Origin of the sequence: Bradyrhizobium sp. MOS002 (genome assembly GCF_003020115.1) — a bacterium.
In the GTDB taxonomy this organism is placed as follows: domain Bacteria; phylum Pseudomonadota; class Alphaproteobacteria; order Rhizobiales; family Xanthobacteraceae; genus Bradyrhizobium.
Map to the genome: position 1 here is coordinate 285,349 of NZ_PYFX01000004.1, position 109,321 is coordinate 394,669.

Below are 109,321 nucleotides of genomic sequence, written 5' to 3' on the forward strand. Positions count from 1 at the left end.
AGACCGGCAAGCGCTGCCAGTGTTTTGGCGGCGCCAAGAACCACGCGATCATCATGCCCGACGCCGACATGGACCAGGCGGTCGACGCACTGATCGGCGCCGGCTATGGTTCGGCCGGCGAACGCTGCATGGCCGTGTCCGTCGCAGTCCCCGTCGGCAAGTCCACCGCCGACCGCTTGATGGAAAAGCTGATCCCGCGCGTCGAGTCGCTCAAGATCGGCACCTCGATTGATCCGTCCGCCGATTACGGTCCCCTGGTGACGCGGGAGGCGGTCGAGAAGGTCAAGGGCTACATCGACATCGGCATCAAGGAAGGCGCGACGCTCGCCGTCGACGGCCGCGGCTTCAAGATGCAGGGCTATGAGAACGGCTTCTATCTCGGCGGTTCGCTGTTCGACAACGTCACCAAGGACATGCGGATCTACAAGGAAGAGATTTTTGGCCCCGTGCTCTCGGTCGTGCGCGCGCACGACTACAAGGAAGCACTGGCGCTGCCGTCGGAGCATGATTACGGCAACGGCGTTGCGATCTTCACCCGCGACGGCGATGCCGCGCGCGACTTCGCGGCCAAGGTCAATGTCGGCATGGTCGGCATCAACGTGCCGATCCCGGTGCCGATCGCCTATTACACCTTCGGCGGCTGGAAGAAGTCGGGCTTCGGCGATCTCAACCAGCACGGCCCGGATTCGGTCCGCTTCTACACCAAGACCAAGACGGTGACCTCGCGCTGGCCGTCCGGCGTCAAGGAAGGCGCGGAGTTCTCGATCCCGCTGATGAAGTAAACTCCTCAGCCGTCATTGCGAGGAGCCCTTGCGACGAAGCAATCCAGCACCTTTCCGCGGAGGCAGTCTGGATTGCTTCGCTTCGCTCGCAATGACGAGAGAAAAATGAGCAGCCCATCATGCAGTTCGCTCTGAACGAGGATCAGATCGCGGTTCGCGATATGGCGTTGGCGTTTGCAGCGGAGAAGATTGCGCCGCACGCGCTGCGCTGGGACGAGGAGAAACATTTTCCCGTCGAGGTCATGCGCGAGGCCGCCACGCTCGGCATGGGCGGCATCTACATCCGCGAGGATGTCGGCGGCTCCGCCATGACGCGGTTCGACGCGGCGCTGATCTTCGAGGCGCTGGCGACGGGCTGCCCGACCACCTCGGCCTTCATCTCCATCCACAACATGGCGTCCTGGATGATCGATGCCTACGGCAGCGACACCCAGCGCCACAAATGGCTGCCCAAGCTCTGCACCATGGAGCTGATCGCGAGCTACTGCCTGACCGAGCCGGGCGCCGGCTCGGACGCGGCAGCGCTCCGCACCCGCGCTGTGCGCGACGGCGATCATTACGTCCTCAACGGCCAGAAGCAGTTCATCTCCGGTGCCGGCGGCACGGATCTCCTGGTCACGATGGTCCGGACCGGTGCCGACGGCCCGGGCGGCATTTCGACGCTCGTGATCGACGGCAAGACGCCGGGCGTCTCCTTCGGCGCCAACGAGCGCAAGATGGGTTGGAACGCACAGCCGACCCGCGCCGTGCTGTTCGAGAACGCCCGAGTGCCGGTCGCCAACCGCTTGAGCGAGGAGGGCGTAGGCTTCAAGATCGCGATGGCGGGCCTCGACGGCGGGCGTCTCAACATCACGGCGTGTTCTCTTGGGGGTGCCCAAACGGCGCTCGACAAGGCGCGCGGCTACATGAAGGAGCGCAAGGCCTTCGGAAAGCGCCTCGACGAATTCCAGGCGCTGCAATTCAAGCTCGCCGACATGGCGATCGAGCTGGAGGCCGCGCGCACTTTCCTGTGGCGCGCCGCCGCGGCGCTCGATCGGAAGGATCCCGACGCCACCATGCTGTGCGCGATGGCAAAACGCTTCGGCACCGATGTCGGCTTCGAGGTCGCCAACAACGCGCTCCAGCTTCATGGCGGCTACGGCTATCTCAGCGAATACGGCATCGAGAAGATCGTGCGCGATTTGCGCGTGCACCAGATTCTCGAAGGCACCAATGAAATCATGCGGCTGATCGTGGCGCGCAAGCTGATCGAGGGCGCGCGATGAGTGGAGCGGAGGAGGGCGATCTGATCGTTCGCCGCGAGGGTGCGGCGGGCGTGATCCGGCTCAACCGCCCCAAGGCGCTCAACGCCATGACGCTGGAGATGTCGATCGGCGTCGACGCGGCGCTGGACCAGTTCGAAGCCGATCCGGAAGTGGCCGTTATCATCCTGGAAGGCGCGGGCGAACGCGGCCTCTGCGCCGGCGGCGATATTCGCGGCCTCTGGGAGAGCTCGCGCGACGGCGGCGATCTCGGCGCGCGGTTCTGGCGCCAGGAATACGTCATGAATGCGCGGATCGCGAAATATCCAAAACCCTATGTCGCGTTCATGGACGGCCTCGTGATGGGCGGCGGCGTCGGGCTATCGGGCCACGCCAGCCATCGCGTCGTGACCGATCGCACCAAGCTTGCGATGCCCGAGGTCGGGCTCGGCTTCTTCCCTGATGTCGGCGGCACCTGGTTGCTGTCGCGCTCGCCCGGCGAGATCGGCACTTATTTCGGCCTGACCGGCCAGACCATGAACGGCCCCGATGCGATCCACGCGAAGTTTGCCGACGCGGTGGTACCGGCAGCCAAATGGCCGGAGTTGCGCGACGCGCTGACCAAGGTTCGCCAGGGCGTCACCGCGGCCGATGTCAGCAAGCTTATCAAAGGTTTTGCGACCGGGGAGACCGCGGGTCCGGTCGCCGCAAAAGAGCCGGCGATCGACGCACTGTTCGGCTTCGACCGCATGGAAGACATCTTTGCCGCGCTGAGGCGCGACGGTTCCGAGTTCGCGCTGGCGACATTGAAGACGCTCAACGAAAAATCGCCGCGCGGCATGGTGGTGACGCTGAAGCTTTTGCGGCTGGCGCGCACCGCGTCGAGCCTGGAGGAGTGCCTGGTGCGCGAATACCGGGCTGCGCTGGAAGTCTTCCGCAGCGACGACTTTCGCGAAGGCGTGCGCGCAGCCGTGATCGACAAGGACCGCAATCCGACCTGGTCGCCATCGCGGATCGAGGACGTCACGCCGGACATGCTTGCGCTGTATCTCGCCGAGATTGGCGCCGGCGAATTGAAGTTCAACTAATCAACGAAACGTTCAGCGGAGGAAATGAAGATGGCCACGATCGCATCTATCGGTCTCGGCAACATGGGCGGGCCCATGGCCGCCAATCTGGTCAAGGCCGGCCACAAGGTCGTCGCTTTCGACCTCGCCGAGGCCTCCCGTAACCAGGCCAAGGCCGACGGTGCCGGCATCGCCGAGAGCGCTGCGGCCGCCGTGAAAGGCGCCGACGTGGTCGTCACCATGCTGCCGGCCGGCAAGCATGTGCTCGGCGTGTGGGGCGAGGTCGTCCCTGTGATGACCAAGGGCGCGCTGGTGATCGACTCCTCCACCATCGACGTCGAGAGCGCGCGGCAGGCGCATGCGCTGGCGGCCAAGCACGGGGTGCTTTCGGTCGACGCCCCGGTCTCCGGCGGCACCGGCGGCGCCAAGGGTGCGACACTCACCTTCATGTGCGGCGGCGAGGACAACGCGTTTGCTGCGGCAAAACCCGTGCTGGAGAACATGGGCAAGAAGATCGTGCATTGCGGCGGTGCCGGCGCGGGCCAGGCGGCAAAGATCTGCAACAACATGATCCTCGGCATTTCCATGATCGCGGTAAGCGAGGCATTCGCGTTGGCTGAGAAGCTCGGGCTCTCGCATCAGGCGCTGTTCGACGTCGCCTCGACCTCGTCGGGCCAGTGCTGGTCGCTGACGACCTATTGCCCGGTGCCCGGGCCAGTACCGACCTCGCCCGCCAACAACGACTACAAGCCGGGCTTTGCTTCGGCACTGATGGTGAAGGATCTGACGCTGGCGCAGGACGCGGCGAAGGCCGCCGGCGCGGCAACGCCGCTCGGCCGGCACGCGCAGGAAATTTACCAGGCCTTCGACAGGGACGGCCAGGGTGGGGTGGATTTTTCCGGAATTATCAAGCACGTTCGCAGCCTCGCTGGGAAATAGCGAGGCTTTGCTCGTAGCCCGGATGGAGCGAAGCGAAATCCGGGACAGCCGCTTCCAATTGCACAATCGCCCCCGGATTGCGCTTCGCTCTCTCCGGGCTACGCTCGAAGGTCAATTCGACGGGCTCTCACCATGACGACATTTCAGGAAGCGCGCGCGTTTCTGCTTCACAACCGCACGGATTACGAGACGGCGGTCAAAGGCTTCCGCTGGCCCGATCCGGTTCCGTTTAACTGGGCACTCGACTGGTTCGACGCCGAGCTGGCGGCGAATGCGGACAGCAAGGATCGTCCTGCGCTCTGGATCGTCGATGCCGCACAGGATCGGCAGACCAAGCTTTCGTTCGGGGCGTTGTCGCGCCGCTCCAACCAGGTCGCGAACTTCCTCCGCGCGCAGGGCCTGAAGCGCGGCGATCATCTCCTGCTGCTGCTCGGCAATGTCGTTCCGCTCTGGGAGACGATGCTGGCCGCGATGAAGCTCGGCGTCGTCGTGATTCCCGCGACCACGCTGCTCACCCCGGACGAGCTGCGCGACCGGCTCGATCGCGGCAAGGCGAAGGCGGTGGTGGCAGCACAGGACCAGGTTGCGAAGTTCGCAAGTCTTGGCGCCGAAAGTATCGTCCGCATCGTCGTGGGCGAGGCCTCCGATGGCTGGCTTTGCTATGATGACGCGGCAAGGGCGTCGGAGAGCTTTGCAGCCGATGGCCCGACCAACGCCGACGACCCCATGCTGCTTTATTTCACCTCGGGCACGACCGCAAAACCAAAACTGGTGCGGCACAGCCAGCGCAGTTATCCCGTCGGCCATCTCTCGACCATGTACTGGATCGGACTGCAGCCGGGCGACATCCATCTCAATATTTCTTCGCCCGGCTGGGCCAAGCACGCCTGGAGCTGTTTCTTCGCGCCGTGGAATGCGGGCGCGACCGTCTTTGTGGTCAACCAGCCACGCTTCGATGCCAAGGGCCTGCTTGCCACCATCGGCCGCTGCGGCGTCACCACGCTGTGCGCGCCGCCGACGGTGTGGCGGCTGTTCATTCAGGAGAACCTGGCGTCGTTCAAGGTGGCCTTGCGCGAGGTCTGCGGTGCCGGAGAGCCGCTCAATCCGGAAGTGATCGACCAGGTGCAGGCAGCCTGGGGCCTCACCATCCGCGACGGTTACGGCCAGACTGAAACGACCGCGCTGGCCGGCAACTCGCCGGGGCAAAAGATCAAGATCGGCTCGATGGGCCGGCCACTGCCGGGCTATCGCGTCCAGGTCAGCGACGCCGACGGCCACCCTGCCAAGGAAGGTGAGGTGACGCTGCTGTTGGGCGTGAACCGTCCCGCCGGCCTGATGCAGGGCTATCAGGGCGACGACGGCGGGCTATCCGGCGCCGAAGGCGAACTCTATCGCAGCGGCGACGTCGTCTTCGAGGACGACGATGGCTATCTCACCTTCGTCGGCCGGTCCGACGACGTGTTCAAATCCTCCGACTATCGCATCAGCCCGTTCGAGCTCGAGAGCGTGTTGCTCGAGCACGAGCTCGTCGCAGAAGCCGCCGTGGTACCAAGCCCGGATCCGATCCGGCTCGCGATCCCCAAGGCATATGTGCTGCTGACATCCGGCGCGGAGCGCTCGCCGGCAACCGCGCTCTCCATCTTCAAGCATCTGCACACGCGCCTTGCGCCGTTCAAGCGCATCCGCCGCCTCGAAATTGTCACGGAGCTGCCGAAGACGATCTCGGGAAAGATCCGCCGCGTTCAGCTCAGACGGTTGGAGCGCGACGACGACCGCAACGATCCCCTGCGCGGCCGGGAATTCCGCGAGGAGGATTTTCCGGAGCTGCCGAAAACACGGAGTGAGACTTAAGTGAACGAAGTCTGGAAGAAGCCGCCGATGACGCTGGACGCCTATCAGGCCATGGTCGGCAAGGAGATCGGCGTGTCGTCGTGGCACCTGATCGACCAACCCCGTATCGACACCTATGCCGACGTGATCGAGGATCACCAGTTCATTCACGTTGACCCGGAGCGTGCGAAGAAGGAGACGGCGTTCGGCACCACCATCGCGCACGGCTTCCTCACGATGTCGCTGCTGTCGATCATGTCCTACGAGGTGATGCCCGTCATCGCGGGCACCACGATGGGGGTCAATTACGGTTTCGACAAGCTGCGTTTCATCTCGCCGGTGCGTTCGGGAAAACGCGTTCGCGGCCGTTTCGTGCTGGCGGAAGCCAAGCTGCGCAAGCCGAATGAATTGCAGTCGCGCACCAACGTCACCGTGGAGATCGAAGGCGAGGACAAGCCCGCACTGGTCGCGGAGTGGCTGGGGTTGATCTATTTTGCCTGAGGCGGGCCGGCATGGCCGGGCTTGACCCGGTCCTCCATCGCTGGTCAAAAAGCTGTCCAGATCGCGCTCGTGCACCCTCTCCCCTTGCGGGAGAGGGTGGCGAAATCGAGCGGAGCGAGATGAAGCCGGGTGAGGGGTATCTCTCCACACGCTCATCTGCCGAGACAGACCCCTCATCCGGCGCTTCGCGCCACCTTCTCCCACAAGGGGAGAAGGGAAGACAGCATAAGGAAGCACAATGGCAATCAGGTTCGACGGACGCGTCGCCATCGTCACCGGCGCGGGCAATGGCCTCGGGCGGGCGCATGCGCTGGGATTGGCGAGCCGCGGCGCCAAGGTCGTGGTCAACGATTTCGGCGGCGCGCGCGACGGCAGCGGCGGCTCGCTGTCGCCGGCGGAAGCCGTGGTCGAGGAGATCCGCAAGGCCGGCGGCATCGCCATGGCCGACGGCGCCGACGTCTCCAATTTCGAGCAGGTCACCGCAATGGTCGAGCGCGCCACCAAGGAGTGGGGCAGCGTCGACCTCGTGTGTGCCAATGCCGGCATCTTGCGCGACAAGTCGTTCGGCAAGATGGAAGCGGCCGATTTCCAGAAGGTGCTCGACGTGCACCTCGTCGGCACTTTCTATTGCTGCAAGGCGGCCTGGGCCGGCATGCGCGATCGCAACTACGGTCGCATCGTGCTGACGACGTCGTCCTCCGGCCTCTACGGTAATTTCGGCCAGGCCAATTACGGTGCGGCCAAGTCCGGCATGGTCGGCCTGATGAACGTGCTGGCCGAGGAAGGCCGCAAGTCCGACATCCGCGTCAACATCATTTCGCCGACGGCGGCAACCCGCATGACGGAGGAGCTGCTGCCGCCGCAGGCGCTGCAGTTGATGAAGCCGAACGCGATCACGCCCGCAGTCGAGTACATGCTGAGCGAGGACGCGCCGACCCGCACCATCATGGGTGCAGGCGCCGGCTCGTTCGCGGTGATCAAGATCGTCGAGAGCGAAGGCATCAACCTGCCGGAGTCCGAGTGGACCCCGGACGCGGTTGCGGCCCATTTCGCCGAGATCAGCGACATGTCGAAGGCGAAGGCGCTGCAGGGGGCTTTCGAGCAGACGCAGAAATACGTGGCGCAGGCCGCTGCGCGCGCCGGGGTAAAACTCTGACAGCCGTCGCCGTCATCGGCGCCGGCCCTGCCGGGCTGATGGCGGCTGAAGCGCTCGTGCAGGGTGGTGCTCGCGTCACGGTCTACGATTCGATGCCGTCCGCAGGCCGCAAATTCCTGATGGCCGGCCGCGGCGGGCTCAATCTCACCCACAGCGAACCGCTGCCGCAGTTTTTGGCGCGCTATCGCGAGGCGGCGCCGAAGTTAACAGCGGCGATCGACGCCTTTCCGCCGGACGCTCTGCGCGCGTGGAGCGAGGCGCTGGGCGAGCCGACCTTTGTCGGCTCCAGCGGGCGTGTGTTTCCGAAAGCATTCAAGGCGTCGCCCTTGCTGCGTGCCTGGCTGCGACGGCTCGATGCCTCCGGCGTGCGCTTTGCCTTTCGCCAGCGCTGGATGGGTTGGGACGGGGAAGGACGACTGGTCTTTGACGCACCCGGCGGCGCCGCCGCCATTGCCGCGGACGCCACCGTGCTGGCACTCGGCGGCGCAAGCTGGCCGCGACTAGGCTCCGATGGCGGCTGGACTGCGATCCTAGCCGACAAGGGCGTTGCGATCTCGCCGCTGCGGCCGGCGAACTCCGGCTTCACCGTCGACTGGTCCGAAATCTTTCGCACGCGCTTCGAAGGCCAGCCGCTCAAGGGCATCACGCTGTCCTTCGGCGCGCGGCGCGCGCGCGGCGAGGCCATGATCACAAGCGGTGGGATCGAGGGTGGGGCGATCTATGCGATGTCGGCCGAACTGCGCGAGGCGATTGCGGCGAACGGCGAAGCGGTCCTGCACGTCGCGTTGCGGCCGGATGTCCATCATGGCGAACTCGTCAAGCGCCTGTCCGCCTCGCGCGGCAAGCAATCGTTCTCCAATTTCCTGCGCAAGGCTGCGCAGCTGTCGCCGGTCGCGGTCGGGCTGCTGCAGGAAGCCACCATCGGTGCTGGCCGGTCGTTGTCGGCAATGTCGGCGGAACAATTGGCAGAGCTCATCAACGCCGTACCGATCAAGCTGGCGGGCGTGGCGCCGATCGCGCGCGCGATCTCCAGCGCCGGCGGGATTTCCTTCGACGAGCTCGACGCCAACTTCATGATCCGCAAGCTGCCGGACGTGTTCGCGGCCGGTGAGATGCTGGACTGGGAGGCGCCGACGGGTGGCTATTTGCTCCAGGCCTCGTTCGCGACGGGCGGTGCCGCGGGCAGGGGCGCGTTGAAGCGGCTAAGGCGCTAACCACTGTCATTGCGAGCGTAGCGAAGCAATCCAGAATCTTTCCGCGGCGACAGTCTGGATTGCTTCGTCGCTTCGCTCCTCGCAATGGCGATTGTGGAAGCAGCCCTACCTCAGCTTGCCCCGTGCCGCCACCGGCAGCGTGCCGATGATCTCCTCGCCGCGCACCATCACGACTTCGTCCATCATGTTGACGACGACGCAGACATGATTGGGCACGACCCGCACGACGTCGCCGACATTGGGTCGGGTGTTGCTGCGGGAGAGGTCGAGGAAGCCGTGCTCCTCGGCAAAGCGTGCGATCTTCGCTTCGGGGTGCTCCAAGATCAGGCCGTGGCCGTCGAGGCCGCCGGTGTCCGTCGTCAGCGTCTTCGAGCCGGCGTCCAGAATGCCGCGCTCGGGCGCGGCGCGGCTCACCACGGTTGAATAGATGTGCAGTGCGCAGTCGTCCCAGGTGGCAACGCCGGCGGCGACCTGCATGCGGTCGTTGTAGATGTAGGTGCCGAAGCGATGCTCGGTGCCGCCCTTGAGCTTGCCGAGATTCTTCAGGTTCGGCGTGCCGCCGGTCGAGACGATTTTTGCATCCAGCCCGTGCGCGCGCACGCCGGCCAGAGCTTCGTCATAGAATTTTTGCGCGTCCGCCCAGCCGGTCTCGGTCGGATACATCATGAAGCCGGCGAATTGCAGTCCCTTGGATGCAGCAATCTCCTGCGCCAGCGCAATGGCTTCAGCTGGCGTCTCGACGCCGGCGCGCTTGCGTCCCGTGTCGCATTCGACCACGACCGACAGCGGTCGGCCTGAGGCAGCGGCAGCCTTGGGCAGGCCGGCGACGACGGTCGAATTGTCGGCGGCGACCGTCATGTTCGCCTTTGCCTGCAGCGCCCCTAACCGCGCCATCTTCTCGTCGCCGAGCAGGTTGTAGCTGATCAGGATGTCGTCGATGCCGGCATTGGTCATGATCTCGGCCTCGCCGAGCTTCTGGCAGGTGATGCCCTTGGCGCCTGCAGCAATCTGCATCTTGGCGATCGTGGGGTTCTTGTGCGTCTTGATGTGGGGACGGTTGGCGATCCCGGCGTTATCGCAGGCCTTCTGGATGCGCGCGATGTTGCGCTCGACCTTGTCCATGTCGATGACGGCGCAGGGCGTGCCGTATTCGCGGGCGATTTTGGCGGCAAGGGTCGTTGTCATGGAAGTCTCTGAGTTGGCGCGCATTCGTTTGCAAAAGCGGTGCCCACTTTTGCGAAATGCACGCTAGGCCTGTTCAATCTCTTCGCGTCGCACTTCGAGCTCCAGCCATTTGTCTTCGGCCTCGGCCAGTTCCTTTTGAGCCTTCGTCAGAGCGTCGGAGGCCTGGTCGAAGCGCTTGCGATCCTTGCGGAAGAGATCGGGGTCGTCAAGGAAGCGCTGCTGCTTGGCGATTTCGGCCTGCAGCTTGGCGATGGTCTTGGGCAGCGTCTCCAGCGCGTGTTGCTCGTTGAAGGTCAACCGTCGTCTCGCGACGCCGGACGGCGCGGCCGGCCGCTGCTCTCTCGTCTCCTCGGCCGCCTTCGCTGTCGCGCGCTTCACGTCGGCGCCGCGCTGGGCCAGCATGTCGGTATAACCGCCGGCATATTCGAGCCAGCGCCCGTTGCCTTCTGGCACGATCACAGACGTCACCACGCGGTCGAGAAAATCGCGATCGTGGCTGATCAGAATCACGGTGCCCTCGTAGTCGCTGAGCATTTCCTCGAGGACGTCGAGGGTCTCCAGGTCGAGGTCGTTGGTCGGCTCGTCCAGCACGAGGAGGTTGGAGGGTTTTGCCAGCGCGCGTGCCAGCATCAGCCGGCCGCGCTCGCCCCCGGAAAGCACCTCCAGCGGCGTGCGCATCTGTTCCTGGGCGAACAGGAAGTCCTTCATGTAGCTGACGACGTGCTTCGGCTTGCCGCCGACCATGACATGGTCGCCGCGGCCGCCGGTCAGCGCCTCGGCCAGCGTCGTCTTGGGATCGAGACTTTCGCGATGCTGGTCGAGCGTCGCCATCTCGATGTTGGCGCCGAGCCGTATGGTGCCGCTGTCCGGCGCGCTGCCGCCGGTCAGCATCTCGATCAGCGTGGTCTTGCCGGCGCCGTTCGGGCCGACGATGCCGATGCGGTCGCCGCGCTGGACCCGGATCGAGAAGCCGTCGACGATCTTTCGATCGCCATAGGACCGACTGATGTTCTTGGCCTCGATGACGAGCTTGCCGGACTTGTCGGCTTCGGCAGCCGCGAGGTTGGCGTTGCCCGTCGCGCCGCGATGGGTGCGGCGCTGGTCGCGCAGTGCGTGGAGATTGCCGAGCCGCTTGACGTTGCGCTTGCGGCGGCCCGAGACGCCGTAGCGCAACCAGTGCTCCTCGTTGACGATCTTGCGGTCGAGCTTGTGCTGGTCGCGCTCTTCCTCCGCGAGCACCTCGTCGCGCCAGGCCTCGAAGGCACTGAAGCCGCGGTCGATCTGCCGGATCTGGCCCCGGTCGAGCCAGGCGGTGCTGCGCGAGAGATTGCCCAGGAAGCGCCGATCGTGGCTGATGATCACCAGCGCGCAGCGGCGGCTCTCCAGTTCGCTCTCCAGCCATTCGATGGTCGGAAGATCCAGATGGTTGGTCGGCTCGTCTAGCAGCAGGATATCGGGCGAGGGCGCCAGCACGCGCGCCAGCGCGGCGCGGCGCGCTTCGCCGCCGGAGACATGCGCCGGATCTTCTTCACCGGTGAGACCGAGCTGTTCGACCAGATAGCGCGCCTGATAGTGGTCGTCGCCGGCATTGAGGCCGGCCTCGACATAGGCCAGCGTGGTGGAGAAACCGGAAAAATCCGGCTCCTGCGGCAGGTAGCGAATGGTGGCGCCGGGCTGCACGAAACGGCTGCCGCCATCCGGTTCGACCAGGCCGGCGGCGATCTTGAGCAGCGTCGATTTGCCGGAACCGTTGCGGCCTATCAGGCAGACGCGCTCGCCGGTCGAAACCGACAGTTCGACGCCCGCCAGGAGCGGCGTGCCGCCGAAGGTCAGCTTGATATCGCGCAGTTGAATCAGCGGTGGCGCCATGCGGTGTCTCAGTCCTGTCTTGTTGCGGCCTGGTCGGCGCGGCGGCGCTGAATGCGGCGGATGGTCTGGTCGAGCGTCGACAGAAACGTCGAGCGGTCGCGCGGCGAATAGGATTTCGGACCGCCGGTGACTTCGCCGGCCGAGCGCAAATCGGTCATCAGGTTGCGGACCGCGAGCGTCATCCCGATCGATTCCTCGGTAAACGCCTTGCCGTTGGACGCAATCACATCGGCGCCGGCCTTCACGCAGCGGCTCGCGAGCGGAATATCCGAGGTAATGACGATATCGCCAGGCCCGGCGCGTTCCGCGATCCAGTCATCGGCCGCGTCCATCCCGGCACCCGCGGCGACCCGCTCGATCAGCGGATCCTGGGGCACGCGGATGAAATTGCCTGCGACGACGCTCACGGGCAGGCCGTGCCTGCCAGCGACGCGATAGATCTCGTCCTTCACCGGACAGGCGTCAGCGTCGACATAGATGCGCGTGGTGTTTTGAGGGTTCGTCATTGTCCGTAGATGGGGCTTGCGAAGCGGTTCCGCAGCAGCCGCGTGGTACCCCATTCGGGCCGCAAAGGCGAGGGGATTGACCCCGGTTCCTCAGGGCCTACGATCGGTCTGAAACAACAAGAATTTGGGGAAAGCCAAGCCATGCCGAACCGGCTCGAAACCTATCGTGTCGAGGCCTACAACACGGCCAAGCAGTCCGAAAACAAGATGCATGACGACACGGTGGCGCGCCGCTTCGGCTTTTCCGGCGGGCTGGTCCCCGGCGTCGACGTCTTCGCCTACATGATGCATGTGCCGGTGGCGCGCTGGGGCCGCGATTTCCTGTCGCGCGGACTGATCGAGGCGCGTTTCATCAAGCCGGTCTATGACGGCGAGACCGCCGACGTCGATGCGACCGAGCACAATGGCCTGCTCACGATCGAGGTGTTCAGCCGCACCGAGCTCTGTGCCACCGGCACGGCGTCGCTGCCGGCGACTGCGACTGCGGTGTCGTTGAGCGACTATGTCGAGGTTCCTGCGATTGCCGAGCGCAAACCGGTCAGCCCGGCGACGTTCCCGACAGGCAGATGGTTCGGCACGACGCCGCGCCGCTGGGCCGGGCAGGATGCCGCCGACTATCTCGCCGACATCCGTGAAGCCGATTCGATCTTCGCGCGCGAGGGGCTCGGCCATCCCGGCCTGATCCAGCGCGTCATGAATCGCGTGCTGGTGGACAACACGATCCTCGGCCCGTGGATCCATGTCGGCAGCCGCATGCAATTGCTGTCGGCCGCACGCGCCGGTGACGAGATCACCGCGCGGGCCAAAGTCACCGCGAACTACGAGAAGAAGGGCCATCGTTTCGTCGAGCTCGACGCGCTGGTGGTCGCCAACGGCACGACGCCGCTGGCGCACTGCCAGCACACCGCGATCTACCAGCCGCGCGAGCAGGCGGCGGCGTAGGGCGCGGGCGGAGAGAGGCAAGTACACCGCTCCAAGCTCGGTGTCATGCCCCGCGAAGGCGGGGCATCCAGTACGCCGCGGCTTCTCCGTGAATCACTGCTGCCTCCGAGTACTGGATCGCCCGGTCGAGCCGGGCGATGACAGCGTGCGTGTGGAAGGCAGAAGGGCAGCCCTACGCCGCTTTCCCCTTCGCATCCTGGATCGCGCGCCACACGCGCTCCGGCGTCAGCGGCATGTCGATGTGCTTGATGCCGTAGTCGGAGAGCGCGTCGATCACCGCGTTCACGACCGTCGACAGGCTGCCGGCGCAGCCGGCTTCGCCGCAGCCCTTGCTGCCGAGCGGATTGGTGGTGGCCGGCACCGGGTGGTCGCCGACCGTCATGTTCGGAACGTCCTCGGCGCGGGGCAGTGCGTAGTCCATCAGCGAGCCCGTGATCGGCTGGCCGCTCTCGTCGTAGCGGACGTGCTCCATCAGCGCCTGGCCGATGCCCTGGACGACGCCGCCGTGGAGTTGGCCCGCGACCAGCAGCGGGTTGATCACCGTGCCGAAATCGTTGACCGCGCTGTAGCGCACGATCTGCACGACGCCGGTTTCAGGGTCGATCTCGACCTCGGCGACATGACAGCCGTTCGGGAAGGCCGAGGGCACCGGTTCGCTGGTGTGATCGACGTCGAGGCTGTCGGGCACGCCCTCCGGCATCTTGCCGTCGTGCAAGCGCTTGGCGAGCTCCATGATGTCGATGCTGCGGTCGGTGCCGGCGATCGTGAAACTGCCGCCTTCGAATTCAATGTCGGCTTCGGATGCCTCCAGCATATGCGCGGCGGCGCGCTTGCCCTTTTCGATCACGAGCTTGGCGGCGCCCACGATCGCCATGCCGGTCGCGGTGATCGAGCGCGAGCCGCCGGTGCCATTGCCGGTGTGCACGATATCGCTGTCGCCCTGCACCAGCTTGACGTTGTCGAAGGGCACGCCGAGCTGCGCACACAGCACCTGCGCGAATGCGGATGCGTGGCCCTGGCCGTAATCGAGCGTACCGGTGATGAGCTGCACGGAGCCGTCGGGATCGAACACGATCTTGCCGAGCTCGACGCCGGGAGGTGCGGTCACCTCCAGATAGGAGCCGACGGCGATGCCGCGCAGCTTGCCGGACTTCTTGCTCTCCTTCTTGCGCTTGGCAAAATTCTCGTGGTCGGAGATTTCGAGCGCCTTGTTGAAGACAGCCTGGAAGTCGCCGCTGTCATAGGTGACGCCGGAGGACGCGGCGAACGGCATCTGGTTCTGCTTGATGAAGTTGCGCTTGCGCAAGGTCAGCCGGTTGATGCCCATCTCGTCGGCGGCGCGGTCGATCAGCCGCTCCATGTAGTAGTTCGCCTCGGGCCGGCCGGCGCCGCGATAGGCGCCCATCAGCGTGGTGTTGGTCAGCACCGTCTTGATGTCGACGGCCATCAACGGTGTGCGATAGACGCTGGAAAAGTTCTTGCTGGTGTTGAGCGAGAGCGGACTGGGCGCTACGCCGGTGATGTAGGCACCGAGATTGCCGTAGCCCGAGAGCTTGGCGGCGAGGAAATGCCCCTCGGCGTCCAGCGCGAGCTCGGCGTGAATCTTCTGCGCACGGCCGTGGCTGTCGGACAAGAAGCTGGTCGAGCGTTCGTCCAGCCATTTCACCGGCCGTCCCAATTCCTTGGTCGCGTACAGGATGCACATGTACTCGGGATAATTGACGTTCTTCATGCCGAAGGAGCCGCCGACATTGGCGGTGAGGATGCGGACCTTCTCGTTCGGCACCTTCAGGTTCTTGGCGAGGTTGGCGCGGTTGCCGGCGACGCCCTGCGTCGGCATCTGGATGGTGTAGCGCTCGGTCTTCTTGTCGTAGGAGGCAAGGCCAACGCGAGGCTCCATCGAGACCACGGCGACGCGGGTGTTCTCGATGTCGACCTTGGTCACGTGAGCGGCGCTGGCGAAGGCGGCGTTGACCTTCTCGATGTCGCCATAGTGGTAGTCGAGCGCGACATTGTTCGGGATATGGTCGTAGAGTTGCGGCGCGCCGGGTTTCGCGGCTTGCTCGGGATCGGTCACAGCCGGCAGCGGCTCGATATCGAGTTCGACCGCCTCGGCCGCGTCGCGCGCCTGGGCCAGCGTCTCCGCCACCACGAAGGCGACGGGATCGCCGACGAAGCGGACCTTGTCGGTTGCGAGCGGCTGGCGGTTGGTCTGGAGCAGGGGCGAGCCGTCACGGCTCTTCAGCGGCAGGCCGCAGGTGAAGGGGCCGTAGCCGGCCGCATCGAGGTCTTTGCCGGTCCACACCCCCAGCACGCCCGGCATGGCCCTGGCGGCATCGATGTTGATGCCGCGAATGACGCCGTGGGCATGGGTCGAGCGGACGATCGCGGCGTGGGCCTGGCCCGGCAGGTTGAAATCGTCGGTGTAGCGGCCCTTGCCGCGCACCAGCGTGTCGTCCTCCTTGCGGCGGACAGGCTGCCCGACACCATATTTTTGCAGTGCAATAGCGTTTTCGAGCGTGGAAGATTTGGTGTGTTCTTGCATGGAATTGACCTGAAAAGCCGGCAATTGCGCGGTTTGGGGGCGCCTGGGGGACCGGACCCCTCAAAAATAGCCCACCGGCCCGTTCACGACAACGCACGAATGGGCATGGTCCCATGTGATGCGTTGTTGCGCAGGATTGGCGCGCTGCTAAGGTTTCAGGCGAAAAAGCAATTCCAGATCGGCCCAACCGGCCGCGGAAAGACAGTTTGTATGAATGACCACACGCGGCTCCGCGACGGCCTTGGGCCGCACGGTGAGCTGGGGTCGATGGCGGCGGCGTTCGCCACTGAACCGGCCGTCGGCGCGCAAGCGCCGGGAACCGGCGTCTACGCGGCGCTCGACCTCGGCACCAACAATTGCAGGCTCCTGATCGCCTGTCCGACCCACGACGGCTTTCGCGTGGTCGATTCCTTCTCGCGCATCATCCGGCTCGGCGAGGGCGTCTCGGCGACCGGGTGCATCAGCGAGGCCGCGATCGAGCGCGCCATCGTGGCGCTCGGCATCTGCCGCGACAAGATCAACCTGCGCAAAGCGCGGCGGCTGCGGCTGATCGCCACCGAAGCCTGCCGCGCCGCCTCGAACGCCGAAGGCTTTCGCAGCCGCGTCGCTGCCGAGACCGGGATCGAGCTCGAGGTGATCGACCGCGAGACCGAGGCGGCGCTCGCCGTGCTCGGCTGCTCGCCGCTGGTCGATCCCAGGGGGCGCGGCGCGATCCTGTTCGATATCGGCGGCGGCTCGACCGAGCTGGTGCGGATCGAGCGCGACGCCGCAAATCCGGAGCCGCGCATCAAAGCCTGGATGTCGATTCCGTTCGGCGTGGTCACGCTTGCCGAGCAGTTCGGGGGGCGCGACGTGACGCCGGAGATCTACGCGGCGATGGAGCGCGAGGTCGCCCATCACATCAAGCCGTTCGCCGAACAGCATGGCGGCGATCTCGCCGACATGCATCTGCTCGGCACGTCAGGCACTGTGACGACGCTCGCCGGCATCCATCTCAATCTCGCCCGCTACGACCGCCGCCGCATCGACAGCGTCTGGATGAACGATACCGACGTCACCGCGACCATCAACAAGCTGCTCGGTATGAGCTACGAGGAGCGCGCCGGCAACAGCTGCATCAGCATCGAGCGCGCCGATCTCGTCCTGGCCGGCTGCGCCATCCTCGACGCGATCCGCCGCGCCTTTCCGCTGCCACGCCTGCGCGTCGCCGACCGGGGCCTGCGCGAAGGCATGCTGGTCGAGATGATGCGCGAAGACGGCGCGCTCAGGAGCTGGTGAGATGGCCAAGGACACCACCGGCCGCTTGCACGTTCAGGTCAAGACCCACGGCAAGCGCAAATTGTCGTCGAAGCTCTGGCTGGAGCGGCAGCTCAACGATCCCTATGTCATCAAGGCGAAGGCGCTCGGCTATCGCTCGCGCGCCGCGTTCAAGCTGTTGGAGATCGACGACAAATACCGGCTGCTCAAGCACGGCATGGCGGTGGTCGATCTCGGCGCTGCGCCAGGCGGCTGGAGCCAGATCGCCGCCAAGCGCGTCGGCTCGGTCGACGGCACGGGCAAGGTCATCGCGATCGACCTGCTGGAAATCCCCGAGATTGCCGGGGTCGAGTTCGCACAGCTCGACTTCATGGACAACGACGCGCCGGACAAGCTCAAGGCCATGCTCGACGGCGGCGCCGACATCGTGATGTCCGACATGGCTGCCAACACCACCGGTCATCGCAAGACCGACCAGCTTCGCATCGTCGGCCTGATCGAGACCGCCGCCGCGTTCGCCTGCGACGTGCTGAAGCCGGGCGGGACCTTCCTGGCGAAGGCGTTCCAGAGCGGCGCCGACGCCGAGCTGCTCGCCCAGCTCAAGCGCGATTTCGCCACGGTGCGCCACGTCAAGCCGGCCGCGAGCCGTGCGGATTCCTCGGAGCGCTACGTGCTCGCGACGGGATTTCGGGGCGGGGCGACAGAATAGCAACAAACTCCGTCATTGCGAGGAGTTCTTGCGACGAAGCAATCCAGACTGTCTCCGCGGAGGGATTCTGGATTGCTTCGCTTCGCTCGCAATGACGAGATAGGCTACCCCAGCCGCTGATCCCGCACGTCCTGCGTATCCTCGGTCGCCGCCTTGACGGCCGCCTTGGCGGCGCCTTTGCCCGCACCCTTGCGGCTCGCGATCTCCACCGCCTTGCGGCCGGAGACTTCGTGGCCGGCATCGGCGGGCATCTGCCAGAAGAACCAGCTCGACGCCGCCGAGGTCAGGGCGATCACGACGAAGGCCGGCGCAAACACGGTGGCGTCGAGTTCGCTGACGTGGCTGAACCACATCGTCGTCTCCACGGAGGCCGCGCCGACCGCGACACCGGCCGAGACCGCGAGCTGCTGGTTGACGCTGACGAGCGTGGTGGCGCGGCTCATCTGCGCGTGCTCGACCTCGGCATAGGCAACCGTGTTGATCGCGGTGAACTCGAGCGAACGGAAGAACCCGCCGACCACCAGGATGATCATGATGATCAGCAGCGGCGTCGTCACCGTGAAGAGCGCGCATGCGGCGAGGAAAACCGCACTGATGATCGCGTTCACCGTCATCAGGTTGCGGAAGCCGAAGGTGCGGATGATGCGCGCGGCCAGCGCTTTCATACCCATGGCGCCGAGCGAGGAGCCAAACGTGACGAGGCCGGACTTGAACGGCGAGAGGCCGAAGCCGATCTGCATCAGCAGCGGCAACAGGAACGGCAGCGCACCGATGCCGAGCCGGAACATGAAGCCGCCGAAAATGGCCGCGCGCAGCGTCGGCAGCCTCAGCAGCGTGAAGTCAAGCACCGGCGATCCCGTTCGCCGCGCGTGAAGGACATACAGCGTCATCGAGATCGATCCGCCGGCGACCAGGGCGGCAACCGTGCTCCATGGCAGCAGATTGAGTCCGGCAACCGACAGCCCGAAGGCAATGCCGGCGAGCCCGAGGCCTGCGAGCACCATGCCGTAGAGGTCGAACGGCTCTCGTTCCTCGCTCTTGATGGGATCGATGAAGCGCAAGGCCATGAAGATGCCGAGCAGCCCGATCGGGATGTTGATCAGGAAGATCCAGTGCCAGGAGGCGTAAGTCGTGATGAAGCCGCCGAGCGGCGGCCCGATCACGGGGCCGATCAGGGCAGGGACCGTCACCCACGCCATGGCATTGACCAGCGCGCTCTTGTCGACCGACCGCAACAGCACGAGGCGCCCGACTGGCGTCATCATCGCCCCGCCCATGCCTTGCAGGATGCGGGCGAACACGAAATCGGTGACCGATGTCGAGAGCGCGCAGCCGACCGAGCCGACCATGAACACGCCGACGGCAATCGCAAACACCATGCGCGCGCCGAACCGGTCGGCGGTCCAGCCGCTCGCCGGGATGAACACCGCAAGCGACAGCAGATAGGAGGTGATCGCGAGCTTGAGCGTCAGTGGGCTGGTGCCGATATCGGCCGCGATCGCGGGCAGCGACGTGGCGATCACCGTCGAGTCCATGTTCTCCATAAAGAGAGCGGTGGCCACGATCAGCGGAATGACGCGTTGCTTGTCGACCATGACGGATTGGTAATGGAAATCGGAAGGAGGGGCGCGAATTGCGGCTTATCACCGCCGCTGGGCCGCGACCATTGCGGATCGGCGCATAGCACCTAAATCCTGCGTGACCCGAGGTGAGTGCGCCCGCGCCGGAGATCGCGATGATCGGCCGGCACGGGGAAGCCGTTCGCCAGTACGAGGCGCCGCGAGGCTGTCCCCCGCTGAATTTGCCTAAAAAGCCTGTGCATGGCTGGCCAGCGGTCCGATTTGCTTTGATTCGTCGCTCGCCCGTGCTATCGACCCGCGTCAACCCCACCGATGGGCTCCGATTCTCCGGCGTTGCCGCAAGGTACGCCGAGGGCGGCGCTCATCCATAGCTATTTGCGGCAGGGCCGCGGAAGGAGTTGGCACATGGCCACGGTGCAACAAGGCATTCGCGAAGCCCTTACGTTCGACGACGTGCTGTTGAAGCCGGGCCTGTCGGACGTCATGCCGGGCGAGGTCGACATCCGCTCCCGCGTCACCCGCGCCATTCCACTCAACATCCCGATCATGGCCTCCGCCATGGACACGGTCACCGAAGCCCGCATGGCGATCGCCATGGCGCAGGCCGGCGGCATCGGCGTCATCCACCGCAATTTCGATCCCGAAGGGCAGGCCGCCCAGGTGCGGCAGGTCAAGCGCTACGAGTCGGGCATGGTGGTGAACCCGCTCACCATCAGCCCCGACGCCACGCTGGACGACGCGCTCAAGCTGATGAGCGATCACGGCATCTCCGGCATTCCCGTCGTCACCGGTGCGGGCAAGTCCACGCCGGGCAAGCTGGTCGGCATCCTCACCAACCGCGACGTCCGCTTCGCCACCGACCGCCAGCAAAAAATCTCCGAGCTGATGACCCATGAAGGTCTCGTCACGGTGCGCGAGAATGTCAGCCAGGACGAGGCGCGGCGGATGCTGCATCAGCATCGCATCGAGAAGCTGCTCGTGGTCGACGAGCAATATCGCTGCGTCGGCCTGGTCACCGTGAAGGACATGGAGAAGGCGGTCGCCCATCCGCTGGCCTGTAAGGACGCGCAGGGCCGCCTCCGCGTCGCCGCCGCCACCACGGTCGGTGATAGCGGCTTCGAGCGCACCGAGCGGCTGATCGATGCGGGCGTCGATCTCGTCGTGGTCGACACCGCGCACGGCCATTCCCGCCACGTGCTCCATGCGGTCAACCGCATCAAGCGCCTGTCCAATTCCGTGCAGGTCGTTGCCGGCAACGTCGCGACCTCGGAGGGTGCGCAGGCGCTGATCGATGCGGGCGCGGATTGCATCAAGGTCGGCATCGGCCCGGGCTCGATTTGCACCACGCGCATCGTCGCCGGCGTCGGCGTGCCGCAGCTCACCGCGATCATGGATGCGGTCGAGGCGGCGAAGAAGTCCGACATCCCCGTCATCGCCGACGGCGGCATCAAGTTCTCCGGCGACCTTGCCAAAGCGCTCGCAGCCGGTGCCGACATCGCGATGGTCGGCTCGCTGCTCGCCGGCACCGACGAGACGCCCGGCGAAGTGTTCCTGTGGCAGGGCCGCTCCTACAAGGCTTATCGCGGCATGGGCTCGGTCGGCGCGATGGCGCGCGGCTCGGCCGACCGCTACTTTCAGCAGGACATCAAGGACACGCTCAAGCTCGTGCCCGAAGGCATCGAGGGCCAGGTGCCTTACAAGGGCCCGGTCGGCAACGTCATGCACCAGCTCGCCGGGGGCTTGCGCGCCGCGATGGGCTATGTCGGCGCAAAGGACATGAAGGACCTGCACGACAAGGCCCAGTTCGTCCGCATCACCGGCGCGGGCCTGCGCGAAAGCCACGTCCACGACGTCACCATCACGCGCGAAGCCCCGAACTATCCGGGCGGGGGTTAGGCGCACTCCGCACGTGCCAAGAAGACGATGTCATGCCCCGCGAACGCGGGGCATCCAGTACGCCGCGGCCTTTCGGCTCAATCATAACCGTCTCGGTACTGGATCGTCCGCCTTCGCGGGCGATGACAGCGAGAGTGTGCTTTTGTATTGACGCAGCTGCCTCCCTCCGCTTCCGTTCGCGCCGAAGCATAATCAGGAGGAAGCCATCATGTCCCAAGGCAAACGCATCGTTCTCGCCGCGCGTCCCGTCGGCGAGCCAAAGCGGTCCGATTTCCGCATCGAGGAATTCGCCGTGCCGACGCCTGCGGCAGGTGAAGTCCTGCTGCGAACGATCTGGCTCTCGCTCGATCCCTATATGCGCGGGCGCATGAGCGACGGTCCGTCCTACGCGACGCCGGTGCCCGTCGGTGGTGTGATGGAAGCCGGTACGGTCTGCGAGGTCGCAGCCTCCAACAATCCGAGCTTCGCCAAGGGCGACATCGTGCTCTCGCGCGGGGGCTGGCAGACGCACGCGATCTCCGACGGCAAGGGGCTGAACAAGATCGATCCGAAGCTCGCGCCGATCTCGACGGCAATCGGCGTGCTGGGCATGCCCGGCATGACCGCCTACACGGGCCTGCTCGATATCGGCAAGCCGCAGCAAGGCGAGACCGTCGTCGTGGCCGGCGCCTCCGGTGCGGTCGGCTCGGCGGTGGGACAGATCGCGAAGATCAAGGGCGCACGTGCGGTCGGCATCGCCGGCGGCAAGGACAAATGCGATTACGTCGTGAAGGAGCTCGGCTTCGATGCCTGCATCGATCACCGCGATCCCGATCTGGCCGCGAAGCTGAAGGAGGCCTGTCCGAAAGGCATCGACGTCTATTTCGAGAATGTCGGCGGCGCCGTGTTCGAGGCGGTCTTCCCGCTGCTCAATGCGTTCGCGCGCGTGCCGGTCTGCGGCCTCATCGCCCATTACAACGACACTGAAGCGAAGCCGCCGAAATGGGCCGCCAGCATGATGCGCGCGACCCTGACCAAGCGGCTGACCTTCCGCGGCTTCATCGTCTCCGACTTCGCCTCCCGCCATGGCGACTTCCTGCGCGACATGTCCGGCTGGGTCCGCGAGGGCAGGGTCAAGTACAAGGAGTTCGTCACCGAGGGCCTGGAGAGCGCGCCCGAAGCCTTCATGGGGCTTCTCAAGGGGGCCAATTTCGGCAAGCAGCTGGTGCGGGTCGGGCCCGACAAAGCTTGATCCGCCGTTCTCGGCCCCCTCGGCGGCCGGGTATGGTTAACAAAGAGTGACCGATCGGCCACACCCGCCCGTAAAAGCCGCAGGTGTGACCGTCGGTTCATTGACGGGCCCGCGAAGGCATTGAATCATTGCGCATATTTCAGGTGCGATGATGTTAGAGATTGTTGTTTTCTGCGTAATCCTGCTGGCTGCCGGTTATTGGGCGACGATGTTTGTCATGGGCCGTCGCGACGACGTCATCCATGGCAAGTTCGTTCACACCGAGGACGTTGGTGCATTCGCGCAATCCGCGATGCCCACGCCCACGCCGCCATTCCCCAAGCGTCCGGCCAAAGCCGCGCGGCCTGCCAATGTTCCGCCGGCCGGTAACGGGGCCAAGCCGGTGAACAGCGACGCGCTGCAGTCCCTGCTTGCCGCGATCCAGCAGGATCTCAAAAGCGTCGCTTGAGCGGTGACAGGCAGCGCTAATGCTCGCCGCCGATCTAGGCGAGCAGCTCCTCGATATCGATATCGACCTGGCCGGCGGCCCTGACGTGGCGAACCTCGAAGCCGTCGGGCTGGAAGCGGTACTCCACGAGCCCGACCTCCTTGATGGCGATCCGGTCCTGGCGCGCATCGTTGATCTTGAAGCCGGCTGACGGCGCCCAGACGTGGCGGGTGTGGCGCCAGGTGAAGTCGCGCCGCTGGTGCACGTGACCGCTGGCGATGAGGCGCAAATCGACATGCGCAAACATCTCGATCAGTCGCGCGCGTGCCGGTTGCGGCACGTAGCGGATCGAGGTCTCCGGCGTCTCGGGGTCGTCGGGCCCGTTGAGAAATACCGGCTTGTGCACGAACAGCGCGACCGGCTTGCCGTTCGCGCGCGAAACTTCCGAGGCGAGCCAGTCGAACTGCTCGGCCTCGAAGGCGAGCCGTGAGTTCATCACCAGCGAATTGAGGCCGATGAAGCGCCAGCCCGCGGCCTCGAACGACCAATGGTCCTCGCCGATGATCTGGCGGAATTGCTGACGGTGCGCTTCCGCGACCGGCGGCTTCGGAGCAGGGCCAGTCGCGGTCGGATTGTCGCCGATGTCGTGATTGCCGGGGATGTAGCGGCAGGCGACGGGCAGGGCGTCGTGAAGGCCCTTGGCGAATTCGACGTCGTCGCGGCTGGTCGGCCCATCGAACGAGACGTCGCCGGTGTTGACGACGAGATCGGGCCTATCGGTGTCGATATGCTCGCTGATCGCCTGGAAGTTGGCGATCAGGCCGGGGAAGCGCCGGCCAAGATGGGTTTCGGAAATCTGTGTCAGGCGAAATTCGGACATGGTCCAATCATAGGCCCGGCCAGGCGTCGGGACGATGACGGCGCGTACGGTCAGCGATCGAACAATGTTTAAAGCACGCGGTAGCGGATCGTGTAGGCGTCCTGCGGTGCGACGGGGCCTGCCAGCGGCGAAGCGATGCGGTCGGCGAGGTGCCAAGGACCGAACTGAGAGCCGAACTGCTCGGAGCGATGCGGTTCGGCCGGCAGGCGGAGGCGGAACTCGAAGGTGCCCTTGCCGGGCAGGTTCACGACCAGCACGCGGCCCGCGGTGCGGTGGTTGAGCGCCACCGCGCCGCGCAGCACGGAGCGGCCATCACCGAGCTCCCGCACGCCGTCGACTAGCGCCAGCGTCTGGTTGCAGTCGGTATGCAGCTCGATTTGGGTGTCGGACACCGCCGCCAAGGTCTCCTTGGGCATGCGGATCTCGAACTCGACCGTCGGTTTCGACGGATTGAGGCCGAGATAGGCCAGCGCGGCATGGCGCATGTCATAGGCGGCAAAGGCGAACAGCGCGAGGGCGGCGAGCGCAGCGAGGCCATGCCTGAGGACATCGCGCCAGGTTCGATAGCTCATGCGGAAGTAGACCGTCATCGCCAGCGCCACCGCAAGCGCCGTCGCGATGCCTGCCAGCGCCGACATCAGGATGCCAAACCGGCCGTCGGCGGACTCGGTCAAAGCACCAGTCAGGCTGCCGATCTGGCTGAAGAGGGTGTTCATGGCGGTCTCTCGCCTTGCGCGCCCCAAGGGGCAAAATCGCTTTAACTATCGACAGTTGGTCGCCTCATCGGGAACGCCGGTTCAACTCGTTGATTGTCAGGACCAGCGGTGACGGCTAATGGACGCTAGCTGCGCCGTCCGCCGGATGGGAAATCCCGGGAAATTCCGATGTCCGTTCAAATGGTTTTGCTGCCGGTCTTCGTGCAGGTCGGTCTCACCTTCGCGCTCCTGATCGCCATGGCGCTGGGACGCCGGCGCGCGCTCGTCTCCGGCGAGACCAAGAGCCGTGACATTGCGCTGGGCGAGCCCAACTGGCCCAAGGGTGCCACACAATTCGCCAATTGCTACCGCAACCAGTTCGAACTGCCGGTGCTGTTCTATGTCCTGATCGCGCTGGCGCTCCCCTTGCGCCATGCCGATCTCTTCATCGTGCTGATGTCCTGGGTGTTCGTGGTGACGCGCTTCGTCCATGCCGGGGTCTTCGTCTCCTCCAACAATCTCGGGCGGCGCTCCACGATCTGGCTTGCCGGCGTGCTCGTCCTGCTCGCGATGTGGATCTACTTCGCGCTGAAAATGCTGTTGCTGATCTAGGCGCTACTCGCCGATCCTGATCTGAAAGATTCAAATGACTCCCGCTGCCCGGCTGTCCGCAGCCATCGAACTGATCGACACCATCGAGAAAGACCGCGTGCCCGCGGCCAAGGCATTGAAGGAGTGGGGCACCGCGCACCGCTTCGCCGGCTCCGGCGACCGCGCCGCCATTGCCGGCCTCGTCTGGGACGTGCTGCGCCGCTATGCCTCGAGCGCGTACCTGTTGGATTCGGACACCGCGCGAGCGCGGCTGATCGGCATGCTTCGCCTCGAGCGCAACATGGATGCGGCCACGATGGCCGCGCTGTTCGACGGCAGCCGCTTTGCCCCCGCCCCGTTGACCGAGGCCGAGCAGGCCGCGCTCGCCTCGCGGTCCCTTGACGATGCCCCTGCCGCGATCGCCGGCGACTATCCGGAATGGCTGGATCCATATTTGGCAAAAGCGTTCGGCGAAGAGCGCGTCGCGGAGGCGGCCGCGATGGCGAGCCGGGCGCCGCTCGACCTGCGTGTCAACACGCTAAAATCCAATCGCGACAAGGCGCTGGGGGCGCTTGCTCACCTTCATGCGAAACCGACGCATTGGTCCGCAACCGGCCTGCGCATCGAGCTTTCGGCCGATGCGCGCAACCCCGGCATCCAGGCCGAAGAGGATTTCATCAAGGGCGCCATCGAAGTGCAGGATGAGGGGTCGCAGCTTGCGGCTGCCTTGACCGCGGCAAAACCGGGCGAGCAGGTGATCGATCTCTGTGCGGGGGCCGGGGGCAAGACGCTGGCGCTCGCCGCGATGATGCAGGGCAAGGGCCGGCTGATCGCGACCGACAGCGACAAGCGACAGCTTGCGCCCATTCACGAACGCCTGTCGCGCGCCGGCGTCCACAATGCCGACGTGCGCACGCCCAAGGGCGAGGCCGATCCGCTGGCCGAGATCAGTGCCACCGCCGATCTCGTGGTGATCGACGCGCCGTGCACGGGTACCGGCACCTGGCGCCGCAACCCCGATGCCAAATGGCGCATGCGCCCGGGCGCGCTGGAGATTCGCCTGCGGGACCAGACCGCGGTGCTCGAGCGCGCGGTTCCGCTGCTCAAGGCCGGCGGCCGCATCGCCTACATCACCTGCTCGGTGCTTTCAGAGGAGAACGGCGAGCAGGTGAGGGCGTTCACCGGCCGCCATCCCGAGTTCGCGGTGGTGCCGCCCGAGCAGACCGCGAGCGTGCTCTGGGACAAGTCGGAGGAGTTTGCACAAGCCGCGCTGCAATCGCCGGAGGGCTGGCTGATGACGCCACGGCGGACTGGGACGGACGGGTTCTTCGTCTCGGTGCTGAAGAAGGCATAACGCACCCCCGTCACCGCGGGTGCGGCGGCCCCAAAACAAAAACCCCGCGAACCGGAACCCGGTCGCGGGGTTTTCTAGCTCTACGTTCTGCCGGTACGTCCGTGGTCAGAACGGTGCGCGGGCTTTAGCCGACGCGGAGATTGTCAGCCGAGGACTTGCCGCTGCGACGATCGGCGACGATGTCGAACGAGACCTTCTGACCTTCGTTGAGGGTCGAGAGGCCAGCGCGCTCGACGGCGCTGATGTGCACGAACACGTCCTTGTCGCCGTCATCCGGCTGAATGAAACCAAAACCTTTTTGATTGTTGAACCACTTCACGGTGCCCATAGCCATGGGAATTTCCTTTGCTTAAGAAGTTAACACGCGGACCGGTACGCACTATTGCGCCCATAGTCCTGATCAGTCGATGTTGGAGAAATCATCTGAAGCGTGCGCGCCCGTCAGCAACGAAGCGAAGCGGCCCAGTCGTTCGGCCAAGTATCGATGATCACAATATAGCGAGATTTTGGGGCCACTTCAAGGCACCACCCGTCGCTCGGGATGTGGCCGAATTTTGCTATTTTGCGGTGCAAATTAACCGTCCCGGGGCGCCTCAATCGACGATAAACAGCGTCGCCCCCGTCGCCGTCGAGGACCGGTGCGCTGCGTCGCCGAAATCCGAGACCTGGTAGCTCATCCCCGCCGTGAGCTTGAACTTGCGGCCGTCGCGCAGCTCGCTGTCGAGTTCGCCCTGCAGCACGTAGAGCACGTGGCCGCGGTCGCACCAATGGTCGGCGAGATAGCCCGGCGAATACTCGACCATCCGCACCCGGAGATCACCGATGTTGAGCGTGCGCCACTGCGCCTGCCCGGTCTCGCCGGGATGGATGGTCGGCTCGACCTTGCTCCAGTCGGTGACGGTGAAGGGGGAGGTGGGGAGCTTCATCGGGGAATCCTGTGTCAGAGCCGGCAGCGCTGTTGTTAGCGCACGCTCGTCCAGCAGTCTCCGTCATTGCGAGCGCAGCGAAGCAATCCAGAAATGTATCCGCGGAACGATTCTGGATTGCTTCGCTGCGCTCGCAATGACGTGTGTGAGGCACACTCGCGCCTAACTCTCGCTGTCATCGCCCGCGAAGGCGGGCGATCCAGTATTCCAGAGGCCGCAGTGATTGAAGCGATAGGCCGCGGCGTACTGGATTCCCCGCCTTCGCGGGGAATGACAGCGGTGGGTGAGGGCGCATCGTCCAACCCAGCGAGCGTCAATGCGGCAGATGATTCGCCGATCCCTGCACGATCTTTCCGGCCGCGTTCACCCGCAGATATTCGCAGATCCGCTTTCCCCGCTCGTTCTCGTAGAACACCACCACGCTATCAGGGCTGACGAACAATTCGATCAGCGAGAAATGCAGGTTCGGCAACAGGGCGAGCGCCTTGCCCCAATAGGCGCGTAACGCATCCTTGCCGCGCACGGTGCCGCTTTCGTCGAACCCCATCGCGGGAATGCGGTCCGAGGTCATCACGGCGTCCTCCTCATAGAGCGTGAGCACGCGCTCGAGATCGCCAGTATTCCAGGCCTCGACCCAGGTCCGGCCGAGCGCGGCGAGATTCGACGGCTGATGATGGTGTGGCATGACGTCCTCCCTGAACGGCCCCTGATGAGTAACGGGCCAAATTAGGTCAATAATACTTACCTATATCGATTTGTCCATGCCCAAAGAAGAATGTGGGCGCGCGGCCCGCGCGGTTGCGGGGAAAGCCCCCGTCGCGTATCTGCTTGCCATGACAGCAGCACAGACCGACCGCTCCGCGTCGACGCCCTCCGTGGCCTCGGCGCATGACAAGATTCTCATCGTCGACTTCGGCAGCCAGGTGACGCAGCTGATCGCGCGTCGCGTGCGCGAGGACGGCGTCTATTGCGAGATCGTCCCGTTCAACAAGGCCGAACAAGCCTTCAACGAGATGAAGCCGAAAGCGGTGATTCTCTCGGGTGGGCCTGAGTCGGTGCATGAGGCCGGATCGCCCCGCGCCCCGCAGTTGATCTTCGCCTCAGGCGTGCCCGTGCTCGGCATCTGTTACGGCCAGATGGCCATGGCCGAGCAACTCGGCGGCACCGTCGAAGGCGGCCATCACCGCGAATTCGGACGCGCCGATGTCGAGGTCAAGGCGCCGAGCAAGTTGTTCGAGGACGTCTGGTCGCCAGGCGGCAAGAACCAAGTCTGGATGAGCCATGGCGACCGCATCACCAAGATGCCGCCGGGCTTCTCGGTGGCCGGCACGTCGCCGAACGCGCCCTTCGCGATCATCCAGGACGAGACGCGCAAATATTACGGCCTGATGTTCCACCCCGAAGTGGTGCACACGCCGGACGGCGCAAAACTGATCCGCAATTTCGTGCGCAAGATCGCAGGCCTCTCCGGCGACTGGACCATGCGCGCCTTCCGCGAGGAGGAGATCGCGAAGATCCGCGCCCAGGTCGGCAAGGGCAGGGTGCTCTGCGGCCTCTCCGGCGGAGTCGATTCCGCGGTCGCGGCCGTGCTGATCCACGAAGCCATCGGCGAGCAGCTCACCTGCGTGTTCGTTGATCACGGCATGCTTCGCCTTGACGAAGCGAAGACGGTGGTCGACCTGTTCCGCCACCACTACAACATCCCGCTCGTGCACGTGGATGCCTCGAAGCAATTTCTGGGCGAGCTCGAAGGCGTCACCGATCCCGAAACAAAGCGCAAGACCATCGGCCGCCTCTTCATCGAGGTGTTCGAGGCGGAGGCCAAGAAGATCGGCGGCGCCGACTTCCTCGCCCAAGGCACGCTCTATCCCGACGTGATCGAGAGTGTCTCCTTCACCGGCGGCCCGTCGGTGACGATCAAGTCGCACCACAATGTCGGCGGTCTGCCCGAGCGCATGAACATGAAGCTCGTCGAGCCGCTGCGCGAGTTGTTCAAGGACGAGGTGCGCAAGCTCGGCCGCGAGCTCGGCCTGCCCGAAATCTTCGTCGGCCGTCACCCGTTCCCGGGCCCCGGCCTTGCCATCCGCTGCCCCGGCGACATCACGCGCGAAAAACTCGACATCCTGCGCAAGGCCGACGCCGTCTACATCGACCAGATCCGCAAGCACGGCCTCTACGATGACATCTGGCAGGCCTTCGCGGTGCTGCTCCCCGTGAAGACCGTCGGCGTCATGGGCGACGGCCGCACCTACGACTTCGTCGTGGGCCTGCGCGCCGTCACCTCGACCGACGGCATGACCGCGGACTTCTACCAGTTCGACATGAAGTTCTTAGGCGAGACCGCCACGCGCATCATCAACGAGGTGAAGGGCGTGAACCGGGTGGTGTACGACGTGACCAGCAAGCCGCCGGGGACGATCGAGTGGGAGTAGGGGGAGTCAAGAGAGGTTCCCAAATTCGCGGTCTAAGCTGCTACTTTCGGTTCCGGTTCGGGCGCGGGTTCTTCGATGCCCAGTTCCAACCTTATCTTTGCCGTGAGTATTGGATTGAAGGGTGATGCGCTTAGAATTTTGGCGGCTACTTCGACGGGAGCCGTCATAACTAGAGCTGTTTTTGCGATGTCAAACGGATTCGTAGACCATGTGTTGATCTTGGCCTCGGCCATCCAACCATTCACTGCCGTTTGGAATTTCGCTATTTGCGTGGCGTTAATCGATTCCAGTCGTGAGTTGAGCTGACGCAGTTCCGTAATTCCGGCTGCCTTGAGAGCAGGTAAGATTTTCTCGGCACTCACATTCCGCTGCTGTTCAGACTGCTTAATGCTCGGAGCGGGTTTCAATTCGCCGATTACCTTGGCGATTGAGCCACCAATTGCTGCGCGATTGGTCAGAAGAGCATCGACAGAGTCGCGGTCCAATTCGAGTGAGAGATCGCCGCGAGAAATCGCGTTGGCGTAGTAGACCTTCAAATTCGATACCTGTTCGTAAACGTACGATAATTCATCATCTGCGGCATCTAAGAGTGCGCTAATCCTGAAGAGGCGTCGTCGAAGCTTCTTGGGCGCCTCGGAGCGCCGCTTGTATCTCAGCTTCCAGTCGATTGCAGACCATGTGTGCTGCAGGAGGGTCTTCACTTGGACTTCAAATTTCAATCCCGAGAATCGTTTGAACTCAGGCAATTTGAGTCTATCGCCGCCGTACGACAAGATCAGATGAATGGATTGATATCCGAAGCGATCCGGATCGATTTCATCTTCCTTGTCTGTAGTGTTGACGCTATCGACTATAAAAGACTCACGGAGCAGAGAAGAGATTTTCTTACAGTCTTCCTTCAAGAAGGCGATAATCCGAATTCCAGATAAATCAGTTATCTCTTGAAGCGAGCTGTATTTCCCTACCTTGTCGCCCCGCTCAATCTTTCCTCTCAAGTTTCCGCAGACTTAGTACGCTTCTCTATCGACGCGAATTCGATACCCACATCCTCAAGCAGCTTTCTAAGAAGCTCGTGCGCGTTTTCCGTAAAGGCCTCGTATACCGGCCGCAGATCCTTGTATTCGTCTTCGATTTTTGAGCCTTCTGCCATGACGATTGCCCCCAAAAAGTAGCGCAACTAAAGCTAGAGCTTGGCTTGTCCTGGAGAAAAATCAACCCCTGCGAAAATACAGGTAAGAGTCCGAGCTGCACCGCGCGCCGCAGCCGGGAATTGCGATGACAGTGCATAAACTTGCAATGCCCCACCAGGTCCAGGCGCCTGCCTGACAAGCTCGACATCCTGCGCAAGGCCGAGGCCGTCTATCGACCGGATCCGCAAGCACGGCCTCTACGAGATATCTGGCAGGTCTTTGCGGGTGTTGCTCCCGGTCGAGACCGTCGGCGGCCGCACCTCCGATGTTGTCGTCGGCCTGCGCGCCGTCACCTCCACCGGCGGCATGACCGCAGACTTCTACCAGATCGACACGAAATTTTTGGGCGAGACCGCCACGCGCATCATCAACGAGGTGAAGGGCGTGAACCGGGTGGTGTACGACGTGACGAGTAAACCGCCTGGAACGATCGAGTGGGAATAATTTTCGCCCATCCGAAGGCATCCGGGAATACGCCACGGTACGATGGCCGCCCGTCCCTGGAATGATCAAAAGGTAAAAGGCCGGTGAGCGTCCGCCCATCCGGCACGGCCCATCGCCTCTGTCGTCATTTCTTCTTCCGCCGAAACGCTGTGACGAACGCGTCCATGACCGCGGCAAGCGCCGATCCTGCGGGCCCCGGCGCGCGCAACATCCACACGGCCCAAGGCGGCGGTGCGTAGGCGTCGAGTACCGTCACGAGACCGCGCGAGCCGAGGAGAGCCGCCGTTCCCTCCGAGCCAGCTTGCCCGATCCCGGCCCCAAGCACCGTCGCTGCGCGCAGGGCATCCGAACCGTCCACGGTCAGTGCGAAGTCGGGCTGGAGGCGGCGCGTGCCGCCCGGCGCGCGGAACAGCCAGGGCATCACCCGTCCCGTCGCCGGAAAACGCAGGCCGATCAGACGGTGCTTTGCGAGATCATCAGGCGTTAGAGGCACCCCGTGCCTGGCGAGATAGGCGGGCGCGGCAAGGGTGACGAGCGGCAACGGCGCAAGGCGCCGGGCGAGGAGACTGGCGTCGGCGATCCGGGGCGCGATCCGCACCGCGAGATCCCAGCGGCCGCCGCCGAGGTCGGCGAAGTGGTCATCAAGGGCCAACTCCACGCGCAGGGCCGGGTACCGCTCCATAAGCGAGGCCAAGGCGTGCAGCAGGGTCGGAGCGAGGGAGGCGGCTGCGGTCACGCGCACCGTACCCGCGACCCCTACCGGTGCACCGAGACGGCTGGCGGCAGCCGCGAGTGCGAGGGCCGGGCCTCGGACCTCGGCGAGGAAGCGCTCACCGTCGGGTGTAAGGGAGAGTGCGCGGGTCGAGCGGCGGAACAGGCGGGCACCGTGCGTGGCCTCGAAGCGGCCGACGAGGCGGGCAACGGCGGCCGGGGTCACGCCGAGCGCGCGCGCGGCCCCGGCGAAGGAGCCGGCCTCGGCAACACGGAGAACGACGACGGCGGCGCGCAGAGTGTCCATGCTCCATTCAATACATTTGGTTGTTTCTGCCGCAACACCATTTGTCCTGCCCTGCGCGGTCCCGCGCCCTTACGTCGGGAGTATCGGAAGCAGGAGAACGATGATGCGCATTGGAATCGTGGGTGTTGGGCCGGTGGGGCTGACCTTGGGGACCATCTGGGCGCGGGCGGGTCACGAAGTGGCCTTCGGCTCGCGCGACCCGGCTCGGGCGGCGGAGGCGGTGTCGGGTCTTGCCGGTGCGCGAGCGACCACACAGGAACAGGCTGCGGCGTTCGGCGAGGTTGTATTGTGGACGCCGCGCGGCGTCATGCCCGCCAACCCGGACATGCTGGCCGCGAAGATCGTACTCGACCCGAACAACCGAGAGCCCGGTGCGGTCGGCGATTACGCCTCACCGCGTCCCGAGGGACCAAGCTTCGCCGAGCAGCTGCAGGCGGCCGCACCGCGGGCGCGCGTGGTGAAGGCGTTCAATACCGTGGTGATGCGGTTGCTGAGGGAGAACCCCGAGCGGCTGACGGCGTCAGGGGCACAGGTGTTCCTCGCCAGCGACGACGCGGAAGCGAAGATGGTGGCTGCCGCGCTGGCGGCGGATGCCGGGCTGGCCGCGGTTGATCTCGGGGGGCTGGACGCAGCGTGGCTGGCAGAGACGATGGCCGACGCGTTCCGCCAGGCCATGAGGACGAGCCCTGCCGGATGGCGCCAAGCGCTGGTGTTCGCCGACCTCGCAGGGAGGCCAGGCTACACCTCATGAAGCTGATCTACTTTCTCCTTACAAGGTACATCCAATGAAGCTGTTCTACTCTCCCTCCTCATGCTCTTTGTCGCCGCACATCGTGCTGCGCGAACTCGATCTGCCCTTTACGCTCGACCGCGTCGATCCGGTGACCAAGCGAACCGAGTCAGGGAACGACTATCTGACGATCAATCCGAAGGGCTACGTGCCCGCGCTGGAGCTCGATGACGGGGAGGTTCTAACCGAAGGTCCTGCGATTACGCAGTATCTCGTCGACAGTTACGCGCCTGGCACACTCGCGCCGCTCTCCGGCACGATCGAGCGGGCACGGGTCAACAGCTATTTGACCTATATCAGCACCGAGTTGCACAAGCCGTTCGGGCGGCTGTTCGATCCAGCGCTGACCCCTGACGCCCGTGCCTCGACCACAGCCTACCTGAATCGCAGGTTTGCACTGATCGAGCAGGAGCTCGCCGATGGACGGGCGTTCCTGACCGGTTCGGCCTTCACTCTCCCCGACGCCTATCTTTTCGTGATCCAGCGATGGGGAGCGTTCACTGGCTTCGATCTCTCGCCGTTTCCCAACATCGTCGCGCACGCCGAGCGGGTCATGGCTAGGCCCGCGGTTCAGCTAGCACTCGACGCCGAGAAGTAGGCAGGGGCTCGTTTTTAGGGGCTCCGTTTCGGTCGGTTCTGTACCATCATGGTCCATGATGGTATCTGGCGTCGAACCGAACGGAGAATACCTTGTTGACCGATACGGGACTTCAGAAGCTCGAGCCTCGCAAGAAGCTTTGCAAGCGCGGCGACCACGACGGCGTGTACGTTGCCGTCCTGCCCATCAACAGGCGCAAGCAGATCCGGGAAAGTGGCGACCACACCATCAAGGTGGTGCATTGATGCGCGCCGCGCTGAAAGTGGTGCTGGCCGCAATATTTGTGATGCCGGCCGCAGGAGCTCTGGCGAAGTCTCCGGACTGCGCGAGTTGGCCCACCAACATGGCCCTCGTGCACCTCAAGAACGCCGGCCTGATTGATATCCCATCAGTGATCGAGGCGCAGACCAAGGCCGTTCGTCTCGCATCCGAAAAGATCGGCAAGGACCTCCATCAGCAGGTTTACGACATCACGTTTCACACCAGGGATGGCAAGACGATCGAGGTCATCACGAAAAGCCGGGCATCAAGCGAGGAATGCTCGATGAGCGCCGTCGACGTCTACGTGGTCTCGACGAAAATCGGCGGGTCGGCAGAGCAGCCATCCGAGGGCACGACTAAAAAGTGATCCGGCTGCACCGGAAGCTCAAGACCTGTAATTGACGCGTAGCGGATGCGTAGGGCGGATTAGCCGCAAGGCGTAATCCGCCATCTCTCGCCGGGTCGCGCGCAAGATGGCGGATTACGCTCCGCTAATCCGCGCTACGATCTCCGTCACGGCTTCACGAACCGATAGGCGAAGCGATCGGTCTTGCTCTTGATCGAGGGATCGAACACCTTGATCGTGTGCGGGTCGTCCGTGTTCGCGAGCAGGGGGCTTTCCGCGTCCAGGACGAAGCCGGCCGCCTCGACCTCCCTGCGAACGGATGCAGGCTCGATCCGATGCAGCGACTGGGTCTCGCTCGTGCCCGCGCCGAGCGCGGCGGCGTGGTCGACGATGACGTAGGACCCGCCGGGCTTCAGCCGCTCGTAGACGGCGCGATTGAAGCGAGCCGCCGTCGCGCCCCTGGCTTGCATCAGCGCGGTGTGGAGATCGTGGTAGAACAGGTGCAGCCACAGGACGTCCGCAGGCTGCGTCGCCTCCGGCATCGCCACGAGGTCCGCCGAGACGGCTTCGACGTTCTCTCGGCCCGGCTCCTTCGCAAGCGTCCGCATGAGGCCGACCGGATCGTTCTTGAAGTGGGCGACTTCGGCCGGCACGAAGCTGTCAACCCGTCCTTCGGGTCCCACGATCTCGGAGAAGAGACGGGTCCAGTCGCCATCGCCTGGGTAAACGTCGATGACGGTGGAGCCCGCGTTCACGCGCGCGAACCGGATCAACTCGGATAGCTTGGATTGGTCGTACATCGGAATCTCCTTTAGGGTTGGACGTTCGACGCGCGCGAGGCCCGCGCCAGTGCCTGCGTGTCGACGTACTCCCGGATGTTCGTCAGTCTGCCGTTCCGAACGGTCATGGCGAAGATCCAGTCGTCCTCGAAAATCTTGTTCGTGGCTTTGATCTTTCCTTTCGCGAATCCGACGACCAGGACGCGGTCTCCTTGCGCGACGAACTCCCGGGGTTCGGTGGAGGTTTCGATCGACCTGGATGCCGTCTCGAGCAAATTCGCCAGCCCCGCGTGTCCGCGGTGCGTTCCGGCCAGCGGCCAGTCCTCACCCGGAATGATCCACTCGATGTCCTCAGTGACCAGCGCCAGCAGAGCCTCGCTGTCGCCGCGGCCGATCGCGGCGAAGAAGTCCTTCACGGTCTGGATGTTGTTCTCGATGCTCATGGGATTTCTCCATTTCGCTCGCATCGGATCGCAGGCGATCCGATCCCGTGCGTCGTGTCCCCAACGATGGTGACGTCGTGTTCGTCAGTCGAACTTGACAAAATCCTTGAAGATCAATTGACCCCAGCTGTTTCCGCGTGCCTGCACCAGCAGTCCGCCTTCGGAAAGCCCGCCAAGCTTGATCGGCGCGAAGCCGAGATTGTCCGCAAGCGAGCCAATCTCCGCTGTGGCAGCGTCATCGTCGCTGGCCAGGAATACGACTCTTCTGCCGCCATGGACGGCCGGATCCTGGCCAAGCACGGCAGCACCCAAATGGTTGAAGCCCTTGACCAGTCGACCGCCAGTGAAGGCCTGCGCGACGGCCTTGGACGAAGGCTGTCCCCCCAGTTTCTCAGGGGGCACGCCGTAGGCATTGGTCACATCGACGATGGTCTTGCCCTGCCAAGTGGACAGCGCCTTCGCGACATCCTGGTGCGATTCGAAACGGACAGCCAAAAAGACGATGTCCGCCTTGACCGCGTCCGCCAGCTTTTTGGGAATGATCGAGGGTCCGATCGCGGTCGAGGCGGATGCAAAGCTTTCCGGGTCGCGCGTGGTTGCGACGGAGACTTCGATGCCGTTGCGGGCAAACGCCCTGGCGAGGGCCTGGCCGATCTGGCCGAAGCCGATAATTGCGTAGCTCATGATGTTTTCCGATCTTGTGTTGATGCCGCGGTCAGACCTGCGCCATGCCGCCATCGACGGCGAGATCCACGCCGGTGATGTAGGAACTTTCATCGGAGGCGAGAAACGTGACGGCAGCCGCGATTTCCTCCGGCTTGCCCCTGCGACCCATCGGGACCTGTGAAGCAAATCCGGCGGCGGCTTGCTTAGCTTGCTCGGCGGTCAAGCCCGTCGTCGTCTCCAAAGCGGGGGTCTCGGTTGGTCCGGGGCTCATCGTATTCACGCGGATTTTGCGATCCTTCAGCTCCAGCGTCCAGGCGCGCGAGAAGTTGCGCACGGCCGCCTTGCTTGCGGCGTAGGCGCTGAACCCTGGCAGCCCCTTCACGTTCGAGACCGAAGAGTTCAGGATGATCGAACCGCCGTCCCTAAAGAGGGGAAGGGCCTTCTGCACCGTAAAGAACAGCCCCTTCACGTTGACGTCGAAGGTCTGGTCGAAATGGGCCTCGGTCGCCAGTGCGAGCGGTGCGATCGTCCCTGCGCCCGCGTTCGCGAAGAGAATGTCGATGTGACCATGTTTCTCTTTGACGACGGCATAGAGCCGGTCCAGATCGTCCAGGCGAGACACATCGCTCACGACCGTCGTCACGTTTGTCTTGATGAAGGCTGCAGCCTCCTTCAGCTCTTTCTCGCGCCGGCCGGTGATCACGACTTGCGCACCTTCGTCCACGAAGCGCTTGGCCGTGGCCAAGCCAATTCCGCTGCTGCCGCCGGTGATGACTGCGATCTTGCCTTCTAGTTTTTTCATGATGTTTTCTCTTTCGTTGTGTGTGGGCCAGGCGCGGGACCGCGCCGGGATCAGAGTTGCGCCAGGCCGCCGTCGACGGCGACTTCGCTGGCGGTCATGAAGCTGCTGTCCGACGAGGCGAGAAAGGCGGCCACGGCCCCGATCTCCGAGGGATCGGCCATGCGCTGCAGCGGAGTCATCGCGGCGAAGACCTTCTGGCCCTCCTCGCCGAGCGCTTCCTTTGCGAGTTCGGTCGCGGTCGCCCCGGGCGACAGCACGTTGACCCGGATGCCGCTGCCTTTCAGGTCCACCGCCCAGGTCCGCGCGAGGTTGCGCACGGCCGCCTTGCTCGCGCTGTAGGCGCTCATGGCTGGGGCGCCCGTGGTGCCGGCGCTCGATCCGGTCAGGATGATCGAACCGCCCCGGCGCATCAGCGGCAGCGCCTTCTGCACCGTGAAGATCGTACCCTTCACGTTTGTGTCGAAGGTTTCGTCGATGTGCGCGGCGGTGATCTTGCCGAGTGCAAGCTGGCTTCCCGCTCCGGCATTGGCGAAGACGATGTCGAGGGTTCCGCGCTCGGCCTTCACCGTTGCGTAGAGTCGGTCGAGGTCGGCCTCATTCGAGACCGAGCCCTTCACCGCGCGGGCATTGGGCCCGAGGGCGGCGACAGCTGCGTCGAGCGCTTGCTGTCGGCGGCCGAAGATGAAGACGAAGGCGCCTTCCTCGATGAAGCGCTTTGCCGCGGCGCGCCCGATGCCGGTCGCGCCACCCGTGATGACTGCAACCTTGCCGTCAAGCTTTCCCATAGTTTCTCCTGTCGTGGTGTCGGGACAGCGTCTGCCCCCGAGACCCGCGACATAGGTCTGCCGGTGTCAGGCGTTGAGTGCGGAAGCGCGCACATCGGTGGTGCGAAATCGATCCGGCCGGACGGCTGGCGTCAGCGGCGACGATCGGGGCCGGCCGCTCGGAATTGGGCCGCGCTCCTCGGCAGAGGCTATGATGAGCGCCCGGACTGCTGTTAGATGCGCCAGATACGGCTTGAAAAGGCGCACCGCGCGGTGCGGGATTGCACCATGATCGACTGGGACGACGTTCGCTACTTTCTAGCCGTCGCGCGCGGAGGCTCGGTGCGGGCCGCCGCCGAGCACCTCGGTGTGAACCACGCGACCGTGCTGCGACGCATCGCCCAGCTCGAGGAACGCCTCGGGGTACAGATGTTCGAAAAGCTGCCTTCGGGCTACCGCCTGACGGCTACGGGCGAGGAGGTCCTCGAATTCGCGGACCAGATGGAAGCGTCGTCGCATCAGCTGGAGACGCGCGTCTTCGGGCGCGACCAGAGCGTGCGTGGGCGTCTGCGGGTGACGCTGGCGCCGCCGATGGCGACACATTTGCTGATGCCTGATTTCGCCGACTTCGCGCGTCTGCATCCTGACATCGAGATGGATATCTTGTCGGCAGGCGAACTTGCAAACCTCACCAACCGGGAGGCCGACGTCGCGATCCGCGTCGTCTACGACCGCAAGACCTTGCCGCAAAATCTCCACGGCATGAAGGGACCGGAGCTGTTCGGCGCCGTCTACATGTCCAGGGATCGGCTGGCCGCGTGGCGTGCGGGCGCGCCGGATCCCTTCCGCTGGATCGTCATCAGCATTCACGGCATCCCGGACTGGGCCAGCGCGGGTGAGGTTCGCACCACGGGCGTTCCATTCAGGACCAGCGACGCTGGCGCGCAGATCGCTGCGGTCCGGCAAGGGCTGGGGATCACGACACTGCCGTGCTTCGTCGGCGATGCCGACCCATTACTGGTGAGGGTGCCGGGCACCGAGTTGCACATGTACGGCACGGTGTGGCTCCTCACACAGGGCGAGACCCGCAAGACCAAGCGCGTGCGGCTCTTCACGGAGTTCGTATCCCGCAGGCTCGCCGCGTACGCGCCGCTTCTCGCGGGGCTGTCGGTGGCAGGCGATTGAGGCGGGGCAGGTCGCTTCGTTCGGAGCCGTCCGGTGGTCGGTCGGGAATGCCTTGAAATACGAGCCGTCCTCCTATATGACTACTGTAGTCATATTGGAGGACCCATGCGAGAGATTCAGCTTCGTGATGCAAAAGCCAACCTCTCCGCGGTCGTCGATGAAGCGGTCGATGGCAAGCCCGCGATCATCACGCGTCATGGTAAAAAGCAGGCGGTGGTCTTGAGCTACGAGGAGTGGCGGCGTCTGGCGCAGGTGCCGAGCTTCGGGCGCCTGCTGATGGCGGCCCCCGTGAGGGCCGGCGATGTGCCGATGCGCAATCGCGCCAAGCTGCGCAAGACCGACTTCTGAGACGTGTACCTCGTCGATACCAATGTCATTTCTGCCGTCTCGCCGAACCGGCCGACGCCTGCGGCACTCGTCGAGTGGATGGATGCGCAATCCGCCTCCTTGTTCTTGTCCGTCGTGACGATTGCGGAGGTTGAGGACGGAATAGCCAAATTGCGACGCGAGAAAGCCACGCGCAGGAGTAGAGATTTGGCTCAATGGCTGGAAGCCGTGCTGCACCTGTATGAGGATCGAATCCTGGCATTCAATACCCCCACTGCGCGGATCGCCGGACAATTGTCGGACCGCGCGCGAGGGCAGGGGCATTCTCCGGGATTTGCCGATATCATGATTGCCGCAACTGCGCGTCAGCACTCGTTGACGGTCTTGTCACGCAACGCGAGGCATTTCCTGCCGCTCGGCGTACCCGTGCATGATCCCTTCAGGGAGCTGCCGCCGTCCTGATTATCGCGCAGGCATAGGGAGGGCGGCCGCCATTTGGCTGCCCATCTAATCCACCCCAACCGCACCCGCCCGCCGCTGCCCCGCGATCAGCATCTCCACAAACGCGGTCACCTTCGGCGGACGAAATCGCGCCGCGGGGTAAACGGTGTGGATGCCGCCGGATGGCAGTTGCCATTGCGGCAGGATGTGAATGAGGCGCCCCGCCGCCAGATCGGCGGCCACCAGGAAATCCGGCAAGACCGAAAGGCCGCCGCCGGCGCGCACGGCCGCGAGCACCCCCGGCGTCGTGTCGATGGCGATGCTCGCTTGCAGGCGCACGGCGCGTCGATCGAGATCACCGCGCGAGAACTGCCACAGCAGCGGCTCGCGCAGCGCCATGTTGGCGATGAACGGCAGCGTCACGAGGTCGTCAGGATCGCGCGCGGCGGCGATCCGATCCGTGAACACGGGAGCGCCGACCAGACATTGCCGGAACGATCCGATCTTGCGCGCCTGCAGGCTGGAATCGACCAGCCAGCCGACACGGATCGCCATGTCGATCTGGCCTGAGGCGAGATCGACCGTCTGATCTTCGAGCGTCAACTCCACGCGGCAGTTTGGATAGCGTGCCGCGTAGGCGGTGACGACGGCGACGACGATGGCCGTGCCATAGTCGTTGGGCGCCGTGATCCGCAACGTGCCGGTCGGCGCAGCGGCTGCCTGGGCGAGTTCGTCGAAGGCATCCTCCGCTTCGCGAAGGATCATGACGCAGCGCGCATGAAACATGCGGCCCGCCTCGGTCGGATGAACCCGGCGCGTCGTGCGCACGAGAAGGCTGGTGCCGAGGTCGCGCTCCAGCTGCGCCACCTGCTGGCTCACCACGGCCTTGGTGATGCCGAGCCGTTCGGCGGCCCGCGTGAACGATCCGGTGTCCACGACGGCTGCGAAATAGGCCAGTCGGTTCAGGTTCATGGCTTGGTCCGGTCAGGTCGATTTGTCAGTCAATAGCATACAGTATGTCTGTTTTGTTGATATTTATCTACCAATTGGCGCGTGCCACATTGCGGTTCAAGGAGATCGCCATGTCCGCGCCCATTCATGTCACCTACCTGTTCGACCCGCTCTGCGGCTGGTGCTACGGCGCCGCCGCGCTGCTCGAACAGCTTCGTGGCCCGACCGGATTTCGCTGTCGAACTTGCGCCGACAGGCCTGTTCGCCGGCGAGGGCGCGCGTCCGATGGACGACGGCTTTGCCGCTTATGCCTGGACCAACGACCAGCGGATTTCGCGTTTGAGCGGCCAGCCCTTCAGCGAAGCCTATCGCCGCGATGTGCTGGGCGACCGCACCCGCCTGTTCGATTCCGGCCCGGCAACATTGGCGCTCACGGCTGTTGCGCTCACGGCGCCTGATCGGGAGTTCGCGGCCCTGAAGGCGTTCCAGCTCGTCCGCTATGTCGAGGGCCGCGACAGCACGGACATGTCCGTCCTGTCGGACGTGCTGCGCGCAATGAATTTGCCGGAGGTTGCCGCGCGCCTGGCGACGCCGGACACCGCATTGATCGTCGCTTACCGCGCACGCCTCGAGGCCGCGCGTGCCGAGATGCGCCGGTTCGGCGCCAACGGCGTCCCGGCCTTGATCGTCGGGACGGGCCATGATCGCCGCCTCGTGCAGGCGAGCGCGCTGTTCGGCAGCCTGGACGTCCTCGTCGACGGACTGAAGGCGGCCTGAGCGCAGCGGTCAACGGCGACCGAACCATCCAGCTTGAATTTCACGATCGCAGACCAGCACCAGGAGACCAACATGCTGACAAGGAGAACCATCATGAAAACCACTCTCGCCGCGGGCGCAGCCGCCATCTTCGCACCCGCAGGCCTCGGCCATGCCGCCGGCGGGCGACCTGGAAGCATTTCCCGGCCGGACAGAACGGCTTCTTCCGGGCTCCCGTTCTGGTGTCCGGGCCGAGCGAAGCCGTGCTGATCGATGGCGGCTTCACGCTGCCCGATGGCAAGGCTGTCGCTGACGCCATCAAGGCAACCGGCAAGAAGCTCACCACCATCTACATCAGCCAGTCGGACCCGGATTATTACTTCAGCCTCGGCGCCATCAAGGCAGCCTTTCCGGACGCTCGCGTGCTCGCTGCGCCCGCGACATTGGCGGCCATTAACGCCAGCGTCGAAAAGAAGCTTGCCGTCTGGGGGCCGCAGCTCAAGGCGAACGGTCCGCAGGTGCTGGCCGACGTGGTCATCCTCGAAGCGTTCGACGGCAACACGCTCAGCGTGGACGGCGAGACCATCGAGATCGTCAGCGCCGACGGGCTGGTCAACCGGCGCTATCAGTTCGTGCCCTCGCTCAACGCGGTGTTCGGCGGCGTGCTGATCTTCTCGGGCGTCCATGTCTGGACCGCCGACACGCCGACCAAGGAGCAGCGCGCCGCGTGGATCGCCAATCTCGAAAAGATCGCGGCGCGCAAGCCGGCGATCGTCGTGCCCGGCCATTTGTCGGTGGATGCAAAGACCGACCTGTCGGGTGTCGAGCACACGATCGCCTACCTCAAGGCGTTCGACGAAGAGCTGGCCAAGGCCAAGGATTCCGCCGCGCTCAAGGCCGCGCTGGAGGCGCGCTTCCCCGGCCTCGGCATGGGCGTTGCGCTCGACATCGGCGCCAAGGTCGCCACCGGCGAGATGAAGTGGGGCTGAGATGGGTGGCAACCTCGACCTGATCCGCGCCACCTACGAGGGATCGTCGTCGGAAGAGAACGGCCGCAACCTGTTGGCCGCTCTCGCCCCCGATGCTGCGTGGACCGAAGCGGAAGGGTTTCCGTACGCGGGCACCTATGTCGGACCTGACGCGATCATATCAGGCGTGTTCCGGCGTCTCGCCACAGAATGGACCGGCTACCGCGCCGACGTTCACACCTATCTCGAAGACGGCGACCGCGTCGCCGCCTTCGGCGTCTACTCCGGGACCTACAAGGCGACGGGCAAATCCATGCGCGCCAATTTCGCGCATCTCTATCTGGTGAAGAACGGCAAGATCGCCAGCATGACGCAATATGTCGACACCGCGATGGTGCAAAAGGCGCTGCAGCCTGCCGGCCTGTAAGACCTCGCTTGAATGCTCTCGCCCCGTGCCCAATCGCCGCACCTTCGGTGTGAAGCATCTCACACGCACGCTTGCGTCAATGCTGCGATAAAGTACCTGTTGTGATTGTAGGCGGTGATTAGACTTGATCGATGGTCCCGCCACCACTTCAGCTTGAAATGAGCTGCACACGCCAGAACGGCATGTTGAAATAGCGTTCGATCGGCCATCCGGCCGATGCGAGCTATGGAGACACTATGGCTGACAAACACGAACAGAGCATGGTTGGTACGTGGACAAAAACCACGGCTTCTGTGTGTGCGGACAAATATCCCGCCACTCTCACATTCTCGACCGGCACCTACCGCGGCATGCGCGGTGAAGGGCAGGGCATGGTGTGGTGGGACGCGGGAATCTACCGTCTCGAAGACCCCGACACACTCGTCGTCGGGACGGCGACTGATGAACTTGTGACGTATCGCATTTCACTCAAGGCCGACCGATTTGAGTTTACGGATTCCGAGGGCTGTGTCGTGACCTATCGGCGCGCGTAGGACTGCGCACGCCACAGCTGACTGAGATAACGCGGGTGTACCCGCGAACGAGCCCGATGCTGACGTCGATCGCCTCACCATTTCAACGAGGGAGAAGACGACATGTGCAACTGCTCAGAGCATGAATCCAGTGGAAGCCTTGCCAAGATGACCGGCGCATCGGTCGAGCCAGCCATGAAGCCGCTCGTGCCGCTGTCGCGCCAGATCAGCATCGGCGATGACGAGTCCGGCGACGAGCCGGCCGCGACCGACCTGAAGCCTTTTCCGCCGTTCAGGCTGTGCAAGCTCGACTTCCGTGAAGGCTGCTACCAGATCAACTTCAGGCCGACGGCCAGCCTCGTGTCGTTCGAAGGCACGCTGCGCGTCGATCGCTCGGCGCCCGACGGCGGCGCGGACCATTTGATCGTCAGCGGCGATCTCTACTCGAAGCGGCCAGTGATCGGTCCGATCCCCCATCCGTTGCCGCCCGTGGGGAACAAGGACGGAGATGAAGCGGCAGCGGACGCGGGCCTGACGAGCCTCGCCGGTTCGCTCAGCGCGGTCGATGAGCCTGCTATTCCATTCCCGATCCGCAGGCCGAGGATCCCGATTTTCCCCCGCGCGCGCTATCATTCCTATCTCAGGGTGACCAGTGTGTCCGCGCCGGTGGCGGTGCCGTTCCCCAGGAAGTGCGAGCTCTCGATCACCGCCGAGCAGTTCAATTACACGCAGCCGCCGGCCGGCCAGTTCAAGGGCACGTTCCCGGCGTCGCCGTCGCGCACCGTGACGATGAAGCTTTCAAAAGTGGCGGCGCCGTTTCCGTTCTCCCTGACCGGCGGGCCGTTCTACGAGGGCCGGCTGTTCGAGGGTGGCGTGGACAAGGGCAGCATCACGCTGGCCTGGGTGTCGAAATTCTTCCGGCGCTGCACGCTGGAAATCGACACGCTGGTGGGAGCCGTGCGACCCGCACCGGTGCCCGATGGCGCCGGCGGCACGGAGTTCTTCGACACGGTCTTTGCGAAAACCGGCTGGCAGCTGACGGTGGTTCAGGACCAGCTCAACATCCCGGTGCCATCAGGCGTGGTGGCGACCAACTGCTGGAGCTCGGCGGATTTGCACGCACTGATGACCAATGTGCGCAATCCGGCGACGAATCTCGACACTGAATGGCGCGTGCACATGATCGTCGTGCCCGCCAAGCTCGGATGCTCGCGCGGCATCATGTACGACCAGATCGGCGTTCCCCGCGAAGGCTGCGCCAGCTTCTCCGATGACGGCTATCCCACCTCGGACTCCTCGAACTTCGGCCTCGCCGCGAACAGGAAGCAGCGCGACGTGCCGCGTGCTTTCCTGCGCAGCGCGACCCACGAGCTGACGCATACCCTGAACCAGATCCACCAGGAGCAGGAAACCGCGGCCGACAATTCGATCATGACCACGACGCCGAGCGTGGCGGACGTGCTCGGCGGTCCCGCGACCGGTGAACCCGGCGTGTTCCCGGATCAGATCAAGCTCGCGCACAACACCAACGTTCGTCATCACCTCAACCACATGCCGGACCCGGTCATCCGTCCGGGCGGATGGCCGTTCGCAAGCTGGTTCCCGACCGGTGCGCCGCAAGCCGCGGACCGGCACGACTTCGACGCTTCGGAGTTGGCACTGACGGTGACGGCCACAACCGATCGCGTTGCGCTCGGTCAGCCGCTGGATCTGTCGTGGACGATGACGAATACCAGCGGCGTGTCGCTGCGCGCGCCGAACGACGTCAGCACCGAAGCCTTGTTCGCTTCGATCACCGTTACGGATGCGGAGGGCCGCGAGCGTCCGGTCAGGCCCTTTGTCATCCTGTGCGAGCACGCGAAACTGAGCGAGCTCGAGGCCGGCAAGAGCGTCGAGGCTTCGGCGAAAGTGTTCTGGAGCACGGCGGGCTTTGCCTTCGAACGGCCGGGCCGATACCGCGTCGACGTCGCGGTGTCGTGGTCGGCGCAGGGCGTCATGGTTGGCGTGCAGTCGGGCATCGACGTGTTCGTCGACTATCCGACCAGCGCTGGCGACAACCATTCGGCCAACCTCGTGCTGCATCCCGAGGTCGGCACCTGGGTGGCGCTCGGCGGCGAGGCCTATCACCTCGGTGAGGCGTGCCGCCGATTGCAGGCGCTCAGCCAGACCGCGGCGCCGGCAGGCGCGCGGGCGATGGCTGTCGCGGGCGACGGTGCGGCCGCGCCGCGTGTGCTCGACGGCTTCGCGGACATGCTGCCGGACCGCGCCAAGCTCGCCAGATTGCGTCCCGAGTTGACCGCTGGCGCAGGCGGCGGTGCGGAACGCGGGCCGGCGCGAACCGCGGCGCCAGGACGCAAGCGCGCGGCGAAGGCCAAGCGTGGCACCGCGCGAAAGAGGTAACGTTCCCCGAAGCCCGGCGAAGACGGTCGGTGTCATGGGCGACGGCGGATTTGCGCCAGTTCCGCTTGAATCGCGTAGGATGGGTTTCGCTGCAGCGAAACCCATCTCGCTGATCGACGGGACCCACGCCAAACCGCAAGATCTGTCGAGCGTGTCATGGCCGTCAGCGACTAGATGGAGCCGCCACGGAGGATGCGACGATGAAGGCGGCGCTGCAAAACTATCAGGACCGGATGCGGCGGGTGCTGGATCATATCGACCGGCATCTCGACGGTGATCTGGATCTGGACACGGTGAGTGCTGTTGCGGCCTTCTCAAAATTTCATTTCCACCGGCAGTTCTCGGCGACCTTCGGGTTATCAGTGCATCGCTATGTCCAGCTGGCCCGCATGAAGCGCGCTTCGCATCAGCTGGCCTATACGGACGCACTTGATGTCACGGAGATTGCGATAGATGCCGGTTACGAGGCACCGGATGCCTTCGCCCGCGCCTTTCGGCAACGGTTCGGGCAATCGCCGTCGTCGTTCCGGAAATCTCCCGACTGGGAGCCGTGGCTTGCGGCCTTGGGGCCTCTCGACAATGCGAGGAGCAAGCTCATGCAGAAGACCTTTACCACCGACGACGTGACGATCCGCGATGTGCAGCCCACCAAGGTGGCGATCATGGAGCATCGGGGAAGCCCTGAGACACTTGGTGACACGATCCGGCGGTTCATCGCGTGGCGCAGGGCCGCCGGCCTGCACCCCAGGACAAATCCCACCTTCACTGTCTGGCATTCCGAGGGGCGTCCGGCGCAGCAGGACGAATACAGCATCGACCTTTGCGTCGGCACCGACCAACCGATCGAGGCGAATGACGAAGCGATCAAGGCCGGCGAGATTCCCGGCGGGCGCTGCGCGGTGCTGCGTGTCGTCGGTTACACCGACAATCTGGAGCCCGCCGCGCTCTATCTTTATCGCGACTGGCTTCCCGCCAGCGGCGAGGAAGCGCGCGACTTCCCGATCTATTGCCAGCGGCTGAGCTGTTTCCGGAGGTGCCGGAGCACGAGACGATCGCGGACGTTTTCTTGCCGCTGAAATAACCCCTGGCGGCGGCCCAACTCGGGAAACGGGTGGCAGCTCGCGGGGGCCTGATGTCTTGTTCGCTTGTTTTGACATCAGGAGAATCTCGCGGTGGAACTGGCAAACAAAACGATCATCATAACCGGCGCCAGCAGCGGTATCGGTGCTGCCGCGGCGTCGCTGCTCGCGTCCGAAGGCGCCGATGTGGTGCTTGGGGCGCGTCGCGCTCCCGAGCTGCAGGCCGTTGTTGCAAGCATCCAGAGCGCCGGAGGCCGCGCGACTTTCCTCGCGGGCGACGTTCGGGACACCGGCTATGCAGCCCGCCTTGTCGAGCACGCCGTCACAACCTTCGGAAAGCTCGACGGCGCCTTTGACAACGCCGGCATCGTCGGCGACATGACGCCGGTCCCCGAGATGAGAGTCGAAAACTGGACCGATGTGCTTACGGTGAATCTCACCTCGGCGTTCCTCAGCGCGAGGGCGCAGATCCCGGCACTGCGCAAGCAGGGCGGCGGTTCGATCGTTTTTACCTCGTCTTTCGTTGGCTTCAGCAACGGGGGGATGCCGGGGATGGCAGCGTACGCAGCCTCAAAGGCAGGACTGATCGGCCTGGCTCAATCCCTGGGCGCCGAGCATGCAGCCGAAGGCATTCGCGTCAACGCGCTTCTGCCTGGAGGAACCATCACCCCGGCCGCAGGCGAAGGAAATCCCGACGCCCTGAATTTCATCGCCGGGCTTCACCCGATGAAGCGCATGGCCAGTCCCAAGGAGATCGCGCAGGCGGCCGTTTTTCTCCTGAGCGACCGAGCCTCGTTCATGACGGGCAGCCCCATGACGGTTGACGGCGGCATGTCGGTGCGCCTGACCTGACGACGAAGTCGACTGGCTGGATCGACGGGGCTCTGCGCCGTCGATCAGCCCAGTTCATAGCGGGGTGCGGTGCGCGAGAGCCTGCCTCACCCGCGCGCCTCCTGCCAGTGCGGATAGGTGACATAGGCGGTGACGGCGCCTTGCTCATGCGAGCGAATGGTGACCTGCGTGCCCTTGGGCATGTGGACGATCTCGCCCGGACCGGCGGTGACGGTGCTCCCTTCGCTCGACACCGACAGCGTCCCTTCGAGGACGATCATGACGTCGTCCACGGCGAGCTTCTCGTCGATGCTCTGGTTGGGGGCGTAGCGGCCGTAGCCGATGGTGATCGGCGCCCCGTGGCGCTGGTCGACCACATTGCCGGCGAACACCTCTCCATCCTGTCCGGGCGAGCGCTCGAACGTTGTGTCGGCAATGGCAAACTTGCGAACTTTCATGGGTTTCCATCCGTCTTGCGGCCGGTTGGCCGGGTGGGGATGATAAACGCCCCAAGCAGGTGTTTTGTTCAGCGAGCTTGCGGGGCCGTTTGACAGCGTTGAAGACGGGCCGCGCGCAGGAGACGGTCAGTGCCAAGCGCACGACGACGGTCACCTCGGCGCAAACACCGGATGTTCGCCACTCATCTCCGTGATACGAAATCTCCGTCGTTCGCTTCCGGAGCCCAATGTTCATGTCCGCCGTCATCGCCCCGACTCAGTCGCCCGCAACCGCCACCGAAACCGATCCCGAAACCTTCGGCTGGATGAAGGGCTTCCCGCCGGCACCGGACCGCACCATCAGCTTCCAGAACGGCTCGTTCCGCAGCTTTCCCGAGCTGCGCTGGGCATGGAGCAACATCCGCCAGCTGGTGCCGACCGTGAACGTCTGGCGCGGGGCGGGGCCTGCATCGGTGCTGCCTCGGCAAGACCATGACATCGGCGCGTCGGCCTCGACCACGATGGACGGCCGGCCCATGACGTTCGCGAAGATGCTCGAGGAGACCTATGCCGACGGCATCGTCGTGCTGCATCGGGGCAAGCTGATCTATGAGCGCTATTTCGGCGCGTTGAAGGCGCACAAGCCGCATATCGCGATGTCGGTGACGAAGTCGTTCACGGGCGTGCTCGCCGGCATTCTGGTCGCCGAGGGCAAGATCGATCCGCAGGCGCCTGTCACGGAGTATGTGCCGGAGCTGAAGGCCAGCGCCTTCGGCGATGCGCGCGTGCACGAGGCCATGGATATGACCACTGGGCTCGCATACACCGAAGTCTACACCGACAAAAATTCCGCGGTGTGGGGATTGCGGCGGGCGAACGGCATGGCGCCGATCGAGCCGGGCTATGACGGCGCGACCAATATTTTCGATTTCCTCGTCGCGCAGAAGAAGCAGGGCGAGCACGGCAAGGCCTTTGCATACAAGACCGTCAATTCCGATGTGCTGGCCTGGATCATCAGGCGCGCGAGCGGCGTGACGCTGTCCGACTTTCTCTCGGAACGCATCTGGACTCGGATCGGCGCGGAGGAGGACGCGCATTACCACGTCGATCGCATCGGCACCGAAAGCGGCGGTGGTGGCCTCTCCACTACCTTGCGCGATCTCGCCCGCTTCGGCGAGACCATGCGCAATCACGGCCGCTTCAACGGCCGGCAGATCGTGCCTTCATCCGTCGTCGAGGACATCGCGCGCGGCGGCGATCCCGAGAAATTCAAGCCGGCCGGCTACACCACGTTGCCCGGTGCGTCCTATCGCAATCAATGGTGGGTCACGCACAACGCCCACGGCGCCTACATGGCGCGCGGCGTTCACGGCCAGGGCATCTACATCGATCCGAAAGCCGAGATTGTGATCGCACGCTACGCCTCGCACCCCGCAGCGGGCAACGCCGCCAATGATCCCGTGACGCTGCCGGCCTACATGGCGCTGGCGAAGGAGCTGATGGCGGGCGGGTGAGGCCGCTTACGCCACCTCCCGCCAGCGCATAGGCAAAATGCCGTCCTGCCTGAAGCTATCGAGGAAGCGGAAGCGGGCGGCTTGCGGATTGATGCCGGCTTCGATCGTTGTGCCCAGGATCTGCACGAATTCGTTCTCGTCATAGGCCGGCCAGGCCGGCAGACCTGATCCGTTGGGGTCGCCGTGCGCCGCGAAATTCACCCAATAGGCCATCATGACCCGCGCCAGCGCGCGGTCCTCATCGGCCGGTGGCGTTGTGCTGCCGATCACCTGTTGCGGGGTCAGGGTGCCGAACACGAACGGAACTTCGGTGACGTGCGAGGCGATCGGCGTGTAGCGCGAGGTATAGCTGAAGTGATAGCCGTAGACCGGCGCGCGTCCCCCGCGCCGATGCAATCGCAGCCACTGCCAGCATTGCTCGCCGACCACGATATCGCCCGTGAGCGCGGCCGCGGAAGTCCTGGCCTCCGCGTCGGTCGCGGCAGGGTAGACCTTCAGGAAATCGGCCATGCATTCTCTCCCGAACATCGCCTCGGCCGCGGCCAAAAAGGCTTGCGCCGACTGATCGGGGAGTGACTGCGAACGGAAAGGAAATTCCTCGGCCGCATTCCATCCTGCCAGCAGCGGGATGTGCATCTGTTCGCCGCGCAGGAAGCGCCGCGCGGGCACGTCGGGCACAACATGGCCATCGATACTCGGCGAGAATGCGGTCACGACCGGGTTGGTCCTGAAACTCCACGGCGCCGCGGCATTCAACCGGTCGGCCGGCATGTTGCGCAAAGCTGCGATGGATGCGTTGCCCTGTTGACGGGCAAAAGCCAGACCGCGCGCGCGGGCTTCTTCAAAGCCCTGGAGTGGGCCGTGCTTGCCATCCCAGAACGCGCCGCTCTGTCCAATGGCCTTGTGAAACAGTCCGTGCGCGAGCGGCGAGGCCATCAAGATGCCGACGGCCATGGCGCCGGCGGATTCGCCGAACAGGGTGACGTTGTCGGGGTCGCCGCCAAAGCGGGCGATGTTGGCCTTGACCCAGCGCAGCGCCATCAGTTGATCCTGCAGGCCGTAATTGCCCGACGGCGCCTCCGTATCGAGATCGGGATGGGCGAGGAAGCCGAGGATGCCGAGGCGATAATTGAAGCTGACGACGATGACACCTTTTGCTGCTAGCGCGCCGCCATCGGTTGCGGGATTCGCAGAGGAGCCGAACTGAAAGCCGCCGCCGTGAATCCACACCATCACGGGCCGCTTCTCGTCCGCGTGCTTCGCCGCGGTCCAGATATTGAGATACAGGCAATCCTCGTCGCGCGGTCCCGGCCGCTGGTCGTTTTCGAGCGCGGATAGACACCCGGCGCCGAACACGAGCGCATCGCGCACGCCATCCCACGGCGCCGGCGGCTGCGGAGCGCACCAACGCAGAGGCCCGACTGGGGGTGCTGCATAGGGGATGCCTTTGAACGCCAGCACGCCGTTCGCATCGCGCCGGCCGCCACACACGGAGCCTGCTTGCGTGCGGACCCCACGTTCCAACCCGGCCGATGTCGCACTCTTGGAACCATGCATGGTCACATCTCCAGGGCAATCGCACATGGGCGAGCTTGGCCTTCACGGTTCGAGACGCCCGCCTGAGAGCGGGCTCCTCACCATGAGGATTTGCGAATTGCGCCGCGAAAGAACACCTCATCCTGAGGAGCCCGCCGAAGCGGGCGTCTCGAAGGATGGGCCGCAGCGAAACCGCTTGCCATGGTGAGATCCTATCGACATTCTCCTCCGCCCGATTTAGATATTCCGCCAATCAATTGCTAAAAACCGGCAAGCATGCGGCAACCCCTCCGCTTTCCATGGCCTGATCTCGACGTGGATGATGTCTCCGCGCCTGTCATCGCCGTACGCGTCGACGTCATCGGGACCAAGGGCGAGGTGCCTGATCACAGGCACCGCAAAGGTCAACTCGTCTTTGCGCTGAGCGGCGCCGTCACCTGTCGCGTTCCCACCGGCCTGTGGATGGTGCCGCCGCATTGCGCGGTGTGGGTGCCCGGGGGCATGCAGCACAGCAACCTCGCGACGGAAAATGCCCGGCTGTTCTTCATCTACATCGAGCCTGACCGTGTGGACCTCCCGGATCGTTGCTGCACGCTCTCGATCTCCCCACTGCTGCGTGAGGTGATCGCCGAGTTGTCCGATCAGATCGTGGACGACGAGGCGAGGGCGGACCTTCTGGCGAGCGTCCTGCTGCGCGAGCTTCCCCGCATGCCGGTTCAGCAGCTTCATCTGCCGCTCTCGTCCGAGCCGCGGTTGAAGAAGATTGCTGCTGCACTGGCAAAAGACCCTTCCGACCGCAGGACGCTGGCCGAATGGGCCGATCGCGTCGCGCTGAGCGAGAGCAGCCTCGCGCGTCTCGTCGTCAGGGAGACGGGGCTGAGCTTCGGGCGCTGGCGCCAGCAATTGCACCTGATCGTCGCCTTGCGGGAACTCACCTCCGGCGCCAGCGTGCAGCAGGTGTCCGCCGATCTCGGCTACGACTCCGTCGCGGCCTTCATCACCATGTTCAAGAAGGCGCTCGGGAAACCGCCGGGAAAATATCTGAGCGGCATCTCCCCTGAATATAAGAGTTGACTTATATTAGGTTGGACCGATATTCATCCTTGCACGAAACGACAGGGAGCAAGCGCCATGGAGATCGACGTCGCAAGAGTATTGGGGCTGGTTACGCGCTCGGTGAGGAATTTCGAGAAGGACGGAAAAGCGGCCAGTGCGGTGACGCTGACGCGGCTTTACGAGACCAGCGTCGACGATCTCTGGGACGCAGTGACCAGCCAGCAACGCATTCCGCGCTGGTTCTTGCCGGTCGAGGGAGACCTGCGGCTCGGCGGAAAGTACCAGCTCAAGGGAAATGCAGGCGGAACCATCACGGCGTGCACGCCGCCGACCCATTTTGCGGCGACGTGGGAATTCGGCGGCGCGATGAGCTGGATCGATGTCAAGCTGACGGCAGAACGAAGCCAGGCGCGATTGACGCTTGAGCACACCGCGATCATCGAGGATCATTGGGAGCAGTTCGGTCCGGGGGCGGTCGGGATCGGTTGGGATCTCGCCATTGCGGGGCTGGAGCGATACGTTGCGACCGGGGCATCGGTCGACCATGAGACGGCCGAGGCATGGATGGTCTCTCCCTCGGGCAAGGAATTCATGACGAGCAGCGGCGAGAATTGGCGCGCGGCGCACGTCGCAAGCGGCGTGGATCCTGCCTCCGCGAAGCAGCGGTCGGACCGCACCATCGCTTTCTATCGCGGCGAGACGCCACCCGACGTCGCGCATCCGGGCACTGGAAGCTGATGCAGATCTTCGAGGTTCTTGCCGATCCCGTGCGCCGCCGCATCCTCGAGCTGCTGTCGCCCGGGGAAATGGCGTCCGGTGAGGTCGTCGAAGTGATCGGAGCGGAGTTCGGGATCTCGCAGGCCGCCGTGTCGCAGCACCTCAAGGTGCTGCGCGAGAGCGGCTTCGCGACGGTTCGCGCGGAGGCGCAACGACGGCTCTATTCGGTCGATGTCGCGGGCCTTCGCGCGGTGGATGCATGGATCGGTCAGTTCCGGAATTTCTGGGAGCCGAAGCTGGACGCCCTGGCGACCGAGATCGCACGCGGCAAACGCGAGCGTCGTAACGCGCCATTGAACAAGCGGAGCGGGAAGCGGGCGTGAAGGCATCGCGGCAAAGGCAAAGTCGCCATCGCGCCGCTTCAGTGAGGCACGAAAGCCGCGGCCAAGACTACAAGCATGCCAAAGCTGGCGATATTCCAGAACAGCGAGCGGACGAGCGGTATGCCGGATAGGTAAAGCGCGGTGTAGCCGATGCGTCCGCCAAGATAGGCGATCGATCCCCAATAAGTCAGCTCATTGTGAACGCCTGCGGCGTGAGAGATGAGGATCGCGGCGGCAAAGAACGGAAACGTCTCCATGTAGTTGCGGAAATTTCGGCTGAGGCGGCCGGGGATGGGCTTGAGCGGTGGCATCTCGATATCGCGCGGGCTGGCGGCCCATCTGAGGCCGTACTGCAGGTTCGCGGCCTGCGCGGCGGCGACAAGCTGTATGAAGCCCCAGACGATTGCGGCGGCCAGCATCGACAGCTCGAAGTTCATCGCCATTGGCTGTCTCCCAATCTGCAAGAATCAGCGCGATCCCGGGTGCCATTCCGGGAGTTTGGGAATCTCGGGATCGAGGTGATCCCAGGCGTATCCGCGCGAGCAGAACAGCACGACGGACGGCTTGAACGTGCTGGCATCGTCAAGCGTGCCGACATAGATGCCGATGAACTCCGGCTTCTCGCCCGGCTTGTTGTAGATCGGCGAGCCGCAGTTCGGACAGAATCCCTTGCGCTTGACTGCGCCGCTGTCGGCAGTGCGCTCGATTTCGCGCACCTCGCCGGTCACCGAGACTGCGCTGCGCGCAAACACGAAGATTGAGCTGTGGCCGCTGCCGGTGTCGCGCTGACAGTCGCTGCACTGGCATTGGAAGCCGCGGATCGGCGCGGACCCGATGGTGTAACAAACCGCACCGCAGGCGCAGCGACCTGAATATGTCATTCGTCTCCCTCCCGACGGGGCCGACCGGTCTGATCATATCAGGCCGGTTTGATTTCTCCACAAGCGCGATTTGACACAAGTCCGATCTTCGCTGGCGCGCTTACCCGCGCGACAACTTCTCGAATTTCTTCACCAGCCGCTCCCGCTTCAGCCGCGACAGCCGCTGGATCCAGAACATCCCATCGAGCTGATCGATCTCGTGCTGGTGGCAGACGGCGCGCAAGGCTTCCGACTCCTCAGTGTGCGTGTTGCCGTCGATATCCTGATAGCTGATCCGCACGCGGGCGTGGCGCTGGACGTCGTCGTTGACACCGGGCATCGAGACGCTGCCTTCGCGATGCAAGATCATCTCGGGTGAGGCCCATTCGATCTCCGGATTGACGTAGGTGCGCGCGCCGTCCTTGGCGTCGAGCTCGAGCACGACGACGCGCAAGGGCACGCCGATATGCGGCGCCGTGATGCCGATGCCGGGCGCGGCGCGCATGGTCTCGAGCAGATCGCTAGCAAGCTCGCGGAGCGTTGCATCGAACGTGATGACAGGGCGGGCCGGCATCGCGAGGCGGCGGTCGGGATAGCGGACGATCGGGCGAATGGTCATGTGAGCTATTATCTTTTGCCGGTGTCTTCTAGCAATTCCAAAATTGCCCTGCATCGACGCATCGCATAACAATACCGCCAACAACAAGCAGCGACAGCGGAGGAAAACTTCATGCGGACAATCGCAATCGCACTGGCAACAGCCCTTGCAACAGCAACGCCGGCCGCGGCCGACTATCTGGTCAAGGAGGTCGGCAGCTTTCACGTCGGCGGCCACACCGAAACGCTGAGCGGGCTTCCGTCCAAGGAGATCGTGTTCTCTCCAGGCGCTCCGCCGATCAAGGTCGATCCGAACGGCGAGTTCGAGGTCGAGCAGATGTACGTTCAGTTCGTCAAGCAGGCACAGCCGAAGTCGAAACTGCCGTTGCTGCTCTGGCATGGCGGCGGGCTCTCGGGCGTGACATGGGAGACCAAGCCCGACGGCAAGCCGGGCTGGCAGCAGTTCTTCCTCAATGCCGGCTATGACGTCTACGTCTCGGATGCGGTCGAGCGCGGCCGCGCCTCTTGGGCGCGCTATCCCGAGATTTTCAAGAGCGAGCCGTTCTTCCGGCCCAAGAAGGAAGCGTGGGAGCTGTTCCGGATCGGGCCGAGCTACGAGGTCGGCGGCAAGCGCGAGGCGTTCGAGGGCGAGCAATTCCCGATCGAGGCGTTCGACCAGTTCGCCAAGCAGGGCATTCCACGCTGGGCCACCAATGACGCCGCCACGCAAAAGGCCTATGATGCATTGGTGCAGAAGGTGTGCCCGTGCATCATCCTGGTCCACAGCCAGGGCGGCAATTTCGGCTTCACGGCCGCCCTCAATGCGCCGGACAAGGTGAAGGCGCTGATCACCGTCGAGCCGTCGGGGGCGCCCGATCCCGCCAAGGCCGACGCTACGAAACTCAAGGGCGTGCCGCATCTGATCGTGTGGGGCGACTTTCTCGATCGCGTCCCGGTGTGGTCGAAGCTCGTGGTCAATCCGACCAAATGGGGGCAGGCGGTCGCGGCTGCGGGCGGCAAGGTCGATACGTTCGAGCTGCCGAAGATGGGGGTCAAGGGCAATACCCACATGATGATGATGGACCGCAATTCGGACGACGTCGCCAGGCTGATCAACGAATGGATCGAGAAGCAGGGATTGGCGAACTAGGCGGAGCCTGGGCGCGGTCAGCCCGGAAAAAATTGCTCCGATGCCGTGGTGCGGGCTGTCGGCCGGCGCGGTTCCCATTCGTCTTCCACCCAGACAGATCTGACGGGAGACCAAAATGAACTCTTCCTCCTATCGCTGGGTGATCGTCGCCGCGGGCGGCTTGCTCGGCTGCGTCGCCATCGGCGGCATGTTTTCGCTGCCGGTGTTCCTGCAGCCGATCGCAAAGGATACCGGCTGGTCCGTGACCGGCATCTCCAGCGCGATGACGATCGGCTTTTTGGCGATGGCTTTCACCAGCATGGCCTGGGGCACGCTGACGGACCGGTTCGGACCGCGGCCGGTGGTGCTGACGGGATCGACGGTGCTGACCGTTAGCCTGTTCGCGGCGAGCCACGCCACCTCGCTGCTGGCGTTTCAATTCGTCTTTGGCCTTCTGGTCGGGGCGTCCTGTGCCGCGATCTTCGCGCCGATGATGGCGACCGTGACCGGCTGGTTCGACACCCATCGCAGCCTCGCGGTCTCGCTGGTGTCGGCTGGCATGGGCATGGCGCCGATGACGATGGCGCCGCTCGCGGCCTGGCTCGTCTCCGGCCATGACTGGCGCACCTCGATGCAGATCGTGGCGCTGGTGGTCGGCGCGATCATGATCCCGGTCTCGTTCCTGGTGCGCCGCCCGCCGGCGCTCGCGCACGCCGCGGCCGCGCCTGCGGGCGAGGGGGCTGTGCAGGGCGAGATGTCGATGGGAGAGGCGCTGCGCTCGCCGCAATTCCTGATCCTGCTCGCGACCAATTTCTTCTGTTGCGCCACCCATTCCGGCCCGATCATTCACACCGTCTCCTATGCCGTGAGCTGCGGCATCCCGCTGGTCGCGGCGGTGACGATCTACAGCATCGAGGGCTTTGCCGGCCTCGGCGGGCGCATCGCCTTCGGCCTGATGGGGGACCGTTTCGGCGCCAAGCGCGTGCTCGTCTCGGGCCTGCTGTTGCAGGCCTTCGGCGCACTCGCCTATGTCTTCGCGCATCAGCTCGCGACGTTTTACGCCGTCGGGGCCGTCTTCGGCTTCATCTATGCCGGCACCATGCCGCTTTACGCGGTGCTGATCCGCGAAAATTTTCCGCTCAAGATGATGGGCACGGTGATCGGCGGCACCGCCATGGCCGGCAGCCTCGGCATGGCCACGGGCCCGCTCGCCGGCGGCCTGATCTACGATGCGTTCTCGAGCTACGCCTGGCTCTATATCGCCTCCTGGGTGATGGGCCTCGGCGCCTTCCTGATGGCGATGAATTTCAAGCCGTTCCCGAAGCCGCGAGCGGAGTTGGCGCCGGCGGCGGCGTAAGCAGGTTCATCGAGGCGCAGCGCTAGAGCTGCGCCTCGATCGCGATCTTGTCGAGCACGGACCACACCTGCCGAATCTTGCCGTCGCGAAATTGATAGAACACGTTTTCACAGAAGGACACGCGCCTGCCGTTCACATCCAGCCCCAGAAACTTTCCAACCGGCGTGCAATCGAACTTCAGCCGGGAGGCAATGTGGGGCGGATCGCAGACCAGCAGCTCGATGTTGAAATGCAGATCCGGAATTGCGCGAAAATCCTGCTCCAGCATGGCACGATAGCCGGACAGTCCGAACGGTCGCGCATTGTGGGCGACGTCATCGTGGACGAACTGTTCGAGGGCAGGCCAATCCTGCCGGTTCAGGCAGGCAATGTAGTTGCGGTAGATGTCGGCGAGATCGGACCTGGTCATGGCGTTGCTCTGGCGTTGCTCCTGCGGCTTCGGCCATAACGCGGCAACAGGGCGATCGGCACCCGCGCTCACAGACGTTTTTCGAAGAACAGGTCCGGGTAGGGATCGTCATTGAAGCGTGGGATCTCGCTCCAGCCGCTTCGCCGATAGAGCTGACCGGCCTCCGCCAGCGCGCTATTGGTGTCGAGCCGCAGCAGCTTGATGCCGAGCCCTCGCGCGGCATCCTCGGTCACGTCCATCAGGCGCCGGCCGAGCCGCAATCCGCGCGCCGCCGGTGCGACCCACAGCCGCTTGATCTCGGCATAGCCGTGATCCGTGCCCTTCAGCCCGACGCAGCCGATCGGCAGGGTGTCCGACATCGCGACGATGAACGTGCCGCGCGGGCGGCGCATATCCTTGGCATCAGGATCGCGCGACAGCGAGACGTCGAACCCCTGCTTGAAGCGGCGGCCGAGCTCGCCATAATATTCGCCGAGGCAATGACGGGCCTCTTCGCTGCGCGGATCCATCTCGTCCAGCGTGACGCGCTCATGCGTCAATGTGGAGGCAATCAAATCCATCGCCGCCAGCACCGCCTCGCGTTGCGAATGTTGGGCGAGGAAGCCCTCGGCCTGCGTGTTCGACAGCGCCTCGTAGGCCGCGAACTCGCGCCGGCCCGCACGCGTCAACGTCGCCACGCGGCGGCGGGCGTCGTCCTCATGCGCATTGGTCTCGACCAGCCCTTCGTCCTCGAGGCTGCGCAGGAGGCGGCTCATCAAGCCGGAATCGAGGCCGAGATAGTCGCGGATCTCGGCCACGTCCGAGCGCCCGTGCCCGATCGCGTTGAGCACCCGCGCCGCCCCCAGCGGCCGCCCGCGTCCCAGGAATGACGTGTCGAGCGCGCCGACAGCGGAGGTGACGGCGCGGTTGAAGCGGCGGACGCGGGAGACAGGGTCTAGCATGATGTCTGACTGTAGTCAGATATATTGGCTCGGTCAATCGGTGCAAACTGCATCATTTCACCAACGTCAGCAGCGGCTTGTCCTTGGCGACGATATAGGTCGCAAGCTCGCTCGCGGCGTCCCGGCCGACGTTCCTGGCCGCATGCACCGTTCCGGCCGGGATGAACAGCACGTCACCGGCCTTCAGCGTCACCGGCGGCTTGCCCTCGACGTCGTATTCGATGGCCAGGCTCGCGGAGGAGAAGTCCTGAACCGCGGCGCGCGGTCGCCCTGCGCTTCAGTCCAGGCCCAGCGCCTTGCGGGACTTCCGCGTGAGTTTCGCCACGATCAGCGCGTGCGCCTGCGCGAGATAGGTGGTGAGCTCGGCGTCTGACAGTGCGCTGTTGCCGACGAGCTGCACCCATTTGGCGCGCGCCAGATACGGCGCCGGCCGCGCAAGGCCGTGCTCGATCAGCATTGCATAGGCCATGTTCGAGACCTTGAACATGTAGCCGCCGGAGCCCGCCGCAAAGCCGCCGCCGAGTGCGAACATCTTGCCGCCGACCTTGAACACGGAGGTTCCCTCCCACTGCACCACCTTGGTGACGGCGGGCAGGCGCAGGCAGCGGGTTTCGAAGGCTTTGGGAGTCATCGCCCAAGCGATAGCACGGCGCGCGCGGCTTGCAACGGAGCACGAACCTGTAGCCCGGGTGAGCGAAGCGATACCCGGGCCAGCTTGTAGTGGGAATCCCGGATGTCGCTTCGCTCATCCAGGCTACAAGACTTTGTGTTGCCCGTCGGGCAAAACATCCAAATGGTCGGTCAACGCACGCCGCCGAAAATATTGCTCCGTCATTGCGAGCGCAGCGAAGCAATCCAGAGTCTTTCCGCGGGGGCAGTCTGGATTGCTTCGCTGCGCTCGCAATGACGATGTTGAACCAGATGTGCGCCAAAACTCCTGTCTCGTGCCCCGGACGCAGCGCAGCGCCTCTTCGCGGTGCGCTGCAGAGCCGGGGCCCATGCAACAGCGAGTGCGCGGCCTGCTGGGTCCCGGCTCTGCGCAGCAGCGCAAGTACGCTGCAGCGCGTCCGGGACACGAGAGGGAGGAGTGCCCATTCCGTCGTTGCGAGCGCCTCTTTGTGAGTTGTGCCCGCGCCGTGGACCGTTACCATGCGCCGGCTGCCGTGGAACACGGGAGCCGACATTGTGACCGGGAGGCGACATGAGTGGGCAGGAACGCAAAGCCAAAGGATCGGACCTGTTTGTCGCGGCGCTGGAGAACGAAGGTGTCGATCGCATCTTCGGCGTGCCAGGCGAGGAGAATCTCGATCTGGTGGAATCGCTCCGCACCTCCAAAATCGAACTGATCCTGACCCGCCACGAGCAGGCCGCCGCCTTCATGGCCGCGACGCACGGGCGGCTGACCGGCAAGCCCGGAGTTTGTCTTTCGACGCTCGGCCCGGGCGCGCTCAATCTGTCGACGGGCGCGGCATATGCGCATCTTGGCGCGATGCCGATGATCTTGATCACCGGCCAGAAGCCGATCATGAGCAGCCGGCAGGCGCGTTTCCAGATCGTCGATGTGGTCGCCACCATGAAGCCGCTGACGAAACTGTCGCGGCAGATCATCAGCGCCTCCAGCATCCCGACCGTGGTCCGCGACGCGTTTCGCGTGGCGATGGAGGAGCGGCCGGGGCCGGTGCATCTCGAACTGCCCGAGGACATCGCGGGCGATGAAGTGCCTGATGTCCCGGTGATCCCGGTTCATCCGATCGAGATCCCGGTCGCCCATCGCGCCGCGCTCGACCGTGCCGCCGAGATGATTTTGGCCGCGAAGCACCCGCTGGTGATGATGGGCGCTGCGACCAGCCGGCCGCGCGCGACCCACGGCATCGCGAGCTTCGTGCGGCGGACCGGCATTCCGTTCTTCACCACGCAGATGGGGAAGGGCACGGTGCCCGGCGGCACCAATCTCTACATGGGCACCGCCGCGCTGTCCGAGCGCGACTACGTTCATGACGCGATCGACGCCGCCGACCTGATCGTCGCGATCGGCCATGATCCGATCGAGAAGCCGCCCTTCATCATGGGGCCGTCGGGCCCGAAGGTGATTCACGTCAGCTACACGCCGGCCAGCGTCGAGCTGGTCTATTTTCCCGATGCGGAAGTCGTCGGCGACGTCGGCCCGAGCCTGGAACTGCTCGCCGACCGGCTCGAAGGCAAGTTGCCGCAAGCCGCCGCGCTGCTGCCGCTGCGCGAAAGGATTCTCTCGCATATCGCCGACCGCGCCACCGAAGCGCGTTGGCCGCCGACGCCGCAACGCATCGTGCACGACATCCGGCAGGTCATTCCGGAAAACGGCATCGTCGCGCTCGACAACGGCATGTACAAGATCTGGTTCGCGCGCAACTACCGCACCCGCGTCGCCAACACGCTGTTGCTCGACAATGCGCTGGCGACGATGGGCGCCGGCCTGCCGTCGGCGATGATGGCCGCGATGCTCTATCCGGAGCGCCGCGTGCTCGCGGTCGCCGGCGACGGCGGCTTCATGATGAACAGCCAGGAGATGGAGACCGCCGTCCGCCTCAAGCTCAATCTGGTCGTGCTGGTGCTTGAGGACAACGCCTACGGCATGATCCGCTGGAAGCAGGCCGTCGATCACTTCGCCGATTTCGGTATGACCTTTGGCAATCCCGATTTCGTCCTGTACGCGAAGGCCTATGGGGCGAAGGGACATCGGATCGAGAGCATCGACAGTTTTGGCCCGACGCTGGATGCCGCCTTCCAGGAGGGCGGCGTGCATCTGGTCGTGATTCCGATCGATTATTCGGAGAATGTGCGAGTGCTCGTGGAGGAGCTGCGAGCGCGGGAGAAGGCGTGAGTCTGTGCGATGCGGTTGCCTCCGTCGTCATTGCGAGCGAATCGAAGCAATCCAGGCTTTCTCCGCGGAGGCGGTCTGGATTGCTTCGTCGCTTTGCTCCTCGCAATGACGGAGTATGCCGACCGGCCTGAATACGATAACAAGTTGCCTCGACATCATCCAATCAGTCACAGGAATAAGACATGGCTCGCGTTCGCTGTATCACCGAGATGGGCATGGGCGTCGACGTCCATGGCCGGGACGCCACCAAGGCGGCGAAGCGTGCCGTGTCTGATGCCATCAGGCATTCGAGCCTCGGCTTCTTCCGGATGATCGACAAGACGGCGAATGACATGTTCGTGGACGTCACGATCGCGGTGCCGAATCCCGAAGCCGTCGACAAGGACGCGGTCGCGAAGGAACTGCCTTACGGCACTGTCACCGTCAACGCGGTGAAGGGCGGGCTGGAGATTCCCTCGGCCCCGGAACAGGGCAACGACCCCATCCTCATCGCCAATGCCGCCGTCATCGTCAGCTTCGACAAGGACTAGGCCGGTGTCCAACGGTGACGTGACGCTGCTGGATCGCCCGATCTGGAGCGCGCTGACCACCAGCCACAAACATCTGGCCGAGGGTGGCCCGCAAGCGTTGCGCTATCCGGTGGACGTGACGCCCTTTGCCGACATGGTCGACATGTCGGAGGCGAGCTTTGCCGCGCTCCGTGATCTCCTGTCGGGCTCGCAGGTCGCCGCGCTGTTCACACCGGAGGCCGTCGACGTTCCCGCTGGATTCAAAGTTGTGCTCGCCGGACCCTGCGAGCAGATGATCGGCTCTCCGGCCGCCAGTCCGCTTCGCGATGCCGAGATCGTGCGGCTGGGTGCGGCCGACGTTCCCGCCATGATGGCGCTGACGGAGTTGACGAAGCCCGGTCCATTCGCGCGGCGCACGCACGAACTCGGAACGTTCCTCGGCATCCGCGCCGGCGGCGAATTGGTCGCGATGGCCGGCGAGCGTATGAAGCCCGGCAATTTCGTCGAGATGACGGCCGTCTGCGTCCACCCCGACCATCGCGGGCGGGGCTACGCACAGGCGCTGCTGGCGGCGGTCGCGCGCCAGATCGAGGCGCGCGGCGAAATGCCGTTCCTGCACGTGTTCTCGAGCAACTCATCCGCCATCGCGCTGTACCAGCGGCAGGGGATGTCGGTTCGGCGCCGCCTGCACGTCACTGCGTTCATGAAGCAGGAATGAGCTGCACCGTCCGGTCAGGCTTCATATCCGGCGAATTCACGCTATATCGGTCCCAACCATCATTGGGGGAAGCACATGGACGCCAGAACACCTGATTTTTCCGCCACGCGGACGGCGATGCAGCGTTACGTCGATCAGGAGATCATTCCTGGCGCATCCTGGGCGGTGCTGCGTGGCCGCGAGGTCGTCGACCAGCAATGCGTCGGCTTCGCCGATCGCGAGGCGAAGACGGCGCTCCAGCCCGACCACATTTTTCGCGCGTTTTCCAACACCAAGATCTTCGTCACCTGCGCGGTCATGCTGCTCGTCGAGGAGGGCCGCATCGGGCTCGATGACGTTGTCGAGAAATTCCTGCCGCAACTCGGCAATCGCAAGGTTCTGAAGCCGGGCGCTTTGAGCCTTGCCGACGTCGAGCCGGCAAAGAGCCCGATCACGATCCGGCAGCTTCTGACCCATACGGCCGGCCTCAGCTACGGCATCTTCGATCCCGGCTCGGTGCTGTTCAAAGGCTATAACGAGGCGAGCATCCTCAATCCGCTCACGCCGCTGACCGACATGATCGACAGGCTCGCCGATCTGCCGCTGTCCTATCATCCCGGCTCGTCCTGGGAATATTCGGTTGCGACCGACGTGCTCGGGCGTGTCGTGGAGGTCGTGTCCGGCAAACCGCTCGACGCCGTGCTCAAGGAGCGCATCTTCGAGCCGCTCGGCATGACCGACACCGGCTTCCACGTGCCGGACGCGCAGCAGGGCAGGCTGGTCGCGCTGTACAATGGTGCCGACGTGCTGGACCCGATGAAGCCCGGCCTCACCCGGGCCGACCATCTGCCTTATCCGCAGGCCTATCGGCGGGCGCTACCGCGGCTGTCGGGCGGTGGCGGTCTGGTCTCAACCTTGCCCGACATGCTCGCTCTGATACGCGCGCTGCTGCCCGGCTCGGATACGCTGCTGAAGCCGGAGACGCTGCGGCAGATGATGACGAACCAGTTGCCCGCCGGCCAGACCATCCGCTTCGCCAATCTCGGCCCGATCCCCGGCAAGGGCTTTGGCCTCGGCGGCGCCGTCACCTTCGCGCCGATGCCGTTCGATCCCCCGAATTCGACCGGCGAATTCCAGTGGGGCGGCCTTGCCGGCACCCATTGGTGGATCTGCCCGCAGGCCGATACCGCCGGGGTGCTGATGACGCAGCGCTACATGGGCTTCTGGAATCCGTTCTTCTTCGAATTCAAGCGTCTGGCCTATCAGGCCGTCGGAGGCTGATCGCGAAAGAAATTGCACGTTCCCGCGAATCCTTTTGGGTCGTCGCGTCCTCTCTTGACGGTCGAAGCATTTTGCTTCGGCTTATGTCGGAGGATGTGATGGCATTTTACAGGAAGAACATCGGGGGCCTGCATCAGGCGGTGCGGATCGCCTTGGGCGTCGCGGTGGCCGTCGCGGCATTCGTGTATCTTACCGGCACTGCGGCGTGGCTGGTTGCGCTCGGCGGCGCCGGCTTCGCGCTGACCGGCCTCGTGGGCTATTGTCCGATGTGCGCGATGGCCGGCATCGGAAGGGGAGGCGTGTCGTGAGCGCCACTGTGATCTCGCCGGACCTGTTCGAGGCCGCGCGCCTCGGCGATCCCCAGGCGATCGCGTCTCTGCTCGAGACGGCGCAGCCGAACATCCGCCGCTATGCCCGCGCCACCTGTCGCAGCTCCGCGGATGCCGAGGATGCGGCGCAGGAGGCGCTGTGGATCCTGTTTCGCCATGTCGGCACGATCCGCTCGTGGCTGGCGTTTTCGGCCTGGCTGTTCAGCGTGGTCCGCCGCGAATGCCTGCGGCTCGCCCGCAAGGCAGGCCTCGCGACGGCGATCGACGACGGAGAGGCGGAGGCGCTGCTGCTGTCGCGTCCTGAAGCCGATTTGCGGATCGACGTCGCGGCGGCCTTCGAGGCGTTGCCGCCGCACTATCGCGACGTCGCGCTGATGCGCGACGTCAAGGAAATGACCATCGACGAAATCGCCGACGCACTCGGCGCGACCCGGCAGGCCGTGAAAGCACGCTTGCATCGCGCCCGCGCCTTGCTGCGCGAATATTTGACGAGATGAGCCATGACCGATTATCAAAGCCCTGACGATCTGAAATCCATCTCGGCCTTCGTGGCGCTCGCGCCGGTCGAGGCCAACGCGTTCCTTGCGTTCAACCACGCGGTCGAGCGCAAGGACGGATTGATTCCGCCAAAATATCGCGAGCTGATCTCGCTCGCGGTCGCGCTCACCACGCAATGCGCCTATTGCCTTGATGTGCACACGGCGCAAGCGGCGAAGGCCGGCGTAACGCGCGATGAAATCGCGGAAGCCGCGTTGATTGCGGCGGCGGTTCGCGCCGGCGGCACGCTCGGCCACGCGTTGTTGGCGCAGCGCCTGTTCGAGCGACACCGGCGCGAGGAACCGGGATAAATGAGCGGGCGGATGTCCGTCGGGGATCAGGAACTTGCCAAACTATCTCGGCCTCGATGGATTCCGCTTCGGCTGGGTCGCCGCCTGGATCGACCATCGCGGCGATCACGGCTTTGATTATTCGCCCGGTCTCACGCGGCTGCTCGCGCTACCGCATGCCCGGGCAATGATCGACATGCCGGTCGGCCTGAAGCCGAGCGGATATCGCATCTGCGATTTGCGCGCACGCGAGCTGATTGGTCCCGCCGTGTTTCTCGGCGCGCGCCGCGACCTCTGGACATTTGCCGACATGGCGGCAGCTAACCGTCACTACTGGGAGCGTGAGGGTAAGGGCAGGGGCGTGTCGGCGCAGCTCTGGAACATCAGGGACAAGATCAGGGACGTCGACGAGATCATGACGCCGACTCGGCAGGCGACGATTGGTGAAGCGCATCCGGAACTGATCTTCTGGAATTTGGCTGGGCGGGCCCGGCTTGCTAAGAAGACATCGGCGGAGGGCCGCGAGCAACGCATCGCACTCCTGCAGCAGCGCGGCTTCGCGCGCTTGCCGAAATGGCTGACTCAACGACATGGCACCGGCATCGGTCGTGACGACCTCATCGATGCCTGTGCCTGCGCGGTCGCGGCACGCGACAGCACGCAGCGGTTCGGCGGGGAGGAGACCGACCCGCGGGGCTTGCGGATGGAGATCAATTATTGAGGCCGTCGGGGTGCGAGTGACCGGGAAAAAGCTGCAATTTATTTGAAGCTTGCAGGAACAGACGACGGCCGGCCCGCGTTCCCTGTGCGAACCGAACACGGAGAAGCTCGTCCGATGAGGGATGCCAGTCAGTTCGCGACCGCGATGCTTGCGCTCGTCTTCACCGGAGCACTGCTCGTCACCGGCCAGCTCTTCATCGAGCAACGCGCACAGCGCGATGTGATGCACGCCACCAACCATTTGCTGCGGCCGTTGTGACCTGTGCGGGAAAATGATCTGACCACTCGACCTTGCGTCGTTCGTCCGCTCGCCTAGACTGGGCGCCATCTCATGAACGAAGCCGGGGTCCTGATGTCCGATCTGTCCGCCTTTCCCGTCACCAAACGCTGGCCGGCCAGGCACCCGGAGCTGCTCCAGCTCTATTCGCTGCCGACGCCGAACGGCGTCAAGGTCTCGATCATGCTGGAAGAGATCGGGCTTCCCTACGAAGTCCATCTCGTCGATTTCGGCAAGGACGACCAGAAGACGCCGGAATTCCTCTCGCTCAATCCGAACGGCAAGATCCCGGCGATCCTCGATCCCAATGGCCCCGGCGGCAGGCCGCTGCCGCTGTTCGAGTCCGGGGCGATCCTGCAATACCTCGCGGAGAAGACCGGCAAGCTGCTGCCGCAGGATGCCGCGCGCCGTTACCAGACCATCCAGTGGCTGCATTTCCAGATGGGCGGCATCGGGCCGATGTTCGGCCAAGTCGGCTTTTTCCACAAATTCGCCGGCAAGGACTTCGAGGACAAGCGGCCGCTCGAGCGCTACGCGGGCGAGGCCAAGCGGCTGCTTGGCGTGATGGAGATGCATCTTGCCGGCCGGCAATGGTTCATGGATGACGACTACACCATCGCCGACATCTCCATGCTCGGCTGGGTGCGCAACCTCATCGGTTTCTACGGCGCCGGCGATCTCGTCGAGTTCAGCCAGTTCAAATCCGTCGCTGCCTGGCTCGAACGCGGGCTGGCGCGTCCGGCAGTCGAGCGCGGGCTGAACATTCCGAAGCGGCCGTGAGATCAGGTTAGCGCCTTGTGGGTCATGTAGAGCGCCATCAGCAAGATGAGGGCGATCATGACCAGGCGCAGCACCGATTTGCTGACGCCATTGGCTGCGCGTGCACCAAAATCAGTGCCGACCCAGAGGCCGGCAAGGATGCCGATGATGGCCGGCCAGCCGACCATGAGTCCCTTGCTCCAGTAGATCCAGGCGGCCGGAATATTGGTCGGGATGATCGAGAAGACCAGGCTGACGAGCTGCGCCTGATGCTGCGGCACCCGCAGGCCCGCCGCGAGCCCGACGGTGATCGCCAGTCCGCCGCCGATGCCCATGAAGCCAGAGGAAAATCCGGCAAGCATGCCGATGAGGAGCAGGGGCAGCCAGGGCAGCTTGTCCCGGTCGCCGGTCTCGCTGCTTTTGTCCTCGCGGCCGCGACGCAGGATCAGGAGAGCGATCAGCGCGACGAGATAGACGACGTAGGTCCATTGCAACACCGAGTCGGAGACCGCCGCCGCGGCGTAGCCGCCGCAGGCGCCACCGAAGAGAAAACCGACGCCGATCCAGACGATCCACAGCAACGGGCTGCGATTGCCGCTCTGCCAGTAGCGGCGAACGCCGGCAAGTCCCGTCGGTGGAACCTGCGTGATCAGCGATGTGCCCTGGGCGACGTGTTGCTCGGCGCCCAGCAGCAGCACGCTGAATATCACGAGACCGCCTCCGGGACTCGTGCCCATGAAGCCCGACGTCAGCCCGCCGATGAGACCGACCCCAATGCCTGCGAGCAGGTCATAGACCCACCACATCGCTCAGCTCCTGGTCCGTCGTTTGACGCTGGCCTTGGTGGTGCGAAATCCATCGATCACACCGGCTACGGCTGCCATGCAAGCCTCGATGTCAAAATCCTGGCCCCAGCATTTTTGCAGTACAAAGCCCTGGAAGATCGCGATCAGCACGCGCGCGATCGCTTCCGCACCGAGATCGCGTTTGATGAGGCCGTCATGCTGGCCGCGCTCGACAAGCGCGACGATCAGGGCGCGCGGCATGTCGATGCCTTCCACGACGCTGCTGCGGACGCGGCGGTTGCGCAGCGCTTCGGCCCAGCCGTGGATGCCGACACGGCGGCGAGCTTCGCCGGCGGGGTCGGTGAGCCATTGCGCGTAGACGCCGACCAGCGCGTGAAGTCCTTCGATCGGATCGCCCGATCCTTGCGCGACCGAGTTGAGCACGGCCTCGCGCCGGTGCCGGTCGTCGGCGAGGGCCTCGATCAGATCGTCCTTGCTCTGGAAGTAGAGATAGACCGCGCCGTGGCTCAGCCCCGACCGTTTGACGATGTCGGCCATCCCGGTCTGGTGAAAACCGTCCTCGGCGAAGCAGGCAAGGGCGGCTTCGAGAATCTGCTGCCGCCGGCCTTCACGTTGCTTGTCGCTGATTTTCGGCATTCGGGCGTCCATAAATAACTGACAGGTCGATCATTTTAGTCGCTCCTCGGGAAAAGCCGGAGACGACGCCGATTGATATAAAAAACGATTAGTCAGTCATTTTTATTCTTGAAGAGAATCCCCGTCAAGCCCGACGGCCCCGAAGCCGGGAAACAGGAGGGTTGAACCGTTTAAGGGGCGCCCCCGGCGGCCAGGGCCGGTCCCTCAGGCGCGCGGTGCTAGAACAGCCGTCCGCCGTTCGGCACGGGCTTGCTCGGCTGCACCAGCACGACCTTGCCGTCCGCATCGGGGAAACCGAGGGTCAGCACTTCCGAGACGACCGGGCCGATCTGGCGCGGCGGGAAATTCACGACCGCGGCAACCTGTTGGCCGACCAGCGTTTCAAGCGGATGGTTTTCGGTGATCTGCGCCGAGCTCTTGCGCACGCCGATCGCGGGACCGAAGTCGATCCACAGCCGCCAGGCCGGCTTGCGCGCCTCCGGGAACGGCTTTGCATCGATGATGGTGCCGACCCGGATATCGACCGCGAGAAAGGTGTTGAAGTCGATGGTCGGCGACGCGGTCGCGGCTGGATCGTGGGTGACGTGCATGGAGTGTCCGTTCGAAGAGCTGGCATCATTCGCAATATTGTCGTGCGAACCGGAGTTGCGTACAACGCCGGAGCATTACGATACGACGCATGCGCGAGGACTGTCTTGCCCAACATCATCTACGGCATCAAGAACTGCGACACCATGAAGAAGGCGCGCGTCTGGCTCGACACCCACGGCGTCGCCTACGCGTTTCACGACTACAAGGCGGCGGGGGTGGAGAAGGACAAGCTCAAGCAGTGGAGCGACAAGGTCGGTTGGGAGACGCTGCTCAACCGCGCCGGGACGACCTTCAAGAAGCTGCCCGATGCCGACAAGGAAGGCCTCTCCGAGAAAAAGGCGCTGGCGTTGATGCTAGCGCAACCATCGATGATCAAGCGGCCGGTGCTCGAAGTTGGCGGCAAGCTGCTGGTCGGCTTCAAGCCGGACCTCTATGCCAAGGAAGTCACGACCAAGGAAGCCGCAGCCAAATCGCGCTGAGCGCTAGTTCAGCTCGATGATCTCGGTGGGAACACCGGGGCCCTGGTCCGCGAACTCGACCAACTCGGCCGGCGCGATGCGGCCGGGGGTGCGATGGAACAGGTCGCGGTCGATCACCGCGCGCAATCTCGGGCGCGGCAGCGCGTCATTTCCGCGCATCAGATTCTTGATCTCGAAGCCGCCGTCCTCGCAGAAGGTCTTGAGCGATGCGATGATGTGACAGACCTTGCCGTCGGTCTGGAAAGGCAGCAGCAGGCGCTCATAGGCGACGATACGGCCGTAGATGTCATCGACGTCGGCAACGCTGTAGACAGGCAGCCCGCGCGCCACGCATTCATGATAGACCGGCATCACCAGGGGCACGAGACGCGGCCCGATATAGTCGTCGAGCAGAGCGCCCTTGCCGGTGTGTCCATAGGCGCGCGAGATGCGCGTACCTTCGCTCTGGATGGTCAGACGCGGCGTCGGCGTCGAGATGTCCACCGTATAATAGATCAGATCGGAGAGCTCTTCCTCGAGCCGCGCAGGCTGGTACTCCCAGATCGCCGGGGCCGTTTGCTGTCGCGCATAGAGCCGCAGCCACGTGTTCAGGAGATCACGCTGCCTGATCGACTTGACCACGGAAGCAGCCGCGCTTGCAAAATCCAAGGCAATAGTCCCGACGAATGGAAATTCCGGACGCATGAAAACCAGCGCATGATCCTCGTGGCGGGAAAATTTTCTATGAAGGCTGGCGCATGGAACGAAAGACCGTTAACGACGGCTTGATGACCGGCGCTTTGCGAACCGGGAGGCCGGGCAGGCGCGACATCAAAACACGTCCGACTAAGGGAGCATAAGTCTCCCGGCCGGAGACCTGACCTGCTCAGCTTTCCGCCTTGCCTAACCCCCGTCACCTCCGGCATATTCCGCGCCCGGAGGCGGCGTTCCGGATGGGCTCCAGGGAGTGGCTCCAAGGCCTCCGGAAAGCCGAAGCAACAAGGATAGCCACGCGCGTTGTGCGGGCAGGGGGAAAACTGTTTGGCCGATGAGTTCATTCTCGAAACGGAAGGCTTGACCAAGGAGTTCGCGGGCTTCTTCGCCGTCCGCGACGTTGCGCTCAAGGTTCGCCGTGGGAGCATTCACGCGTTGATCGGCCCGAACGGCGCCGGCAAGACGACGTGCTTCAATCTTTTGACCAAGTTCCTCAAACCGTCTGCCGGAAAAATCCTGTACAAGGGGCAGGACATCACCGCGATGGCGCCCGCCGACGTGGCCCGCCTGGGGCTGGTACGCTCGTTCCAGATTTCGGCGGTATTTCCCCATCTCACCGCGCTGGAAAACGTCCGCGTCGCGCTTCAGCGCCAGCACGGCAGCTCGTTCGATTTCTGGCGCTCCAAGTCGGTGCTCAACCAGTTCAACGACCGCGCGCGCGAGCTGCTGAACGATGTCGGCCTCAGCGAGTTTTCCAATACGCCCGCGGTCGAGATGCCCTACGGGCGCAAGCGCGCACTGGAGATCGCAACCACGCTCGCGCTCGACCCCGAGATGATGCTGCTGGACGAGCCGATGGCCGGCATGGGTCACGAGGATATCGACAAGATCGCGGCGCTGATCAAGCGCATCTCCGCGAAATATACCATCCTGATGGTCGAGCATAATCTGAGCGTCGTGGCCAATCTCTCCGACATCATCACCGTGTTGACGCGCGGGCAGGTGCTGGCGCAAGGCCATTACAGCGAGCTCACCAAGGACGAACGCGTCAAGGAAGCCTATCTGGGAGCCGGTCATGGCTGAGACTGCAACGGCGGAAGCTCCCGCAAAGGCCGCGAGCGGCGGCAACCTCCTCCAGGTCCGCAACCTGGAAGCCTGGTACGGCGAGTCCCACATCCTGCACGGGATCAACTTCGACGTGAACGCGGGCGAGGTCGTCACCCTGCTCGGGCGCAACGGCGCCGGCAAGACCACCACGCTGAAGTCGATCATGGGCATCATCGGCAAGCGCACCGGCTCGGTGAAGTTCAACGACCAGGACATCATCCGCACGACCTCGGACAAGATCGCGCGGATGGGTATCGCGTTCTGCCCGGAAGAGCGGGGAATTTTCGCCAGTCTCGATGTCCGGGAGAACCTGCTGTTGCCACCGGTGGTGCGCCCCGGCGGATTGCCGCTCGAGCAGATCTTCGATCTGTTTCCGAACCTGAAGGAGCGGCTCAACAGCCAGGGAACCAAACTCTCCGGCGGCGAGCAGCAGATGCTCGCGATCGCGCGCATCCTGCGCACCGGCGCGAACTTCCTGATGCTTGACGAGCCGACCGAGGGTCTCGCGCCCGTCATCATCCAGCAGATCGGCCACACCATTGCGCGGCTCAAGAAGGAGGGCTTCACGATCCTCCTGGTCGAGCAGAACTTCCGGTTCGCATCCACCGTTGCCGACCGCTATTACGTGGTCGAGCACGGCAAGATCATTGACGGATTTTCCAATGCGGAGCTTGCCGCCAACATGGACAAGCTCCACACCTATCTCGGCGTCTAGAACTGCCAACAAAAAGATTCATAGGGAAGTAGCATGATGACAAAGTCGATTGCGTCGTTTCTGCTCGGCACGGCGCTGGCCGTGAGCGCCACCGGTGCAGCCTTCGCGCAGGACAAGACCGTCAAGATCGGCGCGCTGTCCGATCAGTCCGGGCTCTATGCCGACCTCGGCGGACCGGGCTCGACGCTCGCCGCGCAGATGGCCATTGAAGATTCCGGCCTGGCTGCGAAGGGCTGGAAGATCGACATCATCTCGGGCGATCACCAGAACAAGCCCGACATCGGCACCGCGATCGCGCGGCAATGGTTCGACGTCGACAAGGTCGACGTCATCGTCGACGTGCCGAATTCGGGCGTCGCGCTTGCGGTCAACAACGTCATCAAGGAAAAGAACGGCGTCTATATCAACTCGGGCGCGGCGACCTCGGATTTGACCAACGCGCAGTGCTCGCCCAACACGGTGCACTGGACCTACGACACCTACATGCTGGCCCACACCACGGGCCAGGCGCTGGTGAAGGCCGGCGGCGACACCTGGTTCTTCCTGACCGCGGACTACGCCTTTGGCGCGGCGCTGGAGCGCGACACCACCGCTGTCGTTACCGCAAACGGCGGTAAGGTGGTCGGCGGCGTCAAGCACCCGCTGAACACGCCGGACTTCTCGTCCTTCCTGCTGCAGGCGCAGGCCTCCAAGGCCAAGATCATCGGTCTTGCCAATGCCGGCGGCGACACCACCAACACGATCAAGCAGGCGGCCGAATTCGGCATCGTCAAGGGCGGCCAGAAGCTCGCGGCGCTGCTGCTGTTCCTCACCGACGTCAAGGCGATCGGCCTCGAGACCGCACAGGGCCTCAACTTCACCGAGACCTTTTACTGGGACATGAACGACCAGACCCGGGCGTTCTCGAAGCGCTTCGCCGAGAAGATGAAGAACAACGCGCCGCCCACTATGGTGCAGGCCGGCGTCTATGCGGGCGTGCGTCACTATTTCAAGGCGTTGGAGGCGCTCGGCGGCAACCCGCATGACGGCGCCAAGGTCGTCGAGAAGATGAAGTCGATGCCGACGGAAGACGATCTGTTCGGCAAAGGCGAGATCCAGCCCAACGGCCGCACCATCCACAATGCCTATCTGTTCGAGGTGAAGAAGCCCTCCGAGTCCAAGGGACCGTGGGACTTCTACAAGCTGGTCGGCACGGTGCCGGGCGACCAGGCCTTCACGCCGCTGTCCGAGAGCAAGTGCGCGCTGTTGAAGAAGTAGGATAACCGCCCGCAGGCCATCAGGCCTGCGGGCGACTTTCAGGGAACGCCGAAGGACCGGGTGCGGGATCGATGCAGGCTCTTTACGCTCAGCTACTGGTGGGACTGATCAACGGCTCGTTCTACGCGCTGCTCAGTCTCGGGCTTGCCGTGATCTTCGGCATGCTCAACATCATCAATTTCGCCCATGGCGCGCTCTACATGATGGGCGCGTTCGTCGCCTACTTCCTGCTGAACCTCGGCGGCATCAACTATTGGTGGGCGTTGCTGTTTGCACCGATCATCGTCGGCATCTTCGGCATGATCCTGGAACGGACCATGCTGCAATGGCTGACCGGGCTCGATCATCTCTACGGCCTGCTCCTGACCTTCGGCATTGCGCTGATCGTGCAGGGCGTGTTCCAGAACTATTTCGGCTCCTCCGGCCTGCCTTACGCCATTCCGGATCAGCTCAAGGGCGGCATGAATCTCGGCTTCATGTTCCTGCCGGTCTATCGCGGCTGGGTCGTCATCTTCTCGCTGGTGGTCTGCATCGCGACCTGGTTCCTGATCGAGAAGACGCGGCTCGGCGCCTATTTGCGCGCCGCCACCGAAAACCCGACGCTGGTGCGCGCCTTCGGCGTCAACGTGCCGCGCATGATCACGCTGACCTACGGCCTCGGTGTCGGCCTTGCCGCGCTCGCCGGCGTGCTGTCGGCGCCGATCAACCAGGTGCGGCCGCTGATGGGCGCCGACCTCATCATCGTGGTGTTCGCGGTGGTCGTGATCGGCGGCATGGGATCGATCATGGGCTCCATCATCACCGGCTTCGCGCTCGGTGTGATTGAGGGCCTGACCAAATATTTCTACCCCGAGGCCTCCAACACCGTCGTGTTCGTGCTGATGGTGCTGGTGCTCTTGGTGAAGCCAACGGGATTGACGGGAAGGGCGGCCTGATATGACAGCCTTGACGGACGACACGCTGCCGGTAACCCCACGCACGATCCGCGACGAGATGATCGTGTTCGTGGTGATGGCGCTGCTGCTGGCTTCGGTGCCATTCACGGGAGTCTACCCGTTCTTCGTGATGCAGGCGCTGTGCTTCGCGCTGCTCGCCTGCGCCTTCAACCTGCTGATCGGCTATGGCGGTTTGCTGTCCTTCGGCCATGCGATGTTCTTAGGGACGGCCGGCTATTGCAGCGCGCATGCGCTGAAGGTCTGGGCGTTGCCGCCGGAGCTTGGCATTCTCGTCGGCGTCGCCGGCGCCTTCGTGCTCTCGCTCATCACGGGCTATATCTCGATCCGCCGCCAGGGCATCTATTTCTCGATGATCACGCTGGCGCTGTCGCAGCTCTTGTACTTCATCTACCTCCAGGCGCCGTTCACCCATGGCGAAGACGGCATCCAGGGCATTCCGCAGGGACGCATGTTCGGCGTCTTCGATCTGACCAAGCCGACCGTGCTCTACTACGTGGTTCTGGTCGGCTTCCTCGCCGGCTTCCTGCTGATCTTCCGCATCATCAACTCGCCGTTCGGCGAAGTCCTCAAGGCGATCCGCGAGAACGAGCCGCGCGCGATCTCGCTGGGTTACCGGACCGATCAGTACAAGTTCCTGGCTTTCGTCCTGTCGGGCACGCTGGCCGGCTTTGCCGGTGCGCTGAAAGTCTTCGTGGCGCAGAATGCCTCGCTCACCGACGTGCACTGGTCGATGTCGGGCGAGGTCGTGCTGATGACGCTGGTCGGCGGACTCGGAACCGTCTTCGGTCCCGTGGTCGGCGCCTTCGTGATCATCGCCATGCAGCAATATCTGGCGGGGTTCGGCCAGTGGGTGACCGTGATCCAGGGCTCGATCTTCGTGATCTGCGTGCTCACCTTCCGCCGTGGCGTAATCGGCGAAATCGCGCATTACTTCCGGCGGTCGCTGTAAGCCATTGATATGGCGTCGAATTTGTTGGCGCGTGAAAGCGGTGGATGATCCGGCGCCACGGGCGTGAGGTGGCACGCGCGTGGATCGAAAATGGTCTATGACAGTTTCATGACGGCCCGCTGGGCCAGGCCATTATCCAACCGGTAGTTTCTCCCCCATGATGCGATTGTTTCGCGCTTTCCTGCCCAAGGAAGAACGGTTCTTCGACCTGTTCGACCGCCACGCCCAGACCGTGATCCAGGGCTCGATCGCGCTGCAGAGCATGCTAAACGGGGGCGAGGAGACGCCGGTCTATTGCCAGCGCGTCAATCAGTTCGAGAACGATGCCGACAACATCACCCGTGAGGTGCTGACCGCGGTGCGCCGCACCTTCATCACCCCGTTCGACCGCGGTGACATCAAGAACCTGATCACCTCGATGGACGACGCCATCGACCAGATGCAGCAGACCGCCAAGGCCGTGATGCTGTTCGAGGTCCGCACCTTCGAGCCGCCGATGCGGGAGATCGGCGGACTTCTGATCGAATGTGCCAATCTGGTCGGCCGCGCGCTGCCGCTGATGCAGAAGATCGGTCAGAACGTGGCCATGCTGACCGCGATCACGGAAGAGCTGGGCAAGCTGGAAGGCCGCGTCGACGATCTCCACGATATCGGGCTGAAGGAACTGTTCCTCAAGCATCGCAACGGCAACGCGATGGATTTCATCGTCGGCGCAGAGATCTACGACCATCTCGAGAAAGTCGCCGATCGCTTCGACGACGTCGCGAACGAGATCAACAGCATCGTCATCGAGCAAGTTTAGGGCAGGGGCCACGCCGTGGATGTTGCGTTGGGTCTTCCCGTCCTGGTCGGATTGATCGCCGTCGCGCTGCTGTTCGACTTCCTGAACGGCCTGCACGACGCTGCCAATTCAATCGCGACCATCGTCTCGACCCGCGTGCTGCGGCCGCAATACGCGGTGTTCTGGGCCGCGTTCTTCAATTTCGTCGCGTTCATGGTGTTCGGGCTGCACGTCGCCCAGACCATCGGCACCGGCATCATCGATCCCGCGATCGTGGATGCCCAGGTGATCTTCGCGGCGCTGGTCGGCGCCATCGTCTGGAACCTGGTGACATGGGCGCTCGGCATCCCATCGTCCTCGTCTCACGCATTGATCGGCGGCTTGTTTGGTGCAGGCGTAGCCAAAGCCGGGCTTTCGGCGGCGGTCTGGAGCGGATTGTCCAAGACGGTGATCGCCATCGTGCTGTCTCCGCTGGTCGGCTTCCTGCTCGCGATGGTGCTGGTTGCGATCGTCTCCTGGGCCTCGGTGCGCTCCACCCCCTTTGCCGTGGATCGCGCCTTCCGCATCCTGCAATTCGCCTCCGCCTCGCTCTATTCGCTCGGCCATGGCGGCAACGACGCGCAGAAGACCATGGGCATCATCGCCGTGCTGCTCTATTCGCAGGGCCAGCTCGGCGGCGAATTTTTCGTACCTTTCTGGGTGGTGCTCTCGTGCCAGGCCGCGATGGCGATGGGGACCTTGATGGGCGGCTGGCGCATCGTTCGGACCATGGGCCTGCGCATCACCAAGTTGACCCCGATGCAGGGCTTTTGCGCCGAGACCGGCGGTGCCGCGACCCTGTTCATGGCGACCTTCCTCGGCGTTCCCGTCTCGACCACCCACACCATCACCGGCGCCATCGTCGGTGTCGGCGCCGCCCGCCGCCTCTCGGCGGTGCGCTGGAACGTCGCCAGCTCGATCGTCTATGCCTGGGTGATCACGATGCCGGCCTCGGCCATCGTCGCCGCGCTGAGCTGGTGGGCGGTCAAGATCTTCGTCAGGTAACCAGCTTCAGCCCGACGATCCCGGCGACGATCAGCCCGATGCTGGCAAGGCGGAACGCGGTGGCCGGCTCGCCGAACAGGACGATGCCGAGCGTCGCGGTGCCGACCGCGCCGATGCCGGTCCAGACTGCATAAGCGGTTCCAATCGGCAGCGATTTGAGGGCGAGCCCGAGCAGGATGATGCTGCCGGCCATGGCGCCGAGCGTGAGGACCGACGGAACGAGCTTGGTGAAACCCTCGGTATATTTGAGGCCGATCGCCCAGGAGATTTCCAGCAGACCGGCGACGAACAGGATGCTCCAGGCCATGACGACCCTCCATTCAAGGCAGGGTCGTCCCCGCGACTGGTGTGCTGATAGGAAGGGAAGGCCGTCCCTCCCAACCTGATCCGAGCCGGATATGGGGCTGGCCGTCAGGCTCCGCAATCACCAGATGAGGCTTGATCAGGCTCATTTTCCCTGCCAAACGCTGCCGCAATGTCCGACATCGCCACCACAGCCGAATCGACGGCCCGTTCCTCGCTTGCCGCTGAAGTGTCGCGGCGGCGTACCTTTGCGATCATCTCGCATCCGGACGCCGGCAAGACCACGCTGACCGAAAAGCTGCTGCTGTTCGGCGGCGCCATCAACCTGGCCGGCCAGGTCAAGGCCAAGGGCGAGCGGCGCAACACGCGTTCGGACTGGATGAAGATCGAGCGCGAGCGCGGCATCTCGGTCGTGACTTCGGTCATGACCTTCGAGTTCGAGGGCCTCGTGTTCAACCTGCTGGACACGCCGGGACACGAGGACTTTTCGGAAGACACCTATCGGACGCTCACGGCGGTCGATTCCGCGGTCATGGTGATCGACGCCGCCAAGGGCATCGAAGCGCGTACCCGAAAGCTGTTCGAGGTGTGTCGTCTTCGCGACATCCCGATCATCACCTTCATCAACAAGATGGACCGCGAGAGCCGCGACGTCTTCGAGCTTCTCGACGAGATCGAGAAGACGCTGGCGCTCGATACCACGCCGATGACCTGGCCTGTCGGCCGGGGCCGCGAGTTCCTCGGCACCTATGACGTCGTCAATGGCGGCGTGCGCCTGCTCGAAGGCGGCGGCGCCAAGACCGGCGCGGCGCAGCAGATCGAGATCGCCGAGCTTGCCAAGCTCAACGCCAATCTCGACGTGTCGGCGGTCAAGGACGAGCTCGAGCTCGTCACCGCGGCTTCAAAGCCGTTCGAACTCGAAGCGTTTCGCGAGGGCCATCTGACGCCGGTTTATTTCGGCAGCGCGCTGCGCAATTTCGGTGTCGGCGACCTGCTGCAGGGACTTGGCAAGTTCGCGCCCGAACCGCGCGCGCAAGAGAGCGACCAGCGCAAGGTGGAGGCCACCGATCCGCGCATGAGCGCCTTCGTGTTCAAGATCCAGGCCAACATGGATCCCAACCACCGCGACCGTATCGCCTTCGCCCGCCTGTGCTCCGGCAAGCTCAGCCGCGGCATGAAGGCCAAGCTCGTACGCACCGGCAAGAGCATGCCGCTGTCCAGCCCGCAATTCTTCTTCGCGCAGGACCGTTCGGTTGCGGACGAGGCCTACGCCGGCGACGTCGTCGGCATCCCCAATCACGGCACCCTGCGCATCGGCGACACGCTGACCGACGGTGAGGATTTCAACTTCGTGGGCGTGCCGAGCTTTGCGCCGGAAATCGTCCGCCGCGTGCGTCTCACCGATGCGATGAAAGCGAAGAAGCTGAAGGAAGCGCTTCAGCAGATGTCGGAAGAGGGCGTGGTGCAGGTGTTCCGCCCGCGCGACGGCGCACCCGCGTTGGTCGGCGTCGTCGGCGCGCTCCAGCTCGACGTGCTCAAGGCGCGGCTGGATGCGGAATATTCCCTGCCGGTCGAATTCGAGGTCAGCGAGTTCCAGCTTGCACGCTGGGTCTCTTCGGACGACCGCAAGAAGCTCGATACCTTCATCGCTGCCAACACTTCCAGCATCGCCGACGATGTCGACGGCGATCCCGTCTATCTGGCGCGGAACGAGTTCTATCTCGGCTACACCAGGGAACGTGCCGAGGGCATCGAGTTCACCAACGTCAAGGACGTCAAGAAGAAGGGCTAGGGGGTAGCTCCGTCCGCTCCTCCCCCTCCGCTGTCATGCCCCGCGAAAGCGGGGCATCCAGTACGCCGCAGCCTCTCGGCTCAATCACAAACGTCTCGGAGTACTGGGTCGTCCGGTCAAGCCGGACGACGACACCGTCCTTGGACGCGCGCATGTGAACAGCCGCAGGCTTGACGTTGCCGGCGGCAATGCCACGTTCACCCATGTGGCCTTGCGAGTTCACTGCATGTGGCGCGGCATCCTTGTTTTCCTCCTGCTGGCGATCTCGACGATTGCCGCGGACGCGCGGCCTCGGCAAATCAACCCAATTCCGTTTTCGCACGAGCCGTGCAGCGTGCTCGACGGCAGGCCCTGCACGCCGTCCTATTGCAGCCCGCTTGAGCCTGGTCCCTGCATTCCCGAGATCGACTATCCCTACGGCCAGAACCTCCAGCTCACGATCCAAAGCGTGCCGGCGGAGGCCGATCGCGCCAAATACCAGAAGCCGGATCACGATCTCGACACGATCGGCGATCTCTTCGCCGAGCTGCGCACCTGCTGGTCGCCGCCAACGGACAATGCCCGCGCGGGCATGCAGATCGCCGTGCGCTTCAGCTTCAACAAGGCGGGCGGCCTGATCGGCCCGCCGCGTCTGACCTTTGCGACCGCGGGCGTCCCCGCCGAGACGAGAACCACCTACCTCAATGCGGTCAATTCATCGTTGAACGCCTGCCTGCCGCTGAAATTCACCGGCGGTCTTGGCGGTGCCCTCGCCGGGCGGCCGATCGCGATCCGGTATGTCGACAATCGCGAGATCGGCAAATAGCCGCAAAGATTACTCCATCCCCTCATCCTGAGGAGCGCGTTCTTCACGCGCGTCTCGAAGGATGCAGGCAGGCCGCGGTGTTGCAGCAGCCGGGCCTGCATGGTCCGAGACGGCGCTTCGCGCCTCCTCACCATGAGGGGTGAGAGTTGCGATCCGCGGCCAATCGATGATACGCCATGGGCCGGGGCGCTGGTCGAGGGGAGAATCTCGTGGGTCTGCTGGTTATGATCCTGGGGCTTGCGCTGTTTTTTGCGGCTCATGTGTTCACGACGAAACGCGAGGCGCGCGCGCAGGCCATCGCGAGACTGGGCGAGGGGACCTACAAGATCCTCTATGCGCTTGCCTCGATCGCGGGGCTCGCGTTGATCATCTGGGGCTTCGCGCATTACCGTGCGACGGGCTGGATCGACGTCTGGTATCCGCCGAAGGCGCTGAAGCACATCACGCTCGCACTGATGCTGCCCGCGGTCATCCTGGTGGTTGCGTCCTATCTGCGCGGCCGCATCTATGCGACGCTGAAGCACCCGATGTTGGCCGGCATCAAGCTGTGGGCGGCGGCGCATCTTCTGGCCAATGGCGATCTCGGCTCCATCATCCTGTTCGGCTCCTTCCTGGGCTGGGCGGTGTATGATCGCATCACGCTGAAGCGTCGCACCGATGGTGGCGGTCCGCCGATACCGGTCGGCGGCGTCACCAACGATCTGATCGCGGTCGTGGTCGGAATCGTCGCGTATCTGGCGCTGGCTTTTGCGTTCCATCCCGTCGTCATCGGCGTTCCCGTGATGGGCGGCTAGCCGATCAGCACAAGACAGCACCGGCATGCCCATCCGCGGAAGGTAACGAGAGCAACAAGCCAGGGGCATTCCGATGGACTGGTCGCAATCTCAGATCCCACCGATGCGGTTCGAGGCGCGCTTCGGCGATCGGGTGTTGCAGGCATTTTGCGATCGGCCATCGAGCCTCTGGGAGATGATCGCGGGCGCCCGCGCCCGCAATCCCGACGGCGAAGCGCTGATCGCAGGCCATGTCCGGCTGAGCTGGCGGCAGGCCGCCGAGCAGGCTGCGCGGATCGCGGCGGGATTTCGCAAGCTCGGATTGCAGCGCGGAGACCGTGTCGCGATCCTGCTGGGCAACCGCGTCGAATTCCCGCTGCTGCTGTTTGCTGCCGCGCATGAGGGGCTTGTCGCGGTGCTGCTCAGCACGCGCCAGCAGAAGCCGGAAATCGCCTATGTCCTCAGCGATTGCGGCGCAAAGATATTGGTCCACGAGGCGGCGCTCGCGGTGCGTCTGCCGGACGCGCTGGATGTGCCCGACATAATCCACCGCATCGCCGTCGACGACGATCCGGCCCTGTCGCATTTCGCGGTGCTCGCCGACAACGCTCCGGCCTCCGCACCGGTCGAGACGAGCGAGGAGGACACCGCGATGATCCTCTACACCTCGGGCACGACAGGCAAGCCGAAGGGCGCGATGCTCGCCCATTGCAACATCGTCCATTCCTCGATGATCTTCGCGTCCTGCCTGCAATTGACGGCGGCCGACCGCTCGATCGCGGCGGTGCCTCTCGGCCACGTCACCGGGGTCGTCGCCAACATCACGACGATGATCTGCTGCGGTGGCGCGCTGATCATCATGCCGGAGTTCAAAGCCGGCGAATATCTCAAGCTCGCCGCGCGCGAGCGCGTCACCTACACGGTGATGGTACCGGCGATGTACAATCTCTGCCTGCTCCAGCCCGATTTCGAGACCTATGATCTGTCGAGCTGGCGCATCGGCGGCTTTGGCGGCGCACCGATGCCGGTTGCCACCATCGAGAAGCTCGAGGCGATCATTCCCGGCCTCGAACTGGCGAACTGCTACGGCGCGACCGAGACGACATCGCCGTCCACGATCATGCCGGGCAGGTTGACGGCAAGCCATATCGACAGCGTCGGGCTGCCGTGTCCGGGTGCACGCATCCTGGCGATGGGGGCGGACGGGCGTGAGCTGCCGCCTGGGGAAATCGGCGAGCTCTGGATCCAGAGTGCCTCCGTCATCAAGGGCTATTGGAACAATCCAAAAGCCACGGCCGAAAGCTTCACCAGCGGGTTCTGGCATTCCGGCGATCTCGGCTCGGTCGACGCGGAAGGATTTGTCCGGGTGTTCGACCGGCGGAAGGACATGATCAATCGCGGCGGCCTGAAGATCTATTCGGCCGAGGTCGAATCCGTGCTGGCCGGCCACCCGGCAGTGGTCGAGAGCGCGATCGTCGCCAAGACGTGCCCGGTGCTGGGCGAACGCGTTCACGCTGTGGTGGTGACGCGCGCGCCGGTGGACAGCGAGGTCTTGCGCGCCTGGTGCGCGGAGCGGCTGTCCGACTACAAGGTCCCGGAAACCATGGTGATCACCGCGGAGCCGCTGCCACGGAATGCCAATGGCAAGGTGCTAAAGCGGCAGCTGCGGGAGCTTCTGGGAACTTGAGCCGGGCAGGCGGTCTCCGGGCGATCCCGGGTGGTTAACGCCTTGATCCGGCTTGCTTTGCCTTGCCACCGCCATATCGATAGGGTACCTCGCCGCCACGTGGGGACGGGATTCCTGACGCGAACGCTTTGGCGCGCGCACCCGGACGGGCATGGGATTAGCATAAGTGTCTGAATTATTTGACGAAGTCGACGAGGAAGTACGTCGCGAACAGCTCAAGAAGCTGTGGGACAAATATTCGATCGTCTTCATCGCCCTGATGGTGCTGATCGTCGCCGCCGTAGGTGGCTGGCGCGCTTACCAGTATGTGGAGGCCAAGAAGGCCGCCGAGGCCGGCGCCGCCTTCGAGAAGGCTGCCGAGCTGTCCGAGCAGGACAAGCATGCGGAGGCCGAAGCCGCCTTCACCGAGCTCGCTGCCAAGGCTCCATCGGGCTATCGCACCCTGGCGCGGCTGCGTGCTGCGGCCGAGGCGGCGGCCCGCGATCCCAAGGCAGGCGCCAAGCTGTATGACGACATCGCCGCCGACCGCAGCACAGGCGGCGAGTGGCAGGATCTGGCGAAGATCCGCGCCGCCGGTCTCCTGCTCGACAGCGCCGGCTATGCCGACATGCAGCAGCGGCTGGAAGCCTCCACCGCGCCCAAATCGACCTTCCGTCATACCGCCCGCGAGATGCTGGCGCTGTCGGCCTGGCGTAACAACGACATGACGGCGGCCCGCAAATGGCTCGACGCGATTGCCGAGGATGGCGAAACGCCGCCCGGCCTGCGCTCGCGGGCCGAGGCGCTGCAGGCCCTGCTGCCGCCTGTAGCGAAGAGCTGAGCCGAGAGCTGAGACGAGATACCGATATGCGCCGCACGCCACGCTTGATCGCAGCCGCCGTCCTGATCGCCTTCACGGGCGTGCTGGGCGGTTGCTCCAGCTTCGATCCGAGCGACATGCTGGACTTCCTCGATACCAAGAAGAAGCTGCCGGGCGACCGCAAGCCGGTGTTCCCGGAAGGCGTGCCGGGCCTCGAGCAGGGCGTTCCGAAGGACATGTACAAGGGCGCGCAGCAACAGCCCGATCCGAACGGACCGGCCGTCGCGGCTCTGCCCACCGAGCCCCCGCCCGAGCCGAAGCCGGCGAAGGGCGCCAAGGCAAAAAAGACCAGGCAGCCGGCCACCGCAGCCGTCGCGCCGGCTGGGGCGCCCGCCGGCGAAGTCGATGGCGAGGCCCAGCCCGAGGCCGCGCCGCCCGCGGCCACTCCGCCGCCCAGGCAGAAGATCGTGCGCAAGCGTACCACCGCGCCACCGCCCGATCAGCCCGTCCAGCAGGCGCAACCGACCCAGACCACCCAGCAGCAAACGCAGGGTGCCTTCCCGGCGCCGATGCCCAGCGGCAGCTTCTCGCGCTAATTTTTCATTTCATTGACAGGCGCGGCTCCGGCAGCGCACGAATGACCCATGTCCTTTAAGATTGCCATTATCGGCCGACCCAATGTCGGCAAGTCGACGCTGTTCAACCGCCTGGTTGGGCAGAAGCTCGCGCTTGTCGATGACCTGCCCGGCGTCACCCGCGACCGCCGCGAGGGCGAGGCCAGGCTCGGTGATCTCGACTTCACGATCATCGACACCGCCGGCCTCGATGAGGGCGCCAAGGGCTCGCTGACCGCCCGCATGCAGGAGCAGACGGAGGCCGCGATCGCGCAGGCCGACGCGCTGTTCTTCGTGATCGATGCCCGCATGGGCCTCACGCCCAACGATCGCGCCTTCGCCGATTTCGCCCGCAAGGCCAACAAGCCGGTGATGCTCGTCGCCAACAAGAGCGAAGGCAAGCATGGCGATGCCGGCGCGATGGAGGCTTTCGCGCTCGGCCTCGGCGATCCCATCCAGATCTCGGCCGAGCACGGCGAGGGCCTGGGTGAGCTCTATGACGCGCTGAGAGAGCTGATGCCGGAGCCCGTCGAGGAGGATGACATCGAGGACGACGAGCCGCTGACGGAGGAAGAGGCGGCCACGCGTCCGATCCGGGTCGCGATCGTCGGCCGGCCCAACGCCGGCAAGTCGACGATGATCAATCATCTGCTCGGCGAGGAGCGTCTGCTGACGAGCCCGGAGGCCGGCACCACGCGCGATTCCATTGCGGTCGAGATCAACTGGAAGGGCCGCGAGTTTCGCGTGTTCGACACCGCAGGTCTGCGCCGGCGTTCGCGGATCGAGGAGAAGCTCGAAAAGCTCTCGGTCGCCGACGCACTGCGCGCGGTGCGCTTTGCCGAAGTCGTCGTGATGATGATGGATGCGCAGAACCGTTTCGAGGAGCAGGATCTCCGCATCGCCGACCTGATCGAGCGCGAGGGGCGCGCCGTCGTGCTCGCCGTCAACAAATGGGACCTGATGGAGAGCAAGGGCGGCGGTGCGATCTCGAACCTGCGCCGCGATGCCGATCACTTGCTCCCGCAGATCAAGGGCGTGCCGATCGTCGCCGTCTCCGGCTTGATGGGCGAGGGCATCGATCGATTGATGCAGGCGATCCAGGATGCCTATGCGCTTTGGAACAGGCGTGTGTCGACAGCGGCGCTGAACCGCTGGTTCGAGGAAGCGGTCCAGGCCAATCCGCCGCCGGCCGTGTCCGGCCGACGACTCAAGCTGAACTACATCACGCAGACCAAGGCCCGCCCACCGAGCTTCGTGCTGTTCTGCTCGCGTGCGGACGCGGTGCCGCAATCCTATTTGCGCTACCTCACCAATTCGTTGCGTGAGGCCTTCGAACTGCCCGGCACGCCGGTGCGTATCACCTTGCGCGAGAAGGCCAATCCGTTCGCCCACAAGCGCAAGCGGCCGTCGTGAACAACGACGCCGGCGAGGCGATGGCGCAGGGCGCTGCGCCGGTCCGGCGCGGCGCGGTCGCCTTCATCTTCGTCACCATCCTGCTCGACATGCTCGCGCTCGGCGTGATCATGCCGATCCTGCCAAAACTGATCGAGCGCTTCGTCGACAACGACACGGCGCACGCGGCCCGCATCTTCGGCCTGTTCGGCACCGCCTGGGCGCTGATGCAGTTCGTGTTCTCGCCGGTGCTCGGCGCGCTGTCGGATCGCTTCGGGCGGCGGCCGGTGGTGCTGCTGTCGAATTTCGGGCTCGCGGCCGATTATGTGCTGATGGCGCTGGCGCCGTCGCTGGTCTGGCTGTTCGTCGGCCGCGTCATCTCGGGCATCACGTCGGCCAGCATCTCGACCGCCTTTGCCTATATTGCCGACATCACGCCGCCGGAGCGGCGCGCAGCGGTATTCGGCAAGATTGGTGCTGCCTTCGGCGCCGGCTTCGTGCTGGGCCCGGCACTGGGCGGCCTGCTCGGCGATATCGATCCGCGCCTGCCGTTCTGGGCCTCGGCGGCCTTCAGCTTTGCCAACGCGCTCTATGGGCTCTTCGTCCTGCCGGAATCGCTGGCGCCGGACAAGCGCGCGCCGTTCCGCTGGAGGAGCGCCAATCCGCTCGGTGCGCTCCGCCTGCTGCGCTCCAACGCGGTGCTCGCTGCGTTGTCCGTCGTCAATTTCATCGCGCAGGTCGCGCATGTCGTGCTGCCCTCGACCTTCGTGCTCTATGCCACTTATCGCTACGGCTGGGATTCGAAAACCGTGGGGTTGACGCTGGCGATGGTCGGCGTCTGCGCCATGGTGGTGCAGGGGCTCGCGATCGGCCCGATCGTGCGCGTGCTCGGCGAACGCAACGCGTTGTTGATGGGCCTGTGCTGTGGCGCGATCGGCTTCGTGATCTTCGGCGCGGCGCCGACCGGGCCGCTGTTCTGGATCGGCATTCCCGTGATGTCGCTATGGGGCATCTCGGGCGCCGCCATGCAATCGCTGATGACGCGGCTGGTCGCGCCCGATCAGCAGGGCCAGTTGCAGGGCGCGACCGCGAGCGTGCAGAGCGTGTCGCAGCTGGTCGGCCCGTTCCTGTTCACGCTGACGTTTTCATACTTCATTGGCGCTAGCGCGCCATGGCAGCTGCCCGGCGCGCCGTTCCTGCTCGCGGCGGTGTTGATGGTGATGTGCGTGGCGATCGCGGTGCGGGCGCTGGGCGCGGCGAGATCAGAACCGTAGGGCGGATTAGCGAAGCGTAATCCGCCACCCGCGCGAGAAGAGGTGGGTTACGCCCTGCGGACTGCGCTTTGCGCAGCCGCAGAGCTAACCCAGCCTACGACTTCCTACTTCTTCACCAGCGGACACTCGCTGTCCTTGAGCGGCTTGGCCGCATCTTCCGCCGGGATGGTCGCGACCAGCTTGTAATAGTCCCACGGTCCCTTCGATTCTTCCGGCTTCTTCACCTCGAACAGGAAGGCTGGAATGATCCGGCGGCCGTCTTCGCGCAGCGGGCCCTTGCCGAACAGCGCATCGTCGGTCGGAAGCTCCTTCATCTTGGCGACGACCTTGGCGCCGTCGTGCGGATTGCCGCCGAGGGCGTCCATCGCCTTCAGAAGATGCAGCACGGCCGCGTAATTGCCGGCCTGCGTCATCGAGGGCATCGCCTTGTTGGCGACCTTCTCCTGGAACCGCTTCGAGAAGGCGCGCGTGCCTTCGTTGAGATCCCAATAGAAGGATTCGGTGAAGGTCAGGCCGTGCGCGGTCTTCAGACCCAGCGAGTGGACGTCGTTGATGAACAGCAACAGCGCCGCGAGCTTCTGGCCGCCTTCGACGATGCCGAACTCGGCCGCCTGCTTGATCGAGTTGGTGGTGTCGCCGCCGGCATTGGCGAGGCCGACGATCTTCGCCTTCGAGTTCTGCGCCTGCAGCAGGAAGGAGGAGAAGTCCGACGTGTTGAGCGGATGCTTGACGCCGCCCAGCACCTTGCCGCCGTTCGCGGTGACGACCGCGCTGGTGTCACGCTCGAGCGCGGCACCGAAGGCGTAGTCGGCGGTCAGGAAGAACCAGCTGTCGCCGCCGGCCTTGGTCAGCGCCTTGCCGGTGCCGTTGGCGAGCATGTAGGTGTCGTAAGTATAGGAGATGGTGTTGGCGTTGCAGGCCTTGCCGGTGAGGTCGGCGCTGGCGCCGCCATTGTTGAGCAGGACCGCGTTCTTTTCCTTGACGACGTTGCTGACGGCCAGCGCCACGCCGGAGTTCGGGGTGTCGGCGATCACATCGACCTTCTGGGTGTCGATCCATTGCCGCGCGATGTTGACGCCGACGTCCGGCTTGTTCTGGTGGTCGCCGCTGATCACTTCGATCTTCCAGCCCTTGGCGCGGAGACCGGAATCTTCCACCGCCATGTTGACCGCGGCCACGGCGCCGGGGCCGCCGATGTCGGCATAGAGGCTGGACATGTCGTTGAGCACGCCGATCGTGACCGACTTCTCCTGGGCGAAGGCGGATGTGGCAAAACCGAAGGCGGCACAGGCCAGAAGGGCCGCAGAGCGGCGCGCGAACGTCGTCGTCATAAAAGGTTTCCTCCATTGTCAAACATGCGGACAGCTCTCTTGAATGGGAGCCTTGTTCCGGCTGATGGCTCTACCGTGTCCCACGGCCGGCGGCAATGCGCCTAAAGCCGGATGACGCTGCGTCGTAGCGTCATCCATCGGTTAACTTTTGGGCAAAATGCGTCGAGACGCTATTTCAGCGCGTCCGATGTCAGCTTGAATTTCTGGATGCGCTTTCCGGTGTCGACCTCGGCGGTATAGACGTTACCCTTGGTATCGATCGCCATGGCGTGCACCCAGTGGAATTGTCCGGCATTGCGGCCGTTGTGGCCGAAGCTGCCGACCACGCTGCCGTCCTCGCGCCTGATCACCCTGATCTCATTGTTTTCGCCGTCCGCACTGAGCAGCCAGGTCTGCTTCGGATCGGGCCAGACCGCGATGTCCCACACCGCGCCGTTGCCGAGCGTGTTCTTCTCGAAGAAGAACTCCTTCACGAAGCTGCCGTCCTTCTTGAACACCTGGATGCGGTTGTTGATGCGGTCGCAGACGTAGACGAGACCGTCGTTGGCGAGCTTCACGCAGTGGACGGGATTGCCGAACTGCTGGGACACCGGCGCCTTGGGATCGTACGCCGCTTGCTTGGTGTCGTCGGGCTTGTTGCCGTAGGCGCCCCAGTGCCGCTTGTAGGCGAGCGTGGTTGCGTCGAACACGATGACGCGGCGGTTGCCATAGCCGTCGGCGACGTAGATTTCGTTGGCGGCCTTGTCGATCGCGGTCTCCGCGGGCTTGCCGAGCTGCGTCGTGTCGTTGCTGCCGAGGCTCGGCGCGATCTTGCCGATCTGGGCGACGAACTTGCCGTCGAGCGAAAACTTCAGGATCGCATTGTCGTTGTCGGCATTGCCGCCGACCCAGACGAAGCCGCGTTCGTCGACCTCGATGCCGTGCTCGCGGCCGACCCATTCATAGCCTTCGCCCGCGCCGCCCCACGATCGCAGCAGATTGCCGTCGCTGTCGAATTCGAGCACCGGCGGCGCCGAGACGCAGCATTTCGAGCGCGGCGGGGTGAGGCTCGCGCCTTTCTCGTCATCGGTGAGCGAGCGGGGCCGATGGATCACCCAGATGTGGCCTTGCCAGTCGACGGTGATGCCGCCGACCTGGCCGAGGATCCAGTAGTTCGGCAACGGCTTTGGCCAGGAGGCATCGACCGCGAAGGTCGGGACATCGCCGGCGGTCGCGGTGCCCGGAGCCGCAAACGCGACGGCCGCGATCAGGACGGAGAAGACGCGAGAGACATTTGCGAGCGCACGCTTAAAGCCTGCGCGATTCCGCCATGGTGCCATGGCAACCTCCCTTTATGGCCTGCGGCTTGCTGCCGCTTGAGCGCGGGCAGTCAATCGCGGGGAGGCCGTCAAGTCAATCAGGCCGGAGAGCGGAAGCTCATCAGGCTGCGGGTCTTGTAGTCGTAGAACTTGCCGGTCTCGGTCCAGTCCGGCGCGCACATCGGAACGATCAATTCGGCGACCTGCTCCGCGGTATCGAGCGTCGCCGGATCTTCGCCCGGCATCAGCGTGGCGCGCATCCGAGTGCGGACCGGGCCCGGATTGAACAAATTGACGCGCAGCTTCGTGTTCGCGGTCTCCTGCGCCCAGGCGCGCGCCAGCGTTTCCAGCGCCGCCTTGGAGGCGGCGTAGGGGCTGACATAGGCAGTCGCCTTGTTGGCCGCGCCGGAGGTGATGAACACCGCGCGGCCGGCGTCGGACTGCTTCAGCAGCGGCTCCATGCAGCGGATCATCTGGAAGTTCGCGGAGACGTTCACCGCCATCACATCGGTAAAGGCCTTCAGCTCGATATGGCCGATCGGCGAGGAGGGGCCGAGCACGCCGGCATTGCCGACGAGGATGTCGAGCTTGCCGTAGCGTTCGTGCAGGCCGGCGCCGAGCCGCGCGATGCCGTCGGAATCGGTGAGGTTGAGCGGCACCAGCGTGGCGCTACCGCCGTCCTTGCGGATCTCGTCGTCGAGCTCTTCCAGCCCGCCCTGCGTGCGCGCCACAGCGACGATATGCGCGCCGGCCCTGGCCAGCGCCTTTGCCGTGGCGAAGCCGATGCCGCGCGAGGCGCCGGTGACGAGAGCGATGCGGTTGGCGAGGGGATTTGTCATCGAGATGTTCTATCCAGCGTCGTCCTGGCGAAAGCCAGGACCCATACGCCGTGACGTTTATGGCTAAGGAAGATGATTGTCACACCTTCTTCAAACCACAGAGGCCTGTGGTAATGGGTCCTGGCTTTCGCCAGGACGACGAGCTTAGCTCGCTTCCGCCAGCAGCGACAATTGCCGCGGCTGCTGCTCGGTCTGGGTCTGGTCGGTGAGGTGGGTCGGATAGGCCCCGGTGAAGCAATGATCCGAGAATTTCGGATTGGCGGGGTCGCGGCCGGGCTCGCCCATGGCGCGGTACATGCCGTCGATCGACAGGAAGGCGAGCGAGTCGGCGCCGATGATCTCGCGCATCTCTTCGAGTGAATGTGTCGCCGCAAGAAGACCACCGCGGTCCGGCAGGTCGATGCCGTAATAGTCGGGATAGAGGATCGGCGGCGAGGCGAGGCGGAAGTGCACTTCCTTGGCGCCGGCATCGCGCATCATGCGCACGATCTTCTTCGAGGTGGTGCCGCGCACCAGCGAATCGTCGATCAGGATGATGCGCTTGCCTTCGATCGCGGCGCGGTTGGCCGAATGCTTCATGCGCACGCCGAGTTCGCGCACGCTCTGGGTCGGCTGGATGAAGGTGCGGCCGACATAGTGGTTGCGGATGATGCCGAGTTCGAACGGCACGCCGGAATGCTGGCTGTAACCGAGGGCGGCGGGCACGCCGGAATCCGGCACCGGCACCACGACGTCGACTTCGACATGGCTTTCACGCGCGAGCTGCGCGCCGAAGGCTTTGCGGACGTCGTACACCGAGCGGCCGCCGACGATGGAGTCCGGCCGCGAAAAGTAGATGTATTCGAAGATGCAGGGCCGCGGCGGCTTCGGCGGGAACGGCTTGTGGCTGTGCGCGCCGGCCTCGTCGAACACGATGATTTCGCCGGGCTCGATGTCACGAACATATTTGGCGCCGATCATGTCGAGCGCGCAGGTTTCCGAGGTCAGGATGGGGCGGCCGTCGAGGTCGCCGAGCACCAGCGGGCGGATGCCGAGCGGATCGCGCGCGCCGACCAGCTTCTTGTTGGTCATCGCCACCAGGGCATAGGCGCCTTCGATCTCGCGCAGCGCTTCGATGAAGCGATCGATGAAGCGGCTGCGTCTCGACTGCGCCACCAGGTGCAGGATCACTTCGGTGTCGTTGGTGGATTGCATCATGGCGCCGTTGCGCACCAGTTCGCGGCGCAGGCTCAGCCCGTTGGTGAGGTTGCCGTTGTGGCCGACCGCGAAACCGCCGGCATTGAGTTCGGCGAACAGCGGCTGCACGTTGCGCAGGATGTTGCCGCCAGTCGTGGAATAGCGCACATGGCCGACCGCGAGATTGCCGGGGAGGCGCTCGATCACCTCGCGGCGGGAGAAGGTGTCGCCGACTAGGCCGAGCCGCTTCTCCGAGTGAAACCGCGAGCCGTCATAGGAGACGATGCCGGCAGCTTCCTGGCCGCGATGCTGAAGGGCGTGGAGGCCGAGCGCCGTGATGGCGGCGGCATCGGGGTGGCCGTAGATGCCGAAGACGCCGCATTCCTCCCGCAGCGTATCCCCCTCCAGATCGTCTTGAAGTTCCAGCGCGGCCGGGCCGAGATCAAGTAGGGCGTCCTGGTCAGGATTTCGCATCTCGTCCGAGCCTCTCGTTAGGGCTTTATCAACGCGCCGCGGGTTTCTCGATCAGCTTTTTAAGGCTGTCACGAGCCGGTTTGCTGTATCCGTCGCCACTGCCCGAAGGCTGTTGCTCGGAATCAGTCTGCTCTTCATCTGGTTTGTTTTTCTTGAATCTCTTCAAGATGGTGTTCTCGGGGTCGTCAGGCAAGAGGGCCATCAGCCAATCGCCGGTTCCCTGGAGCACCACGCGGGATTTGGCCCCCGTGACCCAATCCGGGCGCTGCTTGTCCGGCACCAGCCAGGTGAAGAACAGGAAGGCGACCACGACGATCAAAAGCCCGCGCGCCAGCCCGAACAGAAAGCCGAGGGTGCGGTCCAGTGCGCCGATGCGCGAATCCAGGATCATGTCGGAGATCCGGACCGTGATCACGGAGACCACGACCAGGGTGCCCACGAACACGCCGGCGACCACGACCACGCTCGCGACGGTATCGTTGTTGAAATAGGTCTTTGCGGTCGGCAGCAGCTTCGAGAACGAATAAAGGGTGACGATCGCCGCCGTGCCCCAGGCCGCGATCGACAGGATTTCGCGCATGAAGCCGCGAACCATGGCGAGCAGGCCCGAAATCAGCATCACACCGAGCAGGATCAGGTCGAGGATGGTTACTGGCATCGGCTGGTCTGGTCCGCTCGTACTTCAAGGTGCTCAGCGAATCGGTGCTTGGCCGCCGCCCTAAGTGAGGGCCAGACGACGTTCCCGGCAAGGCCGCAACCACGCAATCCCATGCTGCTTTTGTGACGGCTGTATAGCGGCGAGGGCGGGGGACGTCACCACCGGCTAACCCTCTCCACGGCGGAATCTTGCCGGTGTGGCATTTTTCTCTGCCGGAGCGCTCGGCTCGCCCCGCCGGGAGCCGCGCGCGGCGATCTCGGCGACCAATGTCGTCAGGCTGTTGATCGCGTTCAGCGACAGGCCGGCATCGCCGCCGGCTTCGCCCCGGGCCGATTCGGGCAGCACGGCACGCTGAAAGCCGAGTTTTGCCGCTTCTTTCAGCCGGGCCGGGGTCTGCGCCACCGGGCGCACCACGCCGGACAGCGAGATCTCGCCGAAATAGACCGCATCGGAGGGTAACTGCGCATTAACCAGCGAGGACACCAGCGCCGCCGCGGCCGCCAGATCAGCCGCGGGCTCGTGGATGCGCAGGCCGCCCGCGACGTTCAGATAGACGTCGTGGCCGGACAGCTTGACCCCGCAATGGGCTTCCAGCACCGCCAGCACCATCGACAGCCGGCTCGGATCCCAGCCGACCACGGCCCGTCGCGGGGTGCCGAGCGAGGTTGGCGCCACCAGCGCCTGCAATTCGACCAGAACGGGCCTTGTGCCCTCGATGCCCGCGAAGACTGCGGTGCCGGGCGTGCCGAGATCGCGCTCCGACAAAAACAGCTCCGAAGGATTGGTGACCTCGCGCAGACCAAGCCCGGTCATCTCGAACACGCCGATCTCGTCGGTCGGCCCGAAACGATTCTTCACCGCACGCAGGATGCGGAATTGCTGCGAGCCCTCGCCCTCGAACGACAGCACGGCATCGACCATGTGCTCGACCACGCGAGGGCCTGCGATCTGTCCGTCCTTGGTGACATGGCCGACCAGGATGATGGCCGCGCCGGTCCTTTTTGCAAAACGAATCAGGGCCTGCGCCGAGGCGCGCACCTGCGTCACCGTGCCGGGCGCCGATTCCACCGTGTCGGTCCACATCGTCTGGATCGAATCGATCACGATCAGCCGGGGCACCGCGCCTTCGGACAGCGTCGAGACGATGTCCTCGACAGACGTCTCGGCTGCGAGCTGCACCGGCGCGTCCGACAGCCCGAGCCGTTCGGCGCGTAGCCGAACCTGCGCGACCGCCTCTTCGCCGGAGATGTAGACGACGCGGTGCCCGGCGCGCGCGAGCAGGCTTGTGGCCTGCGTCAGCAGCGTCGACTTGCCGATGCCGGGATCGCCGCCGACCAGAAGCACCGAGCCGCGGACGAAGCCGCCACCGGTCACGCGATCGAGCTCCGTCATGCCCGAGGACAGGCGCGGCGCGTCCTGGGTTTTTCCGGACAGGCTCTCCAGCGCGAAGGTCCGCCCCTTGCGCTTGGAGCGGATCGACACCGGCACGCTGCCGGTCGTGTCCTCCTCGGCCAGCGTATTCCACTCGCCGCAGGACTCGCACTTGCCCTGCCAGCGGTTATAGGCCGCGCCGCAGTTCTGGCAGACGAAGGAAAGCGTGTTCTTGGCCATGGGGACAGCGAGTCCGGGGACAGCGAGTCGGGGTTTAAGGTTTGCTGATAGCACGGAATGACGGGTCAAGAGAGCGAGCCGAGGCGCTCCCCGAATATCGCAACTCGGCACGCCTGATACACACTTTGTTAGCTCTATGCCGTCGCCCCGGGCCGGGCTTTGCCAAATGTTAGCGGACGCGGGTCCAGTTTCGGAACCGATACGGCATGGCGAAACGAATGACAGGACTTTTGCGGATATTGCTCGCTGTGGGCATCGCCTGCGGCGTTCTTATGCCGCCTGGCGGCGCTGTTGCGGCCGATGCGAAGCGTCTCAACGTCGTCTTCGTCAACCCGGGCAAGACCGGCGAGGTCTATTGGGACATGGTTTCGCAGACCATGCAGGCCGCCGGCCGCAAGCTCGGCGCGCATGTCGAGGTGCTGACCAGCGAGCGCAATTACCGCACCATGCAGGAGCTGGGGTTAGGCGTGGTGGCACGCAGCGACAAGCCCGACTTTCTCATTCTCTCGAACGAGGAATCCGCCGCCGTCCCGATCCTGGAGGCGGCCGAGGCCGCCGGGGTCAAGACGCTGCTGCTCTCGAACACGCTGATCGGCGACGATGCGGCGCGTCTTGGACCGCCGCGCCAAAAGCTCAAGACCTGGCTCGGCGACATCACGACGGATCTTCAGACCGCGGGCGCGCGGATGGCCAATGCCCTGATCGGCGCGGCGCGCGCCGAGAAATGGCAGAGCCCGGACGGCAAGATCCACATTCTCGGCATCGGTGGCGACGAGATCACCCCGGCCTCGATCGCGCGCAACGCGGGTCTCAAGCTCGCGGTGGACGCCGCGCCCGACGTCGTGGTGGATCGGATGCTGTTCGCCAACTGGACCCAGTCGGAGGCCGAGCATGTCACCACGAATTATCTGAGCTGGGCGGCGCGCAAGGAGATCCGGCCGGCGGGCATATGGGCCGGAAACGATCCGATGGCGCTCGGTGCGCTTCGCGCGGTGATCTCCGCCGGCCTCATGCCCGGGCGGAACATCCAATTGGTCGGCCTCAACTGGTCGGAGGATGCGCTGCGCGAGATCAAGGCGGGCCGCCTGCTCCTGACCGACGGCGGGCATTTCCTGCTCGGCGGCTGGTCGATCGTTCTCCTGCGCGACTACGCCGATGGCTGCGATTTCGCGGCCGTATCACCGCGCGTCGAGGTCAAGACGTCCGCGATCACGCGCGACAACCTCGCTGCGGTCACCGATCTCATCACCACGCGCGCCTTCGACCGGATCGATTTCGCACGTTTCAGGGCCCAAGCAGGACGCTGCGGCCAGTACGACTTTTCCATCGATGCGCTGATTTCGTCGCTGACGCCTCTGGAAGGCGCTGCCGACTGATGCGAAACGGTGACGACATGACCGATCCGGATCGCAAGCAGCAGGCGGCGCCGCCGCGCTTGCGCTCGGTCGTCCGCGCGATGATCTGGGCCACCGTGCCTGTTCTGCTGCTGGTGCAATTGCTCGCCTCCGCCGGCGTCGAGGCGTCGAGCTTCTGGTCGCAGATCAGGCAGCTCGACGCCCGCATCGCGCGCGTCGCCGAGAGCCGCGCCGAGCTGATCGCCGAACCGCTCTGGAAGATGCGTTACGACCAGGTCACGAGCGTGCTCAACGAGATCATGCACGACGAGAGCATCGCCGCGGCGGCCGTTTACGACGATACCGGTAGTGCCATTGCCCGCGTGGTGGCGCGCCCGGCGGGGCTGGCGGTCGTGGAGGTCTCGCGTCCGATCAACTACAGCAACGGCAACATGGCCGTCCAGGCCGGCCGCATCGCGATCGCCTATTCGCATGCGGCGCTCTACGCGGACACGGGCAGCCGGCTGGTGCTGCTGCTGGTCGTCGGCCTGTTGGCAACGTTTGCGACCCTCATCGCCATGCGGATCTCCGCCAACATCTTCATCGGCAGGCCGCTGACGGCAATGATGTCCGCGATCCAGCGCAGCAAGCAGGACGGCCGCGCCTATCCGGCGGAAGTCAAATCCTCGAACGAATTCGGTCAGCTCGCGCATGCTTTCAACGCCATGCAGCACACGATTTCGGGTGCGCTCGACCGGCTCGGGCACATGGCCGCGCACGATCCGCTCACGGGGCTGCCCAATCGCCGCTCGCTATCCGAGCACCTCGCGGCCCTGAGCCACGATGCCGGCTCGCCAGACGCGCTGATCGCGCTCTGCTTCATCGATCTCGACGACTTCAAGGGCATCAACGACACCTTTGGTCATGACTCCGGCGACAAGTTCCTGGTGCATATTTCCGAGCGCCTTCGTGATGCGGTCGAGCCGCAAGATTGGGTGGCGCGTCTCGGCGGCGATGAATTCGTCGTCATTCGACCCGCGGTCAGCAACGAGGAGAGTGCGCAGAAGTTTGCGCGCCGCTTGCTGGATGCGATTTCCGCGCCGATCCGGCTTCACGACAAGCAGGTCGTGCCACGTGCCAGCATCGGCCTTGCCGTGCGCCGTGCCGGAGATCCCGAGCTTTCGCACCTGCCGGCGCTCGCCGACATCGCGCTCTACCATGCCAAGAGCAAGGCGCCAGGCACGGTCGCGGTGCTCGACGAAGCGCTTCAGCGCGACTATCGTCGCCGCCGGGAGCTCGAACTTGCCATTCCCACGGGCTTCGACGAGGGGCAGTTCGAGGTCTGGTATCAAAGCCAGGTCGATCTCGAGAGCCACGACATCGTCGGCCTGGAAGCGCTGATCCGCTGGCGCCATCCGGAACATGGCGTGATCGGTCCGGGCGAATTCCTGCCGCTGATCGAGCGCAGCGGCAACAATGCGCGGCTGACGCGCTATGTACTCACCGACGCGTGCCGCGCGCTGCAACATCTGGCTGCGGCCGGCAGGCCGCATATCCGGATCGCGATCAATCTGCCGCCGTCCGAACTCGCCGATCACTCGTTCGCCGCCGAACTGCGCGCGACCTGCGCGCGCTTCGACGTCGCGGCATCATTGCTCGAGCTCGAGATCACCGAGGGATCGCTGATCAACAACATGGCCAGCGCATCCGAGACGCTGCACCGGCTGCGGCGCCTGGGTGCCACCATCGCGCTCGACGATTTCGGCACCGGCTACAGCTCGCTCGCCCATCTCAGACGGTTTCCGCTGGACAAGGTCAAGATCGACAAGGCCTTCATCAGCGAGATCCCCGACAGTGCGGAAGACAAGGCGATTGTTGGCGTCATCGCGTCGCTTGCCGGCACGCTGGGCCTCACTTTGGTGGCCGAAGGCATCGAGCGCGCCGAGCAGGCCCAGGCCATGCGCGAGATGGGCGTGAGGTTCGGGCAGGGCTTTCTCTATCATCGGCCGCAGCCACTCGCGGCCGTGTTGCTATGGCTCGAGGGACGGCCGACCCACCGCAGCCGCATCCTCGAGGATAGTCCGTCGATCGCGCCCGAACTTGCCGTCTGAGCCCAGCGCGGCTAGGGCTGCGCGGCGTTCCAGAGCATGGAGAGGCCGGCCGCGATCATGATCGCGTCCATCACCACGCGGAACATCTCCGGCTTCAGGCGCAGCACGAAGCGTTTGGCGATGAAGGCGCCCGCCATCAACGACGATCCAGCGACCAGGCCTTTGACGAACACATCGCCGGTCAGCGCGCCGAACCGTTCGAAGGTCACGGATTTCGCGACATAAAGCCCGAGTGAAGAAGCCGCTTCGGTGGCAAGGAAGGCGCCCCGGGACAAGCCGTAGAACAGGAACAGCGGCACGCTGAGCGGGCCGGTGGAGACGACGATGCCGGTGATGTAACCGATCACGGCCCCGCCGATCGCCAGATGCCAGAGATTGGCCTTGAGATCGTGCCGCGCCAGCCAGTGCCGCACCGGCACCATCGCGATCAGGAAGACGCCGATGGCGAGATCGACGGCGTGCGAGGGCAGGGCCAGCAGCGTCCGCGCGCCGAGCACGGCTGCCGGAATGCCTGTCACCGAATAAGCCGCGCAGGCCCGCCAGTCGACCTCGCGCCACCAGGCCAGGATCCGTGAGAAGTTGGCCATGACGGCGGCGACCGCCATGATCGGCACGGCCTCTTTCGGTCCATAGGCATAGACCAGCACCGGCATCAGCATGATCGACGAGCCCGTGCCGACGATGCCGGAAATGGTGCCTGCGATGAGGCCGACGATGAGGACGAAGAGAAAAGCCAAACCAGTCTCCACGAATCGGGAGAGTTTAGCCGCGGCCAGCGGCGTGGGCGATCCGCGAGGCGGCGGAACCTATTTTGCCGAACGAGAGCCCCGCGTTAACCATCGCCGACGGTTCCAGTCTGGGCGAAATCGCTTCGAAGTTTCTTAAATCTTACTGGGTACCTCTCTTGGGCAGAGTGACCTGGGGGAAGAGTATGGGTAAGCGGGCCAAACGCGGAAAGGCGCAGACGTTCGCAATCCCGATGGCCGCGAGAGTTGCGGTTGGCGCCGTGGCCGTCGCCGCGTTGGGATACGGTTTGCTGTCCCGACCGACGAGCGTGCAACCGGCACGAAAGCCGTCCGCGCACGAAGCCCAAGCGTCGTCAACTCCGGTTTACGTCTCAACGCCGGTTCATGCATCACCGTCAGCGCCGGCTTCGGCTCCGCTTCCGGCCCCGGCGCCTCTGGTCGAGCCGCCCAAAGCGGCCGACGTTCCCGGAGCATTCGTTCGGCAGGTGGTTGACTACGCCAGCCGCCAGACGCCGGGCACCGTGATCATCGATACCAAGAACACGTTCCTCTATTTCGTTCTGAACGACACGCAAGCACTGCGCTACGGCATCGGTGTTGGCCGCGAAGGTTTCACATGGTCCGGCGAGCAGACCGTGGCTCGCAAGGCGGAATGGCCGGATTGGCATCCGCCTGCGGAGATGGTCTCGCGCCAGCCTTATCTGCCGCGGTTCATGGCAGGAGGTCCTGGCAACCCGCTCGGCGCTCGGGCGATGTATCTGGGCGAGACGGAATATCGAATTCACGGCACCAACAAGCCCGATACGATCGGGAAGCGGGTCTCGTCCGGCTGTATCCGGCTGACCAATGAGGACGTCGTTGACCTCTATGATCGCGTGAAAATCGGCGCGAAAGTGATCGTGCTTCCGACAACACTTGCCCGTCGACCACCCCAGGGAGCGCCGGGCGACGCCGCTTTCCGATTACCGGACCCCGCATCGCCGTCGAACCGGCCCTCGGCAACCAACACGCAGATGCCGACATCTGGACCGAAGATCGCCGCGGCCCAGTAACGCGTCCTCGGTCTTCATCCTGCAACTCTGCAGTTCGGGACAGACCTGACGTACGCGGCGCTAGTCAAAACGGCAATGTGACTCGGAGCGGACAGGCAGCGCTAGACATAGAGTGCCAAGGCTCTGCCATAGAGCAGCACCCAGCCAAAGAAATCGAATGGTGCCGAATTGGGCGCATAGGCCGTCGCAGTGCCGGACATGCCCGGCCGCAGCGACGCAGGGTCGATTTCCCTGGGTCGGTTGATGAGAGCCGGATATTCCATCGTCACCGGCAGCGACGTCACCTTCGTGAGCGTTCCGGAAGACGCGATCTGTCCTTCGCCGACGCCGCTGACGATATCGCCGATGGTCGAACTGTAGAGATGGCCCGGGTTATTCGCGAGCGCGAACTGGACCCGCGCTCCCGGCTTGATCGTCTGGTATCCGTTCTGGGAGAAAATGCCGACAAGCTGGATCGCATCCGAAACGACAAACGACATCACCGCCTTCGAGGACGTCGCCCGGTCGCCCTTGCTCAGCGCGAGGTTTGCAACGTACCCGTCAGCGGGAGCAACGATGGTCGTCTGTTGGAGATCGTACTTCGCTTTGTCCAGTTGCGCCTTCAACTGATTGACCTCGGACTGGCGCTCCTCCACGTCGAACGCTCTTCCAGCGCTGCTCGCCTGAAGCTGCTTCATCTGCGAAAGCCGAAGCTCTGCGAACCCGAGCTGGGCTTCGATAGTACGGACCTGAGCATCGTAGGGCGTAGGGTCGATCCTGAACAGAACGGCGTCCGCCTTCACCAGTTCGTTGGCCTTCACCGCAACGTCCGTGATCTGGCCTGAAACGTTCGGCGTCACCTCGACGACGCGGCTGATGACGATAACGCGGCCGGTCGGCGCGAAATAACTGAGGAAGCCGGCAAAAACCGTGCACACCAGAAGGCCAACCAGCACAGTCGCCGCTCCCGTGCCCCATCCCCAACGAAGCCATTTCAGTCTGGCGAAAACGAGCCAGACAAGCACGACGTAAAGAAGTGTGACCATAAACATGGAAGTTTCCGCGATGCTTGACCCTGTTATTTAACTGGCCGACTTCAACTCCGGAAACTTCCACTTGCCTTTCAGGATCTCGTCCCGCGGCCGATAGAGCCGCACTGCGGTGTTCCAGCCCTTCATGATTGGCAAGCAGTTTGGCACCTTGCCGTCACACCCGCCGAATTGAATGGTTATCGAGCCGTCAGGATTTTTCTGTCCGGTGATGTTGTTGATCGAATATGCGTTGTAAGGGTTCTTCTCGAAGTAGCCCTGGCCGTTATAGACGCTGACGGACCAGAACCCGTTCACCGGGACGTCCTTGACAGTGAGCTTGTAGACACCCTCGCCGTCGTTCTTGGGTGGTACAATCGAGGCATAGGTTGCGTCCCTGTCAGGATTGCCTCCCCACCCGGAGGCGGCTCCGAGAACGAAGCGGATCGGGTCCACAGCCTGCTTGTTACCGAAAGCCCTTTTGTAATCCGGCAGGGTCGCGGCGAGTACCAGCAAGGCCTCGCGCACCTTCTTGTGACTGTCAGGCTCCCAGTTGGGAATTTCAAATTTGCCAACATCCTTTTGACTGATCTTGACGCTGTCCTGCAGGGCTTGGACCTGTTCCACATCCTTGGAGTTCGCAGGATCGACAAGCGTTCGAATGAAGGTCGCGGCATAGCGTGTGCCGACCTTCTGTCTGGTTAGCGTGTAGTTACCGGCGCCATATACGACCTCTATTGTGTACTGATCCTCATTGACCACCTGCATCGACATGAAGCGCTTGCCTGCATTGGGGAGCGTGATCGTTACCGGTCCCGCATCGAGGTCGAACACTGCAGTCGAATACAGCGTGTCGCGGTTCATCCGGATCACGGTCTGATTGTCAATCGAGGCTGGCTCGCGAGCGTGGTGATACTTCGCCAGCCCGTTGCTTTCCTTGACCAGCTTCGAGAAATAGACATCGCTCTCGGCGCGCGTGAAATTCTCAACGGTCACCGGAATTGGATTACCGGCCGGCGACTGGGCCAGCGCCGGAGTTGCCGCCACACTCAGCAAGACAGCCAGGCATAACCTTGTGGATGCTACCATTGTGGCCTCCTGACAGAAGTTAAAGAAACCGACCAAGCCAAAGCCTGTCGAAATAACGACAAATCCATCTCAAAACGATTCAGCATCGTGGCTGGATACCGGCTGCGCGTATCACATTCTTGCTTGTTGCCGCCGCACACCTTGTGATCGCTATCAGTCAGAGGTTGTCGATCTTCCTCTGCTCTCTTTTTGGCGTCAACTGGTGATTGATGCTAGGTTGGAAGAAATCTCGCTGCGAGCACGCGACAATTTGATCCACCGCTTACAACGATAGGATCCCGTGATGAATTGGATGAGAACCATCCTTGCGAAAGTTCTCGCCTGTCTGGCGATACTTTCTCTCACTGCCGCCCACGCCCAGGAACTGCGCCTGGAAGAGCAGCTTCTTGTTCTGCCGCTTCCGATCCCTGTCCTAGCCTACGTGGTGAAGCCGCTTCTCGATGCGCCGCTTCCCCTCGTCGTCATGAACCACGGCGAGACCTTGGACCCTAAAGAGCGCAGCTTTTATCCGACGGTCGAGTTTCGCGCCGCAGCATTCTGGTTTGCGAGGCGCGGATATCTCGTCGTCGTCCCAATTCGGCCCGGCTTCGGCAGCGCCGCTATTGATTTGCCCGACCAGGGTGTGGTCAGCACCTATTTCGGCGCTGTTGGAAAATGCACTGACGCGAATTTCCGGGCTGCAGGTATTGCGATCGCCCGGCTCAATCAATGGGTGATCGATTATGTCCTCGATCGCAAGCTCGCAGCCGGTCCCGGCACGATTGTGGTCGGCCAATCGGGTGGCGGCTGGGGAGCACTAGCCCTTTCAAGCCTGAATCCCGCAGGTGTACGGGCCATCATCACCTTCGAGGCGGGCCGCGGAGGACGCGTCGATGGTAAGCCCAACAACAATTGCGCCCCGGACAAGCTGGTCGAGGCCGCCCGAGAATTTGGCCGTTCCGCGCGCGTCCCGGTTCTGTCTATCTACACGGAGAACGACACCTATTTTGGACCGTCGCTCTCGCGAAAACTGCTCGAAGCATACCGTGCTGCGGGCGGGACGGGTGAATACCACCTGCTACCGCCATTCGGAAATGAAGGTCACTTCCTGCTGGACGACCCAAACGCCATTCCGATCTGGTCACCTGTCGTGAGTGGATTTCTGGAGGCGCATCCATGAAGAGGCTCGATCAAGCGACATGGCATTCTCGGCTGTTCATCGCAACGTCGGTGTGGGCGAGTTTCCTTGCCGGTTTGTGGGAATTGCCTTGCATGCAATTGAGTGCGGCATTGGCCGAGCAGGCAGATAGCACAACGGCGAATATGCCGGCTGGTTCGGGTGTCAGCCCGCGGGGAAAGCGGAACATCCGCGACCTGCAAATGAGTGGCTGGCGTAAAGTCTGCTTCGAAGTGTCGCCTGCGGAAAAAGTTTGCCGGACGACGAATAGCGGTTTGATGGAAACCGGACAGCAAATGGTACGCTTCGACCTCATCGAAACGGGAGCGGCTGAAGGCCGAATTCAGATGCTCCTACCGCACGGGATGTATTTGCGAGCCGATGTTGCTTTAAGAGTAGACCAGGGCGAACCGCTTCGCATTCCTTTTGATTGGTGCTTTGCAAACGCGTGCGTCGCCGCAGGCCCGGCCAGTCCGCGTTTCATCAGCGAACTCCGATCGGGCCGCATTCTGACGGTGGAAATGGTCGATTCAAGCTTGCTGACAATTTCGGCTGCGCTGTCGCTCGATCCGTTCAAGGTCGTCAATGATGGTCCACCCGTCCACCTTTTCGATGATTCACTGAGTCCCAAGAACTAGGCCATCGACTTCTAGGCTCGCTACGACGGAATCCGAGATTGAGTGGGGACCCCGCGATTGTCGGCGCGATGAGGAGTCTGCCTCATGTTTGTAAGGCGAATGCAGCCTGGTTCGTAATCGATTTCGGCTTCTGGCCCAACGTGTTGGTCCCGACAGGTGATGTCCAATGTCGTCCTTGGCGGGCGCTCATGTTCACGGTCGCTCGCTGGCTTGCAGCGGTTTCCTGAATTGCAATCTGGCGACGCCGGCGCTCGGGCGCCTCTCAATGTCGGCAGCGAATGGAATTCTTCAATGGTGACATCTTGCCAGTGTTTTGCCCGACAAGTCAACTCTGTTTCGGAATATACGTAACCCATTGATTCGACAGCGATCGGCTACTGTGCATGGGGTTGTTTTTCATGTTTTTGTTGAGTTGGCGCGGCAAGTCGGTGCTCGCAGCACGTGGAGCAAGCCGGCTGCGCGCTGCTGACAGCATGTTGGCAGCAGGGTCCGGCTACGACCACCTCCTGACAAAACGGAGAGCGGGTCATGCCGATCGAGGCAAGCTGTCATTGCGGTGAGACGGTGTTCGAGGTGACGGAGGCGCCCTCGAGCGTGACCCGTTGCACCTGCTCGCTCTGCGCCAAGCGCGGCGCGTTGTGGGCCTATTACACGCCGGCGCAGTTTCGGCTGCTGTCGCCCGCGGAGAACGTCGCGACCTATCTCTGGGGCAGCCGTACCGTCAAACACCATTTCTGCGCAAGCTGCGGCTGCGGCACCTATTCGGAGTCGCCGGACTGGTCGACCGGCAAGCCCGATTTCGACAATCCCAGGGTCGGCGTCAACGCGCGCCTGTTCGACGAGTTCGATCTCGAGGCCGTGCCGGTGACCATGATCGACGGCAAGAATTTGTGGTGAGCATGCGCTCTCGCGCATGTCTGCTGCTCGTCCGTCCCCTTGAGGCACTCTTGAAAAGCTGATCTGTTTCCGGTCCGACAGAAAAAGGGGAGGAAGCCGATGATGCGTCTTTTTGCGCGAGTGATGCTCGCGATGTGTCTGGCCGTTGTAGCCGGCTTCAATGCGCAGGCGCAGACCAAGCCCAAGGTCACGACGTCAGGACCGGATTTTCCCAAGGCCGCGCTGTTCGTCGGTAACAGCTTCTTCTACTACAACAACGGCATGCCCGGGCATCTCTCCTTCATGGAGCGGGCTGCGTATCCCGAAAACAAGGCGGCCTATCGCAACACCATGGCAACGATCGGCGGCTCCGGCCTCGATTGGCACGACATGGACAATCTGCTGCGGCCGGGCGGCCTCGGCGCCTATTCGTTCGACGAGCAGAACAACGTCGTCTTCAACAAGCCGGGCCGGCAGTTCGATGCCGTCGTGATGATGGATTGCAGCCAGTGCCCGATCCATCCGCAATTGAAGGACGCGTTCGCGACCTTCGTGAAAAAGGACGGCGAGATCGTCCGCGCCCACGGTATGCGGCCGGTGCTGTTCATGTCCTGGGCTTACGCCGACAAGCCTGAGATGACGGAAGCCTTGGCCGAGGCCTACACGAGCGCAGGCAATGCCAATGATGCGCTGGTGATCCCCGCGGGCCTTGCCTTCGCGCGCGTGCGCAAGCTGCAGCCCGAGCTCAATCTGTATGCGCCGGACAAGCGGCACCCGAGCCCCGCAGGCACGTATCTGGCGACCTGCGTGACGTTCGCCGCGCTGACGGGCCGCTCACCGGTCGGCAATGCCTACACGATGGGACTGGACGCGCCGACGGTGGAGCTGCTGCAGAAAGCAGCGTGGGACACGGTGCAGGACTATTACGCGCGTTGACCTAGCGCAGCACCACCCACGCCGGGGCGTGATCGCTCGCGCCTTCCTCGCCGCGAACCTTCTTGTCCACGCCGGCTTTTGCCAGGCGTGAGACGAGGGCAGGGCTGAGCAGGAGATGATCGAGCCGCAGGCCAGCATCGCGCGGCCAGCGGTTTCGCTTGTAGTCCCAGAAGGTGTAGATGCGCTTCTCCGGGTGCAGTTCGCGGACTGCGTCACACCAGCCTTGTGCCACCAGCGAGGCAAAGGCCGCACGGCTCTTCGGCTGGATCAAGGCATCCTTGTCCCACGAACGCGTCGGATAGATGTCGATCTCGTCAGGCGCAACGTTGTAGTCGCCGGCGAGCACCACGGGCAGATCCTGCTTGATCAAGGTTCTGGCGTGGCGCTTGAGGCGCGCGAACCAGTCGAGCTTGTAGTCGAATTTCGGTCCCGGCTGCGGATTGCCGTTCGGCAGGTAGATGCTGGTGACGATGACACCGCGTACCGCGGCCTCGATGTAGCGCGCTTCGTGATCGGCAGGTTTTCCCGGCAAGCGATCGCGGGTGAGAATGGGCTCGGCATTGCGGGCCAGGATGGCGACGCCGTTCCAGGTCTTCTGTCCACACCACACTGCGCCGTAACCGGCCTTTTCGATCGCGGCCGCCGGAAATTCGCCATCACTTGCCTTCAACTCCTGAAGTGCGACGACGTCGGGCTTCGCCGTTCGCATCCATGCCAACAGATTGGGCAGGCGGCGATTGATGTTGTTGATGTTGAACGTCGCGATCTTCATGTAGAGCTACCGGCTCCTGCCTTCCGTGACCGGAGAAACAATGTCCAAGTTGAGCTTTGCCGTTATCGCCGTCGCCGTTGCGTTCTCCGGGGCCGCCTCGGCACAATCATCCGATCCGCGCGGCGCGTGCAAGGCGGACTATGACAAATTCTGCGCCGGCATTGCGCCCGGCGGCGGCATCGTCGCCTGCCTCAACGGCAAGCGCGACAAGCTCAGCGCAACCTGCAAGACGGCGCTGGACAGCAGGAAAAAGAAGTAAGCGGCACGCCGCTCAGCCCGGCAGCGGCGGCGGGCTTGCGGGCTGCTCGATCGGTGGCGGAGCGGGCGTCTGCTGCTCGACCGCCTGTGTGGGATCCGGCTTGGCCAGCGGTTCCACGACATTCCCGCCTTTGTAGATGCGGGCGTAGCGGCGGCCGAGGCTGGTCAGCACCTCGTAGCCGATCGTTCCGAAATGATGCGCGAGTTCGTCGACCGTGATGCCCTCGCCGAGCAGCGTCACCATGTGGCCGCGCCGCGCCGCGTTCGGCGGCAGATCGGTGATATCGATCGCGATCAGGTCCATCGAGACACGGCCGGCGACCGGACAGCGCTTGCCGGCGACGATGACCTCGGCACCGCGGGTGCCGTCATTGGAGCTAGCGGCGCGGAAATAGCCGTCGGCATAACCGACCGCGATGATTGCGAGTTTCGTTGGCCGCCGTGCAGTCCACGTGCCGCCATAGCCGACGCCCTCGCCGCGCTCGACATTGCGGAACTGCACGATGCGGGCCTTGAGATCGACCACCGGCTGCATCGGATTGTCGGCCTCCGGCGTCGGGTTGACGCCATAGAGCGCGGCACCCGGCCGCACCAGGTCGAACTGGAAGGGCGCGCCGAGGAAGACGCCGGACGAATTGGCGAGCGCCGCCGGCACGCCGGAGAATTCGCTGACGATGCCGCGGAAGGCCGCGAGTTGCTTGGCGTTCACCGGGCTGTTGAGCTGCTCGGCCGAAACTAGATGGCTCATCACTAGCGTGATGCCGTGATCGCCGGCGTTGATGCGGGGAATGATGGCCTGCGCTTCCGCAAGCGTCAGGCCGAGCCGGTTCATGCCGGTGTCGATGTGGATGGCCGCGCCACCGGTCCAGCCGGTGCGGCGGCAGAACACGTCCCATTCGGCGAGTTCGTTGAGATCGCCGATCACGGGACGGCAGTTGATCTGGGCGTAGTGTTCGCCGGTGTTCTGGAAATAGCCGCCGAGCACGTAGATCGCCGGCTCTGGCACCGCCGCGCGCACCTTGCGCGCTTCCTCGATGGTGGCGACGAAGAAGGTCTTGCAGCCGGCCTTACTCAGGGCACACGCGACCTGCTCGGCGCCGCAGCCATAGGCGTCTGCCTTGATCACCGCCGAGCATTCGGCCGGCACCGCCGTCTTCTCGAGCTTGCGCCAATTGGCGATGATGGCATCGAGATCGACGGTGAGCACGCCACCGAAAGTCGCGAGCGCGGCAGCCTGATTGGCCTCCGCGGAGAGAAGGCCGGATTGCGGGATGATTTTCGGGTCGGACGCCATTGTCATGGCGCCGTTTTACGCAAGAGGCCGGTCCGGTTCAACCCAGGGAACTCAGTAGTCGTTGCCGCTGCGGTCCGGCACCTGGCTGTCCGGCGCAAGGTCGCCGAACCGTGTGATCGACGCTTCGAAGGCCACATCGACGGTGCCGGTCGGGCCGTGGCGCTGCTTGCCGATGATGACTTCGGCCTTGCCATGCGCAAGATCCATGTCCAGGCGCCATTTTTCGTGCTCGGGTGTGCCCGGGCGCGGCTCCTTGTTTCCGAGGTAATATTCCTCGCGATAGACGAACAGCACGACGTCGGCGTCCTGCTCGATCGAGCCCGATTCGCGCAAATCCGACAGCTGCGGCCGCTTGTCGTCGCGCGACTCGACCTGGCGCGAGAGCTGCGAGAGCGCAATCACGGGCACGCTCAGTTCCTTGGCGAGCGCTTTCAGACTGGTCGTGATCTCGGTGATTTCCTGCACGCGGTTTTCGCTGCGCTTGCCCGAGCCTGACAACAGCTGGATGTAGTCGATGACGATGAGGTCGAGGCCCTTCTGCCGCTTCAGCCGGCGGGCGCGCGCCATGAGCTGCGCAATCGAGAGACCGCCGGTCTCGTCGACATAGAACGGCAGCGACTGCAGCTCGATCGAGACCTCGCGGATCTTCTCGAAATCGGCCTCCGAGATGCCGCCGCGGCGGATCGACGAAGAGGGGATGCCGGTGCGCTCGGCCACGATACGCGTGGCGAGCTGGTCGGCCGACATTTCGCAGGAGAAGAAGCCGATGACGCCGCCGTGAGCGGCCTTCATAGTGCCGTCGGCCTGGAGTTCTGGAACGTAGGCCCGGGCAACGTTGTAGGCGATGTTGGTTGCGAGCGACGTCTTGCCCATGCCAGGGCGGCCGGCGACGATGATGAGGTCGGAGTGCTGCAACCCGCCCATCTTGGTGTCGAGGTCGCGCAGGCCCGTCGAGATGCCCGACAGCTTTCCATCGCGCTGGAACGCTTTCGCGGCCAGATCGACCGCAAGCGTCAGCGCCTGCGAAAATTTCTGGAAGCCGCCGTCATAGCGGCCGGATTCGGCGAGTTCGTAGAGGCGGCGCTCGGCGTCCTCGATCTGCGCCCGCGGCGCGAAGTCGACCGGGGCGTCATAGGCGACATTGACCATGTCCTCGCCGATGCCGATCAGGTCGCGTCGCAATGCCAGATCGTAGATGGTGCGCCCATAATCCTGCGCATTGATGATCGTGGTCGCTTCGGCGGCGAGGCGCGCCAGATACTGCCCGATGGTCATGCCGCCAATATCGGTGTCGGCGGGCAGGAAGGTCTTCAGCGTGACGGGCGTCGCGATCTTGCCCATCCGGATCAGGCTGCTCGCGGTCTCGAAGATGGTCTGGTGCAGCGGCTCGAAATAGTGCTTCGGCTCCAGAAAGTCGGAGACGCGGTAAAACGCGTCGTTGTTGACCAGGATCGCGCCCAGAAGGCTCTGTTCCGCCTCGATATTATGCGGCGCGCTACGATAGGCGGGAGTTCCGGCTTCGGGCGCGAGTTTGAGAACGTTCGAATCAGTCAGGGCCATGGTCGAGCGATAGCAATTTTCTGGGGCGGATGCGGGGCCGGGATAAAGCGCCGCCTCAGACCAAAGCGGAAGCAAAAGCTGGCCTCTATCAACCGATCATTAAAATGGTGGATGATTGGCCGCCGCAGTACGCGCCACGCTTGACGGATTTTCGTGGAACCGGTCGGGGCCTGAAGCGGTCGCTACCGCGCCACGGAAAACGCCGGACGAAATGAACCTAATGGGCTGGCGGGCAGACGTATCGAGACGCGCGCGAATTGACGCACGCTGGGCGCTTTCAGCTCGGTTCAGACCAGCAGGAGGTAGACCAGTGCAACCAGGGCCGCCCCGACGCCGGTAGCGATCAGGGCGTAATCGGTGCGGAGGTCGTCCTGCACGTCGAATGAGGTTTTGGTCTCGTTGCTCATGGCGACGGTCTAAGCCAGGGCCGACGAGACTTATGTGAAGCAGATCACATCTCCCCGGATTCTTTCGGGGGTACAGCCGGGAACAGGCAGGCGGGCGGGGGGTTGTCTCCCGATCTGCCACCAGGGAACGAGGCAAGCGATGCGGCCAGAACGGCAGCCCCGGAATTGGCGAAGCGAAGCAGGCAGCCGGCTTTGGCTCTCGGGGCTGATCGCGGCCATGGAGCACGCTGAGCAGCCTCAAGTGCGTCGGGAGCCCGTCGCCCCCGAAATCCTGACGGCAGTGCGGATCCAATTGGCCTTAACGGCCTCTTTCCGGT

General features: G+C 64.2%; 112 protein-coding genes and 5 pseudogenes (1 of these 117 cut by a window edge). 72 read left to right on the top strand and 45 right to left on the bottom strand.

Translation table 11 applies throughout. The features are described 5' to 3' along the window. The 8 genes from C7G41_RS14230 to C7G41_RS14265 all read left to right on the top strand — a co-directional run. Positions 1-782 carry the 3' portion of a CoA-acylating methylmalonate-semialdehyde dehydrogenase gene (locus C7G41_RS14230; RefSeq protein WP_094896561.1) on the top strand. The gene continues 715 nt to the left of window position 1, outside the view, so 782 of the gene's 1,497 nt are visible here — the last part of the coding sequence; the start codon falls outside the window, past its left edge; it ends in the stop codon at positions 780-782. Positions 783-901: 119 nt separating this feature from the next. Next, the gene (locus tag C7G41_RS14235; RefSeq protein ID WP_106943179.1) at positions 902-2,047 is read left to right on the top strand and encodes an isobutyryl-CoA dehydrogenase; all 1,146 of its coding nucleotides are present in this window, start codon (positions 902-904) and stop codon (positions 2,045-2,047) included. After that, complete coding sequence (locus tag C7G41_RS14240) at positions 2,044-3,111, top strand: enoyl-CoA hydratase/isomerase family protein (protein WP_106943180.1); 1,068 nt, start codon at positions 2,044-2,046, stop codon at positions 3,109-3,111. The genes C7G41_RS14235 and C7G41_RS14240 overlap by 4 nt, the downstream gene beginning before the upstream one ends. Positions 3,112-3,141: 30 nt before the next feature. Further along, positions 3,142-4,029 (top strand): 3-hydroxyisobutyrate dehydrogenase, encoded by an 888-nt coding sequence (gene mmsB / locus C7G41_RS14245; protein WP_106943651.1) that lies wholly within the window; start codon positions 3,142-3,144, stop codon positions 4,027-4,029. Between the two features lie 132 nt (positions 4,030-4,161). Further along, a complete protein-coding gene (locus C7G41_RS14250) occupies positions 4,162-5,880 on the top strand; it encodes an AMP-binding protein (RefSeq protein WP_106943181.1) in 1,719 nt (572 codons plus the stop codon). Continuing rightward, a complete protein-coding gene (locus tag C7G41_RS14255) occupies positions 5,881-6,360 on the top strand; it encodes a MaoC family dehydratase (RefSeq protein WP_106943182.1) in 480 nt (159 codons plus the stop codon). It begins immediately after the preceding gene. 238 nt (positions 6,361-6,598) lie between these two features. Then, positions 6,599-7,516 carry an SDR family NAD(P)-dependent oxidoreductase gene (locus C7G41_RS14260; RefSeq protein WP_106943183.1) on the top strand — a complete coding sequence of 306 codons (918 nt, stop codon included), beginning with the start codon at positions 6,599-6,601 and terminating at the stop codon, positions 7,514-7,516. Next, positions 7,513-8,730 carry a TIGR03862 family flavoprotein gene (locus C7G41_RS14265; RefSeq protein ID WP_106943652.1) on the top strand — a complete coding sequence of 406 codons (1,218 nt, stop codon included), beginning with the start codon at positions 7,513-7,515 and terminating at the stop codon, positions 8,728-8,730. Before C7G41_RS14260 ends, C7G41_RS14265 begins: the two co-directional genes overlap by 4 nt. A gap of 105 nt (positions 8,731-8,835) precedes the next feature. Here C7G41_RS14265 and C7G41_RS14270 read toward each other — a convergent pair whose 3' ends face one another. The 3 genes from C7G41_RS14270 to C7G41_RS14280 all read right to left on the bottom strand — a co-directional run bounded on the left by C7G41_RS14270 (position 8,836) and on the right by C7G41_RS14280 (position 12,290). Next, positions 8,836-9,915: an alanine racemase gene (locus C7G41_RS14270; protein ID WP_106943184.1), complete on the bottom strand. Its 1,080-nt coding sequence runs from the start codon at positions 9,913-9,915 to the stop codon at positions 8,836-8,838. A gap of 63 nt (positions 9,916-9,978) precedes the next feature. After that, on the bottom strand, positions 9,979-11,784 hold the full coding sequence (locus tag C7G41_RS14275) for an ABC-F family ATP-binding cassette domain-containing protein (RefSeq protein ID WP_106943185.1): 1,806 nt from the start codon (positions 11,782-11,784) through the stop codon (positions 9,979-9,981). A gap of 8 nt (positions 11,785-11,792) precedes the next feature. Beyond that, complete coding sequence (locus C7G41_RS14280; RefSeq protein ID WP_007609125.1) at positions 11,793-12,290, bottom strand: YaiI/YqxD family protein; 498 nt, start codon at positions 12,288-12,290, stop codon at positions 11,793-11,795. 141 nt (positions 12,291-12,431) lie between these two features. Between C7G41_RS14280 and C7G41_RS14285 the strand changes: the two genes are divergently transcribed. Further along, positions 12,432-13,232, top strand: a complete 801-nt coding sequence (locus tag C7G41_RS14285; RefSeq protein ID WP_106943186.1) for a hypothetical protein — start codon at positions 12,432-12,434, stop codon at positions 13,230-13,232. A 172-nt stretch (positions 13,233-13,404) separates the two neighbouring features. On the opposite strand, the gene C7G41_RS14290 is transcribed toward C7G41_RS14285, so the two are convergent. Then, positions 13,405-15,777 carry a xanthine dehydrogenase family protein molybdopterin-binding subunit gene (locus C7G41_RS14290; RefSeq protein WP_106943187.1) on the bottom strand — a complete coding sequence of 791 codons (2,373 nt, stop codon included), beginning with the start codon at positions 15,775-15,777 and terminating at the stop codon, positions 13,405-13,407. A gap of 210 nt (positions 15,778-15,987) precedes the next feature. Between C7G41_RS14290 and C7G41_RS14295 the strand changes: the two genes are divergently transcribed. Both C7G41_RS14295 and C7G41_RS14300 read left to right on the top strand, forming a co-directional pair. After that, positions 15,988-17,055 (top strand): Ppx/GppA phosphatase family protein, encoded by a 1,068-nt coding sequence (locus C7G41_RS14295; RefSeq protein WP_106943188.1) that lies wholly within the window; start codon positions 15,988-15,990, stop codon positions 17,053-17,055. 1 nt (position 17,056) lies between these two features. Further along, positions 17,057-17,743 carry an RlmE family RNA methyltransferase gene (locus C7G41_RS14300; protein WP_106943189.1) on the top strand — a complete coding sequence of 229 codons (687 nt, stop codon included), beginning with the start codon at positions 17,057-17,059 and terminating at the stop codon, positions 17,741-17,743. A gap of 104 nt (positions 17,744-17,847) precedes the next feature. Here the strand turns inward: C7G41_RS14300 and C7G41_RS14305 are convergent, their stop codons facing one another. Further along, complete coding sequence (locus C7G41_RS14305; protein WP_106943190.1) at positions 17,848-19,338, bottom strand: MFS transporter; 1,491 nt, start codon at positions 19,336-19,338, stop codon at positions 17,848-17,850. Positions 19,339-19,728: 390 nt separating this feature from the next. On the opposite strand from C7G41_RS14305, the gene guaB reads away from it, so the two are divergent. From guaB to C7G41_RS14320, 3 genes are all read left to right on the top strand, one after another. Then, on the top strand, positions 19,729-21,219 hold the full coding sequence (gene guaB, locus C7G41_RS14310) for an IMP dehydrogenase (protein ID WP_007609139.1): 1,491 nt from the start codon (positions 19,729-19,731) through the stop codon (positions 21,217-21,219). A 208-nt stretch (positions 21,220-21,427) separates the two neighbouring features. After that, complete coding sequence (locus tag C7G41_RS14315; RefSeq protein ID WP_106943191.1) at positions 21,428-22,450, top strand: NADP-dependent oxidoreductase; 1,023 nt, start codon at positions 21,428-21,430, stop codon at positions 22,448-22,450. 151 nt (positions 22,451-22,601) lie between these two features. Further along, on the top strand, positions 22,602-22,898 hold the full coding sequence (locus C7G41_RS14320) for a hypothetical protein (RefSeq protein WP_106943653.1): 297 nt from the start codon (positions 22,602-22,604) through the stop codon (positions 22,896-22,898). 34 nt (positions 22,899-22,932) lie between these two features. Here C7G41_RS14320 and C7G41_RS14325 read toward each other — a convergent pair whose 3' ends face one another. Beyond that, positions 22,933-23,757 carry a metallophosphoesterase gene (locus C7G41_RS14325; protein WP_106943192.1) on the bottom strand — a complete coding sequence of 275 codons (825 nt, stop codon included), beginning with the start codon at positions 23,755-23,757 and terminating at the stop codon, positions 22,933-22,935. Between the two features lie 68 nt (positions 23,758-23,825). Further along, positions 23,826-24,473: an acriflavin resistance protein gene (locus C7G41_RS37775; protein ID WP_199198370.1), complete on the bottom strand. Its 648-nt coding sequence runs from the start codon at positions 24,471-24,473 to the stop codon at positions 23,826-23,828. Positions 24,474-24,641: 168 nt separating this feature from the next. Between C7G41_RS37775 and C7G41_RS14335 the strand changes: the two genes are divergently transcribed. After that, positions 24,642-25,064: an MAPEG family protein gene (locus C7G41_RS14335; protein WP_106943193.1), complete on the top strand. Its 423-nt coding sequence runs from the start codon at positions 24,642-24,644 to the stop codon at positions 25,062-25,064. 34 nt (positions 25,065-25,098) lie between these two features. After that, positions 25,099-26,397 (top strand): RsmB/NOP family class I SAM-dependent RNA methyltransferase, encoded by a 1,299-nt coding sequence (locus tag C7G41_RS14340; protein WP_106943194.1) that lies wholly within the window; start codon positions 25,099-25,101, stop codon positions 26,395-26,397. 124 nt (positions 26,398-26,521) lie between these two features. Here C7G41_RS14340 and C7G41_RS14345 read toward each other — a convergent pair whose 3' ends face one another. From C7G41_RS14345 to C7G41_RS14355, 3 genes are all read right to left on the bottom strand, one after another. Next, positions 26,522-26,731, bottom strand: a complete 210-nt coding sequence (locus C7G41_RS14345) for a cold-shock protein (RefSeq protein WP_007592195.1) — start codon at positions 26,729-26,731, stop codon at positions 26,522-26,524. Positions 26,732-26,990: 259 nt separating this feature from the next. Continuing rightward, positions 26,991-27,323: a DHCW motif cupin fold protein gene (locus C7G41_RS14350; protein WP_106943195.1), complete on the bottom strand. Its 333-nt coding sequence runs from the start codon at positions 27,321-27,323 to the stop codon at positions 26,991-26,993. 313 nt (positions 27,324-27,636) lie between these two features. Continuing rightward, the gene (locus C7G41_RS14355) at positions 27,637-28,008 is read right to left on the bottom strand and encodes a nuclear transport factor 2 family protein (RefSeq protein WP_106943196.1); all 372 of its coding nucleotides are present in this window, start codon (positions 28,006-28,008) and stop codon (positions 27,637-27,639) included. A gap of 148 nt (positions 28,009-28,156) precedes the next feature. Between C7G41_RS14355 and guaA the strand changes: the two genes are divergently transcribed. Beyond that, a complete protein-coding gene (gene guaA, locus C7G41_RS14360; protein ID WP_199198434.1) occupies positions 28,157-29,755 on the top strand; it encodes a glutamine-hydrolyzing GMP synthase in 1,599 nt (532 codons plus the stop codon). Between the two features lie 32 nt (positions 29,756-29,787). Here the strand turns inward: guaA and C7G41_RS14365 are convergent, their stop codons facing one another. Both C7G41_RS14365 and C7G41_RS37365 read right to left on the bottom strand, forming a co-directional pair. After that, entirely contained in the window at positions 29,788-30,750 is a 963-nt protein-coding gene (locus C7G41_RS14365; RefSeq protein ID WP_106943198.1) for a GTP pyrophosphokinase family protein, read from the bottom strand. Further along, positions 30,747-30,905 (bottom strand): hypothetical protein, encoded by a 159-nt coding sequence (locus tag C7G41_RS37365; RefSeq protein ID WP_158268008.1) that lies wholly within the window; start codon positions 30,903-30,905, stop codon positions 30,747-30,749. Before C7G41_RS37365 ends, C7G41_RS14365 begins: the two co-directional genes overlap by 4 nt. A gap of 174 nt (positions 30,906-31,079) precedes the next feature. On the opposite strand from C7G41_RS37365, the pseudogene C7G41_RS14370 reads away from it, so the two are divergent. Then, positions 31,080-31,389, top strand: a pseudogene (locus C7G41_RS14370) (GMP synthase (glutamine-hydrolyzing)); the annotation flags it as partial. A gap of 124 nt (positions 31,390-31,513) precedes the next feature. Here the strand turns inward: C7G41_RS14370 and C7G41_RS14375 are convergent. Beyond that, positions 31,514-32,407 carry a LysR family transcriptional regulator gene (locus tag C7G41_RS14375; protein ID WP_106943199.1) on the bottom strand — a complete coding sequence of 298 codons (894 nt, stop codon included), beginning with the start codon at positions 32,405-32,407 and terminating at the stop codon, positions 31,514-31,516. Positions 32,408-32,507: 100 nt separating this feature from the next. Between C7G41_RS14375 and C7G41_RS14380 the strand changes: the two genes are divergently transcribed. The 4 genes from C7G41_RS14380 to C7G41_RS14395 all read left to right on the top strand — a co-directional run bounded on the left by C7G41_RS14380 (position 32,508) and on the right by C7G41_RS14395 (position 34,423). Further along, positions 32,508-33,158, top strand: coding sequence for an NADPH-dependent F420 reductase (locus tag C7G41_RS14380; protein ID WP_158268009.1), 651 nt, complete (start codon positions 32,508-32,510; stop codon positions 33,156-33,158). A 34-nt stretch (positions 33,159-33,192) separates the two neighbouring features. Next, positions 33,193-33,795 (top strand): glutathione transferase GstA, encoded by a 603-nt coding sequence (gstA, locus tag C7G41_RS14385; RefSeq protein WP_106943201.1) that lies wholly within the window; start codon positions 33,193-33,195, stop codon positions 33,793-33,795. Positions 33,796-33,887: 92 nt separating this feature from the next. Next, complete coding sequence (locus tag C7G41_RS14390) at positions 33,888-34,040, top strand: integrase (protein ID WP_106943202.1); 153 nt, start codon at positions 33,888-33,890, stop codon at positions 34,038-34,040. Further along, on the top strand, positions 34,040-34,423 hold the full coding sequence (locus tag C7G41_RS14395; RefSeq protein ID WP_106943203.1) for a hypothetical protein: 384 nt from the start codon (positions 34,040-34,042) through the stop codon (positions 34,421-34,423). The genes C7G41_RS14390 and C7G41_RS14395 overlap by 1 nt, the downstream gene beginning before the upstream one ends. Before the next feature lie 146 nt (positions 34,424-34,569). Here C7G41_RS14395 and C7G41_RS14400 read toward each other — a convergent pair whose 3' ends face one another. From C7G41_RS14400 to C7G41_RS14420, 5 genes are all read right to left on the bottom strand, one after another. After that, on the bottom strand, positions 34,570-35,202 hold the full coding sequence (locus C7G41_RS14400) for a class I SAM-dependent methyltransferase (RefSeq protein WP_106943204.1): 633 nt from the start codon (positions 35,200-35,202) through the stop codon (positions 34,570-34,572). 11 nt (positions 35,203-35,213) lie between these two features. Next, positions 35,214-35,624, bottom strand: a complete 411-nt coding sequence (locus C7G41_RS14405) for a nuclear transport factor 2 family protein (RefSeq protein ID WP_106943205.1) — start codon at positions 35,622-35,624, stop codon at positions 35,214-35,216. Between the two features lie 84 nt (positions 35,625-35,708). After that, positions 35,709-36,308, bottom strand: a complete 600-nt coding sequence (locus C7G41_RS14410; protein WP_106943206.1) for an NADPH-dependent F420 reductase — start codon at positions 36,306-36,308, stop codon at positions 35,709-35,711. A gap of 31 nt (positions 36,309-36,339) precedes the next feature. Next, on the bottom strand, positions 36,340-37,092 hold the full coding sequence (locus C7G41_RS14415; protein ID WP_106943207.1) for an SDR family NAD(P)-dependent oxidoreductase: 753 nt from the start codon (positions 37,090-37,092) through the stop codon (positions 36,340-36,342). A 50-nt stretch (positions 37,093-37,142) separates the two neighbouring features. Then, complete coding sequence (locus C7G41_RS14420) at positions 37,143-37,877, bottom strand: SDR family NAD(P)-dependent oxidoreductase (RefSeq protein ID WP_106943208.1); 735 nt, start codon at positions 37,875-37,877, stop codon at positions 37,143-37,145. Positions 37,878-38,144: 267 nt separating this feature from the next. On the opposite strand from C7G41_RS14420, the gene C7G41_RS14425 reads away from it, so the two are divergent. The 3 genes from C7G41_RS14425 (at position 38,145) to C7G41_RS14435 (ending at position 39,830) form a co-directional block, all read left to right on the top strand. After that, positions 38,145-39,041, top strand: a complete 897-nt coding sequence (locus C7G41_RS14425) for a LysR family transcriptional regulator (protein ID WP_106943209.1) — start codon at positions 38,145-38,147, stop codon at positions 39,039-39,041. Between the two features lie 105 nt (positions 39,042-39,146). Beyond that, the gene (locus tag C7G41_RS14430) at positions 39,147-39,389 is read left to right on the top strand and encodes a type II toxin-antitoxin system Phd/YefM family antitoxin (protein ID WP_106943210.1); all 243 of its coding nucleotides are present in this window, start codon (positions 39,147-39,149) and stop codon (positions 39,387-39,389) included. 3 nt (positions 39,390-39,392) lie between these two features. Beyond that, positions 39,393-39,830 (top strand): type II toxin-antitoxin system VapC family toxin, encoded by a 438-nt coding sequence (locus tag C7G41_RS14435; protein ID WP_106943211.1) that lies wholly within the window; start codon positions 39,393-39,395, stop codon positions 39,828-39,830. A 45-nt stretch (positions 39,831-39,875) separates the two neighbouring features. On the opposite strand, the gene C7G41_RS14440 is transcribed toward C7G41_RS14435, so the two are convergent. Further along, positions 39,876-40,781, bottom strand: coding sequence for a LysR family transcriptional regulator (locus C7G41_RS14440; protein ID WP_106943212.1), 906 nt, complete (start codon positions 40,779-40,781; stop codon positions 39,876-39,878). Between the two features lie 110 nt (positions 40,782-40,891). Here C7G41_RS14440 and C7G41_RS14445 point away from each other — a divergent pair. From C7G41_RS14445 to C7G41_RS14475, 7 genes and pseudogenes are all read left to right on the top strand, one after another. Then, positions 40,892-41,537, top strand: a pseudogene (locus C7G41_RS14445) (DsbA family protein). A 72-nt stretch (positions 41,538-41,609) separates the two neighbouring features. After that, positions 41,610-42,505 (top strand): annotated as a pseudogene (locus tag C7G41_RS14450) (MBL fold metallo-hydrolase). 1 nt (position 42,506) lies between these two features. Then, positions 42,507-42,911 carry a nuclear transport factor 2 family protein gene (locus C7G41_RS14455; RefSeq protein ID WP_106943213.1) on the top strand — a complete coding sequence of 135 codons (405 nt, stop codon included), beginning with the start codon at positions 42,507-42,509 and terminating at the stop codon, positions 42,909-42,911. Positions 42,912-43,147: 236 nt separating this feature from the next. Beyond that, entirely contained in the window at positions 43,148-43,444 is a 297-nt protein-coding gene (locus C7G41_RS14460) for a hypothetical protein (protein ID WP_106943214.1), read from the top strand. Between the two features lie 102 nt (positions 43,445-43,546). Then, entirely contained in the window at positions 43,547-45,823 is a 2,277-nt protein-coding gene (locus C7G41_RS14465) for a hypothetical protein (protein ID WP_106943215.1), read from the top strand. A gap of 200 nt (positions 45,824-46,023) precedes the next feature. Beyond that, a pseudogene (locus C7G41_RS14470) lies at positions 46,024-46,904 on the top strand (GyrI-like domain-containing protein). Between the two features lie 91 nt (positions 46,905-46,995). Beyond that, positions 46,996-47,754: an SDR family oxidoreductase gene (locus tag C7G41_RS14475; RefSeq protein ID WP_106943216.1), complete on the top strand. Its 759-nt coding sequence runs from the start codon at positions 46,996-46,998 to the stop codon at positions 47,752-47,754. 86 nt (positions 47,755-47,840) lie between these two features. Here C7G41_RS14475 and C7G41_RS14480 read toward each other — a convergent pair whose 3' ends face one another. Beyond that, positions 47,841-48,191: an AraC family ligand binding domain-containing protein gene (locus C7G41_RS14480; protein WP_106943217.1), complete on the bottom strand. Its 351-nt coding sequence runs from the start codon at positions 48,189-48,191 to the stop codon at positions 47,841-47,843. Between the two features lie 233 nt (positions 48,192-48,424). Here C7G41_RS14480 and C7G41_RS14485 point away from each other — a divergent pair, with 233 nt between their 5' ends. Continuing rightward, on the top strand, positions 48,425-49,684 hold the full coding sequence (locus C7G41_RS14485; protein ID WP_106943654.1) for a serine hydrolase: 1,260 nt from the start codon (positions 48,425-48,427) through the stop codon (positions 49,682-49,684). A gap of 6 nt (positions 49,685-49,690) precedes the next feature. Here the strand turns inward: C7G41_RS14485 and C7G41_RS14490 are convergent, their stop codons facing one another. Next, on the bottom strand, positions 49,691-51,241 hold the full coding sequence (locus C7G41_RS14490) for a carboxylesterase/lipase family protein (RefSeq protein WP_106943218.1): 1,551 nt from the start codon (positions 51,239-51,241) through the stop codon (positions 49,691-49,693). 255 nt (positions 51,242-51,496) lie between these two features. Here C7G41_RS14490 and C7G41_RS14495 point away from each other — a divergent pair, with 255 nt between their 5' ends. From C7G41_RS14495 to C7G41_RS14505, 3 genes are read left to right on the top strand one after another with little or no spacing between them, the layout of a single operon-like run. Next, positions 51,497-52,294: a helix-turn-helix domain-containing protein gene (locus C7G41_RS14495; RefSeq protein ID WP_106943219.1), complete on the top strand. Its 798-nt coding sequence runs from the start codon at positions 51,497-51,499 to the stop codon at positions 52,292-52,294. A gap of 57 nt (positions 52,295-52,351) precedes the next feature. Next, positions 52,352-53,014 carry an SRPBCC family protein gene (locus tag C7G41_RS14500; RefSeq protein ID WP_106943220.1) on the top strand — a complete coding sequence of 221 codons (663 nt, stop codon included), beginning with the start codon at positions 52,352-52,354 and terminating at the stop codon, positions 53,012-53,014. Then, entirely contained in the window at positions 53,014-53,376 is a 363-nt protein-coding gene (locus C7G41_RS14505; protein ID WP_106943221.1) for a helix-turn-helix transcriptional regulator, read from the top strand. Before C7G41_RS14500 ends, C7G41_RS14505 begins: the two co-directional genes overlap by 1 nt. Positions 53,377-53,414: 38 nt before the next feature. On the opposite strand, the gene C7G41_RS14510 is transcribed toward C7G41_RS14505, so the two are convergent. From C7G41_RS14510 to C7G41_RS14520, 3 genes are all read right to left on the bottom strand, one after another. After that, positions 53,415-53,813 (bottom strand): MAPEG family protein, encoded by a 399-nt coding sequence (locus C7G41_RS14510; protein ID WP_245446539.1) that lies wholly within the window; start codon positions 53,811-53,813, stop codon positions 53,415-53,417. Between the two features lie 30 nt (positions 53,814-53,843). Continuing rightward, positions 53,844-54,257 (bottom strand): GFA family protein, encoded by a 414-nt coding sequence (locus C7G41_RS14515; protein WP_106943223.1) that lies wholly within the window; start codon positions 54,255-54,257, stop codon positions 53,844-53,846. A gap of 100 nt (positions 54,258-54,357) precedes the next feature. After that, positions 54,358-54,855 (bottom strand): peptide deformylase, encoded by a 498-nt coding sequence (locus C7G41_RS14520; protein WP_106943224.1) that lies wholly within the window; start codon positions 54,853-54,855, stop codon positions 54,358-54,360. Positions 54,856-54,966: 111 nt separating this feature from the next. On the opposite strand from C7G41_RS14520, the gene C7G41_RS14525 reads away from it, so the two are divergent. Together C7G41_RS14525 and C7G41_RS14530 are read left to right on the top strand one after the other, a co-directional pair. Further along, positions 54,967-55,983, top strand: coding sequence for an esterase (locus C7G41_RS14525; protein ID WP_106943225.1), 1,017 nt, complete (start codon positions 54,967-54,969; stop codon positions 55,981-55,983). A 115-nt stretch (positions 55,984-56,098) separates the two neighbouring features. Further along, the gene (locus tag C7G41_RS14530; RefSeq protein WP_106943226.1) at positions 56,099-57,319 is read left to right on the top strand and encodes an MFS transporter; all 1,221 of its coding nucleotides are present in this window, start codon (positions 56,099-56,101) and stop codon (positions 57,317-57,319) included. Between the two features lie 22 nt (positions 57,320-57,341). Here the strand turns inward: C7G41_RS14530 and C7G41_RS14535 are convergent, their stop codons facing one another. The 4 genes and pseudogenes from C7G41_RS14535 to C7G41_RS14550 all read right to left on the bottom strand — a co-directional run bounded on the left by C7G41_RS14535 (position 57,342) and on the right by C7G41_RS14550 (position 59,300). Then, positions 57,342-57,728, bottom strand: a complete 387-nt coding sequence (locus C7G41_RS14535) for an ester cyclase (RefSeq protein ID WP_106943655.1) — start codon at positions 57,726-57,728, stop codon at positions 57,342-57,344. A gap of 68 nt (positions 57,729-57,796) precedes the next feature. Next, a complete protein-coding gene (locus tag C7G41_RS14540; protein WP_106943227.1) occupies positions 57,797-58,669 on the bottom strand; it encodes a bifunctional helix-turn-helix transcriptional regulator/GNAT family N-acetyltransferase in 873 nt (290 codons plus the stop codon). A gap of 52 nt (positions 58,670-58,721) precedes the next feature. Next, positions 58,722-58,895, bottom strand: a pseudogene (locus tag C7G41_RS14545) (cupin domain-containing protein); the annotation flags it as partial. Between the two features lie 51 nt (positions 58,896-58,946). Continuing rightward, positions 58,947-59,300 (bottom strand): MmcQ/YjbR family DNA-binding protein, encoded by a 354-nt coding sequence (locus C7G41_RS14550; protein ID WP_106943228.1) that lies wholly within the window; start codon positions 59,298-59,300, stop codon positions 58,947-58,949. Between the two features lie 570 nt (positions 59,301-59,870). On the opposite strand from C7G41_RS14550, the gene C7G41_RS14555 reads away from it, so the two are divergent. The 10 genes from C7G41_RS14555 (at position 59,871) to C7G41_RS14595 (ending at position 66,949) form a co-directional block, all read left to right on the top strand. Next, positions 59,871-61,529, top strand: a complete 1,659-nt coding sequence (locus C7G41_RS14555; protein WP_106943229.1) for an acetolactate synthase large subunit — start codon at positions 59,871-59,873, stop codon at positions 61,527-61,529. A 182-nt stretch (positions 61,530-61,711) separates the two neighbouring features. Beyond that, positions 61,712-62,059 (top strand): Lin0512 family protein, encoded by a 348-nt coding sequence (locus tag C7G41_RS14560; RefSeq protein WP_106943230.1) that lies wholly within the window; start codon positions 61,712-61,714, stop codon positions 62,057-62,059. A 4-nt stretch (positions 62,060-62,063) separates the two neighbouring features. Continuing rightward, on the top strand, positions 62,064-62,756 hold the full coding sequence (locus C7G41_RS14565; protein WP_199198371.1) for a GNAT family N-acetyltransferase: 693 nt from the start codon (positions 62,064-62,066) through the stop codon (positions 62,754-62,756). 75 nt (positions 62,757-62,831) lie between these two features. Then, positions 62,832-64,016 (top strand): serine hydrolase, encoded by a 1,185-nt coding sequence (locus C7G41_RS14570; RefSeq protein WP_106943232.1) that lies wholly within the window; start codon positions 62,832-62,834, stop codon positions 64,014-64,016. A 98-nt stretch (positions 64,017-64,114) separates the two neighbouring features. Then, positions 64,115-64,324 carry a DUF2892 domain-containing protein gene (locus tag C7G41_RS14575; RefSeq protein ID WP_199198372.1) on the top strand — a complete coding sequence of 70 codons (210 nt, stop codon included), beginning with the start codon at positions 64,115-64,117 and terminating at the stop codon, positions 64,322-64,324. Continuing rightward, entirely contained in the window at positions 64,321-64,842 is a 522-nt protein-coding gene (locus tag C7G41_RS14580; RefSeq protein WP_106943234.1) for an RNA polymerase sigma factor, read from the top strand. Before C7G41_RS14575 ends, C7G41_RS14580 begins: the two co-directional genes overlap by 4 nt. Before the next feature lie 3 nt (positions 64,843-64,845). Then, positions 64,846-65,193, top strand: a complete 348-nt coding sequence (locus C7G41_RS14585; RefSeq protein ID WP_106943235.1) for a carboxymuconolactone decarboxylase family protein — start codon at positions 64,846-64,848, stop codon at positions 65,191-65,193. Positions 65,194-65,227: 34 nt separating this feature from the next. Continuing rightward, positions 65,228-65,893 carry a DUF429 domain-containing protein gene (locus C7G41_RS14590; RefSeq protein ID WP_106943236.1) on the top strand — a complete coding sequence of 222 codons (666 nt, stop codon included), beginning with the start codon at positions 65,228-65,230 and terminating at the stop codon, positions 65,891-65,893. Positions 65,894-66,007: 114 nt separating this feature from the next. Next, on the top strand, positions 66,008-66,151 hold the full coding sequence (locus tag C7G41_RS37780; RefSeq protein WP_007609210.1) for a hypothetical protein: 144 nt from the start codon (positions 66,008-66,010) through the stop codon (positions 66,149-66,151). Positions 66,152-66,244: 93 nt separating this feature from the next. Further along, positions 66,245-66,949 carry a glutathione S-transferase family protein gene (locus tag C7G41_RS14595; RefSeq protein ID WP_106943656.1) on the top strand — a complete coding sequence of 235 codons (705 nt, stop codon included), beginning with the start codon at positions 66,245-66,247 and terminating at the stop codon, positions 66,947-66,949. A gap of 2 nt (positions 66,950-66,951) precedes the next feature. Here the strand turns inward: C7G41_RS14595 and C7G41_RS14600 are convergent, their stop codons facing one another. The 3 genes from C7G41_RS14600 to C7G41_RS14610 all read right to left on the bottom strand — a co-directional run bounded on the left by C7G41_RS14600 (position 66,952) and on the right by C7G41_RS14610 (position 68,960). Beyond that, positions 66,952-67,734, bottom strand: coding sequence for a sulfite exporter TauE/SafE family protein (locus tag C7G41_RS14600; protein ID WP_106943237.1), 783 nt, complete (start codon positions 67,732-67,734; stop codon positions 66,952-66,954). Positions 67,735-67,737: 3 nt separating this feature from the next. Then, complete coding sequence (locus tag C7G41_RS14605) at positions 67,738-68,370, bottom strand: TetR/AcrR family transcriptional regulator (RefSeq protein WP_106943238.1); 633 nt, start codon at positions 68,368-68,370, stop codon at positions 67,738-67,740. 218 nt (positions 68,371-68,588) lie between these two features. After that, complete coding sequence (locus C7G41_RS14610; RefSeq protein WP_106943239.1) at positions 68,589-68,960, bottom strand: tRNA-binding protein; 372 nt, start codon at positions 68,958-68,960, stop codon at positions 68,589-68,591. A gap of 105 nt (positions 68,961-69,065) precedes the next feature. On the opposite strand from C7G41_RS14610, the gene C7G41_RS14615 reads away from it, so the two are divergent. After that, positions 69,066-69,440, top strand: a complete 375-nt coding sequence (locus C7G41_RS14615; RefSeq protein WP_106943240.1) for an ArsC family reductase — start codon at positions 69,066-69,068, stop codon at positions 69,438-69,440. A gap of 3 nt (positions 69,441-69,443) precedes the next feature. On the opposite strand, the gene C7G41_RS14620 is transcribed toward C7G41_RS14615, so the two are convergent. Continuing rightward, complete coding sequence (locus C7G41_RS14620) at positions 69,444-70,124, bottom strand: hypothetical protein (RefSeq protein ID WP_199198373.1); 681 nt, start codon at positions 70,122-70,124, stop codon at positions 69,444-69,446. A gap of 336 nt (positions 70,125-70,460) precedes the next feature. Here C7G41_RS14620 and C7G41_RS14625 point away from each other — a divergent pair, with 336 nt between their 5' ends. The 7 genes from C7G41_RS14625 to C7G41_RS14655 all read left to right on the top strand — a co-directional run bounded on the left by C7G41_RS14625 (position 70,461) and on the right by C7G41_RS14655 (position 76,942). Next, complete coding sequence (locus tag C7G41_RS14625) at positions 70,461-71,216, top strand: ABC transporter ATP-binding protein (protein WP_018459153.1); 756 nt, start codon at positions 70,461-70,463, stop codon at positions 71,214-71,216. Next, positions 71,209-71,955, top strand: a complete 747-nt coding sequence (locus tag C7G41_RS14630) for an ABC transporter ATP-binding protein (protein WP_106943241.1) — start codon at positions 71,209-71,211, stop codon at positions 71,953-71,955. The genes C7G41_RS14625 and C7G41_RS14630 overlap by 8 nt, the downstream gene beginning before the upstream one ends. A gap of 33 nt (positions 71,956-71,988) precedes the next feature. Beyond that, entirely contained in the window at positions 71,989-73,212 is a 1,224-nt protein-coding gene (locus C7G41_RS14635; protein ID WP_106943242.1) for an ABC transporter substrate-binding protein, read from the top strand. 71 nt (positions 73,213-73,283) lie between these two features. Continuing rightward, entirely contained in the window at positions 73,284-74,147 is an 864-nt protein-coding gene (locus C7G41_RS14640) for a branched-chain amino acid ABC transporter permease (RefSeq protein WP_027569632.1), read from the top strand. A 1-nt stretch (position 74,148) separates the two neighbouring features. Further along, the gene (locus tag C7G41_RS14645) at positions 74,149-75,117 is read left to right on the top strand and encodes a branched-chain amino acid ABC transporter permease (RefSeq protein WP_027517484.1); all 969 of its coding nucleotides are present in this window, start codon (positions 74,149-74,151) and stop codon (positions 75,115-75,117) included. Between the two features lie 157 nt (positions 75,118-75,274). Then, positions 75,275-75,919, top strand: a complete 645-nt coding sequence (locus C7G41_RS14650) for a DUF47 domain-containing protein (RefSeq protein WP_106943243.1) — start codon at positions 75,275-75,277, stop codon at positions 75,917-75,919. 15 nt (positions 75,920-75,934) lie between these two features. Then, positions 75,935-76,942: an inorganic phosphate transporter gene (locus C7G41_RS14655; protein WP_085395960.1), complete on the top strand. Its 1,008-nt coding sequence runs from the start codon at positions 75,935-75,937 to the stop codon at positions 76,940-76,942. Here C7G41_RS14655 and sugE read toward each other — a convergent pair. After that, positions 76,935-77,249, bottom strand: coding sequence for a quaternary ammonium compound efflux SMR transporter SugE (gene sugE / locus C7G41_RS14660; protein WP_027517487.1), 315 nt, complete (start codon positions 77,247-77,249; stop codon positions 76,935-76,937). The two genes, C7G41_RS14655 and sugE, sit on opposite strands and share 8 nt — an antisense overlap. A gap of 168 nt (positions 77,250-77,417) precedes the next feature. Here sugE and C7G41_RS14665 point away from each other — a divergent pair, with 168 nt between their 5' ends. From C7G41_RS14665 to C7G41_RS14700, 8 genes are all read left to right on the top strand, one after another. Continuing rightward, positions 77,418-79,037, top strand: a complete 1,620-nt coding sequence (locus C7G41_RS14665) for a peptide chain release factor 3 (RefSeq protein ID WP_085352891.1) — start codon at positions 77,418-77,420, stop codon at positions 79,035-79,037. A gap of 226 nt (positions 79,038-79,263) precedes the next feature. Next, on the top strand, positions 79,264-79,842 hold the full coding sequence (locus C7G41_RS14670) for a hypothetical protein (protein WP_106943244.1): 579 nt from the start codon (positions 79,264-79,266) through the stop codon (positions 79,840-79,842). A gap of 209 nt (positions 79,843-80,051) precedes the next feature. After that, a complete protein-coding gene (locus tag C7G41_RS14675) occupies positions 80,052-80,636 on the top strand; it encodes an NnrU family protein (RefSeq protein ID WP_106943245.1) in 585 nt (194 codons plus the stop codon). 73 nt (positions 80,637-80,709) lie between these two features. Next, the gene (locus tag C7G41_RS14680) at positions 80,710-82,302 is read left to right on the top strand and encodes a class I adenylate-forming enzyme family protein (RefSeq protein ID WP_106943246.1); all 1,593 of its coding nucleotides are present in this window, start codon (positions 80,710-80,712) and stop codon (positions 82,300-82,302) included. Positions 82,303-82,468: 166 nt separating this feature from the next. Further along, positions 82,469-83,122: a tetratricopeptide repeat protein gene (locus C7G41_RS14685; RefSeq protein ID WP_106943247.1), complete on the top strand. Its 654-nt coding sequence runs from the start codon at positions 82,469-82,471 to the stop codon at positions 83,120-83,122. A 26-nt stretch (positions 83,123-83,148) separates the two neighbouring features. After that, complete coding sequence (locus C7G41_RS14690; RefSeq protein ID WP_106943248.1) at positions 83,149-83,697, top strand: hypothetical protein; 549 nt, start codon at positions 83,149-83,151, stop codon at positions 83,695-83,697. A 48-nt stretch (positions 83,698-83,745) separates the two neighbouring features. Beyond that, entirely contained in the window at positions 83,746-85,128 is a 1,383-nt protein-coding gene (gene der / locus C7G41_RS14695) for a ribosome biogenesis GTPase Der (protein ID WP_106943249.1), read from the top strand. Then, the gene (locus C7G41_RS14700) at positions 85,125-86,381 is read left to right on the top strand and encodes a TCR/Tet family MFS transporter (protein WP_106943250.1); all 1,257 of its coding nucleotides are present in this window, start codon (positions 85,125-85,127) and stop codon (positions 86,379-86,381) included. The genes der and C7G41_RS14700 overlap by 4 nt, the downstream gene beginning before the upstream one ends. Before the next feature lie 104 nt (positions 86,382-86,485). Here C7G41_RS14700 and C7G41_RS14705 read toward each other — a convergent pair whose 3' ends face one another. The 6 genes from C7G41_RS14705 to radA form a co-directional block, all read right to left on the bottom strand. Next, positions 86,486-87,712 (bottom strand): ABC transporter substrate-binding protein, encoded by a 1,227-nt coding sequence (locus C7G41_RS14705; protein WP_106943251.1) that lies wholly within the window; start codon positions 87,710-87,712, stop codon positions 86,486-86,488. A 170-nt stretch (positions 87,713-87,882) separates the two neighbouring features. After that, on the bottom strand, positions 87,883-89,031 hold the full coding sequence (locus C7G41_RS14710; protein ID WP_106943252.1) for a hypothetical protein: 1,149 nt from the start codon (positions 89,029-89,031) through the stop codon (positions 87,883-87,885). Between the two features lie 77 nt (positions 89,032-89,108). Next, the gene (locus C7G41_RS14715) at positions 89,109-89,849 is read right to left on the bottom strand and encodes an SDR family NAD(P)-dependent oxidoreductase (RefSeq protein ID WP_106943253.1); all 741 of its coding nucleotides are present in this window, start codon (positions 89,847-89,849) and stop codon (positions 89,109-89,111) included. A 144-nt stretch (positions 89,850-89,993) separates the two neighbouring features. Further along, entirely contained in the window at positions 89,994-91,499 is a 1,506-nt protein-coding gene (gene purF / locus C7G41_RS14720) for an amidophosphoribosyltransferase (protein ID WP_106943254.1), read from the bottom strand. Between the two features lie 28 nt (positions 91,500-91,527). Then, the gene (locus C7G41_RS14725) at positions 91,528-92,157 is read right to left on the bottom strand and encodes a CvpA family protein (RefSeq protein WP_007592055.1); all 630 of its coding nucleotides are present in this window, start codon (positions 92,155-92,157) and stop codon (positions 91,528-91,530) included. A gap of 165 nt (positions 92,158-92,322) precedes the next feature. After that, positions 92,323-93,768: a DNA repair protein RadA gene (gene radA, locus C7G41_RS14730; RefSeq protein ID WP_106943255.1), complete on the bottom strand. Its 1,446-nt coding sequence runs from the start codon at positions 93,766-93,768 to the stop codon at positions 92,323-92,325. A 218-nt stretch (positions 93,769-93,986) separates the two neighbouring features. Between radA and C7G41_RS14735 the strand changes: the two genes are divergently transcribed. Beyond that, positions 93,987-95,144, top strand: a complete 1,158-nt coding sequence (locus tag C7G41_RS14735) for an ABC transporter substrate-binding protein (protein WP_199198374.1) — start codon at positions 93,987-93,989, stop codon at positions 95,142-95,144. Beyond that, on the top strand, positions 95,144-97,213 hold the full coding sequence (locus C7G41_RS14740) for a bifunctional diguanylate cyclase/phosphodiesterase (RefSeq protein WP_106943257.1): 2,070 nt from the start codon (positions 95,144-95,146) through the stop codon (positions 97,211-97,213). Before C7G41_RS14735 ends, C7G41_RS14740 begins: the two co-directional genes overlap by 1 nt. Before the next feature lie 11 nt (positions 97,214-97,224). Here C7G41_RS14740 and C7G41_RS14745 read toward each other — a convergent pair whose 3' ends face one another. Beyond that, complete coding sequence (locus C7G41_RS14745; RefSeq protein ID WP_106943258.1) at positions 97,225-97,950, bottom strand: sulfite exporter TauE/SafE family protein; 726 nt, start codon at positions 97,948-97,950, stop codon at positions 97,225-97,227. 194 nt (positions 97,951-98,144) lie between these two features. On the opposite strand from C7G41_RS14745, the gene C7G41_RS14750 reads away from it, so the two are divergent. Next, on the top strand, positions 98,145-99,011 hold the full coding sequence (locus C7G41_RS14750) for a L,D-transpeptidase (RefSeq protein WP_106943259.1): 867 nt from the start codon (positions 98,145-98,147) through the stop codon (positions 99,009-99,011). Between the two features lie 101 nt (positions 99,012-99,112). Here the strand turns inward: C7G41_RS14750 and C7G41_RS14755 are convergent, their stop codons facing one another. After that, the gene (locus tag C7G41_RS14755) at positions 99,113-100,042 is read right to left on the bottom strand and encodes an HlyD family secretion protein (RefSeq protein ID WP_106943260.1); all 930 of its coding nucleotides are present in this window, start codon (positions 100,040-100,042) and stop codon (positions 99,113-99,115) included. A 30-nt stretch (positions 100,043-100,072) separates the two neighbouring features. Further along, positions 100,073-101,107, bottom strand: a complete 1,035-nt coding sequence (locus tag C7G41_RS14760) for a DUF1214 domain-containing protein (RefSeq protein WP_106943261.1) — start codon at positions 101,105-101,107, stop codon at positions 100,073-100,075. 283 nt (positions 101,108-101,390) lie between these two features. Between C7G41_RS14760 and C7G41_RS14765 the strand changes: the two genes are divergently transcribed. From C7G41_RS14765 to C7G41_RS14780, 4 genes are all read left to right on the top strand, one after another. After that, positions 101,391-102,266, top strand: a complete 876-nt coding sequence (locus tag C7G41_RS14765; RefSeq protein ID WP_245446541.1) for a S9 family peptidase — start codon at positions 101,391-101,393, stop codon at positions 102,264-102,266. After that, positions 102,263-102,901 carry an invasion associated locus B family protein gene (locus tag C7G41_RS14770; protein ID WP_106943262.1) on the top strand — a complete coding sequence of 213 codons (639 nt, stop codon included), beginning with the start codon at positions 102,263-102,265 and terminating at the stop codon, positions 102,899-102,901. The genes C7G41_RS14765 and C7G41_RS14770 overlap by 4 nt, the downstream gene beginning before the upstream one ends. 528 nt (positions 102,902-103,429) lie before the next feature. Further along, positions 103,430-103,798, top strand: a complete 369-nt coding sequence (locus C7G41_RS14775; protein WP_106943263.1) for a GFA family protein — start codon at positions 103,430-103,432, stop codon at positions 103,796-103,798. Between the two features lie 99 nt (positions 103,799-103,897). Continuing rightward, the gene (locus C7G41_RS14780) at positions 103,898-104,713 is read left to right on the top strand and encodes a DUF4886 domain-containing protein (RefSeq protein WP_106943264.1); all 816 of its coding nucleotides are present in this window, start codon (positions 103,898-103,900) and stop codon (positions 104,711-104,713) included. A gap of 1 nt (position 104,714) precedes the next feature. Here C7G41_RS14780 and C7G41_RS14785 read toward each other — a convergent pair whose 3' ends face one another. Continuing rightward, positions 104,715-105,485, bottom strand: a complete 771-nt coding sequence (locus tag C7G41_RS14785; RefSeq protein ID WP_106943265.1) for an exodeoxyribonuclease III — start codon at positions 105,483-105,485, stop codon at positions 104,715-104,717. Between the two features lie 40 nt (positions 105,486-105,525). On the opposite strand from C7G41_RS14785, the gene C7G41_RS14790 reads away from it, so the two are divergent. Further along, a complete protein-coding gene (locus C7G41_RS14790; RefSeq protein WP_106943266.1) occupies positions 105,526-105,744 on the top strand; it encodes a hypothetical protein in 219 nt (72 codons plus the stop codon). 12 nt (positions 105,745-105,756) lie between these two features. Here the strand turns inward: C7G41_RS14790 and alr are convergent, their stop codons facing one another. Together alr and C7G41_RS14800 are read right to left on the bottom strand one after the other, a co-directional pair. Next, positions 105,757-107,037, bottom strand: coding sequence for an alanine racemase (alr, locus tag C7G41_RS14795; RefSeq protein WP_199198435.1), 1,281 nt, complete (start codon positions 107,035-107,037; stop codon positions 105,757-105,759). A gap of 51 nt (positions 107,038-107,088) precedes the next feature. Beyond that, the gene (locus C7G41_RS14800) at positions 107,089-108,597 is read right to left on the bottom strand and encodes a replicative DNA helicase (protein WP_027569657.1); all 1,509 of its coding nucleotides are present in this window, start codon (positions 108,595-108,597) and stop codon (positions 107,089-107,091) included. Positions 108,598-109,321 lie beyond the last annotated feature (724 nt).

What these genes read in the sequence shown, in the direction of transcription:
- C7G41_RS14235 (WP_106943179.1), top strand. Translation starts at nt 902, where the DNA reads ATGCAGTTCGCTCTGAACGAGGATCAGATCGCGGTTCGCGATATGGCG.
- C7G41_RS14240 (WP_106943180.1), top strand. Translation starts at nt 2,044, where the DNA reads ATGAGTGGAGCGGAGGAGGGCGATCTGATCGTTCGCCGCGAGGGTGCG.
- mmsB (WP_106943651.1), top strand. Translation starts at nt 3,142, where the DNA reads ATGGCCACGATCGCATCTATCGGTCTCGGCAACATGGGCGGGCCCATG.
- C7G41_RS14250 (WP_106943181.1), top strand. Translation starts at nt 4,162, where the DNA reads ATGACGACATTTCAGGAAGCGCGCGCGTTTCTGCTTCACAACCGCACG.
- C7G41_RS14260 (WP_106943183.1), top strand. Translation starts at nt 6,599, where the DNA reads ATGGCAATCAGGTTCGACGGACGCGTCGCCATCGTCACCGGCGCGGGC.
- C7G41_RS14270 (WP_106943184.1), bottom strand. Translation starts at nt 9,915, where the DNA reads ATGACAACGACCCTTGCCGCCAAAATCGCCCGCGAATACGGCACGCCC.
- C7G41_RS14275 (WP_106943185.1), bottom strand. Translation starts at nt 11,784, where the DNA reads ATGGCGCCACCGCTGATTCAACTGCGCGATATCAAGCTGACCTTCGGC.
- C7G41_RS14280 (WP_007609125.1), bottom strand. Translation starts at nt 12,290, where the DNA reads ATGACGAACCCTCAAAACACCACGCGCATCTATGTCGACGCTGACGCC.
- C7G41_RS14285 (WP_106943186.1), top strand. Translation starts at nt 12,432, where the DNA reads ATGCCGAACCGGCTCGAAACCTATCGTGTCGAGGCCTACAACACGGCC.
- C7G41_RS14290 (WP_106943187.1), bottom strand. Translation starts at nt 15,777, where the DNA reads ATGCAAGAACACACCAAATCTTCCACGCTCGAAAACGCTATTGCACTG.
- C7G41_RS14295 (WP_106943188.1), top strand. Translation starts at nt 15,988, where the DNA reads ATGAATGACCACACGCGGCTCCGCGACGGCCTTGGGCCGCACGGTGAG.
- C7G41_RS14300 (WP_106943189.1), top strand. Translation starts at nt 17,057, where the DNA reads ATGGCCAAGGACACCACCGGCCGCTTGCACGTTCAGGTCAAGACCCAC.
- C7G41_RS14305 (WP_106943190.1), bottom strand. Translation starts at nt 19,338, where the DNA reads ATGGTCGACAAGCAACGCGTCATTCCGCTGATCGTGGCCACCGCTCTC.
- guaB (WP_007609139.1), top strand. Translation starts at nt 19,729, where the DNA reads ATGGCCACGGTGCAACAAGGCATTCGCGAAGCCCTTACGTTCGACGAC.
- C7G41_RS14315 (WP_106943191.1), top strand. Translation starts at nt 21,428, where the DNA reads ATGTCCCAAGGCAAACGCATCGTTCTCGCCGCGCGTCCCGTCGGCGAG.
- C7G41_RS14320 (WP_106943653.1), top strand. Translation starts at nt 22,602, where the DNA reads ATGTTAGAGATTGTTGTTTTCTGCGTAATCCTGCTGGCTGCCGGTTAT.
- C7G41_RS14325 (WP_106943192.1), bottom strand. Translation starts at nt 23,757, where the DNA reads ATGTCCGAATTTCGCCTGACACAGATTTCCGAAACCCATCTTGGCCGG.
- C7G41_RS37775 (WP_199198370.1), bottom strand. Translation starts at nt 24,473, where the DNA reads ATGAACACCCTCTTCAGCCAGATCGGCAGCCTGACTGGTGCTTTGACC.
- C7G41_RS14335 (WP_106943193.1), top strand. Translation starts at nt 24,642, where the DNA reads ATGTCCGTTCAAATGGTTTTGCTGCCGGTCTTCGTGCAGGTCGGTCTC.
- C7G41_RS14340 (WP_106943194.1), top strand. Translation starts at nt 25,099, where the DNA reads ATGACTCCCGCTGCCCGGCTGTCCGCAGCCATCGAACTGATCGACACC.
- C7G41_RS14345 (WP_007592195.1), bottom strand. Translation starts at nt 26,731, where the DNA reads ATGGCTATGGGCACCGTGAAGTGGTTCAACAATCAAAAAGGTTTTGGT.
- C7G41_RS14350 (WP_106943195.1), bottom strand. Translation starts at nt 27,323, where the DNA reads ATGAAGCTCCCCACCTCCCCCTTCACCGTCACCGACTGGAGCAAGGTC.
- C7G41_RS14355 (WP_106943196.1), bottom strand. Translation starts at nt 28,008, where the DNA reads ATGCCACACCATCATCAGCCGTCGAATCTCGCCGCGCTCGGCCGGACC.
- guaA (WP_199198434.1), top strand. Translation starts at nt 28,157, where the DNA reads ATGACAGCAGCACAGACCGACCGCTCCGCGTCGACGCCCTCCGTGGCC.
- C7G41_RS37365 (WP_158268008.1), bottom strand. Translation starts at nt 30,905, where the DNA reads ATGGCAGAAGGCTCAAAAATCGAAGACGAATACAAGGATCTGCGGCCG.
- C7G41_RS14375 (WP_106943199.1), bottom strand. Translation starts at nt 32,407, where the DNA reads ATGGACACTCTGCGCGCCGCCGTCGTCGTTCTCCGTGTTGCCGAGGCC.
- C7G41_RS14380 (WP_158268009.1), top strand. Translation starts at nt 32,508, where the DNA reads ATGATGCGCATTGGAATCGTGGGTGTTGGGCCGGTGGGGCTGACCTTG.
- gstA (WP_106943201.1), top strand. Translation starts at nt 33,193, where the DNA reads ATGAAGCTGTTCTACTCTCCCTCCTCATGCTCTTTGTCGCCGCACATC.
- C7G41_RS14395 (WP_106943203.1), top strand. Translation starts at nt 34,040, where the DNA reads ATGCGCGCCGCGCTGAAAGTGGTGCTGGCCGCAATATTTGTGATGCCG.
- C7G41_RS14400 (WP_106943204.1), bottom strand. Translation starts at nt 35,202, where the DNA reads ATGTACGACCAATCCAAGCTATCCGAGTTGATCCGGTTCGCGCGCGTG.
- C7G41_RS14405 (WP_106943205.1), bottom strand. Translation starts at nt 35,624, where the DNA reads ATGAGCATCGAGAACAACATCCAGACCGTGAAGGACTTCTTCGCCGCG.
- C7G41_RS14410 (WP_106943206.1), bottom strand. Translation starts at nt 36,308, where the DNA reads ATGAGCTACGCAATTATCGGCTTCGGCCAGATCGGCCAGGCCCTCGCC.
- C7G41_RS14415 (WP_106943207.1), bottom strand. Translation starts at nt 37,092, where the DNA reads ATGAAAAAACTAGAAGGCAAGATCGCAGTCATCACCGGCGGCAGCAGC.
- C7G41_RS14420 (WP_106943208.1), bottom strand. Translation starts at nt 37,877, where the DNA reads ATGGGAAAGCTTGACGGCAAGGTTGCAGTCATCACGGGTGGCGCGACC.
- C7G41_RS14425 (WP_106943209.1), top strand. Translation starts at nt 38,145, where the DNA reads ATGATCGACTGGGACGACGTTCGCTACTTTCTAGCCGTCGCGCGCGGA.
- C7G41_RS14430 (WP_106943210.1), top strand. Translation starts at nt 39,147, where the DNA reads ATGCGAGAGATTCAGCTTCGTGATGCAAAAGCCAACCTCTCCGCGGTC.
- C7G41_RS14440 (WP_106943212.1), bottom strand. Translation starts at nt 40,781, where the DNA reads ATGAACCTGAACCGACTGGCCTATTTCGCAGCCGTCGTGGACACCGGA.
- C7G41_RS14455 (WP_106943213.1), top strand. Translation starts at nt 42,507, where the DNA reads ATGGGTGGCAACCTCGACCTGATCCGCGCCACCTACGAGGGATCGTCG.
- C7G41_RS14460 (WP_106943214.1), top strand. Translation starts at nt 43,148, where the DNA reads ATGGCTGACAAACACGAACAGAGCATGGTTGGTACGTGGACAAAAACC.
- C7G41_RS14465 (WP_106943215.1), top strand. Translation starts at nt 43,547, where the DNA reads ATGTGCAACTGCTCAGAGCATGAATCCAGTGGAAGCCTTGCCAAGATG.
- C7G41_RS14480 (WP_106943217.1), bottom strand. Translation starts at nt 48,191, where the DNA reads ATGAAAGTTCGCAAGTTTGCCATTGCCGACACAACGTTCGAGCGCTCG.
- C7G41_RS14485 (WP_106943654.1), top strand. Translation starts at nt 48,425, where the DNA reads ATGTCCGCCGTCATCGCCCCGACTCAGTCGCCCGCAACCGCCACCGAA.
- C7G41_RS14490 (WP_106943218.1), bottom strand. Translation starts at nt 51,241, where the DNA reads ATGCATGGTTCCAAGAGTGCGACATCGGCCGGGTTGGAACGTGGGGTC.
- C7G41_RS14495 (WP_106943219.1), top strand. Translation starts at nt 51,497, where the DNA reads ATGCGGCAACCCCTCCGCTTTCCATGGCCTGATCTCGACGTGGATGAT.
- C7G41_RS14500 (WP_106943220.1), top strand. Translation starts at nt 52,352, where the DNA reads ATGGAGATCGACGTCGCAAGAGTATTGGGGCTGGTTACGCGCTCGGTG.
- C7G41_RS14505 (WP_106943221.1), top strand. Translation starts at nt 53,014, where the DNA reads ATGCAGATCTTCGAGGTTCTTGCCGATCCCGTGCGCCGCCGCATCCTC.
- C7G41_RS14510 (WP_245446539.1), bottom strand. Translation starts at nt 53,813, where the DNA reads ATGAACTTCGAGCTGTCGATGCTGGCCGCCGCAATCGTCTGGGGCTTC.
- C7G41_RS14515 (WP_106943223.1), bottom strand. Translation starts at nt 54,257, where the DNA reads ATGACATATTCAGGTCGCTGCGCCTGCGGTGCGGTTTGTTACACCATC.
- C7G41_RS14520 (WP_106943224.1), bottom strand. Translation starts at nt 54,855, where the DNA reads ATGACCATTCGCCCGATCGTCCGCTATCCCGACCGCCGCCTCGCGATG.
- C7G41_RS14525 (WP_106943225.1), top strand. Translation starts at nt 54,967, where the DNA reads ATGCGGACAATCGCAATCGCACTGGCAACAGCCCTTGCAACAGCAACG.
- C7G41_RS14530 (WP_106943226.1), top strand. Translation starts at nt 56,099, where the DNA reads ATGAACTCTTCCTCCTATCGCTGGGTGATCGTCGCCGCGGGCGGCTTG.
- C7G41_RS14535 (WP_106943655.1), bottom strand. Translation starts at nt 57,728, where the DNA reads ATGACCAGGTCCGATCTCGCCGACATCTACCGCAACTACATTGCCTGC.
- C7G41_RS14540 (WP_106943227.1), bottom strand. Translation starts at nt 58,669, where the DNA reads ATGCTAGACCCTGTCTCCCGCGTCCGCCGCTTCAACCGCGCCGTCACC.
- C7G41_RS14550 (WP_106943228.1), bottom strand. Translation starts at nt 59,300, where the DNA reads ATGACTCCCAAAGCCTTCGAAACCCGCTGCCTGCGCCTGCCCGCCGTC.
- C7G41_RS14555 (WP_106943229.1), top strand. Translation starts at nt 59,871, where the DNA reads ATGAGTGGGCAGGAACGCAAAGCCAAAGGATCGGACCTGTTTGTCGCG.
- C7G41_RS14560 (WP_106943230.1), top strand. Translation starts at nt 61,712, where the DNA reads ATGGCTCGCGTTCGCTGTATCACCGAGATGGGCATGGGCGTCGACGTC.
- C7G41_RS14570 (WP_106943232.1), top strand. Translation starts at nt 62,832, where the DNA reads ATGGACGCCAGAACACCTGATTTTTCCGCCACGCGGACGGCGATGCAG.
- C7G41_RS14575 (WP_199198372.1), top strand. Translation starts at nt 64,115, where the DNA reads ATGGCATTTTACAGGAAGAACATCGGGGGCCTGCATCAGGCGGTGCGG.
- C7G41_RS14585 (WP_106943235.1), top strand. Translation starts at nt 64,846, where the DNA reads ATGACCGATTATCAAAGCCCTGACGATCTGAAATCCATCTCGGCCTTC.
- C7G41_RS37780 (WP_007609210.1), top strand. Translation starts at nt 66,008, where the DNA reads ATGAGGGATGCCAGTCAGTTCGCGACCGCGATGCTTGCGCTCGTCTTC.
- C7G41_RS14595 (WP_106943656.1), top strand. Translation starts at nt 66,245, where the DNA reads ATGTCCGATCTGTCCGCCTTTCCCGTCACCAAACGCTGGCCGGCCAGG.
- C7G41_RS14600 (WP_106943237.1), bottom strand. Translation starts at nt 67,734, where the DNA reads ATGTGGTGGGTCTATGACCTGCTCGCAGGCATTGGGGTCGGTCTCATC.
- C7G41_RS14605 (WP_106943238.1), bottom strand. Translation starts at nt 68,370, where the DNA reads ATGCCGAAAATCAGCGACAAGCAACGTGAAGGCCGGCGGCAGCAGATT.
- C7G41_RS14610 (WP_106943239.1), bottom strand. Translation starts at nt 68,960, where the DNA reads ATGCACGTCACCCACGATCCAGCCGCGACCGCGTCGCCGACCATCGAC.
- C7G41_RS14620 (WP_199198373.1), bottom strand. Translation starts at nt 70,124, where the DNA reads ATGCGTCCGGAATTTCCATTCGTCGGGACTATTGCCTTGGATTTTGCA.
- C7G41_RS14630 (WP_106943241.1), top strand. Translation starts at nt 71,209, where the DNA reads ATGGCTGAGACTGCAACGGCGGAAGCTCCCGCAAAGGCCGCGAGCGGC.
- C7G41_RS14635 (WP_106943242.1), top strand. Translation starts at nt 71,989, where the DNA reads ATGATGACAAAGTCGATTGCGTCGTTTCTGCTCGGCACGGCGCTGGCC.
- C7G41_RS14640 (WP_027569632.1), top strand. Translation starts at nt 73,284, where the DNA reads ATGCAGGCTCTTTACGCTCAGCTACTGGTGGGACTGATCAACGGCTCG.
- C7G41_RS14645 (WP_027517484.1), top strand. Translation starts at nt 74,149, where the DNA reads ATGACAGCCTTGACGGACGACACGCTGCCGGTAACCCCACGCACGATC.
- C7G41_RS14650 (WP_106943243.1), top strand. Translation starts at nt 75,275, where the DNA reads ATGATGCGATTGTTTCGCGCTTTCCTGCCCAAGGAAGAACGGTTCTTC.
- sugE (WP_027517487.1), bottom strand. Translation starts at nt 77,249, where the DNA reads ATGGCCTGGAGCATCCTGTTCGTCGCCGGTCTGCTGGAAATCTCCTGG.
- C7G41_RS14665 (WP_085352891.1), top strand. Translation starts at nt 77,418, where the DNA reads ATGTCCGACATCGCCACCACAGCCGAATCGACGGCCCGTTCCTCGCTT.
- C7G41_RS14670 (WP_106943244.1), top strand. Translation starts at nt 79,264, where the DNA reads ATGTGGCGCGGCATCCTTGTTTTCCTCCTGCTGGCGATCTCGACGATT.
- C7G41_RS14680 (WP_106943246.1), top strand. Translation starts at nt 80,710, where the DNA reads ATGGACTGGTCGCAATCTCAGATCCCACCGATGCGGTTCGAGGCGCGC.
- C7G41_RS14690 (WP_106943248.1), top strand. Translation starts at nt 83,149, where the DNA reads ATGCGCCGCACGCCACGCTTGATCGCAGCCGCCGTCCTGATCGCCTTC.
- der (WP_106943249.1), top strand. Translation starts at nt 83,746, where the DNA reads ATGTCCTTTAAGATTGCCATTATCGGCCGACCCAATGTCGGCAAGTCG.
- C7G41_RS14705 (WP_106943251.1), bottom strand. Translation starts at nt 87,712, where the DNA reads ATGACGACGACGTTCGCGCGCCGCTCTGCGGCCCTTCTGGCCTGTGCC.
- C7G41_RS14710 (WP_106943252.1), bottom strand. Translation starts at nt 89,031, where the DNA reads ATGGCACCATGGCGGAATCGCGCAGGCTTTAAGCGTGCGCTCGCAAAT.
- C7G41_RS14715 (WP_106943253.1), bottom strand. Translation starts at nt 89,849, where the DNA reads ATGACAAATCCCCTCGCCAACCGCATCGCTCTCGTCACCGGCGCCTCG.
- purF (WP_106943254.1), bottom strand. Translation starts at nt 91,499, where the DNA reads ATGCGAAATCCTGACCAGGACGCCCTACTTGATCTCGGCCCGGCCGCG.
- C7G41_RS14725 (WP_007592055.1), bottom strand. Translation starts at nt 92,157, where the DNA reads ATGCCAGTAACCATCCTCGACCTGATCCTGCTCGGTGTGATGCTGATT.
- radA (WP_106943255.1), bottom strand. Translation starts at nt 93,768, where the DNA reads ATGGCCAAGAACACGCTTTCCTTCGTCTGCCAGAACTGCGGCGCGGCC.
- C7G41_RS14735 (WP_199198374.1), top strand. Translation starts at nt 93,987, where the DNA reads ATGACAGGACTTTTGCGGATATTGCTCGCTGTGGGCATCGCCTGCGGC.
- C7G41_RS14740 (WP_106943257.1), top strand. Translation starts at nt 95,144, where the DNA reads ATGCGAAACGGTGACGACATGACCGATCCGGATCGCAAGCAGCAGGCG.
- C7G41_RS14750 (WP_106943259.1), top strand. Translation starts at nt 98,145, where the DNA reads ATGGGTAAGCGGGCCAAACGCGGAAAGGCGCAGACGTTCGCAATCCCG.
- C7G41_RS14755 (WP_106943260.1), bottom strand. Translation starts at nt 100,042, where the DNA reads ATGTTTATGGTCACACTTCTTTACGTCGTGCTTGTCTGGCTCGTTTTC.
- C7G41_RS14760 (WP_106943261.1), bottom strand. Translation starts at nt 101,107, where the DNA reads ATGGTAGCATCCACAAGGTTATGCCTGGCTGTCTTGCTGAGTGTGGCG.
- C7G41_RS14765 (WP_245446541.1), top strand. Translation starts at nt 101,391, where the DNA reads ATGAATTGGATGAGAACCATCCTTGCGAAAGTTCTCGCCTGTCTGGCG.
- C7G41_RS14770 (WP_106943262.1), top strand. Translation starts at nt 102,263, where the DNA reads ATGAAGAGGCTCGATCAAGCGACATGGCATTCTCGGCTGTTCATCGCA.
- C7G41_RS14775 (WP_106943263.1), top strand. Translation starts at nt 103,430, where the DNA reads ATGCCGATCGAGGCAAGCTGTCATTGCGGTGAGACGGTGTTCGAGGTG.
- C7G41_RS14780 (WP_106943264.1), top strand. Translation starts at nt 103,898, where the DNA reads ATGATGCGTCTTTTTGCGCGAGTGATGCTCGCGATGTGTCTGGCCGTT.
- C7G41_RS14785 (WP_106943265.1), bottom strand. Translation starts at nt 105,485, where the DNA reads ATGAAGATCGCGACGTTCAACATCAACAACATCAATCGCCGCCTGCCC.
- C7G41_RS14790 (WP_106943266.1), top strand. Translation starts at nt 105,526, where the DNA reads ATGTCCAAGTTGAGCTTTGCCGTTATCGCCGTCGCCGTTGCGTTCTCC.
- alr (WP_199198435.1), bottom strand. Translation starts at nt 107,037, where the DNA reads ATGGCGTCCGACCCGAAAATCATCCCGCAATCCGGCCTTCTCTCCGCG.
- C7G41_RS14800 (WP_027569657.1), bottom strand. Translation starts at nt 108,597, where the DNA reads ATGGCCCTGACTGATTCGAACGTTCTCAAACTCGCGCCCGAAGCCGGA.